Source organism: Vibrio sp. Vb2880, assembly GCF_033337975.1.
GTDB lineage: Bacteria > Pseudomonadota > Gammaproteobacteria > Enterobacterales > Vibrionaceae > Vibrio > Vibrio alginolyticus.
Genome location: NZ_JAWORT010000006.1, coordinates 1 through 115,343, shown reverse-complemented (window position 1 = coordinate 115,343; position 115,343 = coordinate 1). Strand labels below are relative to the sequence as shown.

Genomic DNA, 115,343 nt, shown 5'->3' with positions numbered 1-115,343 from the left:
CACTAACTCCAACATCTAAAATATTAAGACAGGCTTGTATCACTGTAAATAGGCCTACTAAACCGTAGGCCTCGTATCCGACTTCATCTATAACGAAAGGTATTAGTAGAACAGCAATAAGCGCACTATATACTTTTGATAGGTACACAGCACCTATAGTTGTAAAATTCATTTCAGTAGAAGCTTTTTATTGTTTCAATTACCATATCTATTTCTTCATCTTTCATGTTATAGAAAATTGGCAATCTCAGTAATCGCTCACTCTCTCTTGTCGTATATAGATCATCGCCAGAAAATCTTGAGAATTTTTTCCCAGCAACTGAGCTGTGTAATGGAATGTAATGGAACACAGATATAATTCCATTTGCCTTCATATGTTCAATTAATTTTGTTCTCTCGTTAATATCTTTTAGTTTTATATAGAACATATGCGCATTATGAATACAACAAGAAGGTACATATGGAAGTTCAATTAAGCCATTTTTTTTAAGTTCGCTTAACGAATCGTAATACGTTTTCCATATTGTTAGCCTTCTTTCATTGATCGCTTCAAAGTAGTCTAGCTGTGCACGCAGATAAGCTGCTTGGATCTCTGAAGGGAGGAAACTACTACCAAGATCGACCCAACTATATTTATCAACCATGCCTCTAAAAAATTGACTACGATTCGTCCCTTTTTCTCGTATAATCTCCGCTCTTTCTTTGAAGCGTTCATCATTAATAACTAAGAGGCCGCCCTCACCACCACTAGAATAATTTTTTGTTTCATGAAAACTAAATGCACCTAAATGACCAATTGTTCCTAAAGGTTTGTTTTTGTAGAAAGAGTTAACTCCTTGCGCGGCATCTTCAATGACAAAAAGATTATATTTTTCTGCTAGCTCCATAATTGTGTCCATTTCACAAGCTACACCTGCATAATGAACTGGTACTATAGCCTTTGTTTTACTCGTAATTGCCGCTTCGATCAGGTTCTCATCTATATTCATAGTGTCCGGACGAATATCAACAAAAACAATTTTGGCTCCTCTAAGAACGAATGGATTAGCACTACTAACAAATGTATAGCTTGGAACAATAACCTCATCACCCTCTTTAATATTTACTAGCAATGCGGCCAACTCTAAAGCATGAGTGCAAGAAGGAGTAAAAAGAGTTTTTTTTGCTGAAAGCTTTTTTTCAAACCATTTCTGACAATCTAGCCCAAAGTAACCATCTCCACATAATTTTTGGCTTTTCATGGCCTGGTCAATATAATGTAACTCTTTTCCAGTAATAGGCGGTTTGTTAAATGGTATCATTTCTTTCTTCTTCCAAAAACTTTTTCTCTAATTCGATAAGATTCCGACTTCTTGCTTTCAACCTTTTTGCGGGATTGCCCAAGTAAATAGACCATTCTTCGGTAGATTTTCTAACTAAGCTCTTTGCACCAACCGAAGTTCCCTCAGAAAGCCTGACACCCGGTAGAACAACAGAGCCAGCTCCAACAATTGAATGCTTACCAATACTTGTTTTCTTTTTAATTTCTTTACGATATATACTTGGCACTGTTGGATTGGTCATCGTTTCACCAGAGTAGTCATCCGATTGACTAAAAACCTGGACAAAATAAGCCAAGCCGGAAAAGTCATCTAGTTCAACACCAGGTTCCCCTCCAGCAACAAGACAGTGAGGTGCAATGTGCACATTTCTTCCCATTGTAATCTTTCCAGATAAGACACAAAAATCATCAACTCTAGAAAAGTCACCTATTTCAATTAACTCTGGGTTATATATAGAAGCTTTGTCACTGATCTTTACATTCTTTCCAATCTTTTTAAAACCCAACTTATTGAGTTGCTCTTCGTTTAAGTATGCCATTACATTATCCTTTTTGAATTACATATCTTTACTTGTATAGTTTCTTGTACTCATCTAAATTCAATCCCACAGTATCCTTACTGGATAATATAGGAGCGGATGAAATGGGCCAATCTATATCTAATGTTTCATCATCCCAAGCGATTGTAACCTCAGATTTAGGGTTGTAATAATCCGTACACTTATATACAAACTCAGCCACATCACTCGTCACATAAAAGCCATGAGCAAAGCCTTCTGGAATCCACAGTTGGCACTTGTTTGCTTCAGAGAGGTATACTCCAACCCACTCACCAAATGTATCAGAACCTCTTCTCAGATCCACGGCGACATCAAACACTTCACCAGAGATTACTCGAACAAGCTTGCCTTGTGTGTTTTCGGTTTGAAGATGCAAACCTCTTAATATCCCTTTCTTGGACTTAGAATGATTGTCTTGTACAAACTCTGTTTTTTGATGTGTGACTTCTTTTTCAAACTTCTCTTGTTGCCAAGTTTCCATAAAAAAGCCGCGTTCATCACCAAAAACTTCAGGCTCAATAATTTTCACATCAGGTATGGATGTCTTAATGACTTTCATTTTTTGTAGTCTTTTAAGTTTGTTAACGCTGAACGCCAATCACTAACTTTAATGCTAAAGTCCTTAAAAATTCTACCGCAATCAAGCATAGAATTAAGGGGCCGCTTAGCTGGCGTAGGGTATTGTGCAGTTGTAATATTCGAAACATGAGGCAAGGCTGTAATTAATTGCTCCTGATATGCTCTTGCAAATATTTCATTAGCAAAGTCATACCAACTCACATGAGGCTCACCTGAGAAATGATATATGCCGCTCATTTCTTCATTAAACTCATCACTCTTACTCATCAGTTTTATCAACGCATCTGCAATATCACCTGCATAAGTAGGCCCGCCATATTGGTCACCGACAATATTCAAGTCATTACGAATTGTGGTTAACTCCAACATTGTTCTGACAAAGTTTCTGCCGTATTCACTAAACACCCATGCTGTTCGCAATATTATATATTTTTTACAATACGCTCTTACAGCTTCCTCACCTGCCAATTTACTTTTCCCATAAATTGATTGAGGATTTGGGGTATCACTCTCCAAATAAGGCGTTACTTTATCACCATCAAACACATAATCAGTCGAGATATGGAGTAATAGACTATTATATCGCTCTGAAGCAATAGCTAGATTCTTAGGACCATCAGCATTAATTTTGTAACAAAGATCGGCTTCCCTTTCCGCTTTATCTACAGCGGTATAAGCAGCAGTATTGAATATTACATTTGGTGAAACCTCTCGAACTGTTTCATCAACTAAACGAAAGTCGGAGATGTCAAGAAGCTCCTTATCGTACTCAAATACCTCTACTTCTTTTCTGTTTTTCAGCGCCCTTGACAAACATTGGCCAACCTGACCTTTCGCACCAACTATCATTACCCTCATTGCGAGCCCCTTTTACGCTCACCTTGAACCAAGCGACACAGATACTGCCCATACTCATTCTTCATCATCGGCTTGGCAAGCTCTAGCATCTTTTCATCCGACAACCAACCATTTCTCCAAGCTATTTCTTCCAAGCATGCAACCTTTAATCCCTGCACGTTCTCAATTGTTTGGACAAATGATGACGCTTCATGCAGACTTTCATGTGTACCTGTGTCAAGCCATGCAAAGCCACGTCCCAACAGCTCTACGTTTAAGCTACCGTCTTCTAGATACATCTGATTCAGAGAAGTTATCTCAAGTTCACCTCGCTCTGAAGGCTTTACTTTTTTAGCCCAATCTACAACTCTATTATCATAGAAATACAATCCAGTTACGGCGTAGTCTGATTTAGGCTCCTTTGGTTTTTCTTCGATGGACACAGCCTTGTGATTATCGTCAAATTCGACAACACCAAAACGCTCTGGATCTTTTACTCTGTAACCAAAGACCGTCGCTCCGTGTTTTCTTTCTGCCGCATTCTTTAACGTTGTAGAAAATGATTGACCATAGAAGATGTTGTCACCCAAAACCAAGCAGACGGAGTCATCACCAATGAAATCTTCCCCGATAATAAAGGCTTGGGCTAAGCCGTCGGGCGTCGGTTGCACTGCATACTCAATGTTGACACCGTAATCCGAACCGTCACCCAGCAAACGAACAAATCCAGCTTGATCTTCAGGTGTAGTAATGATGAGGATATCTTTGATTCCAGCTAACATCAACGTTGATACCGGGTAATAAACCATTGGCTTATCGTAAATAGGTAGCATTTGCTTAGAGGCTCCACGAGTCAAAGGGTAAAGCCTTGTACCAGAACCTCCTGCGAGAACGATGCCTTTCACATTTACTCTCCCTTTCCAAAACGAGCTAGCTTATAGTCGCCCGATAATACTCTTTGCCACCAATGCTGGTTATTCAGGTACCATTCCACTGTTTTCCTAATTCCGCTCTCAAAGCTTTCTTCAGGTCTCCACCCGAGCTCTCTTTCGATTTTCGATGCATCGATAGCATAACGAACATCGTGACCCGGCCGATCTTTCACATATGTAATTAAGTCCTGATATTTCGTAATACCTTTTGGTTTGTTTGGAGCTAATTCATCCAATAACTCACATATGCTCTTTACCACTTCGATATTTTTCTTTTCGTTGTGACCACCAATATTATAAGTTTCCCCAATTTTTCCTTCGATCACTACTGTGTAAAGAGCGCGAGCATGATCTTCAACAAACAACCAATCTCGAACCTGATTTCCATCACCGTATACTGGCAATGCCTTTCCATCGAGAGCATTTAGGATCATATGAGGTATTAATTTTTCCGGGAAATGGTAAGGTCCGTAATTGTTAGAACAGTTCGTTACAAGTATCGGTAAACCATAAGTTCTTCCCCAAGCTCTTACGAGATGATCTGAACCCGCTTTACTAGCAGAGTAAGGACTACTTGGCTTATAAGAAGTGTTTTCTGTAAATAAGTCACTTGTTCCCTCAAGATCACCATACACTTCATCAGTAGAGATATGGTGGAATCGAAAATTACTTTTTCTTTCTTCAGGAAGGCTGACCCAATATTCACGGGCCGCTTCTAACATGTTGAATGTCCCAACCAAGTTAGTTTGGATAAAATCACTTGGTCGATCTATAGAACGATCCACATGAGACTCAGCCGCGAGATGCATAATCGCATCAGGTTTTGTTTCCAATAAAACTTTCCGAACTAATTCAATGTCACAAATATTTACTTGTCTAAAATCATAGCGGTCTACATGTAAGTTCGACTCCGGAATTGACTCTTCATTCCCGGCATATGTTAAACAGTCTAAATTAACAACACTATCATTTGTGTTACCCAAAATAAATCTTACAACGGCACTACCAATAAAGCCCGAACCACCAGTAATCAATATTTTCATTATTGTTAACCTTTTAATTTTCTAATGTCGATAGTCTTAGCTTATGCTTTCACTAATTAAAATGTCTTCTAAACGAAAAATTTAATAGAATTATAGCTAAACCAAAAGAAGCCCCTAAGAAAGTTCCTATAATACATATTAATACACGTTTAGGCTTCGACTTAACTTCCGGTGTTACTGCAGGGTCGACAATTTTAAACACGAATTCTTCTTGTGCTTCTGCTAACATTAAACTTTTCGTTTGCTCTTCTATAAGCTTATAAAACGTACCTTGCATAGTTGCTAGCGATGTTTTATCTAATTGAGCATGTAAATATTGTAAGTTTTTCTTTGTATCAGAGATTGCCCTCTCTCTCATGTTTCGATTTATATCTTTAATTAACCAAGTAACCCAGTCCTTTGCGATGAAAGGTGAGTAATAGTTGACTGATATAGAGTAGAGGCCACTATCTTTATCTTGTTCAATATTAAATACCTCTTTCACGAACACTTCGTAAGCTTCTTGTAAGGTAGGCTTCCTTCCCCTTAGTCCTTTTGCCTCTCTAAGCCATTCACCTGTAACTTCAGAATATATGTCGGAATCAATGATAAGCCTGTCATCTTTCATATCCCAATTGTTTACAGCCATTAGTGGAACTAACAAATCATGTTGTGTAATAAAAGACTCAACAAACTGACGAGATTTAATTACCTGTACAGCTAACTCAGTCTGACTTTTTTCCGAACCACCTATATTGACACCAGCGAGAGCCGCTAAGCCTCCCAGTTGACTTGCCATATTTGCTAAGCCACCTGAACTTGGAGAATAAGAAGGTGCTAAAAGAGCATCAGCTTTGTAGATATCAGGTTGCTTGATTGCAAATATAATTGAAGCAATTGCAAATATGATTGTACTACTTATAAGAATCCATTTACCTTGCCAAATTACGTAAAGCAATTCTTTTAAGCTAACCTTGTCATCCAAAGCCTGTATTGATGGAATTTCCATCATGTTGGCATTATCTAAATCATTCATCGTTTTTCAATTCAAGACTGCTCCAAACTACGTTAATTACAATAATGATGTTGTTTTTGTTAAGATATTTTCTCATAAAACCAACACCCTACTTACCAGTGCGTGCTTCTTATTAACATTTACTTAATGGCATTAATCGCGACCCCTGTTTGATACAGTATTTGCGTCGCAGCAGTCCAAGTACTTAATGCATCACGGTAATCGGTGTCAATTGGCACAACAATAGTATCGCCAGCTTTTAACCCTTCTTTATTGTTTCCGAACCAATAACCTGATGAAGGCTTGTAAACAGAACCATCTGCACGCACTACAAAAATACGGTCTTCGTCCGCTTGTTTCTTAGCTCCACCCGCTTTGTTCAAGTAATCATCAACATCAAGTTTGTTGTCTAACAAGTAGGTAATTGGAACCTGAACTTCACCCATAATCGATACAGTATTGCGGAAGGTTGGGACAAAGAGGAAGTCTCCATCTTCTAGCATAAAATCAGCTGAACGCTCACCCTTTAAGATGCGATTTAACTGTACCACCATACGGCCAAGTGCTTTGCTGCGACTTGCTTCCTCAACAAATGCTAGTGTTTTTTCTGGGTCTGAAATTACAGAACCTATATTACTATCGGCTCGGAACGTCTTCTTCGCTGTTTCTTTTCGCATATCTGCGGCGTATTGGTTTAAAAGCTTCTGCTCTTGTAAACGCAATGCTTCACGCGTAAATATCGCTCCTTGGGGGTGAGCGAACTCTGTGAGACCACCCGCTCGATCCAATAGCTCACTTAAGGTTTCACCTTGGCGCACGGTATAGGTTCCAGGGAAACGAACTTCACCCTGTAAAGTGACTGTGCTTTGTAGCTTCACATTTGGCTTTTCTAGGATGTTCAAACGATCTCGGCCTACGATAATTGCATCGTCCGAAGCACTGCCTTGGATTGCTTTACGCAAATCAATACGCTCAACATCAATATACGCACGCTCATCCGCACTATTAATCGCGGTTCGTGCTAATTCTGCATTAATTGTGAATGCGTTGTAAGTCAAACCACCAGCTGCTTCAATAAGCGTTGATACCGTCATTCTTGGAGTAATCGGGTAGCGTCCTGGGTGCTTCACTTCACCAAAGACTTCAGCAATTTGAGGGGCTAGCCCCAAACGAGACTGTTGCTGAAGTTGTAACAACACAGGGGCAAGTAAAGTGCGACGAGTATTTTGCTTCAGCTTTTCAAAGTCTTCCTCTGTAATCTCTTTACCACGGAAAATGATTTTAGCTGGTTTCGCCTGCTCTGTGGTGCTCTGGTTGTTCAGCGTACCGTTTGCTGAATGCGAAACGGCAACAGAAGAGCTCATCACTTCTTGCTCTTTCTGTTGTTCGAGCTCAGCTTGCTCTTGCGCTTGCTCCAATGTTTTTGCTTTTGAAACAGCCTCTTGTGTTGCCAATGTATCCAAGTCTTCGTTATTAAAGCGGTTGAAAACCAATATACGATCCCGTGATTGTAACTGGAGGTTGTCTTGGCTACCTGGTGATAGAATCGCGTTGGCTAAGCTTAGTTGGAACACTTCAATATCACGTTGCGGATTAATCTCTCTTACCACAACGGCATAGTTAACATCAGCTGTTGAGTTAAAAGCTGAGTCAACAGATTTGAAAAGATCGGCAACACGAAGGCCATTGCGCCATTCCACATAGCCAGGATGACGAACATCCCCCTCTATCTGTACGTAACGAGTAAGCTCTTCGCTTTTTTTCAAGATCTTGATGGTATCGCCATTTTTAACTTTACTCTGTCGATCTTGCGTTTTATTGAAATCAAGCGTCAGAGCCTCACGAGCGCCATGTGAAGCGTAGCGTTTTATCTCCAATTGCTCGACATGGGCATTCGCAGTAAAACCACCAGCCATCTGAATAAGTTGCTGGTAAGTTTCACCTGCCTTGACTTCATAAATTGCAGGGCGGTTGATTTCGCCTTCTATAGACACTGTATCGTTAACAGAACCGATTAAAACAACATCATCCGGAAGTAAGCGCACATCATTACTTGCATCACCTTTTAGTAACAGATCATACATATCCAACTTACGAATGATTTTACCATCACGCTTTAACTGGATATCTCTCAGCGCTCCACTTTCACCAAAACCACCACTGTAATAGATGGCTTGTGATATTGTCGTTAATGCGCTAACCGTGTAGGCTCCCGGCTTATAAGCATCTCCCATGACAAACACTTGCATAGTACGTAGTTCACCTAATGAGATATCACTACGAACACCTATCATTTGTTCTTTTACACGTTGTGTTAGAGAGTCTCTAACATCGGAAAAGTGCATACCTGCAACATTTACCGGCCCAAGAGAAGGAAAGTTGATTGTACCTGCACGATTTACACGTAAGCGATGTGTTTCATTCTCCTTCCCAAACAACTGTACAATGATTTCATCGCCTGCTCCCACGGTATAATTGGCTGGTACAGGTACATCACTGATCGGAGCAAAGGTGCTTGGAGAACCAGCAAAAAGATCTAAACCAAAGCGTTTAATCTCTTCCTGCTCACCTTTTTTGAGCCATTGTTCTTCGATATTGGAAGATGCAGCGCCACTAGCTTCAGTTCTAGGTTGGATTACTTGAGGATTTTCGTAAGAAGACTTGTTTGAAGATGAACTAGAAGGAATGGAGAAACCATACTTACTCGCCAAGGCCTTTTGTTGGTCGGCGGGTAGATTTTGAAACATTTTCATTTGTTCTGGAGTGGGTGTTTGTGCCATTGAATAAGACGCAAACGTACTTGCCAATATAAAAGCGGCAATAGAGAAATATCCTTTAAACATGGTATGTCACTATAATAATTGAATAAAAGACCCTAGCCCCAAGTTTGAGCTCTAGGTATTTAAATTAGAATCGGTGCTGAAAACCCAGTGTAATCGAGTTAAGGCGAACTTGGTCTTCAGAGACGTTATCAACGAACTCAAATATCACCGCGCTTTGGTTATTTAAAGCGTAGTGCATACCTAACCCAAAACTAAATCCTTGTTCTTTGTGAGAACCTACATTTTGTAGATCAAGCTGAACGCTTGAATACCCAGCTAAACCGTAAAGTGCAACTCGCTCTGAAACCGGCATATTCAACTTAACAAAGCCGCTCAAAGCGCTATCAACGGCAAGACCACTGTCACGTTGAACTGATGTCCCGTAACGACCTTCTAAACCAATGTAGTCATTAAAGAAGTATCCTGCTTGAGCACTAAGAAGAAAGGGGCTTCCCTCTTTCACGGACTCAGAAGATGAGCTTTTCAGTTCTGCATTTGAGTAGCTCACTAGAGCGCCTGCGTAAAAATCGGCTGACGCTGAAAAAGAACTCAGGCTCAAGCCCAGTGCACCAAGTATTCCCAAACAATGCTGCTTTCTTATCACGTAAAAGTTCCTAGTACTGGTAATAATATTGACTGACAAGGCAAAGTTAAATTTTGCTATGCAGATCATTAAATACTGAAGAGCTGGCACGCTACCGCCCTGAGGCATGGAGCGTAAGCCACTGTATCGCTTTCTATATGGTCTAAGTAAAAACGACCTATTGACATCAAACCTCTAGTGCTGAAGGAAATAGGCCGACAAATTATGCACTCTTGATAGTTTATCAGCAAGCAAGGGAGCAAGATAACCGCACAATGTCACGCTGGTGTTAGAAATGAGATCGAAAGCCATGGCAAAATAAGAAACTATTTACATGCTAAGGCTTTTTTATCTAGAATATAATTTGGAGCATTTTTTATGCTACCAAACATCGATGTTTTATACCGGATACACAAGGATTAATAATGAAGAATACAGCTCTAGCTATTCTTATGGCTCTAAGCGCAACAACTGCATTTGCAGCAGAAGAAGCAGGCTCAACAGGCGCAGCTTCTGCGTCAGCAACTGGCACTACAGCTGTAGGTGTAGGCGCAGCAGCAGCGGTAACTGTAGTAGCAGTTGCAGCGTCAGATAGCGACTCAACATCTACTTCAACATCTACTTCTACTTCTACTTCTAACTAATTTCGTTTTGTAGAACAGAAGCCAATCGCCCTGATTAAGTCAGGGCGATTTTATTTGTAAGAGGGAATAATGAATATCTTCCGAATACCTAAATGGATACGCCAACTCCTCATTCTTCCACTACTCCTTGTACTCTTTGGCTGCACACAGAAATTCAATGATGTTTCAGCAACCGTCCAAGAAGCCTACGGTAACTACATTGATGTAGAGATGACACCAGAAGAAATCAATGCTATTCCATATGCCAGTGCCTATTTGAAACTTGGAAATCAGAAGCAGGTGTTTGTCGTTTTAGCTTTCGCGGAACGAAATCCGCAAAATGGAAAAACACAATTGAAATGGGTAAGCGCCGATAAAGCCATGATCGTTACAGAAAATGGGCACATCGTCAAAACGATTGGACTACAGAGTGGCGACTTAGCGGGTGTTTACGGTGACGTTCCAGATTTTTCTTTAGACTCAACCTCTGTCAACTACGCACTCTCATACGATTGGGCAACACAATACCGTTATGGCTTTCCTGCAAACATAACGCGTTCTTACTCAGGCCAAGAAACGTTAACAACACCTATTTCTAGCACTATGACCAACGTATATAAAGAAGCTGTTGAGTTTAGAAGTCTTTCTCAATCGGTCGAAAACTACTATTGGGTCAATGAACAGGGTCAGGTCGTTAAAACCTTACAACACCTAGGGCCAAATATGATTCCGGTTGAGTTAACTATTTTGAAGGGATATAGCAAATCATGAGCAAGCAACTACTCACATTATTCGGTTTGGTCATGCCGCTTTTGAGCATGCCTAGCTTCGCTCAAACAGAAACCTCTGCTATGCAACCATTAAATGTTGAATTGCTAGAAGCAGGCAAACGGCTACAATTTCAAGGGACGGCTCGTTTAGAAAGTGTGTTAGCACTTGCTAGGGAGCAAAGCGTCTCTCTGCAATATTCTCTTGGTACCACTTTGTTTGATAAATCGGAACACGCCGAGAAAACCTCTACCGCTTTAAAGAACTCGGTGCTCAATCAAATGATTCAACACAATTTGGTCGCACATCCATTCTACAAGTTCATTCAGAAGCAAAGCTTTGCACCACGCTTACTGTCTGCGATCGATGTTGATAAAATTCGACTAGATAAAATCGACAACCCACTGTTGAGCGGCGATTACCTGCTCGCTAGCCCTCTACGCGAAGAAAAAGTGTATTACTTAGGAAACCTAAGTAGCGTGTATTCCGTTAAGGCGCAAGCAGGCATCCCTTTGCAAAGACAAATAGAGAATTTGAAAAATAACATTGGTGCGTTATCAACACATCCAGTGTTGATCTACCCAGATGGTCACGTAGTTAAGCCGCATCACGGAGCTTGGTTAACGACACAATATTACTTACCACCTCTGACATTGGTATATATTCCGTTTGGTGATCTTGAATACTCCGAAATGGACCAAGATATTGTCCGTCTACTCACTCAATTGATACCAAATTCCACAAAGAGACCACAATGATGCCAATTAGAAAAAGCTTAACCCTTTCTTTAATGGGCCCAGCATTGGTTTGGGCTCAAGACATGCCCTTTGAGGCTCCCTCTTTACAACCTTCTCAATCTGACTTTGGTGGTGTTGGCTTAATGCAGATGCCAACCGGACGTATGGCTCCTGAAGGGGAATTCAACTTTTCGGTAACAGGTAGTGATGAGTACCTTTTTTACAATGTAACTCTGCAACTCATGCCTTGGTTAGAAACAACCATCCGTTACACTCAAGTTAAGGACCTGCCTTACTCATCATCCTTCCCCGATGTTGATAATGAATACACAGACAAAGGGATAGATTTTAAATTTAGATTATGGGAAGAATCTGAATACATGCCAGAAATTGCCCTAGGAGTGAGAGACTTTGCTGGTACCGGCCTTTTTGATGCTGAGTTTATTGCAGCGACAAAACGATATTCTAATTCGAAATTAGGTACTTTTGATTTTACTTTGGGTATGGGCTGGGGCTACCTAGGAACTAGAGATACGGTCACAAATCCTTTTTGTAAAGCATCAGACAAATTCTGTGATAGACCTTCCGAATTTCTATCTACAGGAGGAACAACTAACTTCGATAGAGCCTTTAAAGGCCCTGCTGCCCTTTTTGGTGGTATTGAATATCAGACTCTTCATAAGCCTCTTCGCTTCAAGCTTGAATACGACGGTAACGATTACAGCACAGACTACCCTGTAGTTCAGGCCGGTGTAGATATGTCTCCCCACACGCCATGGAACTTTGGTGTGCTCTACCGTATCGGAATGGCCGATTTTCGTTTAAGTTATGAACGTGGAGACACGTTGGTCGCGGGCTTAACGCTAAACACTAATTTCAATGACATGCCATCATTCTGGCGAGACACACCAACACCAGAAGTAGAAAGCAATCAGCCAGAAGAACTGTCTGATGTTGACTGGGAACGTGTAACAGAAGATTTAGACAAAATTGCGGGTTACCAAAACACGCGCATTTATGTTGATGACAACACCGTAACTGTCGTTGGTGAACAGAAGAAATATCGTGACCGTACAGAGGCACACGAAAAAGCAGCGGCTGTACTTCATAATGAAATGCCTGAAGACATTGATACCTATGCGATCAATGAACGTAGCCGAGGCTTGGTCGGCGAACAAACGATTATTTCCAAAGAAAAGTACCGCGACTTTGCCCAAGTTAATTACATCAACCCCAAAATAGAAGATGCAACCGCAAAGGCTAGCAATAAGCCAAATGGAGAATCTGTCTATGATGGTTTTAAGCGTTTTGATTGGGGCTTTGCACCGAAGCTTGTTCAAACTCTAGGTAACGCTGAAGATTTCTATCTCTTTAGTGTAGGGCTAAGCGGGAATGCCTCATACTGGCTGACGGACAACCTTGAAATTGGCGGTTCGTTATACTGGGATTGGTATAACAACTACGATAAGTTTAATTATGTCACTCCACCCGATGGTACTACCGTTCCTCGGGTTCGCACCATGTTCCGTGCTTACCAAAATGAACACGCTGTGACCATGTCAAACCTACAGTTGACTTGGTTCCAAGAGTATTCCGATACCATGGATCAACAATTCTACGCGGGTTATCTGGAGAGCATGTTTGCTGGAGTCGGTACCGAGTTTCTTTACCGTCCACAAGGAGCTAACTGGGCGATTGGCGCTGACGTCAACGTAATTTCTCAACGTGATCCACAAAGTTACTTCGGTGTTTACGATGAGAAATGGCAAAACGTGCCAGAATATGGACGTCCGTTCCAAGTTATTGATAAGGGCTTCACTGGTTTTGTATCTGGTTACTACTACCCTCAATGGGAATTCCTACAAGATTTGATGATCCAAGTCGATGTTGGTCAGTTCCTAGCTGGTGATGTTGGTACACAAATCAACGTTTCTAAGCAGTTCAAGAGTGGCGTAATTGCTGGTGCCTTTGCGTCATTTACAGACTTGTCTGCGGATGAATTTGGTGAAGGTAGCTTTACCAAAGGTTTCTACTTGTCGATTCCATTTGACATCATGACCGTTAAGCCAAGCAACAATCGTGCGAACTTTAGTTGGCAGCCTCTTACTCGTGACGGAGGACAGAAACTCGGACGTAAATACAGCTTGATTGAGTTGACCGATGAGCGAAATCCTTGGTATCAAAGGCCTAACCGTTCGGATGTGGAATAATAAAGTAATCAAGGGAGCTGCGGCTCCCTTTTTTATATAGAGTCATAGAAGACTCAAACCTATCTTCCTGCTTCCAATAGCGCTACTTTTCGTTTCTTGCTAGAATTCCTGAGAAAATTTTAATCTATGGTGGAAGTTCTATGATCATCGTAACTGGTGGCGCTGGCATGATCGGCAGCAACATTGTTAAAGCACTAAACGAAGCTGGTATTAACGATATCCTGGTTGTCGACAACCTAAAAAATGGCAAAAAGTTTAAGAACTTAGTTGATCTGGACATCACAGATTACATGGATCGTGACGACTTTCTGACCCAAATTATGGCGGGCGATGATTTTGGTCCGATTGAGGCAATTTTCCACGAAGGTGCTTGCTCTGCAACGACTGAGTGGGATGGTAAGTACATGATGCTAAACAACTACGAGTACTCTAAAGAGCTGCTTCATTACTGTTTAGATCGCGAGATTCCATTCCTATACGCTTCTTCAGCAGCCACTTACGGCGATACAGATACTTTCGTTGAAGAGCGCGAATACGAAGGTGCACTGAATGTATACGGTTACTCGAAACAGCAGTTTGATAACTACGTTCGTCGCCTATGGCAAGACGCTGAAGAACATGGTGAGACCCTTTCTCAAATCACCGGCTTTCGCTACTTCAACGTATATGGCCCACGTGAAGACCATAAAGGTAGCATGGCATCAGTTGCGTTCCACCTAAACAACCAACTTAACGCAGGTGAAAATCCTAAATTGTTTGCGGGCAGCGAATCATTCAAACGCGACTTCGTTTACGTTGGTGATGTATGTAAAGTAAACCTGTGGTTCTTAGAAAACGGCGTATCAGGCATTTTTAACTGTGGTACTGGCCGTGCTGAATCTTTTGAAGAGGTAGCAAAAGCAGTTATCAAGCATCATGGCAAAGGCCAAATTGAAACCATCCCATTCCCTGAGCACCTAAAAGGCGCTTACCAAGAGTTCACACAAGCGGATCTGACCAAACTGCGCACCGCAGGTTGTGATGTTGAATTCAAGACAGTTGCAGAAGGCGTTGCCGAATACTTAACTATCCAAAACAGTTAAGCACCACAAGGTGGTAGAACCATAACCTGCCACCTTTACTCAAGTGCAATAGCCTGTATCATTCCTAACTATCTTTTTCTCATTTAAACCACTTCGCCCGTACACGAGTAGGTAACTAGACACGCCATGACCATAAAACGTGATGACTTCGACCCTAAAGCATATAACCCTGAGTTTAAGCGCCACTTTCTGTCGCCTAAGTACTGGGGCACGTGGTTAGGTGTTCTCTTATTTTTACCTTTATCATTAATGCCACTGGATTTACAAAAGTGGTTGGCGAAAACCATAGCCAAAAAACTATCTAAATCCCACAAAGGCCCTGCTCACCGAGCGAGGGTTAACTTTGAGCTGTGTTTTCCGGAAAAATCGTTCCAAGAACGTGAAGCTTTGATAGAAAAAACACTCTACACAGCGGCCATGTTCTTTTTTCGCTTCGGGTTACTAAGTTTACGCTCACCAAAATGGCTTCAGAAACGTTGCCAAATTCGCGGCCTAGACATTTTACGACAGCACATTGATAGCAACGAAAATGTAATTTTAATGGTTCCCCACTCTTGGGCAATTGATGTGCCTGCTATCTTGCTCGCTTCAATGGGAATGCCAGTTTCTGCAATGGCGAAGAAACAAAAGAATGATGTTGCTGACTGGCTGATGCACAAGCAAAGGGTCCAATACGGTGGTCGTGTTTATGAACGCTCAGGTGGCATTAAGCCTTTTCTGAAATCCATTCGAGATGGCTATGTAGGGTATTATCTACCTGATCAAGATCACGGCCCAGAGCATAGTGTGTTTGTGGATTTTTTTGCAACACGTAAAGCAACGCTACCTGGTTTAGGCAAAATTGCGAAACTATCACGCTCAAAAGTACTGCCTCTATTTGCGTCGATGAACACTGAAGATGGTACGTTTGATATTGAGATTTTACCAGCGTTTGAGCTGGATAAAGGCGAAGAGCAAGACGCTCGTACCTGTAATGAAGCCATTGAATATTTTGTCGGTGATAAACCCGAACAATATATGTGGGTACTACAGTTGCTGCACTCTCAAGAAGACGGCAATAACTATTACAATTTGTTTAAACCAAGATATAACAGCGACTGGAAAGTGCAGTGAAAGTATTTGTCGTAAGCTTGGCTCGATCACTAGATCGCCGAGAACGTATTGAAGAAAAGTTAAAACAACAAGGCATTACGTTTGAATTTTTTGATGCAGTAGATGGCTCTGTTGACCGTTTTCTTCATTCAGAAAAAAGTCGTCCTACCATTACTCTACGCCGCAAAGGGTATCAATTAAAAACCAGTGAAGTCGCCTGTTTTGCAAGCCATTACGAGTTGTGGGTTCGCTGTGTTGAGCTTGATGAACCGATCGTCATCTTAGAAGACAACGTCGACCCCGTAGAAGGGCTGAAGCAAGTACTCGAACATACCCTTCCATTGACTTCTAATTATGACTACATCAAGTTGTCTGCCACTCAGAAGCGTGTATTCACCCCAATCGTACCTATTGAGGATAATCATATGCTAGGGGGATACTCAGCAGGCACTTGTGGTACCACCGCTTATATCGTCACACCTAAAGCAGCCTCAAAGTTTGTTATGCATGCTCAAAAGTTTATTGAACCAGTCGATGACTACATGGAAAAACCATGGAGACATGGTGTTCAAGTTTACAGCGTGTCTCCAGATCTCTTTACTAGAGCAGAGATTGCTTCGACGATTGGTGGTAAAAGAAAAGATAAATCCAAAATGACTCTTGCGAATAAAATATACGCTGAACTTTTTAGAACTTATGAGTCAATTTTGAAATTCCTATACTGGAAAAACAAAGCATGAAGATTTTAGTCATTGGCCCTGCATGGGTCGGCGATATGGTAATGTCGCAATCGTTATATATCGTATTAAAGCAACGCCATCCAGATAGCCAAATTGACGTTATCGCTCCAGGATGGTGTAAACCGATTCTTGAGCGTATGCCAGAAATCCATCAAGCGATTGAAATGCCTATCGGTCATGGTGAGTTTAACTTATTAGGCCGCAGGGAAATTGGCAAATCATTACGTGAAAAGCAATATGACCACGCCTATATCTTGCCTAAATCAGCGAAATCAGCACTGATCCCATGGTTTGCCAACATTCCCCTTCGTACTGGCTGGAAGGGAGAAATGCGCTATGGTTTATTGAACGACTTACGCCCTAACATGAAGTCTTTTCAGTACATGGTAGAGCGCTATGTAGCGTTAGCTTATCCAAAAGCAGAAATGGTGGATTCTAACTCTCTCGGCGGGCTTGAAACCTTGCCTCGCCCACGCCTTGCAATCAACGCGGCAGAGCAACAAGCCACGATCAAAAAGTTCAACTTAGCCCAAGACCAACCAATTATCGGACTGTGCCCAGGAGCAGAGTTTGGTCCTGCCAAAAAATGGCCCGAAACACACTACGCTGAAGTTGCGACACAAATGGCTCGTTCTGGGCATCAAATCTGGTTGTTTGGTTCTCAAAAGGACTTAGATACTTGTAACAATATTCGCGCACTTGTTCCGACGCAATTCCATGAGCACATTCATGTTCTGGCAGGCCAAACCAGCTTAATTGAAGCGGTCGACCTACTTGCTGCATGTAAGACTGTTGTCGCGAATGACTCAGGCTTAATGCATGTGGCAGCTGCGGTTGGTTGTAATGTTGTTGCAGTGTATGGCTCAACTTCACCGAAGTACACCCCCCCACTCGCAGAAAAAGTGGAGATTGTTCATACCGATATTGATTGTCGCCCTTGTTTCCAGCGTGAATGTCAGTACAAACACCTTAAGTGCTTGACAGAACTTTCGCCTAAGCAAGTGCTAGATAGTATCCAAAAACTTGACGCCATTACGATAAGCTCATGTTAGTTCGCATTATTTATACCTTACTACTCGCCCTAGCGTCACCGCTGCTTTTATTTGGTTTGTACAAGAGCAAACCAAATAAGCCTAAGTTCGGCTCTCGCTGGAAAGAGCACTTTGGCATAACCCCCAAGTTAAAAAGCAACGACAAACCTATTTGGATACATGCCGTATCTGTTGGTGAAAGCATAGCAGCAACACCTTTAATCAAAGCCCTTAAGGAACAAAACCCCGAACAATCTATTCTAGTTACTACAACAACAAGTACCGGAGCTGAACAGATTGCTAAGTTGGGTGATTTAATTGAACACCGCTATATGCCAATTGACTTTGGTTTTGCTATCAAAGGTTTTCTTAAAGCAGTACAACCAAAACAAATGTTGATCATTGAGACTGAGCTGTGGCCAAACACGCTTCACAATGTTTACAAAGCGGGTATCCCTATAAAAGTCGTGAATGCGCGCCTATCTGAAAAATCGTGTCAGAACTACGCCAAAATACAGCGGCTTTTTAACCAGCTTCATCCATGCCTAACTCAAGTACTCTGCCAAACGGATTCAGATGCAGAGCGCTTCGAACGCTTAGGCGTTGAGAAAAAGAAACTATCCGTTACTGGCTCGATTAAGTTCGATATTCAAATATCAGAGCAAGTGAAACAGCAAGGACAGCAGCTTCGAGCCCAACTTGGAAACGATCGTCCGATTTGGATTGCAGCTAGCACCCACAAAGGCGAGGACGAACAGGTATTAGATGCACATAGACAAGTTTTAAAATCTCATCCAAATGCTTTACTCGTTTTGGTTCCTCGCCATCCAGAACGATTTGATGATGTATTCACGCTTTGCCAACAGCAAGGCTTTAACACTGTGCGTCGTACTTCAACGCATGCAGTAGAGACGGATACTCAAGTATATCTCGGCGATACTATGGGTGAGATGCTAACGTTGATGGGCGCAGCGGACATCTGCTTTATGGGTGGAAGCCTAATTGGAGATAAGGTTGGTGGGCACAATGTATTGGAGCCTGCTGCTTTGGGCGTCCCTATTATCAATGGTCCAAGCTTCTTTAACTTCAAAGAAATCGTACATGAAATGAAGCAGAACAACCTCATCAAAATTGTGAAAAATGAGGATGAACTGGCAAGAGCTATCGTGGCTCTAATTAAAGACGTCGCAGCTCATGAGCGCATCACGTCAGAGCTTGCTCATTTTATGTTAGCAAACTCAGGCTCCTTACAACGTACCACCACAGCCACCTCTTCTATCTAAAAAAGCCGAGTATTAACTCGGCTTTATTTTAAGCTTTAGTTTTAAACCAACGCTTTATTTTGTTTAGGTAATGTTTTTTCGATTTTTTCAGATATATACCTAAAAAGCATATCCAATACTTATAGCGATAGATCTTGTTCAAACCAAGAATACGGATTTTATATTGCTCAAACTCTCGGTCTTCTGCCGTTGGGTCTTTTGCTTGCTGGAGACTCCAAGAGCCCTCATGCATGCTACGATAAACCGACATTTTTTCAGGGAGGTACCAGGCGCCTTGCTCGATACTATTGATAATCTGCAACACAGAGTGCTCGCCATAAAGCTTGAAAAAGTCTTCATGTTGATAAATTAGGTCAAAAAACGGCTCTTTTCTAATAAACATCGATGCCATAGGCATAGTGTCTCCGCCCTTCTTAATGACATACTGATAAGGTATTTTCTTTTCTAAATCGCCTTGGTATCCGTATTTCTTGTCAACCAACTGGTCTTTTAGCAAAGTCAAAGAAGGATGAAAACAAGCATTAATATCCTTATGGTTTGCCAAAGCTTCAAGCTGTTTTTGAAGCTTGTTGTCATCAACCCAATAGTCATCACCTTCACAAAAAGCGATGAACTCCCCATCAACATGAGGCAACATGTTAAAAAGTACAGCTGATGACCCTTTAGAGTATATATTCTCCTCTGGATAAATTCTCTTTATTTGGCATTTCCCAGAATACTCATTAAAAACTCTATCGATAATTTTTCGACTATTGTCAGGAGAACAATCATCATGTATAAGCAACTCGTATTCAAAGTCTACTGTCTGATTAAGTATAGATAAAAGTGTCTGCTCAATATATTTTTCGTGATTATAGCAAGTACAAATAACCGAGACTTTGGTGGACATTTTATTCCTCTGTCTTCTATTTTATTTAATTAAGAAGAGTTATATCTTTTTAGCAGGATTACCTAGAACGGTGGTATTTGACCTCACTTTGGTAAATACGACAGCTCCCATGCCAACTGTCGCATCATCTGCTACTTTAACTTTAGGGTGGATAGTTGCTCCGGAGCCAATCAATACTCTCTCACCAATTTCTACATGACCATTGATGGTATTGCTTCCTAGTAAAGAGGTATAGCGACCAATTTTGACATCATGTCCAATAGCACAATTACAGTTGATGAGCGAAAAGTCACCAATAGCTGCACCAGGAGAGATGCTGCAGTTTGGGTTAATAATTACACCTTCACCTATTAAAGAGAATGGGCTCAACACAACACTAGGGTGAATAAATGAGATAGCATTACCGCCTTTATCTTTTAGCATTTCGGCAATACTAGCGCGAGCATAACCTTCCCCTCCAAATGCCAAAATAAAATCAAACTGTTCAAGATCATCTAGCATGGAGATTGATTTTACTTCGTGGCCATAAAATGTTGTTCCTGATACAAAATATTCGTCAGTCACACAAAAACACAAGAAACGTTCACGAATATCATTTACATCTTGTATCCAGCTGTACACTTCCGCAGCTAGACCACTAGCTCCAAATATAATAATTGGATTAGACATTATTTACCCCTGCTCAATCTCGGTTTTTTCAACGTGTATTTTTAACAAGCCAAACTCATCATTTATCACGATGCTATTTTCGCTACTATTTACAGATTTATCGCTTGGTTCATCAATAAACTGATAAGCACGTACAGAGTATCTATCACCATCATTATCAATTAGAGCCTTAGGAAAAACTTTAAATGGTCCATAATCTAATGCTCTCAATATGCGATAGTTCTCAAGCGTTGATTGTTTTATATCTAGCCAGCCATTTCCGGGAATATCTTTGGACAGGTACAGATAGTCGTATCTCAATGGCTGTTTAGTCAAGCAAGGAGTACTGCCTGTTTGCAACAATTCATCAATTACGTTTGAAAAGGCTTCTAATCCGGCATGCATACATTTATGAGCGACCTGATATGCTTTGTCATGCTTATCAACTAATACGTCGGAAAAAGCAATAGCCTCACCAGTGTCTACACCTTCATCAACATAATGCCAAGTGACACCGGTTTTTTCTAATTGATGAAAAATAGCCCAACTAGGTGCGTTTCTTCCTCGTAAATTTGGTAAAAGTGCATTATGAAAATTGATAATAGTTACATTCTTTAAAGTCAGTAACTTCCCTTTAAAAAGGTAGTTATTATTCGCACTGATGATTAATGTATTACCAGACAGCCACCTGAGTAACGAAGACTCGATATCTTCTTTCGTATGCTTAAATTGATATGCGACGTCGTGTTTTTGAGCAAATGACTCAAGAGTAGAAAAAGGTTGCATCTCTGTCTGTAACAATTTCAGCGTCACATCATATTGAAGAAGCTTGGAAGCAACGTCTTGAGCTATCTTACCAAAACCGATCACGATTACGGTTTCAAACTTTAATTTAGACACTGCGCCCTCCATCAATCACAAGATCTAAACCAGTCACCCAGCGAGACGCTCTGCTACTCAAAAAATAACAGGCCTCTGCAACATCTTCAGGTTTGCCTAAACCTAAAGGATATAGGTTATGTAACTTTTCAAGTGCTGCTTCGCCCAAATCAACCGCTACATCTTTTGTGTGCTTGGTCTCAACCCATCCAGGCGAAACGGTATTTACTCTGATTTTACGCGGAGCTAATTCTCTAGCCATTGATTTACTTGCAGAAATCAAAGCCCCTTTTGCTGCAGAATAAGCAACTAATCCTGGCTCACCAACGAAATGGGCAATGCTAGAAATCAGTGTAATACTTCTATCCTGAGACTTATCTGAATATAAAGCGTTCGAAAAAAGCTGGCAAAGGATCAAGTGACTATTCACGTTCGTTTGCATAGTCAAAAGAAGCTCTTCATCCGATACTAACTTCAACGGCAAGATTTTATGGTAGCCCGCAGCACAGATAAGATCTGTAACTTTACCTTGCTCAGTAACGATCTTTTTCAGCAGCGGTTTTAATGATGAAGGAGACTTCAAATCCCAAACATAAGCGGCTGAGGAATCTTTTCCTAAAGATTCCTCAGCGGTTTTAAGGCTCTCTTCATTACGTCCAAGAAGGATCACAAAGTTTCCCTTTTGAACATGTTTGTGAGCAATACTCAAGCCAATGTCTGAAGTCGCTCCTGTGATAAGAACTTTTCTTTTCATCGAAATTACTGAGGAAGTAGCTCGAGCAATTGACCCACAGTTTTTCGTTCGATTAAATCACCGTGTCCAATTTCTACTTGATATTCATCTGCGAATAAAGTGATAAGAGATAATTGGGCTAAAGAGTCCCACTCTTCCGTTTCTTGATATTCAAAATCAGGAGTTAGCTCTTCTACTTCCAACTCTAGGATCTCAGCTAGTTCTTCCAAAAAAACAGTCATTTATACATCCAACTTAATTAGTTTACATAGTGTAAGTTCATTGACATCAATCAAGGTCGCCCCCCAACTCAGACCTACACCAAAGCCTGATAATAGTGCTTTTTTACCCTCAAAGCCCGAATTCTTCATCCAAGATGATAAAATCGACATTGGGACAGTTGCAGACGAAGAGTTACCATAAATAGTCACTACCTCTGAAGGTAACTGCTCTTCCGTTACCTTCAGTGCTGAACGGAAACGATCCAAGATAAACTTATTTGCTTGATGAAAGAAAAAGTAGTCAATCTCTTCTGGTTTTGTGTTCGTTTCAATAAACTCTTTAATAAAATTGATTACCGTTGTTTGAGTAAACGTAAAAACATCTCTACCTTGCATGACCAAATGCTCAGAACAACGCCAATTTCCTTCTTCGTCCTCAGCAAGAGCTGCAGTATCAGAGGTACAAGGGTTTACCATACCACCCGATGGGATCATTAAAGCTTTTGCTCCTTTACCATCATGTTTGATCTCAAGAGGGGCCTTCACATTTTCCGCTCTTCTTTCTATTAAAGTGATAGTAACTGCATCCCCAATAAGAGGGTATGAGTTACGATCTTTTAAAGAAACCTTACGGCTTAAAACATCACCAGCAATTAGCAACACTTTTTGCGCATCACTATTACGAACTAGGCTCGAAGCTTCAAACAAACCTCGAATATAGCCATTGCAACCATCGTTGATGTCCATGCAATAACAATCGGTTTTAAAGTCAAAAGCGCCATGTACTATCGAAGCCGTTGACGGAATTGGGTAATCAGGAGTTTGAGTTACCACCAAAATTCCATCCACATCCTGATAGTCGCACCCAAGAGTGGTTGACAGGTCATCAAGCAAAGGAAAAATCATATCAGTGAGCGCCGTTTCTTTTGAAACAACATGATGTTGATTGTATCCCATTAGCTTCTTCAGCTTTTTAGAACTCTGCTCTGTGTGTGAGTAGTTTTTTATCTCATCATCAAAGTAAGAAATATGCTTTGGAACGGCTGCGACTATCCCTTTCAGCGAGATATTGCCAATATCACTTTTCATAAATTAACCTTGAATCGTTTTAAGATACTCACCAATAACATGCGGCGAAACAAAATTCTCAGGAACCAAACCTTCACCAGGAATTGAAATAGCTAGCTGAGCTTCGATCTCACTTACTAGGACTAACAAGTCAAAAGAGTCCAACAGACCTGATTCAAAAAGTTCAGTATCTTTAGCAAACTCATGTTCTGGTTTCATTGTGGTTAGGATTGCTATAATTTTTTCACACATACTACTATTTAACCTTTACAAATTCTTGTAGTGCTTTCTCTGAAAAAGCTTTTCTATTTAACTTACCATTTGGCGTAAAAAGCATTTCTTGTACAAAGCCAATCTTGCTTGGAATCATGTACTTTGGTAAACGTTTCGTCAGTGCAACTTTAAGCTCAATTTCACTCATCGAACTACTGCATTGAACAAAAGAATAAAGCACTTTATCTTCTGATAAATAACCAACAACACACTGTTCGACAGCATCTAGCTCCATGATCTGAGACTCAATTTCACCAAGTTCTATACGATAGCCATTGTGCTTAATCTGGAAGTCTTTTCTACCAATATAATAAATTAAACCATCAACAAGTCTAACCAAGTCTCCGGTACGATAGATCATATCAATGTATTTATCTTGAAGTGGGTTTTGACAAAATACCTCTTCTGTTTTTTCTGAGTTAGCCCAATACCCAAGTGCTAAGCTAGAGCCTCGAACGCACAATTCACCTTCATCATTACGTTGGTCGTTTTCATCTAGGATTAGAATTCCTGAGTTATGGCAAGGGATCCCTATAGGTAAGCTATCCCCATCCCAGTCTGACGGCACATCATAGTAGGTGCAATCAACGGTAATTTCTGTTGGTCCGTACAAGTTAGAGTAATGAGCATTAGGATGCTTATCTAACCAGTACTTAATCGTCTTCGCTGGCATTACTTCCCCAGCAAACAATACATTCTTCAAGCATGGCAATTGAAACTGATCAAGTAACTTAAGGTTCGCAATATTTACAAGCAATGAAGGAACCCAGAAGATCGTTGTTATTGCTTTTTCTTTCAGGTATTCAAGTGTTTTCTGAGGAAAAATAAACACGCTTTCAGGAATAACATGTAATTCTGCCGCATTAGACAACGCCAAATAGATGTCTAAAGTCGAGTTATCAAAGAATAGTGGTGCTTGACTACCAATAATATCAGCCTTGCTCACTTCATAGGCTGAATTAGCCCAATCAATATAATCAATAACACTAGAATGGCAAATAGTGACACCTTTTGGTGTGCCTGTAGAGCCTGAAGTAAAAATTATATAGCATGGATCTTTATCAATAACAGTTTGATTAAACTTTTCGATATCAGCCCAAATATCTTGCATAGGTAGCTTAGATGCTGGTATTTCATCGATATTAATAGTTGAAATTGGACTATCTAATTCTAATGAACTTAATAAATTTCGTGAAGTTTCATCATAAAGAACAAGACAATCTTGAAGGTTAGATAAGATCTTTAATAGTCGTTCTTTAGGTGAGTTAATGTCTACCGGACAGTAAACACCTCCAGCCATTGTCGCAGAAAAGATCATGGAGAGTGCATTGACAGATTTTTTCGCAAACACAACTATCGGCTTGTTTAAACTGCCTAGCTGTCTTAGTTGCAATGAGATAGCATATGACTTTGCCGTACTTTCTGCATAAGTCAAAGAGTGGCTCGAATCCGAAACACAAATATTTTCTGGGTGTTTCATTGACGATGCTTGTAGATATTGCAGAATGCTGTTTCTCATCTTAGACTCTCTTTTTGCAACCATTCATTATTTTTTAAGTATTTGTTTTATCTTGTTTATCATTGATTCACACAAATCAAAATATATAGGCAAGCATAAGATCCTTTTACTAATCGAGCGACTAACTTCACATGGAGTTCCTTCATGACCATAACTATCAACAAGATCTAAACTTGGATAAAAGTACCTTCTTGGAAAAATGTTATTCGCTTCCAAGTTAGCCTTAGCTCTAAGTAATGACTGCTCCGAGTCAAACACGATTGGTACGTACGCACCATTAGGTTTTGAGCTATCCGACCAATGTTGCATTTGAAAAACATCGGAAAGACTAGTTTGATAACGTTGCAATAAGCCTCTTCGCTTAGACATAACACGTTCTATATCATCTAGCACACAATGACCCATAGCAGCTTCAAATTCATTCATCTTAGCATTGGTTCCAACGCCTTCTATTGAATCTGGCCCTGTTATTCCAAAGTTAATCATCAAACGTACTTTCGCTGCAAATCCATCATTTTGTGTAACCACAGCGCCACCCTCTATCGTGTGGAATAGCTTCGTAGCGTGGAAACTTAATGTGCTGATATCACCGTGCGTTAATATACTTTCTTTATTTAGCCCCACCCCAAAAGCATGGGCAGCATCGTAGATAACTTTTAAACCGTGCTTGTTTGCTATCGCTTGGATCTCCTTGACTTTACATGGATTACCAAACACGTGCACCGGTACTATTGCAGACGTTTTTTCTGTAATAAGACCTTCAATTAGCTCAGGGTTAATATTGAAGGTATCACTTTCAATATCACAAAAAACAGGGGTTAAGTTTTCCCAGCTAAGCGTACTTGCGGTCGCAGCAAAAGAGAAAGGTGTTGTGATCACCTCTCCTGATAGATTTAGTGCTTTATAAGCAACTTGAAGTGCCAATGAGCCATTTGCAACCAATATAACGTGTTTAACGCCAAGATACTCAGCTAGTCGAGATTCTAAATCCTCAACGAGAGGACCACGATTGGTCAACCAACCGCTCTCATATATACGATCGACATATTGTTTGTATTTATCTTTTGAAGGTAAATATGGTTTTGTTACAGGAACAATTTCATTGCTCATCATTTAATATCTCATTGCAACTAACGTGTAGTGCTATTTTTGTTCGGTGGCTAACTAGGAAAGGTAACATCCATAAGCATGTTTTTGCATCGATTGTTCAATAGCAAGAATCTGTTCTTTTATTAACCACTCATTGCGCCATGCAATCTCTGGTTAAACAGGCAAATTTAGGGCCTTTAATATTTTCAATGGCTTGTCATAAACCGGCAGTAACTGCTTAGAAACACCGCGTGTAATAGGGTAAAGTCGAGTGCCCGAGCCACCTGCCAAAATAATGCCTTTCATTATTCGCCCGCTCCTAATCGCTCTAAACTGTATGAACCATCAAGCACACGTTGCCACCATTGTGGGTTGTTTAGGTACCATTCGACGGTTTTGCGAATACCGCTTTCAAACGTTTCTTCTGGCGTCCAGCCAAGCTCTTGAGCGATCTTGGTGGCATCAATTGCGTAACGCACATCATGACCAGGGCGATCTTTGACATAAGTGATCAAAGATTCATAAGACTCTATCCCGACTGGCTTGTCTGGTCGCAACTCTTCAAGCAAAGCACAAATGATTTTCACTACTTCGATGTTGTCTTTTTCGTTATGGCCACCAATGTTGTAGGTTTCACCGACTTCACCTTCGTTGACCACTTTGTAAAGCGCGCGGGCATGATCTTCCACAAACAGCCAATCTCGGATTTGCATACCATCGCCATACACAGGCAACGGCTTGCCATCGAGGGCATTTAAAATCATCAGAGGGATCAACTTCTCTGGGAAGTGGTACGGGCCATAGTTGTTGGAGCAATTAGTGATAAGTGTTGGTAAGCCATAAGTACGTTGCCAAGCGCGAACCAGGTGATCGCTCGAAGCTTTAGATGCAGAATATGGGCTGCTCGGCGCGTATGAGGTAGTTTCGGTGAACAAATCGTCCGTTCCCTCTAAATCACCATACACTTCATCCGTAGAAATATGATGGAAACGGAAAGCGGCTTTGCGTATCTCATCCAGTGTCGACCAATATTGACGAGCCGATTCAAGAAGGTGATACGTCCCCATCACATTGGTCTCAATAAAAGCCGCAGGTCCATCAATGGAGCGATCGACATGAGACTCAGCGGCCAAATGCATCACCCTATCGGGTTGATACTCTGAAAAAACGCGGTCTAGTTCAGCTCGGTCACAGATATCCACTTGCTCGAAGTGGTAACGTTCACTCTCTGAGACATCAACCAGTGATTCTAGATTCCCTGCGTAGGTCAGTTTATCTAAATTGATGACGGTATCTTGGGTGTCACGAATGATATGTCGGACAACAGCTGACCCAATGAAGCCTGCTCCACCGGTTACTAATATTTTCATTACAAATGTTACCTACGTTAATTTTTGTGCCATCAGATACACATGAATACTTTATGATTATTGTAGTTTATAGGCTCACTCGAGCATCGCTAGACTCAAGAAGGCTTACTTAGAGCAATTAACATAAAATGATAAAAAACTCAATTAAGATTGAGAAGCATAACCGTCCTGAAAATGTTCAAAATCGGATTCTTGCCAAATAATCTGTCGCTTTAAACGCTCTTTATTAAATGAACGCAGAAGTCTATTTAGATTTTGATGCTTCCAGTCACCAGAAGTTTCAAAACGACACTTATCAAAATCGATAATCCATACCTTATCTTTGTCGTCGATCAAGATATTGTGGATATTCAAATCGGTATGGTTAACGCCAACCTGATGCATCTTGGCAATTTCTTGCCCTATTTTCTGATACATTTCTACCGATAAAGACTGTTCTTGCAAGATACTAACCAGATCTCTGGCGTTTGGGATTCGCTCACTTAATAAATCAGCTTGATAGAAGAGTCCTGACTTTACGGCTCTTGCTGCAATAGGACGAGGAACGTGCACCCCAGCCTCAATTAGCGCCAACAAAAGCTGAAACTCTTGCGCACAACGGGTGTTATCCCAGCCAGAGAACCAATAATGATCGTTAACTAACTTCCCAAACAAACCGCCACGACGGTAATGACGTAGTGCCGCTTGCATGCTCTCTAGTTGGATAAACCATGTCGTGCCTCGCCCCGTCGCACTGCCAACCACCTTGTCGGAGGACTGCCAGTATTCCGCATCAAATATCGGTTGGCTAGGGTCTGTAATGATCTCGTCATCAAACCAGATCACTTGGTTGTTGTTTTTATACTGTTGAGTCATGCGCTCACCCTCTAGCCTAAATACCGGCTGGCTAATATATACAACCAAGTAAATGCAGCAAACGCCAAAGCAACCATAACGGCAGCAGAGCCTATATCTTTAGCTCGCCCACTGAGTTCATGCCGTTCAATACCGATACGATCCACTACCGCCTCAATCGCTGAGTTTACAAGCTCTACAATCAAGACTAATACCACGACCCCGATCATTAAGATACGCTCAACCATGCCGACATCCACTAGCCAAGCCAAAATCACAGCAATACTCAACAGAGCCAACTCTTGTCGAATGGCAGCTTCATGCTTAAAAGCCGCTTTTAATCCTTGGATCGAATAACCCGTCGCTTTAACGATGCGCTTTAGCCCGGTGTTACCCGGCTTGCCAGATTCTTGCGATTGATGTGGTGTTGTCTTTGACATTGCAGAACACTTATCAGTACTTAGCTATATTCGAGCCGTGTATTTTACATTTATTGGGGATGTCTGCATAATTTACCTGCCTCTATTCATCGAATCAGACAATAATTATGTTCACTTCTGCCCCATCGTCACTATGCGTCTTGCGTTTGTCCGCTATCGGAGACGTTTGCAATACTATCGCCAGCATTCAAGCTATTCAGAAACACTGGCCTTCGACCCAGATTACTTGGATAACGGGTAAACTTGAAGCCCAGTTATTAGCCGCCATCGATGGTGTAGAAGTGATTGTTTTTGATAAAAAAGCGGGACTTGATGGCTACAAATCACTTTGGCGACAGCTGAAAGGCAGAGAGTTTGATGCGCTATTGCATATGCAGTACGCGATTCGAGCGAGTGTCGCAACGTTGGGCATTAAAGCAAAATACAAACTTGGTTTCTCTTCTGATAGAAGCCAGGACTTTCAAACACTATTTACCAATGTCAAAGTGCCTTCCCCGCAATCTCTGCATGTCGCAGATGGCTTAATGGCCTTTGCCCATCAAATTGGGGTACCAAAGGCAGGACTAGACTGGGTACTTTCTTATTCAGACCACGATCAAGCTTGGGCAGAGTCTCATATTTCTCGTAGTAAACCTAACCTGCTGATTGTGCCTGGTGCGAGCAAAGCTTATAAAAACTGGAACGCGGAAGGTTATGTGGATGTGATTCATCACGCCAGAGCAAAAGGCTGGAACGTGATTCTGGCAGGCAGCCCTGCTCAGGTAGAATTGGATCTGGCAGAGGCCATTCAATCTCGCTTGGAAGAACCGTGTCTAAATTTAGTTGGACAAAGTTCAATTCTGCAAATGCTTGCGTTAATAGATAAGGTTGAAATGGTCATCGCCCCCGATACCGGACCAGCACACATGGCGAATGCAATGAAAACACCAATCATCGGGCTCTATGCACACCATAATCCGCTGCGAGTGGGACCTTACCGTTATCTAAAATACGTTGTCTCAGTGTATGAAGAAACGATCTTTGCGGAAACAGGTAAAAACAGTCACGAGTTAAGCTGGCGAACTCGCGCTAAAGATGAAACGGCAATGAACCGCATTACCAGCACTCAAGTAATGAGCATGTTCGATCAAGTCTTAGAAGATTTGTATCCTCAATACCAGTAAACTTACTGTCTTGATTTGTTAAGAAGGAAATGACCTTGTCCAAACCAACCTTAGCCGTTGCCTTAATTGTAAAAAATGAAGAGAAGCACTTACAAGCTTGTCTAGACACAGTAAAAGATTGGGTCGATGAGATTGTCCTTCTAGACTCGGGCAGCACTGATCGCACCGAAGAAATCGCCCGACAATACACAGATAAGTTTTACACCAACCTAGATTGGCCAGGATTCGGTAAACAGCGCCAACTGGCGCAGCAATACGTTACGGCAGACTACGTTTTGTGGCTTGATGCGGACGAACAAGTCACTCCAGAGCTAAAAGAAAGTATCTTACACGCGGTATCAGCCAATAAGCCGAACGTTTTATACAAACTTAATCGACTAAGCTCAGCGTTTGGTAAGTTCATCTACCATTCTGGTTGGTCTCCAGACTGGATTGTGCGCTTATATCGCACCGAATATACACAATATAATGATTCGCTCGTTCATGAAAAAGTTGATGAGAAAAACTATCAAACTGAAAAACTGGATGGTCGACTGCATCACTACACTTACGAGCACCTTCATCATTACATCAATAAAACCACTGGCTACCTCAAGGCCTGGACGGATGAACGTGAAGGTAAAAAGAAAGCGGGTTTAACGACCGCTATCGTTCACGCTCTTGCTAGCTTTTTGAAGATGTATGTTCTCAAACGAGGCTTCCTTGATGGCAAGCATGGCTTCATTCTAGCTTGGCTAAGCATGCACTCTACTTTTGTAAAATATATCGATCTCTACTTACGTGAACAGGCAAAAAAATCATGAAAACGACTTTAATTATCACCACTTACAACTGGAAAGAAGCATTAAAAGCGGTGTTAGAAAGCGTGAAACGTCAAACCGTTTTGCCTGACGAAGTCATTGTTGCAGATGATGGCTCTCGAGAAGACACCAAAGCAATGGTTGACCAACTGCGTGAAGGTTTTCCGGTTCCACTGATTCATAGTTGGCACGAGGATAATGGCTTTCAGCTTTCAATGAGCCGCAACCGTGCGATCGCCAAAGCATCAGGTGACTACCTCATCATGATTGATGGCGACATGGTGCTGTCCCAAACGTTTATTGAATCACATAAGCAAGTCGCAAAACCAAATTGGTTTGTGCAGGGTGGACGTGTGTTAACGGATGAAAGCTGCAGCAAGGCCATCATGGAAAACGGCTTAGTGCCTTCCATTTTCAGCAAAGGCATTCGCAATCGTAAAAACTGCATCACCAACGCCTTGCTATCGAAATGGTTCTCTTACGAGCGTAATAACGATAAAGCCACTCGCGGCTGCAACATGGCGTTTTGGCGACAAGATGTCATCGAGGTGAATGGCTTCAACCAAGATTTTGTTGGATGGGGACGCGAAGACAGCGAGTTTGTTCATCGCATGTTGAATGCGGGTAAGTCACGTCTTTACCTAAAATTTGCAGGTGTAGGCTACCACTTGTACCACGTAGAAAACTCTCGCGCGTCACTCGGACAAAATGACGAGATTTTAGAAAACACAATTAAAAACAAGCTTAAACGCTGTGAGAATGGTGTTGATCAATTTCTAGAAGCTTAAGATTATAAAAAAGGGGCGTTTCGCCCCTTTTTATTGTTGCTGAGATAAAGCGAAGTACTTATCGGCAACCATCAATGAGATCAAACGCTCTTTACGTTTATCTTTGAACTGCTCAACCCACTGGTGCGCATTTTCAATGATCGCTAATGCTTCTTGCTCATTCGCTAGGTAATAATCCATCTTTTCGGGCAAATCCGAATAGTCATCCTTCACTTCAACATAGTGGACGCCTGCCTCTAACTTACCTTCCATAAACCAAGTCTCATATTTTGGCTTTGACATAATAACCAAGGAGTTAGACGACATAGCCCACTTAAGGTTGGTGGCCACATCATTGCCTTCTATACAGAGCAAAAACTTATACTGCAGTTGCTCTTCAATACTCATAAAGCCCTTTTCCCATGGTTTCCCTTCTACCGGGCGGGTCTGGCCAATATTGCATTGCGGATGGTTGTAAAACGCATGAATCACCTTTTTACGATGCGGCTGAAAACCCACGCCGCGCCACGCTACCATGTCCTTTTTATCTTGATAGCGAACAGGATCGTCAATAAATTTAAAATGACGAACTTGATTAAGTTTCAACACCACTGAATTTTGGTTGTTACCAAAAATAGGGCGGCTTTTTATAAAGCTCGGTACATTGGGGATGTGTGTAACATCGCCATTGATGTAGTTAAACGCAAAACTGGAAGGGAAATAGCGTACAACTTGGCGAAGATCGAAAAAATACGTCCAGCCTTTCGTTTTTTTGAATGTATCGATGGTCGAGTAACTTTGTTCTCGGCTATCGACTGAAAACGGCGTTTCACACTTATTGTAATAGTTCACCCGCTCAAGACAGCGTTGCAGCTCTGCCTCGGTCAGATTCGAAAGTAAACGCTTGGCTTGTGCTCGATATACAAAGCGAGGGATAAGTGTCGAGAGAGCGTTTGAGAAATAATAAGGGAACTTACTGTCTTTCATTCAGTTTTTCCCCAATCGCGATGGCTACTGGCTTGGGAACGAATTGTTCGATACTTCCGCCATGAATCGCTACTTCTCTCACGATAGTCGACGATAAAAACGCAAACTCTTCTTCAGGAGTTAAAAATACGCTCTCGATTCCTGGTAATAGCTTTCGGTACATGTTGGTCAGTCCAAACTCGTATTCAAAGTCTACCGTTGTTCGTAAACCACGAATAAGAACCTTAGCTTTCTCATCTCTCGCGAAATCCACTAATAACCCGGAGAACCCCTTTACCGTCACACCAGGTAAATGCGCTACAACGTCCTGCATCAGTGCAACGCGCTCTTCCAATGAAAACATAGTGTTCTTCGATGGGCTTGCGGCTACGCCAATCACAACCTCATCAAACATTTCGTGAGTACGTTCTATTAGATTGAGGTGACCATTAGTCACTGGATCAAAAGTGCCCGGATAAATGACTTTCATATAATTTACTAAGTTATTCGAAACTGATTGAATTATTGAGGCTCGAACGCAAGATTACAACAACTTAAGCTCGATAATAGCTCGACTTACTTCTGACACTCACTACAAAAGAAGGTATTACGTTGGCCAATCTTTAGCTCTTGAAGTCGTTCGCCGCACTCTGGGCATGGCTCTCCTGCTTTTCCGTAAACCAATAACTCTTGTGCAAAGTAACCCGGCTTTCCATCGGCTTGCGCAAAGTCTTTCAGCGTAGTCCCACCTTGCGTAATGGCAATCTCAAGTGTCATTTTGATATTTTCAACAAGTAACCCCCACTCTTGAGAAGTCAACTTACCTGCGGGCCTTGAAGGGTGAATTCGAGATTTAAACAACGACTCATTCGCGTAGATATTTCCGACACCAACCACGACTTTGTTGTCCATGATGAACTGCTTGACGGCAACACGCTTATTTTTAGCTTTCTCCGCTACATATTCCGCATTGAACTCTTCAGTTAAAGGCTCAGGCCCCATGTTTGCTAGCACAGCATGTGACTCGCCAGGAGCACACCACAGCCATGCCCCAAAACGACGCGGATCGTTATAACGCAGTATTTTTCCACTGCTTAGTTTGAGATCCACATGATCGTGCTTTGCTGGCGGAAAGTCAGCATCTAGAACACGTAAAGACCCCGACATGCCCAAGTGAACAATGGCTGTACCTGTGTTTGTCTCGATCAGTAAGTATTTCGCACGACGGCTAATCGCACGGATCACCTGCCCTTCCAATTTTTTAAGCTCTGTAGGAATATCCCAGCGCAATTTAGGCGTTCGAAAAGTAAACGACTGGATCGTTTGTCCAACCATGTGAGGGCTAATCCCCATACGGCTCACTTCAACTTCTGGCAACTCAGGCATTAGATTCTCCAATTCACCGGCTAATAGTTCTCGCTGCTAGCATAATCGAAAAGAAAAACGATAAATAGGGAGGCTTATTAGGGGTATAGACGCAAAAAGGCTCTACTCTGGCATAAGGTAGTTTTCATCGACGGAGATAGCGACCCATTTGTCTTGCCAGGTTTTAAATAGCCAAAAATCAGGTAAACGAAAGAAAGTCACCCGCTGCGGCTCTTCGAGATCCTGATACCAAACTTCTACCGTTTCAGGTACCGTCAGGTTAGGTTTTAAATGATCGTACTGTTCTGAGGTGAGCTCGGTCCCTTCCAATGATTGCCAGTGTGATACAAGTTCACTGATCGGTGCATCAACTTTGATGTTGGATTGCCATCGTCCATCATGCAGTTCAAACTCCCAGCCACTATAGTACAAAGACTCCACCGTATAGTCGGAGCGAAGTACATTTGGGTAAGGGTCTGCTTGGTCTGTTAATAGGTAAGTTTTGATCCACATCGGCGCATTTAAGATCACTATAAACGCGATAATGCCCAGAATAAGAATATTGTTCCATCGGCGGCGACGAGCCGGACTCACACGCATAACCATCTCTACTCTCTTATCGTTATGAGTAAATTACCAAAGAGTATTGAGCTTGACTAGAACAACGGTGTGCAAGTGAGTAGGGAGTGGTGACTAAGCGGCAGAGAGCGATCAATCAAAAATTCGAGTATAGAGTCGGACCAGTAAAATAACTTCAGCAGTACTTTATAATCCGATGACGTACTGAACACTTTATCTTCAGCACTTTTATTCAGGTAATAAAAAACCCAACTCGAAAGTTGGGTTTTTCAATTCATCAAAGAGACTGAAACCAATTATTTGATTTTTGCTTCTTTGTACATAACGTGCTGGCGAACTACTGGATCAAACTTTTTGATCTCAAATTTGCCTGGCATGTTACGCTTGTTCTTATCAGTTGTGTAGAAGTGGCCTGTACCTGCAGAAGATACTAGACGGATTTTCTCACGAACGCCTTTCTTTGCCATTGCTTATTTCCTCTTAAACGTTTTCGCCACGTGCACGCATGTCTGCAAGAACAGTATCAATACCTTTCTTGTCGATGATGCGCATACCTTTAGCAGATAGACGTAGTTTAACAAAACGTTTTTCGCTCTCTACCCAGAAACGATGAGTTTGTAGGTTCGGCAGAAAACGACGCTTAGTAGCATTTCGTGCGTGTGAACGGTTGTTACCCGTTACTGGACGCTTACCAGTTACTTGGCATACTCGTGACATGAATGTCTTCTCCAAAATCGTTTCAGCTCGATATCAACCTTGGTGGCCGAACCTCTCTATCTCTCGAAAAGAAGTTAGAGGTTAAGAACCGCTATGGAAAATCCATACAAGGCTATCAAAGGTCGCGCATTATACTAACTTGATATGCATTGCTCAAGACCCGAACAGATCCTTTTTACAGGTTTTCGTGATCTTTTTTTAGACAGCAGATTTTTTTAGCAGTCCAAGCTGAATTCAGTTAAAAATTTAGTGGCGTGGATGATAGCAGATTTTTAGCAACTAACAACCTAAAAAACGCACAGTTACATCCAGCCTCTTTCAGCAAAAGAGACACTTTCCCCATCTCCGATGACGAAATGGTCCAAAATACGAATATCCACCAATGCTAATGCGTCGGTGAGACGCCTTGTAATCCTTCTGTCAGCTTGGCTCGGCTCAGCAACGCCTGAAGGATGATTGTGCGCCAAAATCAAAGCCGCCGCGTTATGATGCAGAGCACGCTTAACAACTTCTCTCGGATACACCGACGCTGCATCCAACGTTCCTTCAAATAAAATTTCATCTTTTATCACTCGGTGCTGGTTATCGAGAAAAAGAATATAAAAAGCCTCTCTTTGCCGATCCCTTAAAATAGAAGACAGATATAACTTAGTTTGGTCGGGGCTGGTTAAGGCATCACCACGCTTTAGCGTCTCCGCCAAGTAACGTTGTGTCATTTCTAGTACCGCTTGCAACTGAACATACTTGGCTTGCCCTAATCCTTTGTGACGACAAAACTCTTCTTCTGATGCTGAAAATAGTTGTCTGAGCGAACCAAAGTCTTGAATAAGGAAGTCTGCAAGCTCAATCACGTTCATTCCGCGGGTGCCTGTGCGCAAGAAGATGGCCAGCAGTTCGGCATCGGTCAAAGCTTGCGGCCCTCGTTGCAGTAGCTTCTCTCTGGGCATGGACTCATTTGGCAAAGCTTTCAGTATCATCTGATGTCCCTTTATATGGAAAGTGTCCCTATTCCACAAAACAAAAAGCGAAAGTCGAGTATGACTTTCGCTTTCTTCGTACCATCAGTGCTTTCCATGCAACTTAACAGTTCATCAGAGTTTAAAGTTGCCAACCAAGCCGTGAATTTCCGTTCCAGACTGTGATAGCTGCGTGCTGATTGACTCGGCATGCTGCAACGTCTCATTAATGTTGTTCACGATCTGTTGAATAGCCACTAAGTTTTGGTTGATGTCTTCTGCAACCGCACTTTGTTCTTCTGCGGCAGACGCGGTTTGAATACCCATATCTCGAATTGTTCCGATAGAATGATGAACACCAGAAAGAGATTGCTGAATGAGCGCGGACTCTTCCGCCGTTTTTACACCTCGTTTTTGGCTCACCGACATCGTACTGACCGCTCTTGATACACCATTTTGTAGCTGCTTGAGCATGTCGCCAATTTCATGAGTACTATTTTGTGTACGACTGGCTAACGAGCGTACTTCATCCGCAACGACGGCAAACCCTCGACCTTGCTCACCGGCTCTAGCCGCTTCAATCGCCGCATTTAGGGCCAACAAATTCGTTTGCTCGGCTATCTCGCCAATCACATCCAGCACTTTGGTTATTTTTTCGGTCTGTAAACTCAACTCAGAAATTGCATCTGACGTGCTGTCTATCTCCGTCACGAGTTCGGTAATGCCTTCTATTGCTTGCTCGACCTCATGCTGAGCGGCGGTGACTTGACTGTTGGCATCGTCAATTGCCTGCGCGGTCGCATTAGTATTGCTGGCTACTTCTTTGGCAGTCATGCTCATTTGCGTCACTGCCGTCACGACTTTGTCCGTCTCTAAACAGTGATCCTGCATTTGACCGCTCGCTTGGCTGGTCTGAGTGTTCAGGCTTTGAGAAACGGTCTGTACTGTCGTCGCAGAGCAATGAATGTCCTGCATCAGTGGGTGCAGCTTATCCATAAACTCATTAAACGCGGCCGCCACTTCACCGACTTCATCCTGACTTTCGACTTTTAAACGAGCCGTTAAGTCACCGCCGCCTGCGGCAACATCTTTTAATGAAGCCGCGACATGTTGTAATGGCTGAATGCCTTTAGACACCACGATACTGGTGAGAACACTGGTAATGATCAATCCAATAACGGAAATCAACACGGCAGATAACGTATGCTCTTTTAGCTCTTGAGTCTTTAACTCTCTGTGCATCGCAACTTGCTGGTCGATGTCATCAATATAAACGCCAGTACCTAAAACCCAGTCCCATTTCGATAGATATTCTGCATAGCCCAACTTAGGCGCTTGTGCGTCAATGGTCGGTTTGTGCCACGAGAAATAGAGGAACCCATCCCCTTTTTGAGAAGCGTCAATCAAGCCCGCAATAACTGCGACCCCATTTTCATCTTTTAAGTCGTAAAGGTTTTTACCCTCTAATGCAGGTTTGATGGCGTGCAACGTATTCACACCTTGAGAGTCGTAGGCAAAAAAGTAACCATCGCTTTCAAAGCGCATGGCTTTCAGAATTTCTTTTGCTGCCTCTTTATTACTTCCATTTACATCCGCGTCGTATAACGGTTTTATCGCCGTCACGCCCATCATCATGTAGGCTTGTAACTCTTTCTTTTTCGTTTCGATGAGCTCTTGCCTGTCTCTTGCTAGCTCCGCTTCCAAACTTTTACTGCTGTTGATGTAATACACCACTGAGATCAACGTAGTGATCAACAACAGCGGAATTAGGGTTATCAGCAGCAATTTGTTTCGACTTTTCAACACCATGGTTTCCACTACCTCTTTTTCTTTTCAGACTTGCAAACTCCGCGCAACTTGTCTGTGAGGTAGGCGAGAATTTTCCCTTCCTCGGTCAGATTAATACTCTGGAGTTTGATGTGAATTATCTTCTCGTTATATATGCTCGGGCGGTCAGACTTTGAATTGTGTTAAAATCCGGTCATCAAATTGGAGATCTCACATGCAAACACTAGCAGGAAAGAAAATTCTACTCGGCATCAGTGGCGGTATTGCCGCGTATAAATGTGCGGAGCTAACCCGTCGCCTCATAGAGAGAGGAGCGCAAGTTCAAGTTGTAATGACGAAAGCCGCAAAAGAGTTCATTACCCCTTTAACCATGCAAGCCGTTTCGGGCCGTCCTGTCTCGGACAGTTTACTAGACCCAGCAGCGGAAGCCTCTATGGGCCATATTGAATTGGCCAAATGGGCAGATTTAGTGCTATTAGCGCCCGCGACCGCGGACTTAATCGCGCGCATGTCCGCAGGCATGGGGAACGATTTACTTACTACGCTCGTGCTCGCGACGGATTCCCCTGTTGCTGTTTCTCCTGCGATGAATCAACAGATGTATCGCAATATCGCAACCCAAGAGAACATCGCTACGTTAGCGCGTCGTGGTATGCACATCTGGGGTCCTGCGGCAGGAGAGCAAGCCTGTGGTGATGTAGGACCAGGTCGAATGCTGGAACCAATGCAGCTAGTACATCTATGTGAACAGTTCTTTCAACCAAAATTGCTAGAAGGTAAGTCGATACTCATTACCGCCGGACCAACTCGCGAAGCGATTGATCCAGTGCGTTACATTACGAACCATAGCTCCGGGAAAATGGGCTATGCATTGGCGAGCGCCGCAGCGCAGATGGGAGCAAAAGTCACCCTCGTGAGCGGTCCTGTCAGTTTAAATACGCCCGTAGGTGTTGAGCGCATAAATGTTTCCAGTGCCCAAGAGATGCACGAAGCCGTTATGACACATGCAAACCAGCATGATGCCTTTATTAGCTGCGCTGCTGTTGCCGACTACCGCCCACAAACGATCGCGTCTCAAAAGTTGAAAAAGACAGAAGACAACGACGAAATGGTCATTAATATGGTTAAAAATCCTGATATTGTTGCATCTGTGGCAGCAATGACGGAGAAGCGTCCGTTTACCGTCGGTTTTGCGGCTGAAACCAATGATGTAGAGACCTATGCTCGAGGCAAGTTAACAAAGAAAAACCTCGATATGATCTGTGCAAACGACGTTTCGGTTGCAGGGCAAGGATTTAACAGCAACGACAACGCAATTACCCTTTACTGGCCTGAAGGTGAACTTGCGCTCGCTTTAGAATCAAAAGAAGCATTGAGCTTTAAAGTTCTCGAAAAAATGCATCAATTGATGTAACTAACGTTTGAAAGCCCTGCCAATTTTTTACAAAAGCTGGCATAAATTTGGTACAAAAATGACAACTAAGGGTGTTAAATCTCCCATTCCACCCTTAGTGGTCTAGTTTGAGGCGAAATAGCGTCTTATAATCCCCTCCGCTCAACTTTGTATTTTGAAAGGAAGTAACTAATGGCCGGCAGTAAAAAATCCAACCGTCGTGAAGAGATCTTACAAGCATTGGCAGAAATGCTTGAATCAACAGATGGCGCTTCACGCATTACTACGGCAAAACTGGCCAAGCAAGTCGGCGTTTCAGAAGCCGCGCTGTATCGTCATTTCCCAAGTAAAGCGCGCATGTTCGAAGGGTTGATTGAGTTCATTGAAGAAGCCTTGATGACACGTATCAACCGTATTCTAGACGACGAAAAAGATACACTAGAGCGTATTCGTATGGTGATGCACCTTATTTTGGCGTTCTCTGAACGTAACCCAGGTCTGACACGCATTTTGTCGGGTCATGCTCTAATGTTTGAAAATGAACGTCTACGTGAACGCATCAATCAACTCTTTGAGCGTATAGAAACACAATTGCGCCAAATCCTGCGTGAACGTAAAATTCGTGAAGGGAAGTCCTTCCCTGTCGAAGAGCGCATCCTAGCCGCGCAAATTCTGGGACAAGTTGAGGGGAGCCTAAACCGCTTTGTGCGTAGCGACTTTAAATACCAGCCGACTGCAAACTTTGACGAGTACTGGGCGCTTTTGAGTGCACAAATAAAGTAAAAGACTATGAGTAAAGACAAATACACGCAGCCCGAGTTTTCTCTTTCACTTCTTCACCCTCGTAACTGGGGCGTATGGCTTGGTTTTGGTCTGTTGGCCATCCTCGTCAATATTCTTCCTTATCGGCTGCTGCTTTCATTAGGTCGTTCACTCGGTAAACTTGGCATGCGCTACGGTAAAAAGCGTGTCCACGTTGCTCAGCGCAACTTAGAATTGGCCTTTCCAGACAAAACACCTGAAGAGATTCAACATATTGTTGAAGAGAACTTCAAAAATACCGGTATGGCACTGATAGAAACCGGAATCACTTGGTTCTGGCCGACTTGGCGCTTTAAAAACCTGATCGTCGAGAAAGATCTCGGCGCACTGCGTGAAAAAGCCAAAGAAGGTAAAGGCGTCCTACTTTGTTGTGTCCATGCTCTAAATCTAGAGATCACTGCGCGTGCTTTCGCCGTGTTAGGCGTGGCCGGGTACGGCGCGTTTCGTCCGCATAATAATCCTGCTTATAACTTTATCCAGTATTGGGGACGGACACATAACGGCAATAAACTGATTGATCGTAAAGATGTAAAAAAGATGATTCGTGTTTTACGCAGCGGTGAGCGTCTGTTCTATTTACCGGATCACGATTACGGTCGCAAAAAATCAGTATTTGTGCCCTTCTTTGCCGTAGACGATGCGTGTACGACAACAGGCACGAGCATTCTGGTGTATACCTCAAAATGTGCGATCATCCCAGGCTCAGGGTTTCGCAATGACGAAGGGAAATACGACATCATCGCCGATAAGTGCATTGAAGCCGATTATCCACAAAAAGACGAAGTCGCCGCTGCCGCTTATATGAACAAGTATGTGGAAGAAGTCATTCTACGCGCTCCAGAGCAATGGATGTGGCTCCATAAACGCTACAAAACCATGCAAGATGAGCATGTCGAGAAAGGCATTCGCTATAAGTAAGTGGTCAAGGCGATGAATCCAAAAACAAAAAAGGGCAGATGAATATCCATCTGCCCTTTTTACTTTTTCAGAAAAAGTAACCAATTAAATGCCGTATTCTGCGCGGTACGCTTTGACTGCTTCTAGATGCTCTTTGTCTGTGCCTTTCTCTTCAAGGAAAGTCACAAGGTCAGTCAAGCTAACGATCGAGATGATTGCACAACCAAAGTCACGCTCCACTTCTTGGATCGCAGACAACTCACCTTTGCCTTTTTCTTGGCGGTCAATCGCAACCAACACACCAGCAAGGTCTGCGCCATTTGCTTGAATGATTTCCATCGATTCACGAATCGCAGTACCTGCTGTGATTACGTCATCCACTAGCATGATTCGACCTTCAAGCGCAGAGCCTACAAGGTTACCGCCTTCGCCGTGATCTTTCGCTTCTTTACGGTTGAAGCAGTAAGGCGTGTCGACGTCATGATGATCCGCCAGCGCGACTGCTGTTGTCGTCGCGATTGGAATCCCTTTGTACGCCGGACCAAACAGTACATCAAACTCAATGCCAGAATCAGCGAGCGCGGCTGCGTAAAAACGACCAAGACGCGCTAGGTCACGACCAGTATTGAAAAGACCAGCGTTAAAGAAGTACGGGCTTTTACGGCCAGATTTCAAAGTAAACTCACCAAACTTAAGAACTTCTTTCTCAAGTGCAAACTCAATAAATTCACGCTGGTATGCTTTCATTATTTTCTCTCTATGTCCTTGGTTTCTTGTGTCTCTTCTCGACAATCATTCATTTATCTATTGTCGAGATAAAAAAATAGCCCCCATAATGGGAGCTATCTAAATCAATTGGCTAACGCCGCCTTCTGCGCTGCGACAATTTCCGTAATGCCGACTTTCGCCGACTCGAGCAATGCCATCAGCTGTTCGTGACTGAACGGTTCACCTTCTGCGGTGCCCTGAATTTCAATCATCTTGCCTTCTTCGGTCATTACTACGTTCATGTCTGTGTCTGCCGCTGAATCTTCAACGTATTCAAGATCACACAATACTTCGTCGCCTAGTAAGCCGACAGAAACTGCCGCTACGTGGCCTTTCATTGGGTTTGCTTTTAGCTTGCCGCTATCTACTAGGTGTTGGAACGCATCGGCCATTGCAACACTTGCGCCGCTGATGGATGCAGTACGCGTACCACCGTCAGCTTGGATAACATCACAATCAACGGTGATCATGAACTCACCCATGGCTTTTAGATCGACAACAGCGCGTAGGCTTCGCGCGATAAGACGCTGAATTTCCATCGTACGGCCGCCTTGCTTTCCACTTGCCGCTTCACGACGAGTACGAGAATGTGTTGCTCGAGGTAGCATGCCGTATTCAGCTGTAACCCAGCCTTTACCTTGACCTTTTAGCCAACGTGGCACAGATTCTTCGACGGTCGCATTACACAACACTTTGGTGTTACCGAACTCAACTAGCACTGACCCTTCAGCGTAAGCTGTGTAGTTACGAGTAATTTTGATAGGGCGAACTTGATCCGCCTTGCGATCGTTTGGACGCATGGGCATCTACCTTAAATATGAGGAGAAGACGATTTGGTTGGGCGAAGATTATAACGGAATCGATTCCGGATTCATAGGTTACGCCGCTGGCACAACATAAACAATCCATACATCCCGCGCACCTATCGACGCAGCGTGATACACTCTTGAAGTAATTTTCAAAAAATGAAGACAGGAAAATTCGATGATTTACAGTATGACAGCGTATGCACGCAAAGAAGTAAAAGGCGATTGGGGTTCTGCGGTATGGGAAATCCGCAGCGTGAACCAGCGTTATTTAGAAACATACTTCCGCATGCCAGAACAATTTCGCGGGTTAGAGCCCGTTTTACGTGAGCGCTTTCGTAAGCGCTTAGCGCGAGGCAAAGTAGAATGTAATCTGCGTTTTGAAGCAAACCCTGCCGCAAAAGGTGAGCTTAGCATCAATGAAGCGCTTGCTAGCCAGGTAATTAAAGCCGCTGAACAAGTCATGCACATGACTGGTGAACTGAGCCGAATCAATCCATTTCAAGTCATGCAATGGCCGGGGGTAATGGAAACGCCAGAGCAAGACATGGATGCGGTAAATAAAGTGCTACTAGAAGCGTTTGATGGCGCAATGGATGAATTTATTGAAGCGCGCGCTCGTGAAGGCGAGAACATGAAGGCGCTGATTGAGCAACGCCTAGAAGCGATCACATCAGAAGTTGTGAAAGTGCGCGCACGCATGCCAGAAATACTAGAGTGGCAACGTGAGCGTCTGTTCTCTAAATTTGAAGATGCGAAAGTAGAGCTAGACCCATCTCGCGTTGAGCAAGAGCTTATCCTTCTGGCACAGAAATCAGACGTAGCAGAAGAGCTAGACCGTCTTGATTCTCACGTAAAAGAAACCACGAACATTCTGAAAAAAGGTGGCGCAGTGGGTCGTCGTCTAGATTTCATGATGCAAGAGTTCAACCGTGAATCGAACACGCTAGCGTCGAAATCCATCAGCACCGACATCACCGCATCGGGCGTTGAACTGAAAGTTCTAATTGAACAGATGCGTGAGCAGATCCAAAACATTGAATGATCTAAAAGTCATCGAGTATTTGAAACAAAAAAGCCCCGCTAATACGGGGCTTTCTTTTATTCGTCTTTTTCCAAGGTACTGTTATCAACGTAGGGCCAATAATGGTGCCCAATTCTGATCAGCAAAGTAGCCGCAGCCAAAATAAACGCAGCCAGAGATAACCACACAACCAAAACTGCATCCAGCTCTTTCATTCCGAGAGTGATATAGCGGGCGATCGCCATCATCGCGATGTAGATAGGATAGCGTACCGGAATTTTACCGTTCATCACGAACTGCTGCACCATGGCGAGCACTTCCAGATAGATAAACATCAACAGAATATCTGTGAGTAAGACACGCTTCTCTACAAATACGTGCACAAACTCTTGCATCATGGCGTACAACGTCGCCAAGGTAATAGAGACTAATAATACCGCCTCCAAAATATGGAAGATTCTCAGGAAAGGTCGACTAAAGGATTTCGGTAAATTCGACGGCATGGTCCATTATCCAAACAAAGAAAATAGGCCTTGAGTTTAGCATGCAACGATCTTCAATCAATCAGAATAAACATCAGTGTAAATCGACTCCAAGTCCTGGCATTTGCTTATAAAAACGCTCCGCTTATTTGGCGGAGCGCTTTTGTGTTATAGGACCTGTGGCATCACTTACGCCACTTGCTGCTTTTTTTCAGCTACGCGCTTTTTCTTCCGATATTTAGGGTGAGTGATCGGAATCGCAGATAGGAGTTTTTTGGTGTATTCGTTTTGCGGGTTTGCATAAATTTCTTTAGCACTGCCTGCTTCTACCACTTTGCCAAAATACATCACGGCAACTTTGTCAGAAACATGTTTCACCACCGAGAGATCGTGAGAGATAAATATGATCGCCAAGTTCATTTCTTGTTGCAGTTGTAGCAATAGGTTCAAGATTTGCGCCTGTACCGACACATCTAACGCAGATACCGATTCATCACAAATCAGCAGTTTAGGCTTCAATGCAATCGCGCGAGCGATACCGATACGCTGGCGCTGACCGCCGGAGAACTCATGCGGGTAACGGTTTACTGCCGTTTCTGGTAATCCCACTTTGATTAAAAGTTCTTTTACCCACTGTTTACGCTCTGTTGGCGTGCCAATTTTATGAATAACAAACGGTTCTTCCAGAATCATACCGATGGTATGACGCTGATTGAGTGACTCCATTGGGTCTTGAAAGACGATTTGCATGTCTTTACGCAGCGAGCGCATCTCTTTAACAGACAATTTAGTGATGTCTTTACCTTCAAAGAAAATCTTACCTTCTGTTGGCTCGTATAACTTTAAGATCGTGCGACCAAGGGTGCTTTTACCACAACCTGACTCACCAACTAGCCCCAGTGTTTCACCTTCAGAAACAGACAGTGAAACTCCGTCTACCGCTTTGATGGTGTAGCCTTTCTTGAACAGCCCTTTACCAGAAACAAAGTGCTGCTTAAGATTTTCAATTCTTAATACTTCTTTTGCCATAACATCCTCTTTTATGACTGGTTCACTTTGCCCAGTTAACTGGCAAACATACTGGTATCAATAGGCTTGATATCGATCATCTGCTTCGGCTCATTATCTAAGCTCGGCATCAATCCCATTAAACGCTCTGTGTATGGGTGCTGCGGGTTATCAAACAACTCAAAAATTTCTGCTTTTTCGACAATACGCCCGCCATACATCACGGCAACATCATCACACACTTCTGCCACAACCCCGAGATCGTGAGTGATGAAGATCATCGCCATGCCCGTTTCTTCCTGAAGCTCGTTCATCAGTTCAAGGATAGACGCCTGAACCGTAACATCCAACGCTGTAGTCGGTTCATCACAAATCAGAATATCCGGCTTACAGGCCAATGCCATCGCGATCATGACACGCTGGCGCATACCACCAGATAGGTTATGGGGATACTCATTCAATCGCTTCTCTGGCATTGGAATTTTTACTTTTGCCAGCATTTCAATCGAGTACGCCTCCCGCTCCTTTTTGTCGAGCTCAGGTCGATGGAGCTCAAGCACTTCACATATTTGACGACCAATGGTGTGCACTGGGTTGAGCGCAGTCATCGGGTCTTGGAAGATGATCGAAATGCGATCGCCACGCATGGCGTACATCTCTTCCGCAGGCAAATCAACTAGGTTGGTGCCGCGATAATTCACTTCACCTTTAATGATGTTGCCATATGGCTTAGGTAATAGCCCCATGATCGACATTGAAGTTACGCTCTTGCCACTACCTGACTCTCCCACCAGGCCGAGTGTACGTCCAGCTCTCACATCAAAGTTCACACCATGCAGAACCTTCACTGGCCCATCATCGGTGGTAAATTCAACTTCGAGATCTTTAACACTTAGGATTACATCGTTTTCCATAACCAATCCTTACAGCTTATAAGTGTCATCTACGACAACAACAGGTTCAAAAGCTTTGCCTGATTTCATCGCTTGTTTCGTTTCTTTTTTGATATCACTATCAATCCAGTAAGTGCCATCGCCTATGATTGAACCACTGAACAGCGCCTCTGTCATGCGATTCATTGGCTTATCTGGAAACTTTAACCAGCGCCAGTGACCATAGCGGACATAAGGAACCATGTAGCCTGGGACGATAACGTGAGCATCAATGATGTCACGCTGAATCTCATGACCTAGCTGGATCTTTTTATCCATATCCATGCCAAAACGATACTCGATGATCTTTTCATCCAGTTCTGGCGTGCTGTAGTTTGTGAAAGAGTTAGTTTGCGGCTTGTTCGCATTGACTGAATGGAAGTACTCCCAATACGTTGGGATCTCAGACGTACCCATATCTAAGAAAGCCAAATCGTGCTTTTTCTCACGTACGTATTTGAACATGGATGAGCCATCAACTAACTTGAGCTCAATATCCAGCCCTGCTAGCTTGGCTTGCTCACGCAAAAAGGCAATACGAGGAGTATGAACAGGTGTTCCGTAGGTCAGCTCGAAGCTTAAGCGCTCACCTTTATCATTGACACGAATACCATCAGAACCAATTTTGTTAAAGCCTGCGGCTTCGAATGCCTCGGCCGCTTTTGCGGGATCAAACTTCGGTGCCTTAGCATCTGGTAGGGTGTATTTACCATGACCATAACCGGTCGGGTTCGGTTTACGGGAGTAGTCGCCACGCATGACATTCTCTATCATGCCATCAAAGTCAATCGCGTAAGTAATGCCCTTGCGAATGTTTAAATCATCCAGCAAAGGCATCGCGGTGTTCATCCATACACCACCAGCCCCAACTGGGAATTGGTTGTAACCCCAGAACTTTTGAATGTATCCCTTTTGGTAAGGTTCCGTATTCGATTTATCATGCCATAAGCTTGGTAAAACAAGACCAAATGCGTCCAGCTTCCCTTTCTCAAAGTGCTTCATCGCGATATCACTGTCGCGAATCACTGTGATGCGGATTTTGTCGACATTATAACGATGTTGATAATACTTATTGCTGTAACCCCACCAGTCTTCACCGACATGTTTGAAGGTAACACTTTTACCTTTTTTAATGTCATCTAGGTAGTATGCACTGGTCGTTGGTTCACTTTTAAAATTGTAGTAGCGGACAAAGTTGTCATGTATACCGTCACCATTTTCATCTTTTGAAGGGTTAGCATAAAAATGTGCGGGGCGTGGGCGCAGAGCCCCCATTCGTAACAGCAACTCTTCCGGATTGAACTCTTTCGCCGCCTTAACAGCAAACGTATGAGTGTCGTACTTGATAACATCCGCAATCGTTTTGTTGTAGTAATCGTTGTACCAAGGTTCCAAGATGTCCTTGGAACGATAAAACTTCAGCATGAACACGAAATCGTCGGCAGTCACAGGTTTGCCGTCCGACCATTTGGCTTCAGGGTTGAGTTTAAAATAGACCGTTTTGTTGTCACCTGCTAACGCCCACTCGTTAGCAAGCTCAGGGATGAACTCTAAAGTATCTGGGTGGCGGACCACCAAGCCTGGTGTTTCATCTAAGATAAAAGAACGTAGCCCTGCATTAGCGTCTGGACCAACACTACGTAACGTCTGCGGGAAACTTGACATAAAGGTGCGATAAGTCCCTCCACGTTTCGCTTCTGGCGAACCATATTGAGGCTCATCCCAGTTTGTTTGCCAGTTTAAGTCTGTCGGAAGCGTTGCTGACATTGCACCAAAACTCAGGGCGCTCAGCGTGGACGCTAAAAATAATTTCTTCATAAAACTTCCCTTTTTATGTTTTGCTCACAATGCTCGCTTAAACATAGCGTGTGAATTTTTTCGGGTCGAAAGCCGCTCGAATGGCTTCACCAATAAAGGTCACCATTACCAGAACCAGAACTATAGAAGTCACTACTGACGCAACAATCCATGGCGAATCTAAGTTTGACTTACCTTGTTGCAGTAGTTCACCCCAACTTGGCGTTGGTGGCATCAAGCCTAATCCTAGGTAATCGAGAGCAGTCAGTGCTGTGATGTTAGCTGCAATAGTGAAAGGCGCTAGGGTTACAATCATCACCATCGTATTTGGCAAGATGTGATTAAACAAGATACGTCCGGTCGATGCCCCTAAAGCACGAGCCGCCATTACATATTCTCGTGCCGCTTCTTTATAGGTCATGGTCCGCATGTACCATGTCATACCCATCCAAGTGAAAAGCACGTTAATAGCGACAAAGAGAGCAAACGTCGGCTGAACGATTGAGACAAGAATCATAATGACGTACAAAAACGGGACCATTGACCAGATTTCGATAAGTCGCTGTACAAACAAGTCAAATTTACCGCCCCAAAAACCCATAGCACAACCGACTGCAGTACCGATCGCGTAGGAAATGGCCATCGTAAGCAACGCAAATCCCATCGCCGTTCTGAATCCGTAGACGAGTCGCGCCAAAATATCGCGACCTATCACATCTGTACCTAAATAATGCTTATTTTCGGCACTAGGTGCTGTTGGCGGGAAATCACCACTAAAATCTTGTTCGTATGGGTTCCACGGCACAAGCGGCAAAATAACAAAGTTGTCGCCCCCTTCAGCCTCAAACGCTTTTTGCAGTACACGATAATCGGTTTCACTGGATGACTCTTGGCCGAATTCGCTACCTAAACGTACGTCACTGACAACAGGAAAATAGTAGCTACCATCGTACTTGACGACTAGCGCTTTACTGTTGATCAAAAGTTCGGCGAATAGAGAAAGGATCAACATGATAGAAAGAGCAACAAACGACCAATAGCCTCGTTTGATCTCTTTAAAGTGACGAATTTTCTTTTGAGTTAATGGACTAACTTTAATCATGTTACGCTCCAAACTTCACACGTGGGTCGACTAAAGCAACACAAATATCTGAAATGATGTTACCAATGAGAAGTAACAACGCATTAATGGCGACAATACCCATAACAACAGGGTAATCACGCTCCATGATTGATTCGTAACCCAATAAGCCAATGCCATCAATATTGAAGATAACTTCAATCAGGAAAGCACCGGTCATGAAGAACAACAAAGAGTTACCAAAGTGACTCGCGATTGGAATTAAGCTGTTACGCAACGCGTGCTTACGAACTGCTTTTTTGAAAGGTAATCCTTTCGCAATTGCGGTGCGGATGTAATCTGAGGAAAGGTTTTCCATCAGGTTATTTTTCATTGTCATCGTCAGCGTGGCAAAATCACCAATGAGGTAACAGATCAAAGGCAACACCGCATGCCACATAATGTCTTTAGCGCGTTCAAAGAAGGTTTCGTAATCGTCGAAGTCATCGCCGACAAAGCCTCCCATCGGAAACCATTCCAAGTGATAACTAAATAACGTGATCAGCAATACACCCACCACATAACCTGGTAGCGCGTAGCCTACGAAAATGAGTACTGAAGAAGCGGAATCAAACACAGAACCGTGCTTGAGTGCCTTATAGTAACCAAGAGGAATCGAGATAAAATAACTAATAAAGAAGGTCATGCCGCCATAAAACAACGACACTGGCAAACGCTCTGCGATCATGTCCGAGACAGGCTCGTAGTAACGCGTCGACTCGCCAAGATCTAGCATTACCAAACGACTTAACCACTCGACGTACGCTTCCGTTACTGGTTTATCCAGGCCATAAAACGCATTCAGCTCCGCGATTTGATCGTCAGAAAGGGCCGTATTACCACCCGCAGACGTCATTGATGCGGCGCCGTCCCCCTGGGACTGCATTTGTGACAACATGCGTTCAACAGGTCCGCCAGGCACGAAACGAGTGATAGCAAAGATGAGAATAGTTATCCCAAGAAACGTTGGGATAACCAACGCCAAACGGCGTAAAAAGTACGACAGCATATACAACTTGCTCCTTGTCTACTGTCCAGTTCAAACGGAGTGAAAGAGGATATTTTCCGCCCAAAATGGTGCATATTTATCTCGTAGTAACTAAAACTGTTGAAGCACACTCCCTGCGCCTCAAGAGCTAGACTTTTCTACTACTGCAATAATTTCAGCGTCATATTTATCTTGAATCCACATCAGCTTCAAGTGTTTGAAACCAAAACATGACAAACTTCCTTCGATGTCGAAAAACAGAAATGTTTTTGTAAAAAATTATAAAAAACTACAAAAATAATTCATACAGAATATCAATCTAGGCTGTTTAGAGCCAAAACCCTACATAAAAATGCACCCTACACACATAAATAGACACATAATCCAAGGTTATATTTGACCTAAAAATACGAGTGAGCCCTTTAACCGCAATGGGTATCATATTTTGATACCACCTAATAAGTTCGAGCTAACAAAGTATGGATTCGATATAAAACTCATCTCAGAACAATTCACTGGAAAAATATCTTTTTCCAGATTCAATTACCCACTAAAAAACCATAGGCAAGATAAGTCATTAAAGTTTATAAGAAACACAAAATACGGTGTTTTATTGAAATTTAATATCGATCCATAAACATTATTCGGTTTTTTATTCCGCCTTTTAAATAAAGCCTGGTTATTTACATCTTTTTTACATTTAAGCATCCCCGTTTACCACTGGTTTGACTTCCTTTTTTCATCTCGGTTATACATTGGCCGAACGTTAACGAAATATTAACGTCACATTTGGCCGCTATGCGGCCAGACATAGGAAATAATAATAATCGGAGCAACAAGGATGTATAAAAACACAACCGCTTTATCTGTTGCGATAAGCCTTGCTTTGGGGACAGCAGCAGTTGCAGCCCCAGCAACAGCACTGGCAGAAGAGCAACAAGTTGAAAAACTTCAAAAGATGAAAGTTACTGGTTCGCGTATCTCCACGACGGATATGGAAGGTCCTTCACCAGTTACTGTTATTAATAGTAAAGACATTGAGTCTAAAGGCTTTAACAGCGCGCAAGACGTATTGAACAGTTTGACCCAAAACACAGGTGGTGTAATGGCTCAAACAGACTCTTTCTCGTTTACACCAGCAGCGCAGTCAGTCAACTTACGTGGCCTTGGCGCGTCACGCACATTGATTCTTATTGATGGCCGTCGTCTTCCTCAATACCCGCTAGCACAAGATGGTACATCTAACTTCCAAGATATCGGCCAAATCCCTGTCGCCGCTATTGAGCGTGTTGAAGTAATGACCGACTCAGGTTCTGCTATCTACGGCTCCGACGCAATCGGTGGTGTCGTAAACTTCATTTTAAAGAAAGACTTTGATGGCGTTTCTGTAAAAGTACGCGCGGGTGACGCGACGGATGGTGGTTACCAAAATGGTCGTTTAGACGTTGTAGCTGGCAAAAACTTTGACGACAAACGTATTCTCTTCGTTGGCCAATTTGCGGGCAACGAAATGCTAAAGCAATCTGACCGAGATGATTGGGCTGGCGATGACGGTTCTAGCCGTTCTCAGCTAAGTGGCTACTCTAGCTACGGTGCAAACTTTGAAGGCGCCAACGGAACACTTCTAACACCAGCTGATGCTGGTTCTTCATGTAAAGAAGTCGTTGGTGATGCCGCGATTGAACGAGCGGATGGAAAGTGTGGTGTTAACCGCTCTGCATACCGAACATTAAAACCAGAAAACAAACAAGTAGACCTACTTTTACGTGGTGAAATGGACATTAACGACAATGTCACTGCCATGGCAGAAGCCCGTTTTGGCTACAAGTCTACAGAATCTGAATTCGAACCTAACCCTTACAGCGTTGAAGTTGATGCCACTCACTTCCGCGGCGAAGGCGAATACACTCGCCGTATGGTCGAATTTGGACCACGCGAAAGTAACACTGAAGCCGATTCTTTTGGCTTAACCTTAGGCTTGAACGGCCTGCTTGCTGATACGTATGATTGGGACCTATCCGCTGGTTACTCTGAGCAAAGCGTTGAAACAAGCAACCCAGCAATCTTCCTAACTCTCGACCAAGCTGTACAAAATGGTGATGTCGATCTTCTAGGGCCTATCTCTCAAGACGTTGTAGACAAATACAGCGGCACTTCAAGCAAAGAAGCCTACTCAAAGCTTTACTCTGTTAACGGCTCACTGGCTGGTGATTTGGTTGAACTTCCTGCAGGTATGTCTGGCTTTGCTGTTTATGGTGAATGGAACCGTACTGACTACAATGAGACGATTGATGCTACAACAGCAGCTGGTGGTTTCTCTGGCCTAGGTGGAACATCAGGCGGCGGTGACCGTGATCAGATTGGTCTTGGTGTTGAAGCTCTTATTCCTATCATTGAAGATTTAGAAATGACTGTCGCTGGTCGTTACGACCACTACTTCGACGACTCGGCAACTGGTGGCGCATTCACTCCTAAAGTAGCCCTAGCATACCGTCCTACTGACACCCTATTGCTACGTGGTAGCTACGGTCTAGGCTTCCGAGCTCCAGACTTGAAGCGACTATTTGGTGATCAAACTCGAGGCTTTGGTTCTGGTTTTGACCCTGTGCTTTGTGCCAACGCTGGTGGTAGCGGCCCACAAGATAAAGACAAGTACCCAGAGTGTGATACTCAGTACTTCGATACGCTTAATGGCCCTAACTCAGAGCTGAAAGAAGAAACAAGTACAAACATTAACTTGGGCCTAGCGTGGGAGCCTGTGGATGATCTTGGTGTAACCGTTGACTGGTACCACATCAAGATGGAAGACGTCGTAACTGCACCAACTTACCAAGATGTAATTAACGATCCAGGTAAATACCCAGGTACTGAAGTCGTTCGTAACCCAGATGGCACCATCAAGTCGGTATCCTATGGTCCAGTGAACCAGTCGTATGAAGAGCGTTCTGGTATTGACCTAGCGATCAAATACGCATACGACACTAATGAGTTCGGTTCATTTAACACGCGTGTTGCTGTAACGAAGATCTTGATTGCTGAATATCAAGAAAACGACAGCGAGCCTGTAACGGATGAAAGAGATTTCATGCCTGAATACACCGCAACGTTAAATCTTGGCTGGGCATATGAAGATGTCGCTATCAACCTATTTGGTAAATACCGCGACCGTATGTGTTCAAGCTACGCAAACCGTTACTACTTTGATGACTGTGATTCTGCTAAAAAAGCGGGTTACAAAGCAGAAATCGCTAGTATGACAACGTGGAACCTAACGGCTTCTTACCAATTCAACGAGAGTGGTCGTGTAACTCTTGGTGCTATCAACATGTTTGACAAAGTACCGCCTGCAGATCCTCTAAGCGATACCTCTCCATTCTATGCAACTGGGTATGACGATCCAATCGGACGTCAGCTATACGTCGAGGCATCATACGACTTCTAAAAAATATTTGGCGCGGGTTTTCCGCGCCCTTTTCGACTGACTAAAACACTGACAAGGATGCAACCATGAAATTCAAGGAATTTGGTCTCAGTGCCATAGCTGCAGCATTGCTTACTATCAGTAGTAGCTCTATAGCGGCCAACTCTGGTGCTGTCGTTTCCACACAAGCAAAAGCAAATCAATCTTCAGAAGCTTCGCAACAAAAAATCGACAATTATGCCGAAAGTACTGAAGGCATGCTGGCAGAATATAAAGGCTTACTACGTCAAATCGACAGCATGAAAGTCTACAACGAGCAAATTAACCGTATGGTTCAATCACAGCAAGGTGAATTGGACTCATTAAATAACCAAATTGCTCAGATCGATCAAACGGCAACAGAAGTAGTGCCACTAACACTTAAAATGATCGATGCACTCGATGAGTTTGTGACTCTCGATCTGCCTTTCCAGAAAAAAGAACGTAATAAACGTGTCCAAGAACTGCGTCGTCTCATGGATCGCGCCGACGTAACAACTTCTGAGAAATTCCGTAAAGTGATGGAAGCCTACCAAATTGAAGAAGGCTTCTCTCGCTCAATTGAATCTTACAAAGCTAGCCTAGATAGAAATGGGGAAACCGTGACTTACGACTTCCTACGTATTGGTCGCACGGCGCTTTTATTCCAATCTCCAGACGGTGGTGAGACAGGTATGTGGAACCAACAAACACGTCAATGGGAAACATTACCGGAAAGCTACCGCATAGCGGTACAGCAAGGCCTTCGTATCGCGAAGAAGCAAGCGCCACCAGCGCTAATCAAATTGCCTGTATATGCTGGGGAGGAATAAGAGATGAAAGGATTCAAAACTCTAGCCGCTGGTCTACTAGCGAGCTTATTTATGGTTTCAGGCGTACAAGCAGAAACGCCTAAAAACCTATCTGAACTACTCAAAAACGTAAAATCAGAAAGCATCGTTGAGTCAAAAGAGAACAAAGCCCGTGAAGCTGAGTTCAAGAACAACCGAGATAAGCAAGCGGCATTATTGCAACAGGCTCGTGAAGAGCTAGCTTCACAGCAAGCACTGGGCGATCAACTTAAAGCGACATTTGATGAAAACGATAAGCAGCTGACTGAACTAACAGAAACCTTACGTGTTCGCTCTGGTACTTTGGGCGAAATGTTTGGTGTGGTCCGCCAATATGCGGGCGAGTTTAAGGGCTTATTTGCTGCCTCTCAAAACGCTGTTCAGTTCCCAGAGCGTGACGCTCTACTAACGAAACTGGCTGAAAGCAAAGAACTGCCATCAACACAAGAGCTAGAAGCATTCTGGCATACCATTCTTCAACAAGTGGTTGCCTCAGGCGAGACAGTAACAACCCAAGCAACGGTTGTTTATGGCGAAGGTAAAGAAGCGGTTCGCGATGTTACTCTTGTCGGTGAATTTAACGCGATTGCCGATGGTAAGTACGTTACTTATGTACCTCAAACAGGTAAGTTCGAAGAACTCTCTCGACAGCCTCGCACCAATATTACACGTCATGTTGCGGGCTTTGAGTCAGCGTCAAACAGCTATGAGCCACTGTTTATTGACCCATCCCGTGGTGTAATTCTGTCTCTACTTGTACAAAGCCCTACCGTTCAAGAACGTATTGATCAAGGTGGCATTGTAGGTTACGTCATCCTTGGTATGGGTGCAGTTGGCGCTATCATTGCTCTAGTTTGCTTCCTACGCCTTCAAGTGATTGGCGGTAAAATGCGTAAGCAAGCGAAATCAGAAACCGTGATTCCTGGTAACCCTCTGGGTGAAGTTATCCAAGCTTACCAAGAACACAAAGGTGACAACCTTGAAGATCTTGAAGCGAAACTGGACGAAATCATCCTACGTAACGCACCGAGCATTGAACGCTTTATCAGCTCAATCAAACTGTTCGCTTCTGTAGCACCACTTCTAGGTCTACTGGGTACGGTAATGGGTATGATCGGTACGTTCCAAGCAATCACACTATTTGGTACAGGTGATCCTAAGCTAATGGCTGGCGGTATCTCTGAAGCACTTGTTACTACGATGCTTGGTCTGGTTGTCGCAATTCCTCTACTGTTCCTGTACACCATCGTACACAGTAAAGGTCGTCGTTTGGTTCAAACTCTTGAAGAACAGAGTGCAGGCTTCATCGCTCGCTATCAGGAAAAACTACATAAAGCCGAAAGCTAAGGAGGCGTTATGTGGTGGTTAGTTGGAGAACTTGAATCAATTAGGCGCTTCTTGGGAATGGGTGGCGATGTACTCGTCGCCATCTTCATCCTCAGCTTTATGCTTTGGGCAGTATTGTTAGAACGTTGGTTCTATTTTGCTGCCGTCGCTCCAAAAGCCATGAAAAAAGCCGTTGGCTCATGGCAGGGGCGATCAGAGCACCAGAGCTGGAACGCTAAGATGATCCGACAAGAAATTGTTTCTCGTCAGGACATTGAGAATAAAAAGGGCCTGCCAATCGTGAAAGTGTTGATTGCGCTTTGTCCCTTACTGGGTTTGCTCGGCACCGTTGTTGGCATGATCCAAGTATTCGACATCTTAGCGGTAACAGGAACAGGAAGCCCTCGAGCAATGGCCTCGGGGATCTCAAAGGCAACAATCCCAACTTTAGCCGGGATGGTGGCTTCTCTATCAGGACTGTTCTTTAGTTCACGTCTTGATCATTTAGCCAAAGTCACAACGCAAAAGCTGGAAGATAAGCTAAAGCATATTGCCTGAGTAAATGGAATTAGAGGTATAGGTCATGAAAAGACGCTATAGCAGTGATAGCAGTGATGAAACCGCTATCGATATGACACCGATGCTCGACATCGTATTCATCATGTTGATCTTCTTTATCGTAACAACATCGTTCGTAAAAGAAGCTGGTCTAGAAGTAAACCGCCCGACGGCAAGCTCTGCGCAAACCGTGAAAAAAGGTAACATCATGGTCGCAGTTGGTGCGGCGGGTGATGTTTGGGTTGATAAACGCCGCATCGAAGTGGACGCGGTTCGCGCGAATATTGAACGTCTTCGTGCAGAAAGCCCTGATGGCGCAGTTGTTATCCAAGCCGACACAGAAGCAAATGCTGGCGTAGTCGTGAAGGTTATGGACCAGATCAAAATGGCAGGTGTAGAAAGCATCTCCATTGCCGCAACCAATAAGGATTAAGCTTATGCGGTATCTGGCCTCAATTGCACTGGCGCTCATTGTCTCCCTCGGGTTGTTCTGGGGGATGGACAAGCTAGTAAACAAAGAGCGCCACGAGTTAGTGTCGAATGATGACCTGCGTATGGTCGAGTTTATTCGCATTAAACCAGACGAAAAAATACAGGAGAAAAAACGCGAACTTCCAAAGCCACCACCGCCTAAGCGTCCGCCGCCGCCGCCAGAAATGAAAGTGACAGCGACAGTAAAACCGGTGATGGAGCAGACCCCAATGGATATGCCAAAGCTTGACCTACCCGTAAATGTTACAGGTGGTTCGGTGCTTGGACATTATAGCCAGGGTGGAGGTGCGCAACTCGCGGGTAGCGGAGGTCCAACACCTCTAGCGACATTCCAACCTCAAATGCCTAGGAAGGCTGCGAAAGCAGGAATAGAAAAAGGGGTCGTCTTATTAGAGTTTACTGTAAACGCACGTGGTGCCGTAGAGGACATCAAAGTTCTTAAAGAGCAACCACGACGCTTAGGCCTCGGTCGAGCGGCAAGAAAAACAGTCTCTAAATGGACATTTAAACCAAAATTGGTTGACGGGAAACCTGTTAGCTCGCGCCTATCGCAAGAAATAGAGTTCTCAACCAATTAAGGAGTCACGATGAAAAGTTTATGGAAAAGCAAAGTGGCTTCTTTAATTCTCTTCGCAGGAGTGGCAATGGCCGCTCCTACGATGGCAAAAGAAGCTCCTCAGTTATCAGATCGGACATTTCGAACCGTTAACAAAGTGCAAGAGTTGATCGCAACTGAAAAATATTCAGCAGCAAAAGAAAAACTAGCAAGCGCTTTAGAAAGCACAAGTTCGAAAAAATACGACCGAGCAGTTTTACTTCAGCAGACTGGCTTTTTGTATTCGCTACAAGACAATTATGTGCAAGCAGCAAAATACTTTGCCGAAGCATTACAGCTCGACGCACTTCCCGTTCCTGTTGCTCAACAAGTTCGCTACAGCTTGGCTCAGCTTTACCTAGCTGAAGAAAAGTATACGTTGTCTGTAAAAACGATGAAGGAATGGTTCAAGGTTGCAGAAACAACCAAAGAGAAGCCTCAAGCTCATGCTTATATCACGTTAGCGAGCGCTTATGTTCAGTTGGAAGATTACAAAAATGCAATCCCGCCAACCAAAAAAGCCATCGCGATGAGCAAGAGCCCAAGTGAGTCTTGGTACTTAATTCTCGTTGCATCTCACTACGAGTTAGGCCAGCTGAAAAGCGTTGCCAGTGTACTCAAAACTCTGACTTCAAAGTACCCTCAGAAAAAGCGTTACTGGATGCAACTTTCTGGTGTCTACATGGAGCTAGGTCAAGAACGCAACTCTCTAGCCACCCTAGAAATGGTTTACAAAATGGGGAAACTAGAAGGAGAGAAGGAATATTTACGCTTTGTAAACTTCTTGGCTTATCAAGGTATTCCATATAAAGCAGCCAAAACTCTTGAAAAGGAAATGGCAGCTGGAAACATTGAAAAGACGAAGGAAAACTATGACCGCCTAGCCAGTTTCTGGCAGCAAGCTAAAGAGCTAGATAAATCAATTCTCGCTTATAAAAAGTCATATAACCTCGCTCCTTCTGCTAAAACGCAAATTCAGATTGCTCGCTTAATGATACAAGACAAGCAGTATTCTGAAGCAACTCGTTTTGTAGAAAGCGCGGCATCCAGTGCCTCTAAAGAGCAAAAGGCAGAACTTGAATACATTCGCGGGATGGCCTATTTCGAGCTTAAGCAACCACAAAAGGCCTTGCAGGCGATGAAAGGCGCTGCTCAATCGCCAAAATTCAGGTCAACCGTTAGCCCTTGGATAAATTTCCTAGAGTCTCAAGGATAATTCGAAGATTAAGTGTGAGTCAGTCGCACGCCTGGGGAAGTGAAAGCTTCCCCTTTTTTCCGTTTTATCTTTATTAACCCCTATTTTTAACCAGAGTCACTCACGCAAGCCAAATCGGGACTCTAAACCTAAAATCAGCACACTAAACGGTTGTAGAAATGGTTTTAATAACAGAGTGCGCGGATGGTAAGTCCTGTACCACGCTCCTTCTTCGCTGTTTAGGAACACTCTGGCGTAAGTAACTATTTCATCTGGGACGATCACAGACAGAAAGATCAACTGGTAACAAAATAGAGATCATGATACTCTTCGCCTCCATTTTTCTGGCGGGATTATCACCAATATCCACCCCTTTGGTGGTTGATTTCTCAATGCCAGTGCTATCGTTATAAGAATGTCGAACTTTCCTTCGGCACTCAATCAATCCAATCAAAAGTGGAACAGTACAATGGGCAAAGGTACTCTCTATATCGTATCTGCACCTAGCGGCGCAGGTAAATCTAGCTTGATCTCAGCGATGTTGGAACGCAACCCAACCTACGCAATGAAAGTGTCTGTGTCTCACACCACGCGCAACATGCGACCTGGTGAAGAAAATGGTGTCCACTACCATTTTGTAGCGAAAGATGAGTTTGAAGCCCTGATCGCTAAAGGTGACTTCCTAGAATACGCAGAAGTGTTTGGTAATTATTACGGCACATCTCGTGTATGGATTGAAGAAACACTAAATAAAGGTATCGACGTTTTTCTAGATATCGACTGGCAAGGCGCACGCCAAATCCGTGAACAAATGCCAGAAGCCAAAAGCATCTTCATCCTGCCACCATCAAACGGTGAGTTAGAGCGTCGCTTGAACACTCGTGGTCAAGATAGCGATGAAGTGATCGCAAAGCGTATGGCTGAAGCCAAGTCGGAAATCTCTCATTACAACGAGTACGACTACGTGATCGTAAACGACGATTTTGATACCGCTTTGATGGATTTTAAAGCTATCTTGCGTGCTGAAAGATTGAAGGAAGAAAAGCAAGCTGCTAAATATAAAGGTATGCTTGACGCGTTGTTAGCAGAGTAACTTCAAAAAAGTCACGCTGTAAAACATAAAAGAATTTCCCGTTTTTTGCCCAGTGCGAAAAACACAATAAACTACCTGAGAAAGTCCACAAACGGTGGCTTGTCTAATTGCTAGTAAATAAAGTAGTTAGGTTGTATACTTTCTCGTCATTCTAAAATTTTAGTTAACTATTTGGAGTCCTCATGGCACGCGTAACTGTTCAAGACGCTGTTGAAAAAGTTGGCAACCGTTTCGACCTAGTACTGATTGCGGCTCGCCGCGCTCGTCAAATGCAAACTGGCGGTAAAGATGCACTAGTGCCAGAAGAGAACGATAAGCCAACGGTTATCGCTCTACGCGAAATCGAAGAAGGTTTAATTACTAAAGAAGTTCTAGACGCTCGTGAACGTCAAGAACAGCAAGAGCAAGAAGCGGCAGAGCTAGCGGCAGTAAGCAGCATCGCTCACAACCGTTAATTCTGACTTTAGAATTCAACAACCTCCCGGGCCTATAATTTGTATCTATTCGATAGCCTCAAAGACGTTGCCCAAGAATACCTAACAGAGCCTCAGATTGAGGCTCTGCGTCAATCTTATGTGGTAGCGAGAGATGCCCATGAAGGGCAAACCCGCTCTAGCGGTGAACCATACATCATCCACCCTGTCGCTGTGGCTCGTATCTTGGCCGAAATGCGCCTTGATATCGAAACCCTCCAAGCTGCTTTGCTGCATGACGTCATTGAAGACTGTGATGTAACTAAAGAAGATCTCGAAGAGAAATTCGGCAACACTGTCGCAGAATTGGTTGATGGTGTATCTAAACTGGACAAACTCAAATTCCGCGATAGGAAAGAGGCTCAGGCTGAGAACTTTCGTAAGATGGTTCTGGCCATGGTGCAAGATATCCGCGTCATTCTGATCAAACTGGCTGACCGCACGCACAACATGCGTACGCTTGGCGCGCTTCGACCAGATAAAAAGCGTCGTATTGCTCGTGAAACGTTAGAAATTTACGCGCCCCTCGCTCATCGTCTTGGTATTCACAATATCAAAACCGAACTCGAAGAGTTGGGCTTTGAGGCGCTATATCCCAACCGCTACCGCGTACTGAAAGAAGTGGTTAAAGCCGCACGTGGTAACCGTAAAGAGATGATCCAACGCATTCACAGCGAAATAGAAGGCCGTCTGCAAGATTTTGGCTTGAATGCTCGCGTCGTTGGTCGTGAGAAAAACCTGTTCTCTATCTACAACAAGATGAAAACCAAAGAACAGCGCTTTCACACCATCATGGATATCTATGCATTCCGAGTCGTTGTTGATACCGCTGATACTTGTTATCGCGTTTTAGGCCAAGTACACAGCTTGTATAAGCCACGTCCTGGTCGCATGAAAGATTACATCGCGGTACCAAAGGCGAACGGCTATCAATCGCTACACACTTCCATGGTTGGCCCACACGGCGTACCTGTTGAAGTTCAGATCCGTACTGAAGATATGGATCAAATGGCGGACAAAGGTGTCGCGGCACACTGGTCTTACAAAGACAAAGGCGACAAGTCTGGCACCACTGCGCAAGTGAAAGCTCAGCGTTGGATGCAAAGCCTGTTAGAGCTACAACAAAGCGCGGGTAACTCATTCGAATTCATTGAAAACGTAAAATCCGATCTTTTCCCAGATGAGATTTACGTCTTCACACCAAAAGGTCGTATCGTTGAATTGCCTTTAGGCGCAACGGCTGTCGACTTTGCCTATGCCGTACATACCGATGTAGGCAACTCTTGTGTTGGTGCTCGTGTTGACCGTAACCCTTACCCATTGAGTAAGGCATTGAAAAACGGTCAGACGGTGGAAATTATCAGTGCCCCTGGTGCGCGTCCGAATGCGGCATGGCTAAACTATGTCGTGACTTCTCGTGCCCGCACTAAGATTCGACAAGTACTGAAAACGATGCGTCGTGAAGAGTCGATTACTTTAGGTCGTCGCCTACTTAATCACGCACTTGGCCGTCACTCGATTGATTCAATTTATCCAGAAAATATCCAAGAAGTCTTGAATGATCTTCGCCTAGAAAGCATCGATGATTTATTGGCTGCTATTGGATTGGGTGAGTTGATGAGCATTGTGATCGCACGTCGTCTCCTTGGTGACACCGAAGAGCTCACGACAACAAGTTCAATCCCAACGGACTCGAAGAAGAAGCTTCCGATTCGTGGCGCAGAAGGCTTATTGCTGACGTTTGCAAATTGTTGTCATCCTATCCCAGATGATCACATTATTGCTCACGTATCGCCTGGTCGTGGTTTGGTTGTTCACCGAGAAACATGTCCGAACGTTCGTGGTTATCAGAAAGAGCCAGACCGTTATATGGCTGTCGCTTGGTCTGAAGACTACGATAAAGAGTTCATTGCTGAACTTAAAGTCGACATGCTTAACAACCAAGGTGCTCTTGCAGAACTGACCAACGTGATCTCGAAAACAGGATCAAACATTCATGGCCTTTCAACGGAAGAACGTGATGGTCGTCTATACACTGTGACTGTGCTGTTGACGACGAAAGATCGTGTCCACCTTGCTGGTATCATGCGTAAGATTAAGGCAATGCCTCAAGCAACCCGAGTCAGACGCAGAAAGAACTAACCTCTATCGCCACCTACTCTGTTAGGTGGCGATTTTTTATACCTCAATAAATATGAACCTAGAACGTTACAACCGTATTCACCAAGTCCTAAAAACTCGCCAAACTGATCTGACACTTTGTCTCGAAGAAGTACATAAGCCAAACAACGTCTCTGCTGTGATCCGCACCGCTGACGCGACAGGCTTACACAAAGTTCACGCAATTTGGCCAGACAAAATGCGTACGCTGAGCCATACCTCAGCTGGCGCGCGTAACTGGGTTGAAGTGGATACTCACGATTCGATTGAAACTGCGATTACCGAACTCAAAGCGCAAGGTATGCAGGTTTTGGTGACCAATCTTTCGGACACCGCCGTCGATTTTCGCGAGATCGACTACACCAGACCAACGGCAATCATTTTAGGCAGTGAAAAAGTTGGCGCTTCGGAGCAAGCCAAACAGCTTGCCGATCAAGACATTATTATCCCAATGGTGGGCATGGTGCAGTCACTAAACGTATCGGTTGCCAGTGCCGTAATTTTGTATGAAGCGCAACGTCAACGTGAAGCCGCAGGCATGTACGACCGAGAAGAAAGCGCTCTGCCTAAAGAGACAATCAACCGTATTCTCTTTGAACGTGGTCACCCAGTGCTGGCAAAGGTCGCGAAACGAAAAGGGCTCGTTTACCCACCACTCGATGAAGAAGGTCAAATCATCGCCGATGACGCGTGGTGGCAAGAGATGCAAAGCAAGTAACAGACTTTCGTCATCCTGAACGGCGGCGAAGGAGCGTGGTTCAGGATCTAATTCTCAAATATACAGATGCTGATTGTGTTAACTTCAGCGACATACTTGTTGGAAATAGAATCCTGATGTCGCTAAAGCTCCTCGGAATGATAGGTTATCAGTCAAATCATGACACTAACTAAAGCATGACTATTTTTTCCTGTACAAAAACACAGCTCCATGGTTAACATACTGCTATGTTAACCATTTTCTTGAGCCCTCTATGTCCGCCCAAATGTTATCTGCCGTCCCATTAACCTCCCTTTCTGGAGTTGGCGCGAAAGTCGCAGAAAAACTCGCCAAAGTTGGCTTACATAGCGTTCAAGATTTGCTGTTTCACCTTCCGTTACGCTACGAAGATCGTACTCGTATTTACCCTATTGCCAAACTGCATGCTGGCCTTTGGGCGGCCGTGCAAGGTAAGGTCATGGCAGTCGACACCATCTTCGGTAAGCGCAAAATGCTAACGGTAAAAATCAGCGACGGTAATGGCACTATCACGCTGCGCTTTTTCAACTTTACCGCAGCCATGAAGAACAATTTCACGCAAGGTAAGTTAGTACATGCTTACGGTGAAATTAAGCGCGGTGGCATGGGTTTGGAAATTGTTCATCCTGACTACAAGTTTTACGTTAGCGAGCAAAAGCCCGATGTAGAACAGAGCTTAACTCCTGTTTATCCCACTACAGATGGTTTACGCCAAATCACATTGCGCAACCTTACCGAACAAGCTTTAGCCCTGCTTGATAAAACCGCAGTGCAGGAATTACTTCCAGCTGGGTTGTATGACCATCAAATCACGATGTCGCAAGCGCTGCACACCATTCATCGCCCACCACCAACCATTAATTTAGATGAGTTTGACGAAGGCAAACATCCTGCCCAAATCCGCTTGATCATGGAAGAATTGCTCGCACAAAACTTATCGATGCTGGCGGTGCGTAGCAAAGGTCAGAAGGATTCAGCGCTACCTCTCGGTCCTTGTCATAAACTAAAAACGCAGCTTTTAGCCCAACTGCCTTTCTCTCCTACAAACGCTCAAACCCGAGTAGTACAAGAGATTGAAGCCGATCTAGAAAAACCGCACCCAATGATGCGATTGGTGCAAGGCGATGTTGGTTCGGGGAAAACATTGGTTGCCGCTTTGGCCGCTGTTAGAGCCATTGAGCATGGCCATCAGGTGGCACTCATGGCGCCAACCGAACTATTGGCCGAGCAACACGCTATCAACTTCGCAAACTGGTTTGAAACAATGGGCATTCAAGTCGGTTGGTTAGCGGGCAAACTCAAAGGTAAGGCAAAGGAAGCCGAGCTGGCTCGTATTGCCAGTGGTGAAGCGCAAATGGTAGTGGGTACTCACGCGCTATTCCAAGAGCACGTTGAATTTCATCACCTTGCTTTGGTCATCATTGATGAACAGCACCGCTTCGGTGTCCATCAGCGATTAGAATTGCGTGAAAAAGGCGCAAAACAAGGCGCCTATCCACATCAGTTGATCATGACGGCGACGCCTATTCCTCGCACCTTAGCCATGACCGCTTACGCCGATCTAGAAACTTCCGTGATTGACGAGCTACCACCGGGTCGAACGCCGATTCAAACCGTTGCCATTCCAGATACAAAACGTGACGACATCGTCGAGCGTGTCCGAAATGCCTGCTTAAACGAAGGCAAGCAGGCATATTGGGTGTGTACCCTGATTGATGAGTCGGAAGTATTAGAAGCGCAAGCCGCGGCAGATACCGCAGAAGAGCTTCAACGTAAACTGCCGGACGTAAAAATTGGTCTAGTGCACGGACGAATGAAGCCGGCAGAGAAACAAGCGGTGATGCAAGATTTCAAAGACAATAAACTGCATTTGCTGGTCGCAACGACAGTGATTGAAGTTGGTGTGGATGTGCCAAACTCTAGCTTGATGATCATAGAAAACCCTGAACGTCTTGGTTTGGCACAATTACACCAGTTAAGAGGTCGCGTGGGCCGAGGTTCCGTTGCTAGCCATTGTGTGCTGCTGTACCACTCTCCGCTGTCAAAAACCGCGCAAAAACGTCTCGGAGTACTACGTGAAAGTAACGATGGCTTCGTCATTGCGCAGAAAGACCTAGAAATTCGTGGCCCTGGAGAACTATTGGGTACAAAGCAGACAGGTCTTGCTGATTTCAAAATCGCAGACTTAGTTCGAGATCAACGCCTGATTCCCGAAGTTCAGCGTATTGCGCGTCATATTCATGACAATTACCCGACTAACGCAACAGCGATTATCGATCGCTGGTTGGGTGAGCGGGATATTTACTCCAAAGCGTAATGATTGAAAGCGAGCCAAATGGCTCGTTTTTTAATACGCCAAAAACAAAGCAAACGTTTGCTTTTTGAGTAAATCTCTCTATAATCGCGCACAAATTTTTAAGTGTGTTAGATCACACTCCACCAACCTGAGTTGACTCTGATTAACAGCAATCACAGGTAACGACGTCAACTCCACCCTGCTCTCCCATTCAGCGAGAACTAGGGAAATATTGCGACTAGCGAGACAAACAATGACAACTTCAAACCGATCTTCGGAACTGGTCTATCAACTCAACGATCGACCACCTTTGCCTCAAACCATTTTTGCCGCACTTCAGCACTTATTGGCGATGTTCGTCGCGGTTATCACTCCGTCACTGATCATCTGTCAGTCTTTGGGTGTACCAGCAGACCAAACGAATACCATCATCAGCATGTCTTTGTTTGCGTCAGGCGTGTCTTCGTTTATTCAAATTCGCACCGTTGGCCCAATTGGCTCTGGTTTGCTCTCTGTTCAAGGCACCAGCTTTAACTTTTTAGGTCCTATTATTGGTGCAGGCCTATCGCTGAAAGCCGGTGGAGCAGACATCAGTACCATGATGGCTGCCATTTTTGGTACGATTTTAGTCGCATCATTTGCAGAAATTTTTCTATCTCGCGTGTTGGAGCATGCCCGCCGAATCATCACTCCGCTTGTTTCAGGCATCGTCGTCACTCTTATCGGTCTCACACTGATTCAAGTCGGCTTAGTATCAATGGGCGGTGGCTACGCAGCATTAAATGAAGGAACCTTCGGCAGCTTAGACAAACTTGCTCTGGCTGGGACGGTACTTGGATTAATTGTGATTTTAAACCGCTCGAAAAACCCATACATCCGTGTGGCTTCAATCGTGATTGCGATGCTAGTGGGCTACATCATGGCGTATTTTATGGGGATGGTAGATACTTCTCAGCTAGGCGCAACCGAGATCGTAGCACTGCCCGTACCAATGCAATATGGCTTATCGTTTGACTGGTCTCTGTTCATTCCGCTGGTACTGATTTTCTTTATTACCGCACTAGAAGCCATCGGTGATATTACCGCAACATCTGAAGTGTCTGGTGAGCCAGTAAAAGGCCCAGTGTACATGAAACGCATTAAGGGCGGTGTGTTAGCAGACGGCTTAAACTCTGCAATCGCAGCCGTTTTCAACAGCTTCCCGAACTCAACGTTTAGCCAGAATAACGGCATCATCATGCTAACAGGAGTCGCGAGCCGCTACGTTGGTTACTTTATTTCTGGCATGTTAGTGATTCTTGGCTTGTTTCCTGGCGTCGCTAGCTTTGTTCAGCTGATTCCTGAGCCAGTACTTGGCGGCGCAACGATTGTCATGTTTGGTACGATTGCTGCCGCTGGTGTGCGTATTATCTCTCGTGTTGAGCTCGATCGCCGCGCAATTCTGATCATGGCCTTATCCTTCTCAATGGGACTTGGTATCGCACAAAAACCAGAGATCCTGCAATTTATGCCAGAATTTATTAAGAGTATTTTCTCAACTGGTGTTGCAGCAGGTGGCATCACAGCGATCATTTTAAATCTACTTCTGCCAGAGAAACTGGAAGACGAAGATGAACTTCCTCAGGAAGTGAAAGAGTCTTAAGATTATTGAGAATAATAAAAGCCCAACCTATTTAGGTTGGGCTTTTTGTTTAAAGGGTGCAGGCCATCGACTTACTTGGTAGGAAAGCTGATTTGAGCGATTAAACCGCCTTCACTGCGATTACGCATCACCACAGAGCCTGAATGTTGGCTGATTATACGCTTCACAATCGCCAACCCTAGCCCAGTGCCTTCACTACCGCGAGCGGTGTCACCACGCGTAAAGGGCTCAAATAACCTCGCGATTTGAGAATGCTCGATACCCGGTCCGTTGTCCTCTACTGAAATCCACACTAGCTGCTTATCTGCTGTCACACCAGTGCTGATTTTGACCCAGCCATTACCATAACGTAGCGCATTCACAACTAAATTACTGATCGCCCGCTTAATCGCAATCGCGCTTCCTTTGGCTGGTGGCAAGTTAAGATTAAGATCTGTTTCAATTTCAACCTCATAGCCACCTTCAGAACTGGCAACGTCACTGGCAATCGTACTGATATCAACCGCTTCAAACGATTCTTGGTTCACCGGTTTGAGATAATCCATAAACTGACTGATGATCTCATTACATTCTTCCGTATCGCTAATGATCCCCTCCGCAAGATAGCTGTCCTCAGGAGACATCATTTCTGTCGCTAGGCGAATACGCGTCAGAGGCGTTCGTAAGTCATGGCTAATCCCCGCCATTAATAAGGCTCGGTCTTCTTCTAGCTCTTGAATACCTTTCGACATTTGATTAAAGGCTCGAGTTACAGAGCGAATCTCCGATGCGCCTTTCTCTGCTAAGGGGGGCGGGATCTCACCTCGACCGACGTCTTTCGCGGCTCTCTCTAAAGCCAAAAGTGGACGGTTTTGCAAACGAATAAACAACCAACCACCAGCAATGATCAGCAGCGCCATAATCAAACTGTTACGAAACAGCGGTGCAAAATCTTCTTCTTGCAGCTCAGATAACGGAATACGAATGATGGAGTTCGGCAACTTTTCGATGTGCATCCACAAAATGTAACTTTCATCGCCAAGCAATAAGCGTACTTCTGTAGGCGAACCCAGCTCTTGGCTCATTTCTTCAGACATCAAATCAATCGACATTGCGTGATGAAATTCAATCGCCTTATCGCTGTCAAGGCTGTGAACCGTCACCCCTAATCTTTCTAATAATTGACGCCTTAACGGTGCATCAGACTTTAAAGGTCCTTCATCATCAAGCACCAAATTGAGCTCATGGGCGAGAATTTTATTGAACTGCTGCAAACTCGGCATCAACGCGTAGTTAAAAACGGCGTAGTAAGAGAAAACTTGGCTCGCGAGAAGCAAAGAGATGAACAGCAGAATAGATTGTGTCAGTGAACTTCGGATGCGCATGGAACGTTCCTAGTGGTCCTAATCGCGAAATTTCAGCCTTCAAAGGGAAGGTAATGAAGGCTGAAGTTGCTATAGCCAAGTGCTGGCTATGGAGTGAAGAGGTTACACCTCTTTGCCGTCTGGGACGAAAACATAACCTAGGCCCCATACGGTTTGAATGTAGCGCGGCTTGCTCGGATCGTCTTCTAACATGCGACGTAAACGTGAGATTTGTACGTCAATAGAGCGTTCCATTGCAGAATATTCACGGCCACGCGCCATGTTCATCAATTTATCTCGTGACATTGGCTCACGCGCATTCATCACGAGCGCCTTTAGGACAGCAAACTCTCCAGAGGTGAGTGGCATTGCCTCGTCACCGCGGAACATCTCGCGAGTGCCTAGATTGAGTCGGAACTCCCCGAACTCCACCACTTTTTCTTCCGTGCTTGGTGCACCCGGCAACTCTACAGTTTGGCGGCGTAATACTGCCTTGATGCGAGCCAACAATTCGCGTGGGTTAAACGGTTTTGGCAAATAATCATCCGCCCCTACCTCAAGACCTACGATGCGGTCCACTTCATCACCTTTCGCGGTGAGCATTAAGATTGGCAACATATTGTTCGCGTGGCGTAGACGACGACAAATTGACAAACCGTCTTCACCTGGCAACATTAGGTCCAGCACCATTAAGTGAAAGTTTTCGCGCGTTAGTAGGCGATCCATCTGTTCGCCATTGGCGACACTTCGTACCTGAAAACCTTGCTCAGAAAGGTAACGCTCCAATAGAGCACGTAAACGAGCATCGTCATCAACCACTAAAATTTTATGATTTTCTTGCATTGAAACATCCTTTCAGAAGCGTCTATTGTCGAAAATGTATCACTGTTTTTCCTAACGTGCTCAAGCAAATTGTTACTCTTTTTATCTTAAGCGCTTTATTCTCTCTCTAGCAGGTATTTTCAGCACCTACTATTGACCATAATTCCATTCCAGTTCACGTTTGGCCTCAAGCAGCTCTTGCTGTGCCTCAGCCAGCTTGTGACGTTTTTTCTCAATTTTGTCTGCTTTACCTGAATGCTGAGCTTCGACTAATTCTTCCTCTCGCTCCTCAACTTCTTTAGTCTTTTCTTCCACTTCTGCTTGCAGCTCTTGGCGCAGCTCACCTTCCGAGCATTCATTCTGGATAGCGGAAAGTGCTTGCTCCAAGCCTTTAATGCGATGCTCATTACCTTGCGCTTTTGCATACTCAAGCTGCTGCTCTACCGCTAACTCTTTAGCGTCACAGCCTTTCACTTCATCTTGAGCAAAAACTGAAAGTGAGAATCCTATTGTTAGTGCAGCACTACACATGACTGCTTTGTTCATTTTACTTCTCCGAGAAAGGCACCATACCTTTATACCAAATATTCTGACGTTGAGACCCAAGTCACTTCTAGTGAACTTCATGAGACTTGAATCAGTGATAAAGCCTCAGTCTTCCGAGGCCGGTTGAGTGTATTCAATTGAGTTGATGAACCACTCTTTTTCACCTTCTGGGGTGCGTACCGTGAACTCTTCATCCACTTGTTTTTTCAACATCGCTCGCGCCATAGGTGAATCGATAGAGATGTAGTCTTTCGCATCGCCATAAATCTCTTCAGGCCCGACAATACGAAACTTTTTCACTTCTCCTGCCTCATTTTCTATTTCCACCCATGCACCAAAAAAGACTTTGCCTTCTTGTTGCGGAGAATAGTCAACGATCGTGACTTCTGGCAGGAATTTACGAAGGAAGCGGACACGACGGTCGATCTGACGGAGTAAACGTTTATTGAAGGTGTAATCCGCATTTTCTGAGCGATCGCCCAGGCTCGCAGCCCAAGTGACGATCTTGGTGATTTCCGGGCGCTTTTCATTCCAAAGGTAATCATGCTCTTGTTTGAGTTTGTTGTAACCTTCTCGTGTAATCAGCTTAGTTTTCAAATTAACTCCTATCTCAACTAAAAAATGCTGCTCTTTGGCAGCATTAAGGAGATGATATACCCAAAGATCCAATGTTGTTCAGGCTTTGGGTATCAAGGTGATAAGGCGGCCAGAGTGTTACTTTTCGTAATCCGGTTTTTGCGTCACGATGTAATTCGTATCACTCGAAACAACCGCGCCATGTTTTAGGAAGTTTTTACCTAAAATCATGCTGTAATGGAAGCGACCTCGGTCCTGTAAGTTGACTCGGATCTTCTTCTCTAATTCGCCAAGCTTAACATGCATTTCAACCACAGGGCGTACGTTCGCTTTCTCGCCTTTCTTAGCTTTAATACGCATGACATCAACAACAGGCTTGGTAAACGCCTGTTTCATGCCAAGATCGTTCTCATAGGTAAAGCTCACCATGTCTTTGCCGTCTTTCTTAAACTGCTTGATGTTCTTAGCATTGATTGAGCTTACATCTGCACCCGTGTCTAACTTCACAGGGAAAGACATCCCCTCAACTTCAGCTACTTCGATATGGCCAGCTTTGAAAAGTGGCCTTGCATCTAGTAGATGGTCTGCGCGAGTGTTCAGCAACACACCACCCTTGGCTATGTCATGACCAAAGACGAAAAAGGGTTGAGTGTCACCCTCATCAAGCACATCGAGCGCAAACTTCATTGATGTGTCTTTTCTACCGAGAAGAAAGTCTCCTTCGACAACAGGGCGAACCGCGCTGCCAACCTTGAGCTTTTTCAACACTGGTTTGGTGATTTTTTCTTCTTTCCCCTCATCGTTCATTAAATAAAACGTGACGGACTCATCCTTACCTTTTTCTGTTACTTCAAACCCATTTACACGCAGTAATGGCGTTTTCACAGTAAAAGTGGGGTAAGCAGGGACGGTATAACCATCAATAGTGACCTGTTCTTCTGGTGAAACGACAAGAGGTTTTGATTTGAGTGCGCTTTTGAACGTTTTTTCTACGCCACCCAATAGATTTTCTCTGTCCGTATCAATAACAAAGTGCTGACTTGCGACGTCCCGACCTAAGCGAATTTGCGAACTGAACTTACTGCGATCACGCAGATACACCAACCAACGTTGAGTTTCATTTTCGCCGACTTTGACGGGTAAATAGACTAAAGGACGCTCGCTTTTGGTCGTTTTCAACATTCGTACCAAGGGTAATGTCATTGGGTGACGCTTGCCATTCTCGCCCTCTAACATAAAAGAGACTTCGTTATGCTTTTTGTCTACCTTGATGTCCAGTGCATGGACGTTGGTATAACGGCTAGAAGTTGAGATGCTGATCTTATATGGCACACCTTCGACTTCAACCGTCTCTTTTTTGCCAATCATTTTTGCGCTTGGCTGTTCTTGAAGATAATCGTAACCAGCGAAGACCCATGCGTTATCATCGAGATAAGTTTTACCAATCAAGATAGGAGAAGAGAATTGCGTACGCTTGGTCAGGTTCACTTCCGTATCAACGGTGTGACCAGCGATTGTCATCGGCATTTTTATTGTCGGGCGTAGGATGGGCTTTTTGCTTGTTCGACTGCGAATCGCGCTCACTCTTTCCAGATCATCGGTAATCTGTATTTCCTTCCCAGTATAAGGGTGAGGAACCGTAAAGCTAACCTTTACTTGATATGGCTTAAAGCTGTCGGCGTCCCACTTTGCCTTCGTACCACCTAAGTCATCGACAATCGCCCAAAGTAACTCGTTATCTTTCAAATCTTGGTAATCTGGGTGTGAGCTACTGACATGGATATTCTCCGCATGCATCGATGTCGTATCTGCACCAGTATCAATCTTGCCAATAAATGGCACCGCTTTTAGTTCCGGAATGTCACTGTAGTAGACGCTCTCCACACGCCCTAGTACCAATTTGTTATCGAGCTGATAAACGGGAGCTTGTGTGGTTCCTGAGATAGACTGCGCCCAACTAAGCGGGGCGGCAAGTAAGGCACTCGTAAGCGCTAACGCCAAAGACATTTTTTTCATCATGATTATCCGTATAAGCCGAGGTACATTTAGTGATATCAACAACCGTGGAATTAGGTTAGTCGATAACTGCGGATATAAGTTCTCAATTTAATTACAGTTTTGACATAAATCTGACTGATGTCCACCAGCGCCCGGTAAATTTTTGCCTCGTTAATTTAAAACATTGCAAATTCCATGAATGACCCCAATGTTCTATACACAACCAATACCCAAACAGAATTAAAGAGAATACACGGATGAGCCAAGCTATCTGTCGCATGATTGCTCAAGAGCTGAATGTTCGCCCAGAGCAAGTCAACGCCGCTGTCACCCTAATTGATGATGGCAACACTGTCCCTTTTATTGCACGTTACCGCAAAGAGGTGACGGGGGGCCTTGATGATACCCAGCTTCGTACTTTGGACAGCCGTCTGTCTTACCTTCGTGAAATGGATGATCGCCGTCAAACCATCCTCAAATCAATCCAAGAGCAAGGCAAACTGACGCCAGAGCTAGAACAAGAGATCGCGCAGGCAGACAGCAAAACTCGTCTTGAAGACTTATACCTACCTTACAAACCAAAGCGTCGTACGAAAGGTCAGATCGCGATTGAAGCTGGTCTTGAACCACTCGCAGATCAGCTTTGGAATCATCCACAAACCGAGCCAGAAAGCGAAGCAAGCAAATACCTTGATGCAGACAAAGGCATCGCAGACACCAAAGCTGCATTGGATGGCGCTCGCGCGATCATCATGGAGCGCATCGCAGAAGACGCAAACTTACTGGAAAAAATTCGCAACCACTTAAATCGCAATGCGGAACTGGTTTCACGAGTCGTTGAAGGCAAAGAGCAAGAAGGCGAGAAGTTTAAAGATTACTTCAACCACAACGAGCCCCTAAGCAAAGTGCCATCGCACCGCGCACTGGCGATGCTACGCGGCCGTAACGAAGGCTTCCTGACATTGGCGATGAACGCTGATCCAGAACAGGAAGAAGGCGCTCGTCAGTCTTACTGCGAAACGATTATCGCCGACCATTATGGCGTAACGCTAAGCAGCGCACCGGCGGATACCTGGCGTAAGCAAGTGATCAGCTGGGCATGGCGCATCAAAGTATCGATGCACATGGAAACCGAGCTAATGGGCGCAATGAAAGAGCGCGCTGAAATCGAAGCGATTGAAGTATTCGCCACTAACCTAAAAGACTTGTTGATGGCAGCACCGGCTGGCCCTCGTGCAACACTTGGCCTAGATCCGGGTCTGCGTACAGGTTCAAAAATCGCGGTTGTCGACTCAACAGGTAAAGTGCTTGCAACCGAAACCATCTACCCTCACCCACCACAAAAACAATACGACAAGTCAGCACAAATCGTTGATCAGTTGGTGCGTAAGTACAATGTGGATTTGATTGCGATTGGTAACGGTACGGCTTCACGTGAAACCGACAGCTTTGTCGCAGACGTCATCAAACGTGGCAACCTGAAAGTTCAGAAGATCATCGTAAGTGAAGCGGGGGCTTCGGTTTACTCAGCGTCTGAGCTTGCAGCAAAAGAGTTCCCGAATATGGACGTATCACTGCGTGGTGCAGTGTCGATTGCACGTCGTTTGCAAGATCCATTGGCTGAACTCGTGAAAATTGATCCGAAATCTATTGGTGTGGGTCAATACCAGCACGATGTAAGCCAATCTATGTTGGCAAAACGCCTAGATGCGATTGTGGAAGACTGTGTAAACGCGGTTGGTGTTGATGTGAACACTGCTTCTGCGGCGCTACTGACGCGCGTAGCAGGCTTATCAAGCACCATCGCGCAGAACATTGTCGACTTCCGCGATGAGAACGGCCGCTTCGAAGCACGTACAACCTTAAAGAAAGTACCTCGTTTAGGTCCTAAGGCTTTCGAGCAGTGTGCAGGCTTCCTACGAATCATGGATGGTAAGAACCCACTTGATGCGTCTGCGGTTCACCCAGAAGCGTACCCAGTGGTCAAAGCGATTTCTGAGAAGAACAACAAAGATATCAAAGCACTGATTGGTGATTCAAGCTTCCTTAAAGGTCTGCATGCGGTCGATTACACCGACGATAACTTCGGCGTTCCAACCATTACAGACATCATCAAAGAGTTAGACAAGCCGGGTCGTGACCCACGTCCAGAATTCAAAACGGCGACCTTTGCAGAAGGTGTAAACTCGGTATCTGACTTGGAACCGGGCATGATTCTAGAAGGTGTGGTATCAAACGTAGCCAACTTCGGTGCCTTCGTTGATATTGGCGTTCACCAAGATGGTCTCGTACACATCTCTGCACTGACAGATCGTTACGTGTCTGACCCACGTGAAGTGGTGAAAGCGGGCGACATCGTCAAAGTGAAAGTGATGGAAGTTGACGTGCAGCGTAAGCGTATTGGTCTATCGATGCGTATGAACGACGAACCGGGTCAAGACAACCGCAGCCAACGCTCATCAGCAGCGCCACGTCGTAATGACCAACCGCAGCGTCGTCAGCCTCGCCGTGATGATTCGTCATCGAACAGCGCGATGGGCGGTGCGTTTGCTGCAGCGTTTGCTAAAGCGAAAAAGTAACCTTACCTAGGCTTCACCGCTAACGAGCTTTCATAACTAAAAAGAAAACGCTCCAATCAGTCAACCTGCTTGGAGCGTTTTTGTTTGAGTAGGATATTGAGTCGTCATAATACTGCTATCACTTCTGACGGGGTATGGGGAGCGACTGCATGACCATAATGAAACTTGATCACCTTCCTGCGCTTTTCCATTAATCCTTCATTGATCGCAGCATCCAAAATGCGCTTTGGTAAGCGAAAGCGGATCGCGTAGCCTTTCCCCTGGTCTTCACTATACGATTTGAGCGCAAGCAAACTAAAAAGCCGTTCTAGTGTATCTTCCGGCTCTTCTTGATAACGCGTGTCGACTTCCGTTTCCATATCATAATCAGGATGCTCTGAAGGATCCCAAGAAGACTGACGTCGGCGCTTGTCGTCACCTTTTACTTTTCGCTCTGCATTGGTTTTGGCCAATGCGACCGTTGGCGTTACAGGCTCTCGGACTTTATTGTCGCGAGCTGCTTGTTCCGTCTGCACATTCACGGATGGGGCGATCAGTGGCACACTTACGTTGGTCGGTGACACAATCATTGCGAACCCTCCTCAGAGTCGCCCAACTCGTCAATATGGCTTAGCTTTATTGGCTAATAAAACCTCACCAGCCTTTATATCGACCACTTTTTAAACAACTTGAGGTATTTCCGCTCGTACTTGCTCAATCGTGAGCAAACTCTCGGATTTGAACACAAAATTCGTCATGTTCGGTGATAAAAGGCGCATGAGAGGACTGATTAAAAACAAACTGCTGGGTATGAGGCAACTGTTCACTTAAATCGTTAGCTACTTTAATTGGCACCAACCCATCTAAACGGCCATAAAGACGCAACATTGGAACAGAAAGAGACGTCAACGCATCGCGCAGATCCACATCAGCAAGGATGTTTAGCCCAACCAACAGCGATTCAGGGTTTGGCTGAGGGCGCGATAGTACCGCTTGCTTGAGCTGTTTAACGTCTTTACGCGCTGATGGGCTGCCCATCGCTTGCAACGCCATAAAGCGCTCAATGGTCAGTGAGAAATCTTCTAGCAACTGAGAGGTGAACGCACTCAGTACATTCGGTTGAATGCCACGCCACGGTTTTTCTGCGGCAAATTTAGGTGAGCTGGCAACCGTAATCAACTTAGCCACGCGCTCGGGCATATTTAATGCCACATGCGTCGCCACTAAACCTCCGAGGGACCAACCAAGCCAAATCGCTTTCTCTGGCGCACCTTGCACCACCAAGTTAGCAATATGGTCTAAATCTTCAGCATGAGATTCGGCGCTATGTCCGTACCCCGGAAGGTCAACCACATGAACTCGGAAATAAGGTTGAAGAGACTCGACTGTCTGCTGCCATACCGCACCATTCATGCCCCACCCATGAAGTAACACCAAATCTGGTCCCTGACCAAATGACTGCCAGTGTAATTTCGTGCTCATGCTCTCAATCTCTCCCACTTATTTTATTCCCTACGGCTTCAGCCAAGCGTTAGGCTGAGTAAAATATCACCATGAATAAACGCTATGTTATCTCATCACTGGCAAAACATCATGCATCGTGTATTGAGCAGTCAATGCGGCCTGTGTCGGTTCCCTATTCAAACACCAAGCCACACAAATACTCTGCGCTGGTGCGAGCACTGTTTAAAATACCTAACTCCGGTAAAACGATGTCAACGCTGCGGTTTATCATTACAGAAAGAAGAAATGAGTACGGATAGTATTTGTGGTGAATGTCTTTCAGAGCCACCGCCATGGCAAAGGCTATACACGTTAGGCGATTACGACTTTCCCCTTTCACGGGAAGTACAGCGCTTTAAAGATCACGGAGAGTCTTGGCATGTAAAAGCATTAACCGAGCAACTGGCACAGCGCATCACCACGCCAGCTCCAATCATTACCAGTGTGCCATTGCACTGGCAGCGTTACCTGCGCCGGGGTTTTAATCAAAGTGATGTTTTAGCCCGACACCTCGCCAAGCAATTGCAGACTAATTTTGATGCGAAGGTCTTTCGTCGAGTAAAGCTCGCCCAATCACAGCGTGGTAATACCAAAACAAGCCGTGAACAAAACTTAAAAGGCGCGTTTATTCTCAATAAGCAACCTCACTCTTCCCATGTTGCCATCGTCGATGATGTAGTCACCACAGGCAGTACCGTCCGACAATTATGTCATTTACTACTTGAAGTTGGCGTAGAAAGCATCGATATTTACTGCATCTGCAGAACACCTGCTCCTCGTTCTCTCTAGATCGCTTCGCCATGCCTTAGCATCAAAAAGACTAGACCCATACGTCAACAAGAGTAGAATAGCAGCAGTAACCTACAAATTTACTCGGGTATTCGTCGTGTCAAATATTACTATTACAGAAACTGCGCAAACGCATTTCGCTAACCTTTTAGGTCAACAACCTGAAGGCACTAACATTCGTATTTTCGTTGTGAACCCAGGTACACAAAACGCTGAGTGTGGCGTGTCTTACTGCCCACCAGAAGCAGTAGAATCGACCGACACTGAACTCTCTTACAGCGGTTTTTCAGCTTACGTGGATGAGCTAAGCCTGCCATTCCTTGAAGACGCTGAAATCGATTTTGTTACCGATAAAATGGGCTCTCAGCTAACGCTAAAAGCACCTAACGCTAAAATGCGTAAAGTTGCGGACGACGCACCACTGGTTGAGCGCGTTGAGTACGTTATCCAAACTCAAGTGAACCCACAACTTGCTGGCCACGGTGGTCACGTAAACTTGGTTGAGATCACTGAAGACGGTGTTGCGATTGTTGCATTTGGTGGCGGTTGTAATGGCTGTTCTATGGTTGACGTAACACTAAAAGAAGGCATCGAGAAAGAACTGCTAAACCAGTTCATTGGTGAACTAACCGCAGTTCGTGATGCTACAGAACATGACCGTGGTGATCACTCTTACTACTAAGAGTAAACACTGTCAGAAAATGGGAGGCTTCGGTCTCCCATTTTTGTATCGATACTGAGGTGATGCTGAGATGCTTAGCTCGACTCGTAAAATCCGCTAGAAACTCAGGCGGAGTTCTCATATATTAAGAATCTTACGCATCTCGTAAACGCCAACGACACCAAGGAGCCAGCGTCATGCCGAAACGAACCCCACCAGAGATACTCTCATGCCAGACGGTTGCAAAATCCAAACTGTTTGCTGTGGAAGCGCTCGACCTTCGTTTTTCCAATGGTGAGCACCGTACTTATGAGCGTATGAAGCCAAGTGGACGAGATGCTGTAATGGTAGTCCCTGTAACAGAACAAGGCGATTTATTACTGGTGCGTGAATACGCCGCTGGAACTGAACGTTACGAGCTAGGTTTCCCAAAAGGGCTGATTGACCCAGGAGAAACACCACACCAAGCTGCGGATCGTGAGTTAAAAGAAGAAATCGGCTTTGGCTGTAATCAGTTAACCCCGTTGAAACAAGTTATCCTCGCGCCATCTTACTTTTCGAGCAAAATGACTCTATTTTTAGGACAGGCGCTTTATCCAGAGAAGCAAGAAGGCGATGAGCCTGAACCACTGGAAATTGTGCGTTGGCCACTTGCGCAAGCCGAAGAGTTATTAACTCACATGGATTTCTGTGAAGCACGAAGCATCACAGCGCTAATGTTGGCACTGAAACACTTACCAAACACCACTCACAAGCATAACCAATAACGGTCATTAGAACCGAATAACACTGTGAGTAAGGACTATCACTTATGCCAATGACAAAAGATCTATCTCACCTACTTCCTCAAGTCATCGAGATTGCCCGCAGTGCTGGGCAAATGATCCTCGAGATATATGAAAAGAAGCAATACGAGGCCTACACCAAAAGTGACGAAACTCCCGTAACAAGTGCAGATATTGCAGCTCACAAGTTCATCACAGAACGCTTGAGTGATCTGACGCCTGACATTCCCGTGTTGTCAGAAGAAGACGCAGACATAAGCTTAGAGCAACGCGCTCAGTGGGAACGTTATTGGTTAGTCGACCCTCTTGATGGTACTCAAGAATTCATCGCTCGCAGTGGTGACTTTGCCACTATTATCGCGTTGGTCGACAACAATCGACCAACCATGGGCGTCGTTTACGGTCCTGTATCTGGCGTGACTTACTACGCTTATAATGGCAAAGGCGCCTGGAAAATTCCCGACATGTCGGACAGCGTCAAAATCCATACACACAAACACGAACAGCCAGAGCAAAGCATCGCAATTGCTATTAGTCGTCGCCAAGACATCAATCGTATTACTAACCGTATGAGCAGCGCCTGGAATTACGACTTAATACCGCTCGGTTCTGCGGCATTGAAAGCATGCCTCGTCGCGGAAGGGGCGGTAGATTGCTATCTCCGACTAGGTCCAACAGGTGAGTGGGACACCGCTGCGACACAATGCATTGTTGAAGAAGCTGGCGGACGTATTCTCAGCACGCAATTAGAACCGCTGTCATATAACGAGCGGGAAACACTAGAAAACCCGAATTTTATTGTTCTTGGTGATGCGGATTTACCTTGGAATGAGATTTTACAACGCAAAGATTAAGCGCCCTATCGGTAAAATTTAGAGCACAAAATTCTAGCAATAGAAAGGCCACGAATATCTTCGTGGCCTTTTCTTTTTGACCTTCTGTACAGCACTTGGAGTATTTAGCCTACTATGTTCCAATTACTTGCAAAGCTGAACAAAAGAAACAAATCAATTAAAAATCATGACTTTAAACTTTCACTCATTCCCAATCAAGATCGAATGTACAGCGAATAGAGGTTTTAGCTTACGATGATCCAAAAGCAAAGAGAGCTGCACAATAGCAGCTCTTTTAAGATATTGGATTTTGTCACGATAGGTTAGAAGCGCCCTTGGTAATTAAACTCATATTGACCTTGAGCATTCGGCTTACCCAGCCATTTCAGTTGCTCCCCCATGCTGGATGGGAACTCTGCACCAGGTTTGAACCACGCTTTGGTTGAGTACCGTTGATTAGGCATCAGTTCAGCGGAAAACGCCGCAGAGACTTGTTTGCTGCTCTGCTCACCAGTTGCCGTCAATACACTATCCTGACAGTTTATATCGGCAATCACAGGACCGAGATCTAAGCTGCCAACGGGGCTTTGAATACCACTGGCATTCCATACTAAAGTGCCTTCACCGTTCTTACACCAAGGCGCAGCATAAGTCGCATGACGAATATTCAGCTCAAGCTGCCCATCAACACCAACAGGCACAGGGAGGCGCGCTTGCTCAACAACTTTTACCGCCGGAATCGAGGCAACTAAGTTTTTGGCATAAGGGCCATCACTTAAGCTATAGCCGACAAAACCGCGCCCACGAACGTCCATTTCACTACCACGACCAAAGCGCACAGCAAACTCAGCTTTACCTGTCAGTAGACTCGACCATTGGAAATCCCAATTAACTTCTCCAAGGTTCTGGCGCTGCCAACGAATACTAGAAGCTTGACCTTGCCATACCGAACCGTTGGCTCCTTGAATGTCCAGGCCTCTCACTGTTGGTGCTTGTTGTAACACCCAAGAGACTGGTAATCCCATTAAAAGACTGACTGAAAAAAAGACGATAAAGATAACAACGTAAAGTACTGCTCGCTTCACCTTAACCTCGCTTAAACTGAAGGCGGTTTACATCGATCATGCCCGCTTGCTCTGTTCGGTCGATATCTAAAAATTCGACTTCAATACCCTGTTGCTCTTTCAAGTAACGTAACCAATCCACTAGTTGATTAAACGCGAGTGGTTTGATCCACACTTGAACGCTCTCATTACGAGGTTGTACGCGAATCAACTCAACTTTATAACGACGAGCTGAAGAAGAAACCAACTGATTCAACGGTTGACTAGAGTAGCTCACACCGCTGCTTTTTCGCAGTGCAGTGATGCCATCCGCTTTATCTTGTACCCAAGCTAGCAACTGTTTTTCGCTTTGAATACGTGACTGAGCTAGCTCCGCACGTTGGCTCATTGGCTGTAATAAACCCCAATAAATAATACCGATAACGGCAATAGCGCCACATCCCATGACCAAACGCTGCTCACGCTGCGAGATGCTACTCCACCAAACCTGAGCTTGAGAAATTAAGTTTTTCATCATCACCTCACAAACGCTTCAAAACAAAGCTGCCAACCACAACGTTATCGCTACGGTTCAACTGACCTTGCTCAACATTAAACTTCTCTGCCAATTTCACACGAGCCTGCTCAAAAGGTTGGAAGTCTGAACTACGAGCCTGAATACGTACTTCGCCACGTTGTCCGTCGTATTTAAAGCTAGTGATCTCCAAGTCTCTGACCTGACCAAGCGTCGCGGGTAATGCCGCCAACCATGACAACATTGCCTGCTGACCACTTCCACCAGATAAGCGGCGCTCTTCATCATCCATTTGTCGTTTGAGGTAACTAACGGTAGGAATGCGTCGTTTATTTGGGAACACCTGGCGGAAAATACGCTCACTCTCCTCACGATATGCTTGAGCTTGTGCTTCGTACTTGTGGACCACGAGCAACTGCTGCGCAACCATGACGACAATAAGCACCCCCGCAGCAATGGTGGCTTTTTGCCAGAGCTTCCAGTATTTACCCCAAGAAGATTTCGGCTTGAAGCTCCCAGTCAGCAAATTGACTTTGCTTTCTGTCACCCCCTTCGCCAGTAAAGCCATCGTCATTTCTTCTGGTTGCGGATCCCATATTTCAGGTAACGCAGATTCCGGGACCGAGCTAAAGCAATCGAGCTTCCAACCTTCATGATTTTGTAGATAAGAAGAGAGGTAAAGGTCTAACCAAGAAGCGTCGACAACCGCGCCCTCTGTCGCAGAGTGACGAATTAGCCATTGCTCGCCAATCATTGCAGCACTGCTGTGCTCTCCACGAACCGGTAATGCAAGCACATCGGGTAAAATGCGTTTAATGGCGATACCTTGGCTTGAAAAACGTTGCAGTACAGTCTGAATCCAAGCACGTTCAACTGCGCAAATCTGCGCTTTGTCCGCTTGTTTACCCAACACGCTAAAGTGCAGGCCATCAACGTCCTGAGCAACTTCGTCTTCCACTAAGTACGGTAACATCGCCTCGAATTGGCGTGTTGCACCAGGTGGTATATCCACTTGCGTCAGGACCACATCATTACTCGCCAGCAGCGCCACAACTTGGCGCTGACCAGCATATGAGACCAACTCATCTAAGTGTTCCCATCCGGCGATTTCACCGCTAGCAATCACTTCCTGTTGATCTGTCGACCACACCACCCAAGGAATGGTACTTTGTTGTTCGCTACTCAGCCGAACGGTCAGAAACTCGCTCACTGATCCCTCCAAAACGACGGCGAACTACGGTCACCGTTTCTCTATTTGTACTTTGTAAAAGGCTTCGGATACGTACACGTGATTCATCCACCAACACTTGTGCATCCAATTCAAAAAAGGCGCTATCCACACCCAAATAGCCTTTGGCGTTTTTCTTTACATCTTCACTTAAGCCAGCCATTTCTGACTCTGCTAAAAATTCATCAATGCTATCCCACCCATCAAATGGGCGTTTTTCAATTAGCTGAATCGCATCACTACTGCTTAAGTTTGGTGAGAACATTGCCACCAAAATCGGAGTTTGCTCAACATCAATCGTATTCACGTTTAAACGCCAGTCATCACTTGGTAATGCACAGACCAGCGGCTCCAATTTTTGGAAAATTTCACCGCTCACCTGATAGACAGCCCGTAACTCGGAAGCATCTGCCATCCAACCATTTGATGCCAAATAGGAAGGTTTCATCGCTTCATATGTGCTGTCTTCAACCCCAGTAGTCGAACGGACAGAATCATCAGCATCAATGTATTCCCAAGTAGAGTCTGCAATGATTTCTGCTTGATATGGCTCGACATCCAACTCTTCTAATAGGCGCTGCAATACATTCACTAAATATGGTCTTGTAATTTGCTGACCCGTTGGTTGCACACGACTCAATACATTTAGATTAAAGCACGCTTGCTTGTCTCTAATTCGTCCCGCCGCTTGACCATAATCTAACGGATAGACTTGCTCTTTTATCGCCCACGGTTGACTCATATTAATCGTGTCGGTGTCTTTATAACTTTGTTCGATACCCACTTTTGCTAGCGCCTCGACGCCAAGGCTGTACCAGTACGCTTGCTGGTAATTGATTTGATTAGCGCCTCGCTGAAACTGCAAGAACAAACGTTCCGACATACTGGCAGCAACCGTCGCCATAATCGCCAGCAACATCAACACTATAATCAAAGCAACACCGCGTTGACGGTTAACCATTATTGCTGTCTCCTGAACTTTCATCTTTCTGACTCAATGTGCCATCAGGAGTGAGATAAGTGCGGGCAATTTCTCCATAGTCTTTGAGAGTGAGAACAACAGAAACCGCTTTCGGCAGCGCTTTTTCTTCAGCCCACTCTTTTTTCCATTGCTTACCATCATAGAAACGCATATCAAATGACTCGACCTGCGTTAGCAATGGAGTAACAGTACCTTGTTGCCCAACCGGCGTATCAGGATAGCGCCACCATACTCGCTGCAGTGTTTCTTCTTTTAAGCGATAGCCAACCTTGGTTACTTCTCCACGAGGGAACTGCTGCTGAGGGTTGTGCCAACCTAAACGGGCAAACATCAGCCCTTTAGTATCGGAGTCCAACAGGTAATCGGACCAAAAAATTAGCCGGCTAGCAGGCTCTTCTCCATTAGTACGTGTTTGACGCATCGCCATTTGACGAAAATCGTTATCCATCATCACCATGGCACGCTGAATTTCGTTTAAGCGTTGGGTTCGTTCTTGTGATAGCGCATTGCTACGCTGTACTTGCGATACCACTTGGTACGCAGCGACACTTAAACTGGCAAAGATTGCAATCGATACCAACACTTCAATAAGTGTAAAACCTTTTACCCTTTGGCGCGTGTTTGCGCGGGTATGATTATTGCGCCACATAGCTTCGTACCGTTACTACAGGGCTCGCGCTTTTCTCTACCGAGACGCTCACATCAAATGCTTTCAGCAATGGCTGCGTCGTGGCGACTGGCGTGACTTTCCAGAACCAAGTGCGTCCTGCCAGCTCTTCTGTGCCGTTTTTCGCTTTGAGTTCTCCGGTATTCAACATCACATTTGCCATCTGATTATCCACAACCATGGCTGCAAACATTTTTTCTTCTAAATAACTGATTGTATTAATATGCTGGCTCACGGAGCGAATGACACTGATGGCAGCGGTGGCGAAAATTGCCAGTGCGACCAATACTTCCAGTAAGGTCATGCCTCTCGTCCGGCGATGACTCAAATTGGGGCGAGCTTGCTTAAAATTGCGCATTCTCATCCTCTTTCACTTCTTCGCCCGGAGCTAATAACAAAATTTGTCCACTTTCTTTGCCAATGACTCGCCAACCGTCATTAAAGGCATCACCATTTTGCGGAAAAAAAGACAGGGTAAATGGCGTGACTTCGGCGCTGGAAAAGATAAACACTTGCGGTGGCTCAATTTTCTTTTCGTCCTCTTCTTCTGCGAACATGTCTTCATCAAAAAGAGAACCTGGTTTGAATAAGCGCTCATCATTATCCCAAGCACCACCGCCGAGTTCGAGTTGTAGCGTAATATCTTCTTCTAGCTTGGTTTTGCTCGGAATCTGCTTTAATTTCAGAGGCTGCCAACCTTCTGAGGTTAAACTCAGTAGAGCGTAGGTCGATTTGGCATCATCCACTCGAACGCCAAAATCTTTACCGCTCAGCACCGCTTCTTCATTGAGCAGCTGTAAACGCTGAAAAAAGCTTTGAGCATACTGTTTGGAAAGATCTTTTTGGCTAGTCGGTAACGTCGAGATCACGGCCACAGCCGTAAGAGATAGCAAAACCAGCACCAATAGAATTTCTATCAATGTAAAACCGTTATGTTTTCGCATTTGTTTCATTAGTGCTGGCTTAGGCTCAATTATTGGAAGTCTTGCATGTTCCAGTTGCCAATATCTGCAGCTGGACCTTCTCCACCCTCTTGGCCATCTGCGCCTAGAGTGAAGATATCGATTGTACCGTTATCACCTGGGCTTAAGTATTGGTACTGGTTGCCCCAAGGGTCATTAGGAAGACGTTTGATGTAACCACCATCACGGTAGTTGCGTGGCTCTGGGTTAGATGGCTTGCTAACCAATGCTTCTAGACCTTGGTCCGTTGTTGGGTAAACGCTGTTATCCAACTTGTACATATCTAGGGCATTTTCCAGCGCTACGATGTCCGTAATCGCTTTTTGTTGGTCAGCCTTCTCTTTGTTACCCAATAGGTTTGGAACAACGAAACTTGCCAAAATACCTAGGATAACCACAACAACCATCACTTCTAAAAGTGTAAAACCCTGTTGTTTACTACGCTTAAACTTCATTTTTTTCTCCGAAAGTTAGATTAAAGCCATGCCGTTAGTAGACACGTCTTAATTCGAAATTATCCGCTCATCAAATTATTCATTTCTAGCATTGGCATCAAGGTCGCCATCACAATGAACAACACTAATCCAGCCATTAATGCAATCAGCGCAGGAGTAAACACACCCAGAGCAATATTGACTGTTGATTCAAAGTTTTGATCTTGGTTATCGGCTGCCCGCGTCAACATGCTCTCTAATTCACCACTTTGCTCACCACTGGCGATCATGTGTAGCATCATTGGTGGAAACAAGCGGGTTTGGTCCAACGCCTTACGCAAACTAGCGCCCTCTCGAACGTTATCCGCTGCAAGCAACACTTGCTGCTTCACATAACGGTTAGACATAACATCTACCGCAACGCGCATACCCTCGAGAATTGGAATCGCACTGGAAGTACAGATCGAAAGTGTTCGCGCGAATCGTGCGGTATTCAAACCTCGAGAGATCTTACCTATTAGCGGTAAGCTCAAGATTTTTCTGTCCCAAGCTAAGCGAAAGTCTGGCTTTTGCAACGCCAGTTTGAGGCCATAGAAAAGCGCCACCAGCACAACGAAAATAATCAGCCCCCAACCTTGCACAAACTCACTGGCTGCCAGTAAAAATTGCGTCGATTGAGGTAACTCTTGGCCCATCTGAATGATGGGTTCAATGATTTTAGGAACCACTGTCGCCAATAAGAACGAAACGATGACAACCGCGAATACCACCAAAACTACAGGATAAATCATGGCTTGAAGCAATTTAGATCGCATCTTTTGGCGGTTTTCGACATAGTCTGCCAAACGCTCTAATACGGTATCGAGGTGACCTGATTTTTCGCCCGCCGCAACCATGGAGCGGTACAGTTCATCAAACACGTGTGGGTAATCGGCAAAACTGTCGGCGAGCGGATAACCCTCGGTTACTTTCGAGCGAACCGCAGCCAACATAGAACGAATCCTCGGCTTTTCAGCCTGCTCAGAGACCGCACGCAAACACTCTTCCAAAGGCATTCCTGATTGGACTAGCGTAGACAATTGCCGTGTGATGAGTGCCAGCTCAGATGTCGAGATGCCGCGCTTAAAGCTGACTGAACCTGAAGACTTAGCCGATTTAGCTTTCGTCTCGACCACTTCAATCGGGATCATCCCTTGCTCTTTGAGTCGCTGGCGCACTTGTCGGGCGTTGTCCCCTTCTATCGTGCCTTTTTTATGCTTGCCTTTTGCATCTAGCGCTTTGTACTCAAATGCCGCCATTAGGTTTCCTTCGTCACTCGCATCACTTCTTCAAGTGACGTAATACCACGACGTACTTTGCTTAAACCATCACTGCGAATACTTGGCGTATGGGCGCGAACGGCTCTCTCAATTTCTTGTTCACCAGACTCTCGATGAATCAACTCTTGCACTTGCTCATCAACCATAATGAGCTCGTGGATACCTGTTCGACCTCGGTAGCCTTTTTGGTTACACGCTTCACAGCCTTTTGCTCGGTGCAGTTCTAACGGTTCATGCGCTTCCATACCAAACAGTTTTTTCTGTTCCGCATCGGCTTCATACGGCTCTTTACAGCTTGGACAAAGCGTTCGAACTAAGCGCTGCGCTAGCACCCCTAATAACGAAGAAGAAATAAGGAATGGCTCAATACCCATATCACGTAGACGCGTAATCGCACCCACTGCGGTGTTGGTGTGGAGAGTAGACATTACCAAGTGACCCGTTAAGGACGCTTGCACTGCAATTTGTGCGGTTTCTAAGTCACGGATCTCACCGACCATCACCACATCCGGGTCCTGACGCAGAATGGCACGCAAACCACGCGCAAAAGTCATGTCGACCTTTGGGTTCACCTGAGTTTGACCGATACCATCAATATCAAATTCGATCGGGTCTTCAACCGTTAAAATGTTGCGTTCGTTGCTATTGATCTCTTGCAAGCCAGCGTACAAGGTGGTTGATTTACCAGAACCTGTCGGGCCCGTCACCAAGATGATACCGTGAGGGCGGCCAATCAAGTGACGGAAGTTGTCATGCACTGAAGGTGTCATGCCCAAACTATGTAAATCAAGACGAGTCGCGTTTTTATCCAACAAACGCATTACCACGCGCTCACCATGTGAGGACGGCATCGTAGATACACGCACGTCCACCGCACGACCACCGATACGCAACGAAATACGGCCATCTTGAGGCACACGCTTTTCTGCGATATCTAGTTTAGCCATAACCTTCACACGAGAAACTAGCAAAGGCGCTAGCTTACGACTTGGGGTCAGAACTTCACGCAATACGCCATCGACACGAAAACGAATCGAAAGGGTTTTCTCGAACGTCTCAATATGAATATCCGACGCACCTTCTTTGATCGCTTCGCCCAACATGGCGTTGATCAATTTGATGATTGGCGCATCGTCTTCCGATTCTAATAAGTCTTCATCGTGCGGCAGTTCTTCAGCCAAAGAGAAGAAATCATCGCTATCAGCACCAATATCTTCCATCAACTGACGCGCTTCAGACGAGTCGCGTTGATATGCTTCGGTCAGCTTTTTATCAAAGGCTTCTTTATCGATAGGTTGCGGTACGAAGCTTTTCTTTAATACACGACGGACTTCAACCAGAGCCGCAGGGTTAAGCGGCTCGACATAGTAAAGAATAGGTGGACGCTCAGGATGCTCTGTCTCCAGCACCAGTTTAAAGCGGTTGGCAAAACTGAATGGCAGACGACGCATACTTGGCGCTGTGTCTAACATATCAACCATTAGTTGTTTTCCATTTGATCAATAAACGCTTGAATCTCTGTTGGGTGCTGACGCTCCTGGCCAAAGGCTGGCATAACCGGGATCTTCTCGTCTGCCATCAACTTCAACCCTTGATCCGCTTTATAAAGCTGTTCTGCGCGAATAAAGTTGTATTTACGCTGCGTAATACCGTCAGCCGTCACACCATCGCGAATAATCGTCGGCTTGATGAACACCATCAAGTTACGTTTTTCTGTTTGCGTGCTAGTTGACTTGAACAGGTGACCCAGTACCGGAATGTCACCCAATAGCGGCACTTTAGACTCACTTTCAAGTGCGCGTTCATCGACCAAACCACCAAGAACCAACATCTGACCATCTTGGATCATGACAGAGGTGTTTAACTGTCGTTTAGCAAAGCGAACGTCAACCGCACCGTTTGCGCCTAATACGTTGGAAACTTCTTGTTCAATGTTTAACTGTACAGAGTCACCTTCGTTAATTTGTGGCACTACTTTGAGTTTGATACCGACTTCTTTACGGTCAACCGTTTGGAATGGGTTGTCGTTGTTTGAGCCAGCCGTAGAGCCCGTAATAACCGGAACCTCTTCACCCACAATAAATGATGCTTCGCCATTATCCATTACGGTAATACTCGGAGAAGATAGAATGTTTGAGTTGGAGTCAGAAGCAACAGCACTAATTAGCGCTGTCCAGTCACCCATGACAATACTCATTGCCGCACCATTTACTCCGCTAAGCGCTGACGCTAGCGTAGAGTAGTCACCTGATTCAGTAACATCATATGGCGTTCGTTCGCCATTAGAGTTGGTATAGTATTCAGTTCGGGTTTGATCTTTTGCTTCTTCTAGACCAACCATCACCTGACCAATCGGGGCTCCTGAGTTACCGTACTGAATTACAGCACCCGTTTCTAACGAACCCCACTGAACACCTAGGTTAATACCATCACCTTCAGACATTTCGACAATTAACGCTTCAATAAGAACCTGAGCACGACGAATATCGAGTTGAGAAATGACGTCTTGTAATGCCATCATAATATCTGGCGGCGCTGTTAAAACTAACGAGTTAGTTGCAGCGTGAGCAGCAATGACGACCTCACCACGCGATGCACCTGATGTTTTCTGACCGGCTTGTTTTTCAGCTTGCAGGTTATCGGAAACACCTTTCAATACATCCACCAAGTCTTCAGCTTTCGCATTTTTCAGGTACACAACTCGGTTGTTACCTTTTGTCGCCATTTCAACATCAAGTTGACGAATCAAACGTTTCAAGCGGGCTCTTACTTTTGGATCACCAGAAATTAAAATCGCGTTAGTACGTTCATCGGCCACAATTTTAGGTTCAAGGAACTCTGGCGTGCTTTTCTGATTCGCACTTTTATTCAGTGCTTCGACAATGCGTACCATTTCAGCAGCAGATGCATTACGCAGCTCCACCAATTCAATTTCTTTATCGCCGGCTTGGTCAACACGCTTGATGATCTCTGCTAAGCGATTCACTACTGCCGCACGACCAGTAATCAAGATAATATTCGCTGGATCATAATGAACCACGTTACCGGCACCGGCGTTATCAATCAGCTGGCGAAGTAGAGGAGACAACTCACGGACCGACACATTACGCACCGCGACAACTCGAGTGATAACACTATCGCCTTGCGCGCTACCATCACCTAACACAGGGATTGCTGAGGTTTTTGAGTCTTTTGCTTTGATAACCTTAAGTACCCCATTGTCCATCTCTACGACTGCGTAACCGTATACTTCAAGGACATTAAGGAAAAAGCTGTAATATTGCTCTTCGTTAAGTACGTCATAGCTGCGGACATCGATCTTACCGCGTACTGAAGGATCAACAATGATGGTCTTTTCGAGGTTACGACCCACTATGTTGATGAATTCTTGAATATCAGTGCCTTTAAAGCTCGCACTAAATTCGTTTGCCATTGCACCTGGTACGCAGAGTAAACTTCCTGCTAGTAGCCAAGCACTTTTGCTGAACCAATGTTTCACGTATGTCTCCCTGAACTTACGCCGGTTGCCTAAGTCTTACAATTGGATATAGATATCGTACTGTTGGCCGTCTCGCTCAACAGTTAAATTTAATTCTTGCGGATCGCTCATCACTTGCATCAGTTGTACTGAAGAAGACGGATCACTTAAATCGATCCCGTTCAGTTGAACCGCAATATCACCAGGTTGTAGCCCTACATCATTAAATAATGCGGCATCACGACCAGGTGATACTCGATAACCAACAATGTCTCCGTCTTTTTTGACGGGTGAAATGGTGATGTATTTAAAAACGCTTTGTGGATCTTTCGCAATTTCCTCGCGGATTTGCTCTAATTTCTCTCCAACGTCAGACGTCGCTGCTTCTGCTCGCTGAGCTTGCGCCCTAGCTACCTGCGGCGATTCAGATAGCTTCTTATATTCTATACCTTGCATCATTAAGGTCTCGTCTCGACCTTGGTTATCAATGATGACGCGATCCACCAATACCGCTTTTAGCGTCGCACGTGTCCCTTCGATTTCTTCACCCAAACCGTACGTAGCTTGCTTACCTCGGTTAGCAATAACAGCAAGGCTGGTATTGGCATCACTGCTGGCAACCGCACCGACTAGGGTGAGGTTAAGGCGCGTCTTAGGGGCGTCTTTAACAATAGGCTGTTCTACAACTGCCGCTTTTTGCTCAGTGAATTTACCGAATAGGTTGGCATTCTGAAGGGCATTAAAATCTATCGCGTCGCCTTTATTACTCGCAGTAACGCTACTCGCCGATGGACGCCATTGCGGCACTTCCGACGATTGAGGTATGGCTAACCACACAATTTTGCCAAGTATCCATCCGGTTATCGCAATAAACAGACAGGTAAGCAACAAGCTAAGTTTGGCTTGAATGGTATAATGATTGGACTTGATCTGAGCCAGTAGCGGTCTGCTTGATAATCCTGCACTTAGCTCTAAACGTTTCACTGAATGGATTCCTTTATTCTAACGTCCGTCATTTAAGCTATAACGATAGCTATCGACTTTAAATTGCTAAATTTGCAATAAAATTATTACTCAACAAAGAGCAGTGAACTATATCACAAGTTGTCTTTCATACCTTTTTCTTATGCAGTTTTTGCCAACTCCCTTGAAAAAAATACGCCTTGACTCCATCTGTAGGTGAATAATCCATCACTCATTGCCGTATTCGGGCAGTGATTAGATAGCGTAGTGTTCTATGAGTTCCCTAAATGAAGCCGTTAGGCTAGATAAATGGCTATGGGCCGCAAGATTTTACAAAACCCGCTCCATCGCGCGTAACATGGTCGATGGCGGTAAAGTCCACTATAATGGCCAACGAAGCAAGCCGAGTAAAATCGTTGAAGTGGGCGCTGAAGTAAGACTTCGTCAAGGCAACGAAGAAAAAATCGTGATCATCGAACAAATCTCAGATCAACGCCGAGGCGCTCCCATCGCACAAACCTTATATCGCGAAACTAATGAAAGTATAGCGAAACGTGAGGAACACGCGACTCAACGTAAGCTTAATGCCCACAACCCAAGTCCGGAACGCCGCCCAGATAAAAAGCAGCGCCGAGACATCATTAAGTTCAAACACCAATAAAAGCCGGAATTACCAACGAGGAAAGCACTCCATGGCAAATAATGTTTTAAACCGCTACCTATTCGAAGATCTTTCAGTACGTGGCGAGTTGGTACAATTAGATGAAGCGTACCAACGTGTTATCTCCAGCAAGGAATATCCGGCAGCAATAGAGAAACTGCTGGGTGAGCTACTCGTTTCAACTACTCTTTTAACTGCCACTCTTAAGTTCGAAGGTTCGATCACCATCCAGCTACAAGGCGACGGTCCTGTGTCTCTTGCCGTTATCAACGGTGACCATAACCAACGTGTTCGTGGCGTAGCTCGCTGGGAAGGCGATATTGCCGATGACGCAAACATTCACGATCTAATGGGTAAGGGCTACCTTGTGATCACTATCGAACCGAAAAACGGCGAGCGTTACCAAGGTGTCGTTGGATTAGAAGGTGACACTTTAGCAGAAGTGCTAGAAGGCTACTTTGCAAACTCAGAGCAGTTAAAAACGCGCCTATGGATCCGCACTGGTGAGCATGAGGGCAAAGCACACGCAGCAGGTATGTTGATTCAAGTGATCCCTGACGGCACTGGCTCTCCAGATGATTTCGAACATCTAGAGCAGCTCACTGATACAGTAAAAGATGAAGAATTGTTTGGTTTAGAAGCGAACGAGTTATTGTATCGACTATATAACCAAGACAAAGTACGTTTGTACGAGCCGCAACCTGTCGAGTTCCATTGTGGCTGTTCTCGTGAGCGTAGCGGTGCCGCAATCATCACCGTTGAGAAAGCTGAAATTTATGACATTTTGGCAGAAGTTGGATCAGTTTCTTTACATTGTGATTACTGTGGCACAACTTATACGTTCGACGAATCTGAAGTCACTGAACTGTATGCACAAGCTTCTACGGACAAGAAAACCCTGCATTAATTTACATAGCTTATCAAGCACGTAATTTACCCTACAAAAGGCCAGCTTAATGCTGGCCTTTTTGTGATCAACCCCTCGTAATAACTAACCTCAAGCGTAATAAAACAACTGCTTAATTTTAAACAATTAATAATGATTTTGCCCTAGCGCAAAGGATTGCGTGCACGATAGACTATTCCCACCAATATGTGACGGGTTACCTAAAACCTTATTGAAATCATGGGTAAATTTTGAGCTATCTCCCTGTTTTCTCCCCGCCCCGTTGCTAGCATGGTGAGCAGATTAAAATTAAAACATTCTTACAAAATCCCTACAAAATCCTTATAAGGAGCACCTATGACCGTTATGGAACATACTAAGGCTGCAACACTTGATCTAACCAAGCACGGACTGCATAACGTAAAAGAGGTTATTCGCAACCCAAGCTACGAAATGTTGTTTGAGGAAGAAACGCGTGAAGACCTAACCGGTTATGAGCGCGGCGTGGTTACTGAACTAGGTGCGGTTGCCGTTGACACTGGCATCTTTACTGGTCGCTCACCAAAAGATAAATACATCGTCAAAGACGCTACGACAGAAGAACATATGTGGTGGACGTCTGATCAAGTGAAAAATGATAACAAGCCAATCACTCCTGAAGTGTGGGACGAGCTAAAAGAACTGGTCACAAACCAGCTTTCTAACAAACGCTTGTTTGTTGTTGACGGTTACTGTGGTGCAAACCCAGATACACGTTTGAGCATTCGTGTTATCACAGAAGTCGCATGGCAAGCGCACTTCGTTAAAAACATGTTTATTCGCCCGACAGAAGAAGAGTTAGCGACATTTGAACCAGACTTCGTAGTAATGAATGGCGCAAAATGCACTAATCCAAAATGGGAAGAGCAAGGCCTGAACTCAGAAAACTTCACCGTATTTAACCTAACTGAGCGCATGCAACTTATCGGTGGTACTTGGTACGGCGGTGAAATGAAGAAAGGTATGTTCGCCATGATGAACTACTTCCTTCCACTAAAAGACATCGCATCAATGCACTGTAGCGCTAACATGGGCAAAGATGGCGATGTAGCGGTATTCTTCGGTCTATCTGGTACGGGTAAAACGACCCTGTCGACTGATCCTAAACGTGCGCTAATTGGTGATGATGAGCACGGCTGGGATGATGACGGTGTCTTCAACTTCGAAGGTGGTTGTTACGCAAAAACCATCAAACTTTCGAAAGAAGCGGAGCCGGACATCTACAACGCAATTCGTCGTGATGCACTGCTAGAAAACGTAACAGTACGTGGCGATGGTTCTATCGACTTTGATGATGGTTCGAAAACAGAAAACACACGTGTTTCTTACCCTATCTACCATATCGATAATATCGTTAAGCCAGTATCAAAAGGCGGTCACGCGAATAAAGTGATCTTCCTATCAGCCGATGCATTTGGCGTACTGCCTCCAGTATCTAAATTGACACCCGAGCAAACTAAGTACCACTTCCTGTCTGGCTTTACCGCCAAACTAGCGGGAACAGAGCGCGGTATTACTGAGCCAACACCAACTTTCTCTGCTTGTTTCGGCGCGGCGTTCCTAACGCTTCACCCAACTAAATACGCAGAAGTACTGGTTAAACGCATGGAAGCAGCAGGCGCTGAGGCTTACCTAGTGAATACTGGTTGGAACGGCACTGGCAAACGTATCTCTATTCAAGATACACGCGGAATTATTGATGCCATTCTTGATGGTTCGATTGAAGAAGCACCAACTAAGCACATTCCAATCTTCAACCTTGAAGTACCAACGTCACTACCAGGTGTGGATCCTAGCATTCTAGACCCTCGCGACACGTACGTTGACCCACTTCAGTGGGAAAGCAAAGCGAAAGATTTAGCAGCGCGCTTTATCAATAACTTTGATAAGTACACAGACAACGCTGAAGGTAAATCTCTGGTTGCGGCTGGTCCTCAGATTGATTAAATCGAGTAACAGCGACGTCGCGTAAACGCAGTGAAAAGTTGGCATTAACTTATCACCTTTACGTAGGCCAAGTTACAAAAATTGCTTCAAGCCCCTCTTTTGAGGGGCTTTTTATTGAATACCACAGAATATTGATACAAGCTAAAGCCTATCTAGTTTTATTTCATAACACACGTAGGTTCTAGCAAAGATGAAAACAGCGCGTCGAGTTTTACTTCTGTTACTGGTTATCTTAGTTGCCATTCCAGCCGCTACGATTGCGCTGCTAACAACATCTTACGCGGACGCAACCTGGCGCTTGCTGTCAAACACCTTTTCTCTTCCCTTCCGGGCCGGAAGCGTGCGTTATGGCTTTCCCTATCACCTAACTTTACAACGCGTGAACACCAGCGGAGACGATGCGTCTTACATCGAGCAAGTCGATTTATGGATGAATCCCGATGTTTATCGCGATGGTAAATGGATCGTTGATAGTTTATTGATTGATGGTATGAGCTTGCAGTATGGCGCACCAAAGCTCCCACCTTTAGACAACGTTTTATTCCATCAAATCGCGCTCAAAAATATTGATTACGCCGACGAGCAGTTCTCTGCCAATGGCATTGACCTTCAAATTCAATCACCACAATGGAATGGTCAATTAATACCATATGGCGAAGTTCAACTTGCAGCTGACCAACTCTATTGGAATGGCGAAGCCTTTAATCAAGTCTTAGTCGATATAGACTACAAACCGCAAGACAGTACGCTTTATGGCACCTCTTTTAACTGGCGTAACAGTCAAATATCTGGGCAAGGGGAGCAGTATCCTCAAGGCTGGTCTTTAGTAAATGTGACCATCAACAAGCTGAAACTGAGTAATACGCAGCGCCAATCACTGCTTGCAAAACCTTGGTACGATCTACCATTTAACATTAATCATATTAATAGCTTAGATTTGCTTAACGCCGATATTGAATGGGGCGACTGGCACTGGCAGAACTTGGATCTTTCTGTGGAAAACGCCACACTGCCACTGTCTCTCTGGAAGACAAAAGCTCAAGTGTCATTGCAGGCGGATAGCGTTCGATTCCAGCAGCAAACCGCAATAGAGCCACGTTTGAGTGCCGCTATCGAGCCAGGAGTAATCCAGCTCAACGAGCTCAGCTTAGATTGGCAGCAAGGTCGAGTGCAAGTTTCTGGATTGTTCACGCCAACACAATGGAAGCTCAAAGAAGCCTCTATTCAAGGCCTCAAGTGGGCAACACAGCCAGAAGACAACCTAAATTGGTGGCACGCCGCCACCAGCGAGTTAGAGCATGTTGCAATCGAACGACTCGACATTGAGCGCAGCCAAATTATCCAGCTATCTCACGAACCTTATTGGCAACTTTCCGGTTTAAATATCGAAGGGCAACAGCTTGATATTAAACAGTCTGCTCAACGTTGGGGCCTTTGGCAAGGCGAATTGGAAGTCAGCGTTGTCAACGCCAGCTATGACCAAATACTCACGTCTCACGCAGCACTTGCCATGCAAAGCAAAGATGGCTTTTGGCAATTGACTCGCCTTTTTGCGCCACTCGAGCAAGGCTACGTAGAAGGCATCGGACAGATAGATTTGAGTACCCCGAGCCAACCTTGGGCGCTCAACGTCAATGCTGATGGTATTCCCTTATCGCTCTTCCACGATTATTTTTTACCCGACATACTGGCTATTGATGGTTTTTCCGATCTCAGCCTCGATCTACAAGGGTTGTCAGGTGATCGCAACATGCTGGCCTACAGCTTGTCGGGTGAAGTGGAAGCCAACCTCCGAGATACCCGCTTGAAGTCCCAAGCGGATCATTCGCTCAAAGCCATTACCTTAAGTCCACTGCGTTTAAGCGCGCAACGAGGGGAAGTTGCCATAAAGCCGGTCACCATCTCAGGAAAAGCCATAAGTGGTAAGGTTTGGGGAACATTTGATATGGCCAACAACCCGCTAAGTGGCATTACTTATCAATTGGAAGAGTCGTGCGGAAACATTGAAGGCGATCTACTAAGTGGTGAAACCCACCGTAATGAGTGCGTGAACGCATCAAAACTGGCCGAGCCTACTGATATTGAGACTCCACAGAAAAATGAGCCTTCCATCGAGCAACCTATCGTGATTGATAACATCAACTTGGAGATTCAAGAGGAAGAGCTTTACGAAGAAGTTATCGAAGAAGATGAAGTACCCAACACGCATTCCGCAGCAGAAGAACAAATCCTCTCACCGACAGAGCAAGAAGGTGAAACAGATAAGCGCCCAGCAGGTCAGTCGGCGCTTACCCCATCAGCAACTGAGTAACTGCGAGTAGTTCGGTATCAACATATAGGTACCGACAAAATCCACAGCTGGCGTGTCACCACTATAAATCACTACGTGAATAACGATGCGTGCTTTGCGTCCCGACTCCAACCGGTCTAGGTCACCACTGATCCCATCCAACGAAGTACTCGCCACGGGGTTTTGTTCGACTGGTTGACGATAACGAATCGAGCTGTCGGCCAACACAATATCCCCGTGCAACCCACGCTCTTTAAGCAGCAGCCACGTCATCCCCCACCCTGTCAGGGTTGCTAAGGTAAAAGCTGACCCGGCGAACATGGTGTTATGCGGATTAAGGTTAGGATTAAGCTGCGCACAGCATTCAAACTGGTAACCCGTGTACTGGTTAATTTTGATCCCCATTTTGTCGCTAATTGGGATTTGTTGCTCCCAGCGCTGTTGAAGCTCAGTACACCATTCAGGGCGACGTAACACATTGGCCATCGGATCCAGTTGCTTCACCATTTGCTGATGGCGCACAGGGCCACGCTCATCGGTTAGCTCGCCTCGACGCTCAAAGCCATTTTTTTCATAAAAGGCGATGGCATCTTCACGGGCATTACACACCAAGCGTTTCGCTCCTTCTTGGCGCGCTAACGACTCTAGTGCAACCAAAACCAGCGAACCCATTCCTTTGCTACGGCGATTATTTTTAACCGCCATGTAGCGGATCTGGCCATCATTATCCGGTGTAATGTATAAACGGCCAATCGCCATAGGACGACCTCGTCCATCAACAATCATGCGGTGATGGCTCATTTCGTCGTATTCATCGCGCTCTGAGCCGATCGGCATACGCCATGGCTCACGAAGCAGTTGCCAGCGAAACTGATAATACTTGTTTATCTGATTATCGGTTTTGGGAGTAATGAGTTTGAACATATCAATCCTTTGAAAGCACAACACTAATCAGTGTCGGAAAAATTACTCCAAGCCAATTCCATGAGCTTGGAGTTAAAGCTTAGACTATGGCGCCTGTGTTACCAGATTAGACCTGCAACCAAAACGTCACTGGACCGTCATTCACCAAAGACACTTTCATATCGGCAGCGAAGCGGCCACGCTGTGTGGGTAAGACTTCTTCACACAAGTCAGAAAAGTAATCATACAAGCGCTCTGCATCAACAGGATGCGCACCGCGAGAAAAGCCAGCTCGCGTGCCTTTTTTTGTATCCGCAGGCAGCGTAAATTGAGAAACCACCAGCACTTTACCTTCCACCTGTTTAACGTTTAGGTTCATCTTGCCTTCGTCATCTTCGAACACACGGTAGGTTGTAACACGCTCCATTAAACGCTTTGCTTTAGCTTCATCGTCGTCCTTCTCTACGCCCAATAAGACCAGCAGACCACGATCAATTTCTCCTACGACTTCACCATCCACACGGACGGCTGCTTCACTGACTCGTTGAATTAGCGCTATCACTACTCTCGCTTCCTTCATCTGTTAACTGAGATTCAGCGGTCGAGTGTATCATGTCTAAATCTTCACTCCAGTGCTCTCGCTCACCAAGCGCAGCCGTAACTTCCGCCCCCAATAACACGATCATCCAGCATAAATACACCCAAACAAATAAGATAGGAATCGCCGCTAACGCGCCGTAGATGAGCTGATAAGACGGAAACTGAGTGATGTAGAGTGCAAAGCCTTTTTTACTCAACTCGAACAGTATCGCGGCGACTGCTGCCCCCATGGCACCATGAGCGAGGTGCACTTTTTTATTCGGCACTAGAATATACAAGCCAAGAAAAGCAAAAAAGGACAGCAACAACGGTAGCCAACGCAGAAATAGATTAAACGCACCAGATAATGTCTCATTCTCTAAAATTTGCAGCGAAGTCACGTACGACGTCGCCGCAATACTCGCACCGACCATGATCGGCCCTAACGTGAGTACCATCCAATACATAGAGAATGAAAAGACTAAACGGCGCTTGTCTTTAACTCGCCAAATGTAGTTTAAGTTCTTATCAATGTTGGAAATCAGCATGACCGCTGCGATGAATAAAAACCCACCGCCAACCGCGCTCATTTTGCCCGTATTCGCCACAAATTCCTGTAATGCCGTATGTACAGCTTCTCCAGAAGCTGGCACAAAATTCTCAATAATGTAGCCTTGCAGCACCTCACCAACGTTCGCAAAAACGGGAAATTTCGACAATATTGATAACAATACCGTCAGCATTGGCACGATGGATAACAAGGTAATGTAGGCAAGATAGCCCGCGTTCACATTCACACGGTCATGCGTTAATCGCTTAAGAAGATACTTAAAAAACGCGACGCAACTTGGCAGTAGATTGATTAATCTCGCCTTGTAACTCTCTGATAACTGGTTCATAGTTCATCCCATAATTAGCGCCGAGGACATAAGAATGCCTTATTTATTAGCAATTGTACTATCAATTTTCACTTTAACAGGGTGTCAATCTGCTTATTACTCAGCAATGGAGCAGGTTGGGTATCATAAACGAGATATTATGGTCGACCGCGTCGAAGATGCCAAAGAATCTCAACAAGATGCACAAGAAGAATTCACCAGTGCACTTGAAGCCTTGTCTGCGATCACCAACTTTGATGGTGGTGAGCTAGAAAATGTCTACAACAACATCAATGACAAATACGAAGATAGCGAAAAAGCGGCTCAAGACGTACGTGACCGTATTGCTGCGATTGAAGACGTATCCGGCGCACTGTTTGATGAGTGGCAAGATGAGCTAGAGCTGTACTCGAGTGCGAAACTGCGTCGTTCAAGCGAGCAAAAGCTACGTGAAACCAAAGCCTCGTACAAAACCATGCTTAGCGCTATGAAGCGTGCAGAGAAAAAGATGACACCGGTACTGGATACGCTACGTGACAACACGTTGTACTTAAAACACAACCTTAACGCCAGTGCGATTGGTTCTTTGCAAGGTGAGTTCTCTAGCTTAGAGAAAGACATTCAGTTTGCGATCAAACAAATGAACGAAGCGATTGCAGAGTCCGATAAATTCCTACAAAAGCTCAATCAAAAGTAAATGATTTAGACCTCCTCCTAGTGAGGAGGTTTTAGTCGGCGACCTTACCGAGTAAACCGATGACTCTTCGAACAAAGCCGACTCTCTCTGGCACAGTTCCCCATGGTACTTCTATCACTTCATAACCCAACTCAGTATAGACACTCACTAACGACTGATGAATCTCCAATGCTTCTTCAAAGCTGTGTGGACGCACTTCATCTTGTACGTAAATGGATGCTTCAGGTCGACAAGTAAACACCTGACTATGGTACCCAGCGCTTTCGGTTAAGAAAGCTTGGTCAACCTTACAGCCGCCCACTTGTAGGTATGCAATGATGTCGGGGATGGCGCGATCAACAAACGCAACATCATGACAACGCGCATCATTCTTTTGCTTGTCCATCAACCCAAGGCATAACTTGGCAAACTCAGGTAAATTCGTCCACGGCAAAATACCATTTTCTAACTGGCTTTGCTGCTCAATCAAGTCGCGAGACCCTTCAGGAAACGTGGCATAACCACACGCGTCTAGCGCATTCAGCAGTGTTGTTTTTCCCGCACCAGGCCCACCGGTGATAATAATCGGGTTCATATTCAACTCCAGAAAACAAAAAGCCCCGAGCATAACTCGAGGCTTCTTCTTAATTGAATCGCTTAACGAAAATTATTTCGCGCCACGAGAAGCACGCTTACGGTCGCTTTCCGTTAGGAACTTCTTACGGATACGGATGCTTTCAGGCGTTACTTCTACTAGCTCGTCGTCATCGATGAATTCTAGTGCTTGCTCAAGAGTCATCTTGATAGGCGGAGTAAGAACCTGTGCGTCATCTGTACCAGATGCACGAACGTTGGTTAGCTGCTTACCTTTCAGTGCGTTTACCGTTAGGTCGTTGTCACGGCTGTGAATACCGATAACCATACCTTCGTAAACTTCAACACCGTGACCGATAAATAGACGACCACGCTCTTGAAGGTTGAACAGTGCGTTAGTTAGCGCTTTACCCATCGCGTTCGCGATTAGTACACCGTTTACACGTTGACCGATGTTACCGCCTTTGTGAGGGCCGTAGTGATCAAACGTATGGTAAAGAAGACCTGAACCTGAAGTCAGTGTCATGAATTCCGTTTGGAAACCGATCAGACCACGTGATGGCATAACGAAGTCCATACGCACACGACCTTTACCGTCTGGAGACATGTCTTTCAGCTCACCTTTACGTAGGCCGATGTTCTCCATGATGCCGCCTTGGTGCTCTTCCATTACGTCGATAGTTACCGTTTCAAACGGTTCCATCAACTGACCATCTTCTTCTTTGATGATTACTTCTGGACGAGATACTGCTAGCTCGAAGCCTTCACGACGCATGTTTTCGATCAGGATAGAAAGGTGAAGTTCACCACGACCTGATACGCGGAATTTATCTGGATCGTCTGTTTGCTCAACGCGTAGTGCAACGTTGTGTACCAGTTCCTTCTCAAGACGCTCAAGGATGTTACGTGACGTTACGAACTTACCTTCTTTACCCGCGAATGGAGACGTGTTTACTTGGAATGTCATCGTTACTGTTGGTTCATCAACAGACAATGGTGGTAATGCTTCTACTGCGTTTTGTGCACAGATAGTGTCAGAAATTTTCAGCTCGCCAAGACCAGTGATTGCGATGATATCACCCGCGTTAGCTTGTTCCACTTCGTGACGCTCTAGGCCAAGGTAGCCCATTACTGTACCCACTTTACCGTTGCGAGTTTTACCGTCAGCACCAATAATGGTTACCTGCTGGTTTGGTTTAACGCTACCACGAGTTACGCGAGCCACGCCGATAACACCAACGTAAGAGCTGTAGTCTAGCTGAGAAACTTGCATCTGTAGTGGACCATCAAGGTCAACATTTGGCGCGTCAACAACATCAACGATAGTTTGGAATAGTGGTTCCATGTTCTCGCCAGTTTCGCCTTCTTCTAGAGAAGCCCAACCGTTAAGTGCTGATGCGTAAACTACTTTAAAGTCTAGCTGGTCATCAGTTGCACCTAGGTTGTCGAACAGGTCGAACACTTGGTCCATAACCCAATCAGGACGTGCGCCAGGGCGGTCAATCTTGTTGATTACAACGATTGGTTTTAGACCGTGAGCAAACGCTTTTTGTGTTACGAAACGCGTTTGAGGCATTGGACCATCAACTGCGTCAACGATAAGTAGTACAGAGTCTACCATCGACATGATACGCTCAACTTCACCACCGAAGTCCGCGTGTCCCGGAGTATCTACGATGTTGATACGGTAATCGTTCCAGTCGATTGCTGTGTTTTTAGCAAGAATGGTAATACCGCGCTCTTTCTCGATGTCGTTCGAGTCCATGACTCGCTCTTCAGCTTCACCGCGAGACTCAAGCGTGCCTGATTGTTGTAGCAGCTTGTCAACCAACGTGGTTTTACCGTGGTCAACGTGCGCGATGATCGCGATATTTCTTAATTTATCAATCTGTGGAGTAGCCATGGATATTGATTCACTTAGATAGATGAAATGCCCCCACGCTGAGAACGGGTGCTCTCTGGCGACATTTGCTGATTAAAAAAACGGCCATAATGTACCAGATTTTAGCAAAAAGCCTAGAAATATGTGATCTACTCCCGAGCATTTCTGCGATTTTTACGCTTAATGCCCATTTTCTTCCTCAGAACGAATTGATTAAACGCAACTTTATTCTAATCGATGCATAATTCAAATTGACTCTTGCTCAAAAACTGGGCTGAATACGCAATGTACCTGTCACATTATGGTGCAACAATGATTTTTGGCACCATAATAGTGCAAGCAAAGATCATTTTGGTGCAAGCAAGTGCACCAAACTAGCATTCAAAAACACAATTGCTTGAAATTAATGGAATATTTTTTTTGGCACGGTTTTGGCTTTAGTTAAAACAGCATCGATTAATGAAAAGTCAAATTGATTAATCAATGCCAGGTTTCATGAATAATTCATAAATCGAGCTTTTACCGCTTATTAACACTGGAGGTTATCCAAGATGTCAGTAGAAAACGTTCTATCGCTGATCCAAGAAAACGAAGTTAAGTTTGTTGACCTACGCTTCACTGATACAAAAGGTAAAGAGCAGCACATTTCGATCCCTGCTCACCAAATCGACGCAGACTTCTTCGAAGAAGGTAAAATGTTCGATGGTTCATCAGTTGCTGGCTGGAAAGGTATCAACGAATCAGACATGGTAATGATGCCTGACGCATCTTCTGCTGTGCTTGACCCATTCACGGAAGACGCAACACTAAATATCCGTTGTGACATCTTAGAGCCTGCAACAATGCAAGGCTATGACCGTGACCCACGCTCTATCGCAAAACGCGCTGAAGACTTCATGCGTTCTACTGGTGTTGCAGATACTGTACTTATCGGTCCTGAGCCAGAATTCTTCCTATTTGATGACGTGAAGTTCTCTACAGACATGTCAGGCTCTTTCTTCAAAATCGACGACGTAGAAGCGGCATGGAACACAGGTTCTGACTACGAAGAAGGTAACAAAGGTCACCGTCCAGGCGTTAAAGGTGGTTACTTCCCAGTAGCTCCAGTAGATTCATCTCAAGACATCCGTTCTGCTATGTGTCTAGTAATGGAAGAAATGGGTCTTGTTGTTGAAGCGCACCACCACGAAGTGGCAACGGCGGGTCAAAACGAAATCGCAACTCGTTTCAACACGCTAACAACCAAAGCTGACGAAATCCAAATCTACAAGTACGTTGTACACAACGTTGCTCACGCGTTTGGTAAAACAGCGACGTTTATGCCTAAACCACTTGTTGGCGACAACGGCAGCGGTATGCACGTTCACCAGTCTCTAGCAAAAGATGGCGTAAACCTATTTGCTGGTGACAAGTACGGCGGTCTATCTGAAATGGCGCTTTACTACATCGGTGGTATCATCAAACACGCTCGTGCAATCAACGCATTCGCTAACCCATCAACCAACTCGTACAAACGTCTTGTACCAGGCTTCGAAGCACCAGTAATGCTAGCTTACTCAGCGCGTAACCGCTCTGCTTCAATCCGTATCCCAGTGGTACCAAGCCCGAAAGCACGTCGTATCGAAGTTCGTTTCGGTGACCCAGCGGCGAACCCATACCTATGTTTCGCAGCAATGCTTATGGCTGGTCTTGACGGTATCAAGAATAAGATCCACCCAGGCGAAGCGATGGATAAAGACCTTTACGATCTTCCAGCTGAAGAAGCAGCAGAAATCCCAACTGTTGCATACTCACTAAAAGACGCGCTAGCAGAGCTAGATGCTGATCGTGAGTTCTTAACAGCGGGCGGTGTATTCTCTGACGACTTCATCGATTCATACATCGACCTTAAGTCTCAGGACGTAGAGCGTGTGAACATGACAACTCACCCTGTTGAGTTCGAACTTTACTACTCTGTGTAAGGTCGACACTGTGTAAAATGTAAACACAGCAATAAAATATTAGGCTCGCCTCGCAGGCGGGCCTTTTTTGTATTCGCCACTCAAGCTTCGACGTTTAACATGAGGGGATAATAAAAATACGCTTAGAATTTTTCCTTACAGGTCAAAGAGCTAAGCCATTGAAACGTGAAATCATCGAACAAGAGAAGGTGAGCAATGAAAGTTCAGCTTATTCCATCACTGTGTGCACTCAGCGGATTGTTAATCGCCTCTACCGCCTTCGCGCAGGTCGCGTATACGTGGGTAGATGAAAATGGCGTGGTTCACTTTAGTGATACGCCAAACAAAGGAGCAAAAGCGATCGCACTGCCAAACCTTGAAGCCAGCGCACCAGCTCCTGAGGTAGAAAGTACTGAATCGCTCGCACCTCAGACTACGCCATCTACTGCATCACAAAACAAGCCAGATAAAACAACCGAGAAGCCTCTCCCATTAGAACTTTCAATGCAGACCCCCAAGCACAACGAGACCATCCGCAGCAATCGAGGCATCATCAATATTCAATTAGAAACCAATCGCAAGCTTGGTATCGGTGAGCAATTGCAATTGTTACTCGATGGAAAACCTTATGGTGCACCACAAAACCATATAGTGTGGCAGTTAAACAATATTGACCGAGGCACTCACACACTTGCTGTGCACGCGAAAAGAAGCGGCAAGCTTATTGCATCTACTAGCCCTATAACGGTGCATTTACATAGAGCAAGTGTTAAGCCGACCGTAAAAGGGGCAAAATAGAATATCTGGTGAAAAAAATCACATCACAGCGATGCTTTTCACTTTTTCTTCTAAGATTTATTCGCCATACTTAACGTTCAATTGCACCATTATTGTGCATCGCACAATCTTAAAGCAAAACAAGGACGTAATGTGGATACCAGTCTTCCTAGTGCCATTCTCAACAATATGGTGACAGCAACGCTGATTCTTGATGATGGATTGGCCATCCGTTATGCCAATCCGGCTGCCGAATTGCTGTTTTCTCAAAGCGCCAAACGAATTATTGAACAATCGCTTTCTCAATTGATTCAGCATGCGTCGCTGGATCTCGCGCTGCTCACTCAACCGTTGCAAAGTGGCCAAAGCATCACCGACAGTGACGTCACTTTCGTTGTTGATGGCCGCCCTTTAATGCTAGAGGTGACGGTTAGCCCTATCACTTGGCAAAAGCAGTTGATGCTTCTGGTCGAGATGCGCAAAATTGATCAGCAGCGCCGACTCTCTCAAGAACTGAACCAGCACGCCCAACAACAAGCGGCGAAGCTGCTAGTCCGAGGGCTTGCACATGAGATTAAAAATCCGCTTGGCGGCTTACGTGGTGCGGCGCAATTGTTAGAAAAAATGCTGCCAGAGCCCTCTCTCACCGAATATACACACATCATCATTGAGCAAGCAGACCGTTTAAGGGCGCTCGTGGATCGATTACTAGGACCGCAGAAGCCAGGTAAGAAGACACAAGAGAATCTGCACCAAATTCTTGAAAAGGTTCGCCAACTGGTTGAATTAGAGTCACAACGCTCAATCATCATTGAACGAGATTATGACCCAAGCTTGCCAGAGATTTTGATGGATACAGACCAAATCGAGCAGGCAATGCTTAATATCGTCAGCAACGCCGCACAAATTCTTAGCCATCAAGAACACGGGAAAATAACCATTCGCACCAGAACGGTGCACCAAGCCAATATTCACGGCAAACGCTGTAAACTCGCTGCTCGTGTCGAAATCACAGACAACGGCCCAGGTATTCCACCGGAACTACAAGACACGCTGTTCTATCCCATGGTCAGTGGCCGCGAGGGAGGAACTGGATTAGGGCTATCTATTTCGCAAAATTTGATCGACCAGCACAATGGAAAAATAGACGTAGAAAGCTGGCCTGGTCACACAACATTTACTATTTATCTGCCGATCTGATTGCGCTAATGGACTTCAAGTCGCGTCAGTTTTTCGGTTTGCTGCAAGGATTACTACATGAGTAAAGGATATGTTTGGGTCGTTGATGACGACAGTTCAATTCGCTGGGTAATGGAGAAAACGCTCTCCTCTGCCAACATCAAATGTGAAACCTATGCCGATGGGGAAAGCGTGTTAATGGCGCTCGAACGCGAAGTGCCGGATGTTCTAGTATCAGACATTCGCATGCCAGGTATTGATGGGTTGGAGCTACTAAAACAAGTACAGCGCGATTACCCAGACCTTCCCGTGATTATCATGACCGCGCACTCAGATTTAGATGCAGCAGTGAATGCGTACCAAAAAGGTGCTTTTGAATATTTACCAAAACCTTTTGATATTGATGAAACTTTAACTCTGGTTGAACGAGCCATTGCACACAGCCACGAAAACAAACGCGAGCAGCTCTCTCCAGAAGACATTCCAGCAGAAACGCCTGAAATTATCGGTGAAGCACCAGCGATGCAAGAGGTGTTTCGCGCCATTGGTCGTCTTTCTCGCTCCTCTATTTCAGTCTTGATTAACGGTGAATCGGGCACGGGTAAAGAACTCGTTGCTCATGCACTGCACCGTCACAGTCCACGTGCTAACAAACCTTTCATTGCGCTCAATATGGCGGCGATTCCCAAAGACTTGATTGAATCAGAACTGTTTGGCCACGAAAAAGGCGCGTTTACGGGGGCAAACAATGTTCGTCAAGGACGATTCGAACAAGCCAATGGCGGCACTCTATTTTTAGACGAAATCGGCGACATGCCATTGGACATTCAAACTCGTTTACTACGCGTTCTAGCTGACGGGCAGTTTTATCGAGTGGGCGGTCACTCTCCGATCAGTGTCGATGTACGAATTGTCGCGGCAACACACCAGAACTTAGAAAAGCTGGTGCACGAAGGTGACTTCCGTGAGGACCTCTTTCATCGCTTAAACGTGATTCGCGTGCAGATCCCGGCACTGCGTGAGCGTAAGCAAGACATTGAAAAGCTTACACAGCATTTTCTTATCCGTGCGGCTGATGAGCTTGGTGTGGAAACAAAAACTCTCCACCCGTCAACCGTGGAGATTCTTAACCGCCTTGATTGGCCTGGCAACGTGCGTCAATTAGAGAATATTTGCCGTTGGTTAACCGTTATGGCCAGTGGTAGCGAAGTGTTACCAAATGACTTGCCAAGCGAACTACTCGAAGAGAAAAAATCCATTTCAGACTCTGCACATGGTAGTTGGCAAGAACAATTAGCGGATTGGGCACGGCATTCACTCGCAGCAGGAGATAAAGAACTGCTTTCTTACGCTTTACCAGAATTTGAACGCATTTTATTAGAAGCAGCCTTAGAGCACACTAAAGGTCATAAGCAAGATGCCGCTAAAGTATTAGGCTGGGGGCGAAATACACTCACCAGAAAATTAAAAGAATTGTACTGACAATCACTTACGTGGTGCATTAACAACGAGCGTCGTTTGTCACTCGATATTAATAAAAACATCAGTACAATTGTGGCGCACCACCATCTATGTGATTAGGCGATGTCTACTGCTACGACTCAAATTACACTGCGTACTGCTGTTTTGATTCCATTTGTCATGATCTTCTTACTGGCGATCGGTGTCATTGTCTACGTCCAAAAACAAAGTTACGAAGAAGTGGTCACGGATATCAGTGACAAGCAACTTTCCGTGTTAACCGAAAGTGTCCACGACCACCTCAATAGCTATCTACGTAAGCCTTTTACTGCGGTTATGGCTCTCGCGCACAACGTCAGCTATCACAACCTTTATCGCCCTCACGATACCTCAGACATTCAAAACTACCTGCTAAGTGCATTCAAAAATCTTTACCAATCGATACCGCAGTTGGATGTAATCGCATTTGGTTCAGAAAACGGCGACTTTGCAGGCTTTCGCCGCGAGCTTTCCGACGATTACACCTTAATGGTGCAAGATCGCTATACCGATGGTGATCTGGTTATTTATGGGACCAACCATGTGAGTAACAACATTCGAACGGTTATCTCCCAATACGATCCTCGCACTCGCCCATGGTATAAGCCCGTTGCGGAGAGCCAAAACGCCACTTGGTCTGAAATTTATACCAACGCTGATGAACGCCAGGATATTACGCTATCAGCCATGACGCCGGTGTACAAACACGACCAATTTGCTGGTGTTTTGGTGACAGACATTCGTATCAATACATTCAACGAATTCCTGCGCGAGTTAAAATACAACACTAAAGCGTCGGTCTACATCATGGACCCAGATCATCGTTTAATCGCTCACTCAGGCCCGGGAAGCGTCATCTCATGGGGCACAAAATTTTCGGATAAAGGGCAGCGTTTGCTTGCCGCTGAAAACGCAGACCCGATCATCAAAATCAGTGCGAGCCGCGTCCGGTCTTTCGATCTCAACAACACCAAGCAACCTTATACTTTTTCATTTGAACATGATGGCCAACGTATTTTCAGTCGGCTAACCCCGTATCGAGACCAAGACGGCTTAACATGGTTTATCGGCACCTCCATTTCGGAGTCTGAGCTTCTCGGCCTGTTACCGAAAAGCCAGCAAGAGAGTTGGCTCGTTGGCATTATTGTAAGCCTATTTGGGATCGCCATCAGTTGGATCATTTTCAACCGAGTTACCAGACCAATTAACGCGACGGCCGCCGCCGCTCAGCACCTGGCAAATGGGGATTGGGATAGCGGCATGCCAAAGCCTGGTTATGTGTATGAGACAACCGTACTGGTTCATGCTTTTAATGAAATGGCGAACAATCTAAGAGCTTCATTCAAAGCATTGCGTGAACAGTTGGTTTATGACTCTCTAACACGCTTATATAGCCGTCAGGGTTTGGTCGAAATCTGTGAAAATCAGTCTGATCTTTGTCACGGCAGTTTATTTTTACTTGGCATCAACAAATTTAGAGATATCAACGACAGTGTGGGTCATCACAACGGCGACCAGTTGTTGGTCAGCATCGCTGAAAGGCTAAAACAGCAGTTTCGTGACAACGCATTATTGGCTCGGATTGGTGGTGATGAGTTCGCGGTGTTTCTCTCAAATGTCGACACTGAAACCAAAATTAAACAAACCGAACGTCGATTACAGCAACTCTTTTCCACCCCATTTATGGTGGAAGGCGAGAATGTAGTGATGAAGATTTCACTTGGTATTGTACAAACCCAGCCAAACGAAACCATGCCTTTATGGTTACGCAACGCCAGCATCGCATTAAGTTACGCTAAACAAGACTCACTGACTGGTGTTTGTCACTACAGCCCAGAACTAGCGAGCGCTTCAAAGTTTCGTACGCAAATGCTGACCAAGATCCAAACTGGTATTGAAAACCGAGAGTTTATTCCTCATTACCAACCGATTGTGGATCTCGTCAGTGGCACGGTGTGTGGCGCCGAAGCACTGGCGCGTTGGCATAGCGACTCAGGTATGGTGTCACCATTAGATTTTATCCCAATCGCGGAAGAAAGCGGCATGATCAAAGCCATCGGCCAACAGATTCTGTTACAAGCTTGTCGCGACACTTACCAAGCGATCGAAAGCAAACAGTGGCCGTCGGACTTCCAACTGCATGTGAATATCTCTGTTAATCAACTATCCTGCCCAAGTTTTGTTGATACGGTGACAAGCGTATTGGATATCACGAAATTACCAGCAAGTAACCTCACACTAGAGATCACAGAATCACGTATCATTGATAGCGCACCGACCACACTAGAAAATATGACTAAACTGCGTGAAATGGGTATTGGTATCGCGATAGATGACTTTGGCACCGGCTACTCATCACTGGGTTACCTCCACTCTCTGCCGTTTACCTGCTTGAAGATTGATCGCACCTTCATCAATCAACTCACACAAGAAAACTTAAACAGTTCAGTCGTCGCTGCCGTCATCAATATCACAGCAGGTCTCAAAACTAATGTCGTCGCGGAAGGTGTCGAGGATAGCAATCAAGCACAATTACTGCGCTCTTTAGGCTGTAATCAGGTGCAAGGCTTCTACTACAGCCGCCCTATGCCACTAGAAGAATGGCCAACACATTTGGTGAACATGAAGTAGAAAAGAGCCAGAATCGTTGATTTCCTAGTCATCCTCTACTGACAATCTACCCAACTGTTATTTATACTTAACTGCAAATCTTACCCATGTATTGTCACAGATGATGTTTGGGCCCTGTTCCAGTTCATAACTATCCGGATCGACAAAATGATAACGAAGAACCTTCCTCTAACTGATTTGCACCGTCACCTCGACGGTAACATTCGTACTAAAACGATTCTTGAGCTAGGCCAAAAGTTTGGCATTGCCCTACCAGCGTACGATATTGAGTCTCTCACTCCTCACGTTCAAATTGTCGAAGCGGAACCCTCTCTTGTTGCTTTCCTTTCTAAGCTCGACTGGGGTGTTGCGGTACTGGGCGATCTAGATGCGTGTCGTCGTGTCGCATACGAAAACGTAGAAGACGCGCTAAATGCACAAATCGATTACGCTGAGCTGCGTTTCTCTCCTTACTACATGGCGATGAAACACAAGCTACCAGTAGCGGGGGTTGTTGAAGCCGTCGTGGACGGTGTGCAAGCGGGTATGCGCGATTTTGGCGTGAAAGCCAACCTGATCGGTATCATGAGTCGTACATTTGGTACTGACGCATGTCAACAAGAACTGGACGGCATTCTGAGCCAGAAAGATCACATCGTTGCCGTCGACCTTGCGGGTGACGAGCTAGGCCAACCGGGTGATCGCTTTGTGTCTCACTTCAAGCAAGTACGCGATGCTGGCCTTGGGGTAACGGTCCATGCTGGTGAAGCAGCAGGTGCAGAGAGCATGTGGCAAGCAATCAATGAGCTGGGCGCAACTCGTATCGGTCACGGCGTAAAAGCGATTCACGATCCAAAACTGATGGATTACCTAGCAGAAAACCGCATTGGTATTGAATCTTGCCTGACGTCAAACTACCAAACAAGTACGGTAGAAACGCTAGAAAACCACCCTCTCAAGCAGTTCCTAGAGCATGGCGTTCTTGCGTGTCTGAACACTGACGATCCAGCGGTTGAAGGCATCGAACTGCCATACGAATACGAAGTAGCAGCACCAGCCGCTGGTCTGAGCCAAGACCAGATTCGCCAAGCGCAAATCAATGGCCTTGAGATTGCGTTCCTTTCAGAAGCAGAAAAAGCGGAACTGAGAGAAAAAGTAAAAGATCGCGCTTAAATCCAGCGAAAACATAAAAAAATGCCAGTATCTGCTGGCATTTTTTATATCTTGAATCTGTATCTCTGATTAAATAACACGAGAGAACTGTTGCTGACGCGCCTTTGCTCGTAGGTATTTATCGAAGCTCATACAAATATTACGGATCAACAAACGACCTCGCAGCGTCACACGAATTTCATTATCATCCACTTCCACCAGCTCATCGTTGATGAAGGTCTGAAGTAGCTGTAAGTCTTCTTTAAAGTACTGTTCAAACCTCACTTTAAACTCAGACTCAATGGCTTTCTTGTCTAACTTGAAATTACAAATCAGCTGCTTAATCACTTCACGACGGAGCAAATCATCGGAGTCCAGAGAGACCCCTTTCCATAGAGCGTGACGAAGTTCGTTGACTTGAGCGTAGTATTTCTTCAGCTCTTTCTGGTTTTGCGCGTACGCATCGCCGATCATCGAGATTGCAGAAACACCAAAGCCAACCAAGTCACATTCACCTTGTGTGGTGTAGCCTTGGAAATTGCGATGCAAAATACCTTCGCGCTGGGCAGCAGCAAGTTCATCGTCCGGCAAAGCAAAGTGGTCCATACCGATAAATTGGTAGCCAGCATCAGTCAGTGTCGCGATGGTGTCTTGCAGAATCGCCATCTTCTCTTCTGCCTTTGGCAGGTCTTCGTCTTTAATCTTACGCTGCGCTGCAAATAGCTGTGGCATGTGCGCGTAGTTAAACACGGATAGACGGCCCGGCTGCATCTCTAGCACTTGTTCTAGAGTCTTGGCAAAAGATTCTTTGGTCTGCTTCGGTAAACCGTAAATCAAATCTAGGTTCGTCGAACGAAAGCCTAACTCTTTTGCGCGCGCAACCATCGCAACGATGAACTCTTCATCTTGCTCACGATTCACCAGTTTTTGCACTTCTTTATTGAAGTCCTGAACACCGATGCTCAAACGATTGAAGCCTTCACTACGCAGATGATCCAGCATGGTCAGCTCGATTTCACGCGGGTCAACCTCGATACTGATTTCAGCATCGCTACTAAAAGTAAACTCTTGGCGTAGCAGGCTCATTACACGCGTGATTTGCTTTTCAGAGAGAAACGTCGGTGTACCACCACCAAAATGCAATTGCGTCACGGTGCGACCAACAAGTAATGCAGCACGTTGACGAATTTCGTGTTCAAGCACGTCGAGGTATTCATCCGCTTTGTGCGAATGGCGTGTAATGACTTTATTACATCCACAGTAGTAACAAAGCTTGTGACAGAACGGAATGTGTACGTACAGCGATAATGGGCGTTCTGGGTATTGAGTGCATGCCATATCATAATCAGAAATGGTGAACGCTTCGTGAAACTCCAGCGCCGTTGGGTACGACGTATAACGAGGCCCGGAATAGTTGTACTTATCCAATACCGCTTGATCCCAGACGATTTGCTGTTTCGATTCAGTGTGTTGATTCGACATGGTGGTACTTTCCGTTAAATGCTAGGGCAACGAAAGCCGTCACCCGATATTCAGAGCCGCTATTTTGCCATACGACGATGACAAGCGTGGCAACGCCGACTGGCTTTTTAAGTATAAAACTAAAGAAGTGCTAGCGTGATCACGATACCCCCATTAGCCATAAGGAGACTATTGGGGGTCGCGCTTAAATCATCTGAATATTGATTTGATTATTCAGTGGCTGGACGTTTTTCTGCAACACTTTGAGCTCCTCAATAATCGCATCAGTGAGGCGGCTTTCCGCTTTATGACGCGTCAAGTTCTGTTGCATACGCTCTTTCTTGGCAAGTTGTTGGCGTTCTTCGCCACGCGCCATATCTTTCACTATGTGGTAAAGCTCAGAAATCGCAGGGTACGTTTTATCGAAATCAACGCGGTCTTCACCTTGTACATAATCCATGATGTTATACACACGGATACTGATTTCAGATAAATCGCACTGGCCTTGAATGCCCGCCTGACACAAGGTATGCACATTCTCAAAAATGTTGGCGTTACGTTTGTCTATCGCCAATTTTTGATGCTTCAGCTGCAATTCCTTTTGCTTTTTCAATTGAAGCAGAAGGTAACCTGCATAAGAAGCGAGTGCGATGATAATCACAACACCAGCAATAGCTAATAAGGTTACATTCATAGCTTAATTATCCTTTATAGTCGTCGAAATTAATGTCGTCGAAATCTGCCAGCAAGTCATCATCGTTGCGCGTGCTTTTCTCAGCAGGTGCAGTGAAGTCTTCCTCTTCTTCAGGTTCCAACAAACCTAGTTGGTCCATTAGCTTCTCAATGCGATCGAGTTTCTCATCGACGAATTTCTGTAGACCTGTGCCCAGGTTTTCACCCGCTTCAATACGGTCTAGCAACACGTTCAATTGCGCGTCATTTTCTAGCATCTCTAGTTCTTGCTCTGCCGACAAACGACGCTCTTGCTTCGTCATTTTCTTCGCAGGTTCGACAATCAGAGGTATTTTCTTTTTGCTGCCTAAGCGCGGGTCGCGATTTTGTGCAGCAGCTTGCTTTTTCTGCTCGTTAACTTCTGAGTTACGGTTACCCGTTTTCAGACCCTTACGCTTTTTAGCACGCTTGCGTAAGCGGCCTTCCACATCAGATTCTGTACGGTTACGAGTTACAACAAACTCAGGTGCACCAGCGGCACCCGGTTTTCTAGATTTTTTACTACGGCTCATTACTGGGGTTTCCTCAGTAAAATTACATCATTACCAATAAATTCGAGTTCGAGCTTATCCCGCTCTGCTAGGAACTGGAACGTGTCACGACTAAAGAACACTACGTGAGTGAGATCGTTCTTATAATGCCATGATTTGAAAGCCTCCACGTCGATGACCATTTTCGTCATCAGGCCTATCCAGCCCCCTGGCTTAACTAAATTCAACCATTGCTTCCACACCAAATCTGGGTGGTAGAGGTGCTCTATCACCTCTGTTGCTGTCATGAAGTCGTACGTTTTTTCTAAAACCGACGTATCAGGGTGGTAATAGAGATCGTACAACGCCATGTTGTGCCCCGCCTCTTCCAGCATCAAGGAGAGCGTTGGGCCAGGACCACAACCAAAGTCGATACCATTTGATTGTGGAGAAATTCGCTCTGTGATCGGGTCAGCAATACGCGACAAAAAGCGTCGGTAACCCAAATCATCGGGGTTGTTCTCATGCAAATCATAGTGAGCTTTTTCGCTTTCCGCATCCAAACGTTGGTCTGGATTTACGAATACCAAGCTGCACTGCTCACATTGAAGATATTCACGACGCTTATCTTCAAAATAATGGTGAGTGCGCTGATTTTGGCATAAAGGACAGGTATGCATGCTGACTTCCTCAAACAGGGATGCGAAACATACCAGAAAGTGAACTCGGATTGGAGTGTTGTTGAGTATTTTTTCAGCAATTTTTGTTAAAAAACTTTGTTTACAACCTATAAAGCTAAATAAGTGCAGTAATCTCAATTCAAGTTACGACTGAGCAAGTCAACGGATATAAAAAAAGCGACAGTCAGACTGTCGCTTTCTAAGTGCCATCTGTGCCGTCCTAAATAAGGTTGACACTTTCCACCCCCAAAATTGGAGAGTGTTATGAAATCAACAACTAAAAGAACT

Annotated in this window: 111 protein-coding genes and 1 pseudogene (1 of these 112 running past the window's edge); 45 read left to right on the top strand and 67 right to left on the bottom strand. The window is 44.8% G+C overall.

Features of this window, described 5'->3' with window-relative positions; genetic code table 11:
* The 10 genes from R7M92_RS08915 to R7M92_RS08870 form a co-directional block, all read right to left on the bottom strand.
* Positions 1 to 172 carry the beginning of an O10 family O-antigen flippase gene (locus R7M92_RS08915; RefSeq protein WP_318133179.1) on the bottom strand. The gene continues 1,340 nt to the left of window position 1, outside the view, so 172 of the gene's 1,512 nt are visible here — the first part of the coding sequence; it begins with the start codon at positions 170 to 172; the stop codon falls past the left edge of the window.
* A gap of 1 nt (position 173) precedes the next feature.
* Positions 174 to 1,301, bottom strand: coding sequence for a dTDP-4-amino-4,6-dideoxygalactose transaminase (gene rffA / locus R7M92_RS08910; protein WP_318133177.1), 1,128 nt, complete (start codon positions 1,299 to 1,301; stop codon positions 174 to 176).
* On the bottom strand, positions 1,288 to 1,860 hold the full coding sequence (locus R7M92_RS08905; protein WP_237309238.1) for an acyltransferase: 573 nt from the start codon (positions 1,858 to 1,860) through the stop codon (positions 1,288 to 1,290). The genes rffA and R7M92_RS08905 overlap by 14 nt, the downstream gene beginning before the upstream one ends.
* 28 nt (positions 1,861 to 1,888) lie before the next feature.
* Entirely contained in the window at positions 1,889 to 2,440 is a 552-nt protein-coding gene (gene rfbC, locus R7M92_RS08900) for a dTDP-4-dehydrorhamnose 3,5-epimerase (RefSeq protein WP_318133175.1), read from the bottom strand.
* Entirely contained in the window at positions 2,437 to 3,309 is an 873-nt protein-coding gene (gene rfbD / locus R7M92_RS08895; RefSeq protein WP_318133173.1) for a dTDP-4-dehydrorhamnose reductase, read from the bottom strand. The genes rfbC and rfbD overlap by 4 nt, the downstream gene beginning before the upstream one ends.
* Positions 3,310 to 3,314: 5 nt before the next feature.
* Positions 3,315 to 4,202: a glucose-1-phosphate thymidylyltransferase RfbA gene (gene rfbA, locus R7M92_RS08890; protein WP_237309235.1), complete on the bottom strand. Its 888-nt coding sequence runs from the start codon at positions 4,200 to 4,202 to the stop codon at positions 3,315 to 3,317.
* A gap of 2 nt (positions 4,203 to 4,204) precedes the next feature.
* Positions 4,205 to 5,272, bottom strand: a complete 1,068-nt coding sequence (gene rfbB, locus R7M92_RS08885) for a dTDP-glucose 4,6-dehydratase (RefSeq protein ID WP_318133170.1) — start codon at positions 5,270 to 5,272, stop codon at positions 4,205 to 4,207.
* Between the two features lie 52 nt (positions 5,273 to 5,324).
* Positions 5,325 to 6,287, bottom strand: coding sequence for a Wzz/FepE/Etk N-terminal domain-containing protein (locus tag R7M92_RS08880; protein ID WP_318133168.1), 963 nt, complete (start codon positions 6,285 to 6,287; stop codon positions 5,325 to 5,327).
* 119 nt (positions 6,288 to 6,406) lie between these two features.
* Positions 6,407 to 9,109 carry an SLBB domain-containing protein gene (locus R7M92_RS08875; protein ID WP_318133167.1) on the bottom strand — a complete coding sequence of 901 codons (2,703 nt, stop codon included), beginning with the start codon at positions 9,107 to 9,109 and terminating at the stop codon, positions 6,407 to 6,409.
* 64 nt (positions 9,110 to 9,173) lie between these two features.
* Positions 9,174 to 9,692, bottom strand: coding sequence for an outer membrane beta-barrel protein (locus tag R7M92_RS08870; protein WP_017820722.1), 519 nt, complete (start codon positions 9,690 to 9,692; stop codon positions 9,174 to 9,176).
* 404 nt (positions 9,693 to 10,096) lie between these two features.
* Between R7M92_RS08870 and R7M92_RS08865 the strand changes: the two genes are divergently transcribed.
* The 9 genes from R7M92_RS08865 to waaA all read left to right on the top strand — a co-directional run bounded on the left by R7M92_RS08865 (position 10,097) and on the right by waaA (position 19,237).
* Positions 10,097 to 10,315 carry a hypothetical protein gene (locus R7M92_RS08865; protein WP_005379468.1) on the top strand — a complete coding sequence of 73 codons (219 nt, stop codon included), beginning with the start codon at positions 10,097 to 10,099 and terminating at the stop codon, positions 10,313 to 10,315.
* A gap of 69 nt (positions 10,316 to 10,384) precedes the next feature.
* The gene (locus tag R7M92_RS08860; protein ID WP_064368922.1) at positions 10,385 to 11,065 is read left to right on the top strand and encodes a YjbF family lipoprotein; all 681 of its coding nucleotides are present in this window, start codon (positions 10,385 to 10,387) and stop codon (positions 11,063 to 11,065) included.
* Complete coding sequence (locus tag R7M92_RS08855) at positions 11,062 to 11,820, top strand: capsule biosynthesis GfcC family protein (RefSeq protein ID WP_064368921.1); 759 nt, start codon at positions 11,062 to 11,064, stop codon at positions 11,818 to 11,820. The genes R7M92_RS08860 and R7M92_RS08855 overlap by 4 nt, the downstream gene beginning before the upstream one ends.
* Entirely contained in the window at positions 11,817 to 14,009 is a 2,193-nt protein-coding gene (locus R7M92_RS08850) for a YjbH domain-containing protein (protein ID WP_318133164.1), read from the top strand. The genes R7M92_RS08855 and R7M92_RS08850 overlap by 4 nt, the downstream gene beginning before the upstream one ends.
* A gap of 140 nt (positions 14,010 to 14,149) precedes the next feature.
* Positions 14,150 to 15,091, top strand: a complete 942-nt coding sequence (rfaD, locus tag R7M92_RS08845) for an ADP-glyceromanno-heptose 6-epimerase (protein ID WP_017634969.1) — start codon at positions 14,150 to 14,152, stop codon at positions 15,089 to 15,091.
* 126 nt (positions 15,092 to 15,217) lie between these two features.
* A complete protein-coding gene (gene lpxM / locus R7M92_RS08840) occupies positions 15,218 to 16,204 on the top strand; it encodes a lauroyl-Kdo(2)-lipid IV(A) myristoyltransferase (protein ID WP_054576851.1) in 987 nt (328 codons plus the stop codon).
* A complete protein-coding gene (locus tag R7M92_RS08835) occupies positions 16,201 to 16,923 on the top strand; it encodes a glycosyltransferase family 25 protein (protein WP_318133162.1) in 723 nt (240 codons plus the stop codon). Before lpxM ends, R7M92_RS08835 begins: the two co-directional genes overlap by 4 nt.
* Positions 16,920 to 17,975: a lipopolysaccharide heptosyltransferase II gene (gene waaF, locus R7M92_RS08830; RefSeq protein ID WP_318133160.1), complete on the top strand. Its 1,056-nt coding sequence runs from the start codon at positions 16,920 to 16,922 to the stop codon at positions 17,973 to 17,975. Before R7M92_RS08835 ends, waaF begins: the two co-directional genes overlap by 4 nt.
* On the top strand, positions 17,969 to 19,237 hold the full coding sequence (gene waaA / locus R7M92_RS08825; protein WP_318133158.1) for a lipid IV(A) 3-deoxy-D-manno-octulosonic acid transferase: 1,269 nt from the start codon (positions 17,969 to 17,971) through the stop codon (positions 19,235 to 19,237). The genes waaF and waaA overlap by 7 nt, the downstream gene beginning before the upstream one ends.
* 28 nt (positions 19,238 to 19,265) lie before the next feature.
* On the opposite strand, the gene R7M92_RS08820 is transcribed toward waaA, so the two are convergent.
* From R7M92_RS08820 to R7M92_RS08760, 13 genes and pseudogenes are all read right to left on the bottom strand, one after another.
* Positions 19,266 to 20,126, bottom strand: a complete 861-nt coding sequence (locus R7M92_RS08820) for a glycosyltransferase family 2 protein (protein WP_318133156.1) — start codon at positions 20,124 to 20,126, stop codon at positions 19,266 to 19,268.
* A gap of 39 nt (positions 20,127 to 20,165) precedes the next feature.
* Positions 20,166 to 20,795 (bottom strand): NeuD/PglB/VioB family sugar acetyltransferase, encoded by a 630-nt coding sequence (locus R7M92_RS08815; protein ID WP_033905966.1) that lies wholly within the window; start codon positions 20,793 to 20,795, stop codon positions 20,166 to 20,168.
* Positions 20,796 to 20,798: 3 nt separating this feature from the next.
* Positions 20,799 to 21,674: a formyltransferase family protein gene (locus tag R7M92_RS08810; RefSeq protein WP_198556783.1), complete on the bottom strand. Its 876-nt coding sequence runs from the start codon at positions 21,672 to 21,674 to the stop codon at positions 20,799 to 20,801.
* On the bottom strand, positions 21,667 to 22,407 hold the full coding sequence (locus R7M92_RS08805) for an SDR family NAD(P)-dependent oxidoreductase (protein WP_033905964.1): 741 nt from the start codon (positions 22,405 to 22,407) through the stop codon (positions 21,667 to 21,669). The genes R7M92_RS08810 and R7M92_RS08805 overlap by 8 nt, the downstream gene beginning before the upstream one ends.
* A gap of 5 nt (positions 22,408 to 22,412) precedes the next feature.
* Positions 22,413 to 22,628 carry a phosphopantetheine-binding protein gene (locus R7M92_RS08800; RefSeq protein WP_021453150.1) on the bottom strand — a complete coding sequence of 72 codons (216 nt, stop codon included), beginning with the start codon at positions 22,626 to 22,628 and terminating at the stop codon, positions 22,413 to 22,415.
* Positions 22,629 to 23,696 carry a ketoacyl-ACP synthase III gene (locus R7M92_RS08795; protein WP_318133154.1) on the bottom strand — a complete coding sequence of 356 codons (1,068 nt, stop codon included), beginning with the start codon at positions 23,694 to 23,696 and terminating at the stop codon, positions 22,629 to 22,631. It lies immediately after the preceding gene.
* A gap of 3 nt (positions 23,697 to 23,699) precedes the next feature.
* Complete coding sequence (locus tag R7M92_RS08790; protein ID WP_031827230.1) at positions 23,700 to 23,927, bottom strand: phosphopantetheine-binding protein; 228 nt, start codon at positions 23,925 to 23,927, stop codon at positions 23,700 to 23,702.
* Positions 23,928 to 23,931: 4 nt separating this feature from the next.
* On the bottom strand, positions 23,932 to 25,467 hold the full coding sequence (locus R7M92_RS08785) for an amino acid adenylation domain-containing protein (protein ID WP_318133152.1): 1,536 nt from the start codon (positions 25,465 to 25,467) through the stop codon (positions 23,932 to 23,934).
* A gap of 27 nt (positions 25,468 to 25,494) precedes the next feature.
* Positions 25,495 to 26,580: a DegT/DnrJ/EryC1/StrS family aminotransferase gene (locus tag R7M92_RS08780; RefSeq protein ID WP_199266749.1), complete on the bottom strand. Its 1,086-nt coding sequence runs from the start codon at positions 26,578 to 26,580 to the stop codon at positions 25,495 to 25,497.
* A gap of 183 nt (positions 26,581 to 26,763) precedes the next feature.
* A pseudogene (locus R7M92_RS08775) lies at positions 26,764 to 26,862 on the bottom strand (sugar phosphate nucleotidyltransferase); the annotation flags it as partial.
* On the bottom strand, positions 26,862 to 27,926 hold the full coding sequence (gene rfbB, locus R7M92_RS08770; protein WP_318133150.1) for a dTDP-glucose 4,6-dehydratase: 1,065 nt from the start codon (positions 27,924 to 27,926) through the stop codon (positions 26,862 to 26,864). The pseudogene R7M92_RS08775 and the gene rfbB (R7M92_RS08770), both read right to left, overlap by 1 nt.
* Before the next feature lie 144 nt (positions 27,927 to 28,070).
* A complete protein-coding gene (locus R7M92_RS08765) occupies positions 28,071 to 28,781 on the bottom strand; it encodes a 3-deoxy-D-manno-octulosonic acid kinase (protein WP_171345965.1) in 711 nt (236 codons plus the stop codon).
* An 11-nt stretch (positions 28,782 to 28,792) separates the two neighbouring features.
* Positions 28,793 to 29,200, bottom strand: a complete 408-nt coding sequence (locus R7M92_RS08760) for a diacylglycerol kinase (RefSeq protein WP_005395798.1) — start codon at positions 29,198 to 29,200, stop codon at positions 28,793 to 28,795.
* Between the two features lie 107 nt (positions 29,201 to 29,307).
* On the opposite strand from R7M92_RS08760, the gene R7M92_RS08755 reads away from it, so the two are divergent.
* From R7M92_RS08755 to R7M92_RS08745, 3 genes are read left to right on the top strand one after another with little or no spacing between them, the layout of a single operon-like run.
* Positions 29,308 to 30,363: a glycosyltransferase family 9 protein gene (locus R7M92_RS08755; RefSeq protein WP_017820712.1), complete on the top strand. Its 1,056-nt coding sequence runs from the start codon at positions 29,308 to 29,310 to the stop codon at positions 30,361 to 30,363.
* Between the two features lie 35 nt (positions 30,364 to 30,398).
* Positions 30,399 to 31,166 carry a glycosyltransferase family 2 protein gene (locus R7M92_RS08750; RefSeq protein WP_005395793.1) on the top strand — a complete coding sequence of 256 codons (768 nt, stop codon included), beginning with the start codon at positions 30,399 to 30,401 and terminating at the stop codon, positions 31,164 to 31,166.
* Complete coding sequence (locus R7M92_RS08745; RefSeq protein ID WP_158173576.1) at positions 31,163 to 31,951, top strand: glycosyltransferase family 2 protein; 789 nt, start codon at positions 31,163 to 31,165, stop codon at positions 31,949 to 31,951. Before R7M92_RS08750 ends, R7M92_RS08745 begins: the two co-directional genes overlap by 4 nt.
* Before the next feature lie 30 nt (positions 31,952 to 31,981).
* Here R7M92_RS08745 and R7M92_RS08740 read toward each other — a convergent pair whose 3' ends face one another.
* The 8 genes from R7M92_RS08740 to R7M92_RS08705 form a co-directional block, all read right to left on the bottom strand.
* Positions 31,982 to 32,917, bottom strand: a complete 936-nt coding sequence (locus R7M92_RS08740) for a glycosyl transferase family 90 (protein ID WP_136976544.1) — start codon at positions 32,915 to 32,917, stop codon at positions 31,982 to 31,984.
* Entirely contained in the window at positions 32,904 to 33,386 is a 483-nt protein-coding gene (gene coaD, locus R7M92_RS08735; RefSeq protein ID WP_005379411.1) for a pantetheine-phosphate adenylyltransferase, read from the bottom strand. Before coaD ends, R7M92_RS08740 begins: the two co-directional genes overlap by 14 nt.
* A gap of 86 nt (positions 33,387 to 33,472) precedes the next feature.
* Entirely contained in the window at positions 33,473 to 34,282 is an 810-nt protein-coding gene (gene mutM, locus R7M92_RS08730; RefSeq protein ID WP_053349744.1) for a bifunctional DNA-formamidopyrimidine glycosylase/DNA-(apurinic or apyrimidinic site) lyase, read from the bottom strand.
* A gap of 102 nt (positions 34,283 to 34,384) precedes the next feature.
* The gene (locus R7M92_RS08725) at positions 34,385 to 34,861 is read right to left on the bottom strand and encodes a hypothetical protein (protein ID WP_031780919.1); all 477 of its coding nucleotides are present in this window, start codon (positions 34,859 to 34,861) and stop codon (positions 34,385 to 34,387) included.
* A gap of 275 nt (positions 34,862 to 35,136) precedes the next feature.
* Complete coding sequence (gene rpmG, locus R7M92_RS08720; protein ID WP_004410866.1) at positions 35,137 to 35,307, bottom strand: 50S ribosomal protein L33; 171 nt, start codon at positions 35,305 to 35,307, stop codon at positions 35,137 to 35,139.
* 13 nt (positions 35,308 to 35,320) lie between these two features.
* Complete coding sequence (rpmB, locus tag R7M92_RS08715; protein ID WP_005384783.1) at positions 35,321 to 35,557, bottom strand: 50S ribosomal protein L28; 237 nt, start codon at positions 35,555 to 35,557, stop codon at positions 35,321 to 35,323.
* 302 nt (positions 35,558 to 35,859) lie between these two features.
* Positions 35,860 to 36,534, bottom strand: a complete 675-nt coding sequence (radC, locus tag R7M92_RS08710) for a RadC family protein (protein ID WP_031780918.1) — start codon at positions 36,532 to 36,534, stop codon at positions 35,860 to 35,862.
* Between the two features lie 114 nt (positions 36,535 to 36,648).
* Positions 36,649 to 38,322 (bottom strand): methyl-accepting chemotaxis protein, encoded by a 1,674-nt coding sequence (locus tag R7M92_RS08705; RefSeq protein WP_136976543.1) that lies wholly within the window; start codon positions 38,320 to 38,322, stop codon positions 36,649 to 36,651.
* A gap of 193 nt (positions 38,323 to 38,515) precedes the next feature.
* On the opposite strand from R7M92_RS08705, the gene coaBC reads away from it, so the two are divergent.
* From coaBC to R7M92_RS08690, 3 genes are all read left to right on the top strand, one after another.
* Positions 38,516 to 39,715 carry a bifunctional phosphopantothenoylcysteine decarboxylase/phosphopantothenate--cysteine ligase CoaBC gene (gene coaBC, locus R7M92_RS08700; protein ID WP_318133147.1) on the top strand — a complete coding sequence of 400 codons (1,200 nt, stop codon included), beginning with the start codon at positions 38,516 to 38,518 and terminating at the stop codon, positions 39,713 to 39,715.
* A gap of 171 nt (positions 39,716 to 39,886) precedes the next feature.
* Positions 39,887 to 40,477, top strand: a complete 591-nt coding sequence (slmA, locus tag R7M92_RS08695) for a nucleoid occlusion factor SlmA (RefSeq protein WP_005379386.1) — start codon at positions 39,887 to 39,889, stop codon at positions 40,475 to 40,477.
* Between the two features lie 6 nt (positions 40,478 to 40,483).
* Complete coding sequence (locus tag R7M92_RS08690; protein ID WP_318133145.1) at positions 40,484 to 41,434, top strand: Kdo(2)-lipid IV(A) acyltransferase; 951 nt, start codon at positions 40,484 to 40,486, stop codon at positions 41,432 to 41,434.
* An 84-nt stretch (positions 41,435 to 41,518) separates the two neighbouring features.
* Here R7M92_RS08690 and pyrE read toward each other — a convergent pair whose 3' ends face one another.
* Positions 41,519 to 42,160, bottom strand: a complete 642-nt coding sequence (gene pyrE, locus R7M92_RS08685) for an orotate phosphoribosyltransferase (protein ID WP_026000307.1) — start codon at positions 42,158 to 42,160, stop codon at positions 41,519 to 41,521.
* Positions 42,161 to 42,264: 104 nt separating this feature from the next.
* Positions 42,265 to 42,981: a ribonuclease PH gene (gene rph / locus R7M92_RS08680; protein WP_031780917.1), complete on the bottom strand. Its 717-nt coding sequence runs from the start codon at positions 42,979 to 42,981 to the stop codon at positions 42,265 to 42,267.
* A 184-nt stretch (positions 42,982 to 43,165) separates the two neighbouring features.
* On the opposite strand from rph, the gene R7M92_RS08675 reads away from it, so the two are divergent.
* Complete coding sequence (locus R7M92_RS08675; RefSeq protein WP_005384776.1) at positions 43,166 to 44,032, top strand: YicC/YloC family endoribonuclease; 867 nt, start codon at positions 43,166 to 43,168, stop codon at positions 44,030 to 44,032.
* A 56-nt stretch (positions 44,033 to 44,088) separates the two neighbouring features.
* Here R7M92_RS08675 and R7M92_RS08670 read toward each other — a convergent pair whose 3' ends face one another.
* The 6 genes from R7M92_RS08670 to R7M92_RS08645 form a co-directional block, all read right to left on the bottom strand.
* A complete protein-coding gene (locus tag R7M92_RS08670) occupies positions 44,089 to 44,514 on the bottom strand; it encodes a phosphate-starvation-inducible protein PsiE (RefSeq protein WP_136976541.1) in 426 nt (141 codons plus the stop codon).
* A 168-nt stretch (positions 44,515 to 44,682) separates the two neighbouring features.
* Positions 44,683 to 45,522, bottom strand: coding sequence for an ABC transporter ATP-binding protein (locus R7M92_RS08665; RefSeq protein ID WP_005379372.1), 840 nt, complete (start codon positions 45,520 to 45,522; stop codon positions 44,683 to 44,685).
* 35 nt (positions 45,523 to 45,557) lie between these two features.
* Entirely contained in the window at positions 45,558 to 46,415 is an 858-nt protein-coding gene (locus R7M92_RS08660; RefSeq protein WP_318133141.1) for an ABC transporter ATP-binding protein, read from the bottom strand.
* Positions 46,416 to 46,424: 9 nt separating this feature from the next.
* On the bottom strand, positions 46,425 to 48,251 hold the full coding sequence (locus tag R7M92_RS08655; RefSeq protein ID WP_005384774.1) for an extracellular solute-binding protein: 1,827 nt from the start codon (positions 48,249 to 48,251) through the stop codon (positions 46,425 to 46,427).
* Between the two features lie 37 nt (positions 48,252 to 48,288).
* Positions 48,289 to 49,332, bottom strand: coding sequence for an ABC transporter permease (locus tag R7M92_RS08650; RefSeq protein WP_318133139.1), 1,044 nt, complete (start codon positions 49,330 to 49,332; stop codon positions 48,289 to 48,291).
* Position 49,333: 1 nt separating this feature from the next.
* Complete coding sequence (locus R7M92_RS08645; RefSeq protein WP_005384771.1) at positions 49,334 to 50,359, bottom strand: ABC transporter permease subunit; 1,026 nt, start codon at positions 50,357 to 50,359, stop codon at positions 49,334 to 49,336.
* Between the two features lie 820 nt (positions 50,360 to 51,179).
* Here R7M92_RS08645 and R7M92_RS08640 point away from each other — a divergent pair.
* The 13 genes from R7M92_RS08640 to R7M92_RS08580 all read left to right on the top strand — a co-directional run bounded on the left by R7M92_RS08640 (position 51,180) and on the right by R7M92_RS08580 (position 67,194).
* Complete coding sequence (locus R7M92_RS08640) at positions 51,180 to 53,780, top strand: TonB-dependent receptor plug domain-containing protein (RefSeq protein ID WP_017634998.1); 2,601 nt, start codon at positions 51,180 to 51,182, stop codon at positions 53,778 to 53,780.
* Between the two features lie 65 nt (positions 53,781 to 53,845).
* Positions 53,846 to 54,610, top strand: coding sequence for a DUF3450 domain-containing protein (locus R7M92_RS08635; RefSeq protein ID WP_005379365.1), 765 nt, complete (start codon positions 53,846 to 53,848; stop codon positions 54,608 to 54,610).
* Positions 54,611 to 54,613: 3 nt separating this feature from the next.
* Positions 54,614 to 55,975: a MotA/TolQ/ExbB proton channel family protein gene (locus R7M92_RS08630; protein WP_086046437.1), complete on the top strand. Its 1,362-nt coding sequence runs from the start codon at positions 54,614 to 54,616 to the stop codon at positions 55,973 to 55,975.
* Positions 55,976 to 55,984: 9 nt separating this feature from the next.
* Entirely contained in the window at positions 55,985 to 56,512 is a 528-nt protein-coding gene (locus R7M92_RS08625) for a MotA/TolQ/ExbB proton channel family protein (protein ID WP_005379363.1), read from the top strand.
* Positions 56,513 to 56,537: 25 nt separating this feature from the next.
* The gene (locus R7M92_RS08620) at positions 56,538 to 56,945 is read left to right on the top strand and encodes an ExbD/TolR family protein (protein WP_005379359.1); all 408 of its coding nucleotides are present in this window, start codon (positions 56,538 to 56,540) and stop codon (positions 56,943 to 56,945) included.
* A gap of 4 nt (positions 56,946 to 56,949) precedes the next feature.
* Positions 56,950 to 57,582 (top strand): energy transducer TonB, encoded by a 633-nt coding sequence (locus tag R7M92_RS08615; RefSeq protein ID WP_005379353.1) that lies wholly within the window; start codon positions 56,950 to 56,952, stop codon positions 57,580 to 57,582.
* 9 nt (positions 57,583 to 57,591) lie between these two features.
* The gene (locus tag R7M92_RS08610; RefSeq protein ID WP_005379348.1) at positions 57,592 to 58,815 is read left to right on the top strand and encodes a tetratricopeptide repeat protein; all 1,224 of its coding nucleotides are present in this window, start codon (positions 57,592 to 57,594) and stop codon (positions 58,813 to 58,815) included.
* Between the two features lie 448 nt (positions 58,816 to 59,263).
* Positions 59,264 to 59,887: a guanylate kinase gene (gmk, locus tag R7M92_RS08605; RefSeq protein WP_005379347.1), complete on the top strand. Its 624-nt coding sequence runs from the start codon at positions 59,264 to 59,266 to the stop codon at positions 59,885 to 59,887.
* 182 nt (positions 59,888 to 60,069) lie between these two features.
* A complete protein-coding gene (rpoZ, locus tag R7M92_RS08600) occupies positions 60,070 to 60,342 on the top strand; it encodes a DNA-directed RNA polymerase subunit omega (protein ID WP_005379346.1) in 273 nt (90 codons plus the stop codon).
* Positions 60,343 to 60,381: 39 nt separating this feature from the next.
* Entirely contained in the window at positions 60,382 to 62,502 is a 2,121-nt protein-coding gene (spoT, locus tag R7M92_RS08595; RefSeq protein ID WP_005379340.1) for a bifunctional GTP diphosphokinase/guanosine-3',5'-bis pyrophosphate 3'-pyrophosphohydrolase, read from the top strand.
* Between the two features lie 52 nt (positions 62,503 to 62,554).
* Positions 62,555 to 63,238: a tRNA (guanosine(18)-2'-O)-methyltransferase TrmH gene (gene trmH, locus R7M92_RS08590; protein WP_017635001.1), complete on the top strand. Its 684-nt coding sequence runs from the start codon at positions 62,555 to 62,557 to the stop codon at positions 63,236 to 63,238.
* 253 nt (positions 63,239 to 63,491) lie between these two features.
* A complete protein-coding gene (recG, locus tag R7M92_RS08585; RefSeq protein ID WP_086046435.1) occupies positions 63,492 to 65,573 on the top strand; it encodes an ATP-dependent DNA helicase RecG in 2,082 nt (693 codons plus the stop codon).
* Positions 65,574 to 65,805: 232 nt separating this feature from the next.
* Positions 65,806 to 67,194, top strand: a complete 1,389-nt coding sequence (locus R7M92_RS08580) for a uracil-xanthine permease family protein (RefSeq protein ID WP_005379335.1) — start codon at positions 65,806 to 65,808, stop codon at positions 67,192 to 67,194.
* A gap of 71 nt (positions 67,195 to 67,265) precedes the next feature.
* Here the strand turns inward: R7M92_RS08580 and envZ are convergent, their stop codons facing one another.
* From envZ to R7M92_RS08555, 5 genes are all read right to left on the bottom strand, one after another.
* Entirely contained in the window at positions 67,266 to 68,558 is a 1,293-nt protein-coding gene (gene envZ / locus R7M92_RS08575) for a two-component system sensor histidine kinase EnvZ (RefSeq protein WP_017820700.1), read from the bottom strand.
* Positions 68,559 to 68,660: 102 nt separating this feature from the next.
* The gene (ompR, locus tag R7M92_RS08570; RefSeq protein WP_005379333.1) at positions 68,661 to 69,380 is read right to left on the bottom strand and encodes a two-component system response regulator OmpR; all 720 of its coding nucleotides are present in this window, start codon (positions 69,378 to 69,380) and stop codon (positions 68,661 to 68,663) included.
* A gap of 129 nt (positions 69,381 to 69,509) precedes the next feature.
* Complete coding sequence (locus tag R7M92_RS08565; protein ID WP_017635004.1) at positions 69,510 to 69,905, bottom strand: DUF1090 domain-containing protein; 396 nt, start codon at positions 69,903 to 69,905, stop codon at positions 69,510 to 69,512.
* Positions 69,906 to 70,010: 105 nt separating this feature from the next.
* Positions 70,011 to 70,502, bottom strand: a complete 492-nt coding sequence (gene greB, locus R7M92_RS08560) for a transcription elongation factor GreB (RefSeq protein WP_005379321.1) — start codon at positions 70,500 to 70,502, stop codon at positions 70,011 to 70,013.
* Between the two features lie 117 nt (positions 70,503 to 70,619).
* The gene (locus R7M92_RS08555) at positions 70,620 to 72,500 is read right to left on the bottom strand and encodes an ATP-dependent zinc protease (RefSeq protein ID WP_005384728.1); all 1,881 of its coding nucleotides are present in this window, start codon (positions 72,498 to 72,500) and stop codon (positions 70,620 to 70,622) included.
* 236 nt (positions 72,501 to 72,736) lie between these two features.
* Between R7M92_RS08555 and R7M92_RS08550 the strand changes: the two genes are divergently transcribed.
* Entirely contained in the window at positions 72,737 to 75,058 is a 2,322-nt protein-coding gene (locus R7M92_RS08550; protein ID WP_017820698.1) for a Tex family protein, read from the top strand.
* 104 nt (positions 75,059 to 75,162) lie between these two features.
* Here the strand turns inward: R7M92_RS08550 and R7M92_RS08545 are convergent, their stop codons facing one another.
* Together R7M92_RS08545 and bioH are read right to left on the bottom strand one after the other, a co-directional pair.
* Positions 75,163 to 75,627 (bottom strand): hypothetical protein, encoded by a 465-nt coding sequence (locus R7M92_RS08545; RefSeq protein WP_005379316.1) that lies wholly within the window; start codon positions 75,625 to 75,627, stop codon positions 75,163 to 75,165.
* Positions 75,628 to 75,751: 124 nt separating this feature from the next.
* Positions 75,752 to 76,519: a pimeloyl-ACP methyl ester esterase BioH gene (gene bioH / locus R7M92_RS08540; protein WP_005384724.1), complete on the bottom strand. Its 768-nt coding sequence runs from the start codon at positions 76,517 to 76,519 to the stop codon at positions 75,752 to 75,754.
* An 84-nt stretch (positions 76,520 to 76,603) separates the two neighbouring features.
* Between bioH and R7M92_RS08535 the strand changes: the two genes are divergently transcribed.
* From R7M92_RS08535 to cysQ, 4 genes are all read left to right on the top strand, one after another.
* Positions 76,604 to 77,329, top strand: coding sequence for an amidophosphoribosyltransferase (locus tag R7M92_RS08535; RefSeq protein ID WP_025998648.1), 726 nt, complete (start codon positions 76,604 to 76,606; stop codon positions 77,327 to 77,329).
* Between the two features lie 97 nt (positions 77,330 to 77,426).
* Positions 77,427 to 78,011, top strand: a complete 585-nt coding sequence (nfuA, locus tag R7M92_RS08530; protein ID WP_005379313.1) for a Fe-S biogenesis protein NfuA — start codon at positions 77,427 to 77,429, stop codon at positions 78,009 to 78,011.
* Between the two features lie 176 nt (positions 78,012 to 78,187).
* Entirely contained in the window at positions 78,188 to 78,757 is a 570-nt protein-coding gene (nudE, locus tag R7M92_RS08525) for an ADP compounds hydrolase NudE (RefSeq protein WP_005379309.1), read from the top strand.
* Between the two features lie 44 nt (positions 78,758 to 78,801).
* Positions 78,802 to 79,629: a 3'(2'),5'-bisphosphate nucleotidase CysQ gene (cysQ, locus tag R7M92_RS08520; RefSeq protein WP_005379308.1), complete on the top strand. Its 828-nt coding sequence runs from the start codon at positions 78,802 to 78,804 to the stop codon at positions 79,627 to 79,629.
* 302 nt (positions 79,630 to 79,931) lie between these two features.
* On the opposite strand, the gene R7M92_RS08515 is transcribed toward cysQ, so the two are convergent.
* The 12 genes from R7M92_RS08515 to gspC are packed head-to-tail and all read right to left on the bottom strand — an operon-like array spanning position 79,932 to position 91,240.
* Positions 79,932 to 80,693 (bottom strand): type II secretion system protein N, encoded by a 762-nt coding sequence (locus R7M92_RS08515; RefSeq protein WP_062730773.1) that lies wholly within the window; start codon positions 80,691 to 80,693, stop codon positions 79,932 to 79,934.
* Position 80,694: 1 nt separating this feature from the next.
* Positions 80,695 to 81,186, bottom strand: a complete 492-nt coding sequence (locus R7M92_RS08510; RefSeq protein ID WP_005383002.1) for a type II secretion system protein M — start codon at positions 81,184 to 81,186, stop codon at positions 80,695 to 80,697.
* 7 nt (positions 81,187 to 81,193) lie between these two features.
* Entirely contained in the window at positions 81,194 to 82,396 is a 1,203-nt protein-coding gene (gene gspL / locus R7M92_RS08505) for a type II secretion system protein GspL (protein ID WP_318133136.1), read from the bottom strand.
* A complete protein-coding gene (gene gspK / locus R7M92_RS08500) occupies positions 82,365 to 83,375 on the bottom strand; it encodes a type II secretion system minor pseudopilin GspK (protein WP_005382999.1) in 1,011 nt (336 codons plus the stop codon). Before gspK ends, gspL begins: the two co-directional genes overlap by 32 nt.
* The gene (gene gspJ, locus R7M92_RS08495) at positions 83,368 to 84,045 is read right to left on the bottom strand and encodes a type II secretion system minor pseudopilin GspJ (RefSeq protein WP_318133134.1); all 678 of its coding nucleotides are present in this window, start codon (positions 84,043 to 84,045) and stop codon (positions 83,368 to 83,370) included. The genes gspK and gspJ overlap by 8 nt, the downstream gene beginning before the upstream one ends.
* Positions 84,032 to 84,421 (bottom strand): type II secretion system minor pseudopilin GspI, encoded by a 390-nt coding sequence (gspI, locus tag R7M92_RS08490; protein ID WP_017635009.1) that lies wholly within the window; start codon positions 84,419 to 84,421, stop codon positions 84,032 to 84,034. Before gspI ends, gspJ begins: the two co-directional genes overlap by 14 nt.
* Positions 84,408 to 85,007 (bottom strand): prepilin-type N-terminal cleavage/methylation domain-containing protein, encoded by a 600-nt coding sequence (locus R7M92_RS08485; RefSeq protein ID WP_017635010.1) that lies wholly within the window; start codon positions 85,005 to 85,007, stop codon positions 84,408 to 84,410. The genes gspI and R7M92_RS08485 overlap by 14 nt, the downstream gene beginning before the upstream one ends.
* Positions 85,008 to 85,036: 29 nt before the next feature.
* Positions 85,037 to 85,480, bottom strand: a complete 444-nt coding sequence (gene gspG, locus R7M92_RS08480; protein ID WP_005379298.1) for a type II secretion system major pseudopilin GspG — start codon at positions 85,478 to 85,480, stop codon at positions 85,037 to 85,039.
* Positions 85,481 to 85,539: 59 nt separating this feature from the next.
* Complete coding sequence (gene gspF / locus R7M92_RS08475; protein WP_025768303.1) at positions 85,540 to 86,757, bottom strand: type II secretion system inner membrane protein GspF; 1,218 nt, start codon at positions 86,755 to 86,757, stop codon at positions 85,540 to 85,542.
* Positions 86,757 to 88,259 (bottom strand): type II secretion system ATPase GspE, encoded by a 1,503-nt coding sequence (gspE, locus tag R7M92_RS08470; RefSeq protein ID WP_005379296.1) that lies wholly within the window; start codon positions 88,257 to 88,259, stop codon positions 86,757 to 86,759. Before gspE ends, gspF begins: the two co-directional genes overlap by 1 nt.
* Complete coding sequence (gene gspD / locus R7M92_RS08465) at positions 88,259 to 90,277, bottom strand: type II secretion system secretin GspD (protein ID WP_005379295.1); 2,019 nt, start codon at positions 90,275 to 90,277, stop codon at positions 88,259 to 88,261. Before gspD ends, gspE begins: the two co-directional genes overlap by 1 nt.
* A 36-nt stretch (positions 90,278 to 90,313) precedes the next feature.
* A complete protein-coding gene (gene gspC, locus R7M92_RS08460; protein ID WP_115385654.1) occupies positions 90,314 to 91,240 on the bottom strand; it encodes a type II secretion system protein GspC in 927 nt (308 codons plus the stop codon).
* A 253-nt stretch (positions 91,241 to 91,493) separates the two neighbouring features.
* Here gspC and hslR point away from each other — a divergent pair, with 253 nt between their 5' ends.
* The 4 genes from hslR (at position 91,494) to R7M92_RS08440 (ending at position 97,063) form a co-directional block, all read left to right on the top strand.
* Complete coding sequence (gene hslR / locus R7M92_RS08455) at positions 91,494 to 91,880, top strand: ribosome-associated heat shock protein Hsp15 (protein WP_005379292.1); 387 nt, start codon at positions 91,494 to 91,496, stop codon at positions 91,878 to 91,880.
* A 31-nt stretch (positions 91,881 to 91,911) separates the two neighbouring features.
* Positions 91,912 to 92,787, top strand: a complete 876-nt coding sequence (gene hslO / locus R7M92_RS08450; protein WP_031780788.1) for an Hsp33 family molecular chaperone HslO — start codon at positions 91,912 to 91,914, stop codon at positions 92,785 to 92,787.
* A 336-nt stretch (positions 92,788 to 93,123) separates the two neighbouring features.
* Complete coding sequence (gene pckA, locus R7M92_RS08445) at positions 93,124 to 94,752, top strand: phosphoenolpyruvate carboxykinase (ATP) (protein ID WP_005379288.1); 1,629 nt, start codon at positions 93,124 to 93,126, stop codon at positions 94,750 to 94,752.
* Positions 94,753 to 94,942: 190 nt separating this feature from the next.
* Positions 94,943 to 97,063 carry an AsmA family protein gene (locus R7M92_RS08440; protein WP_318133132.1) on the top strand — a complete coding sequence of 707 codons (2,121 nt, stop codon included), beginning with the start codon at positions 94,943 to 94,945 and terminating at the stop codon, positions 97,061 to 97,063.
* On the opposite strand, the gene R7M92_RS08435 is transcribed toward R7M92_RS08440, so the two are convergent.
* The 3 genes from R7M92_RS08435 to R7M92_RS08425 all read right to left on the bottom strand — a co-directional run bounded on the left by R7M92_RS08435 (position 97,049) and on the right by R7M92_RS08425 (position 99,423).
* The gene (locus tag R7M92_RS08435) at positions 97,049 to 97,966 is read right to left on the bottom strand and encodes a bifunctional GNAT family N-acetyltransferase/hotdog fold thioesterase (RefSeq protein WP_005379283.1); all 918 of its coding nucleotides are present in this window, start codon (positions 97,964 to 97,966) and stop codon (positions 97,049 to 97,051) included. The two genes, R7M92_RS08440 and R7M92_RS08435, sit on opposite strands and share 15 nt — an antisense overlap.
* A 106-nt stretch (positions 97,967 to 98,072) precedes the next feature.
* Positions 98,073 to 98,507 carry a D-aminoacyl-tRNA deacylase gene (gene dtd, locus R7M92_RS08430; RefSeq protein ID WP_005379282.1) on the bottom strand — a complete coding sequence of 145 codons (435 nt, stop codon included), beginning with the start codon at positions 98,505 to 98,507 and terminating at the stop codon, positions 98,073 to 98,075.
* Positions 98,479 to 99,423, bottom strand: coding sequence for a virulence factor BrkB family protein (locus R7M92_RS08425; RefSeq protein ID WP_005379281.1), 945 nt, complete (start codon positions 99,421 to 99,423; stop codon positions 98,479 to 98,481). The genes dtd and R7M92_RS08425 overlap by 29 nt, the downstream gene beginning before the upstream one ends.
* 34 nt (positions 99,424 to 99,457) lie before the next feature.
* Between R7M92_RS08425 and R7M92_RS08420 the strand changes: the two genes are divergently transcribed.
* Positions 99,458 to 100,099, top strand: coding sequence for a DUF2959 domain-containing protein (locus R7M92_RS08420; protein WP_005382972.1), 642 nt, complete (start codon positions 99,458 to 99,460; stop codon positions 100,097 to 100,099).
* Between the two features lie 31 nt (positions 100,100 to 100,130).
* On the opposite strand, the gene R7M92_RS08415 is transcribed toward R7M92_RS08420, so the two are convergent.
* Positions 100,131 to 100,673 carry an AAA family ATPase gene (locus R7M92_RS08415; RefSeq protein ID WP_318133130.1) on the bottom strand — a complete coding sequence of 181 codons (543 nt, stop codon included), beginning with the start codon at positions 100,671 to 100,673 and terminating at the stop codon, positions 100,131 to 100,133.
* A gap of 72 nt (positions 100,674 to 100,745) precedes the next feature.
* Positions 100,746 to 102,575 carry a translational GTPase TypA gene (gene typA, locus R7M92_RS08410; protein WP_005379276.1) on the bottom strand — a complete coding sequence of 610 codons (1,830 nt, stop codon included), beginning with the start codon at positions 102,573 to 102,575 and terminating at the stop codon, positions 100,746 to 100,748.
* Between the two features lie 530 nt (positions 102,576 to 103,105).
* Between typA and glnA the strand changes: the two genes are divergently transcribed.
* The 6 genes from glnA (at position 103,106) to add (ending at position 111,733) form a co-directional block, all read left to right on the top strand.
* The gene (glnA, locus tag R7M92_RS08405) at positions 103,106 to 104,515 is read left to right on the top strand and encodes a glutamate--ammonia ligase (protein WP_005379275.1); all 1,410 of its coding nucleotides are present in this window, start codon (positions 103,106 to 103,108) and stop codon (positions 104,513 to 104,515) included.
* A 195-nt stretch (positions 104,516 to 104,710) separates the two neighbouring features.
* Positions 104,711 to 105,292 (top strand): DUF4124 domain-containing protein, encoded by a 582-nt coding sequence (locus R7M92_RS08400; RefSeq protein WP_318133129.1) that lies wholly within the window; start codon positions 104,711 to 104,713, stop codon positions 105,290 to 105,292.
* A 132-nt stretch (positions 105,293 to 105,424) separates the two neighbouring features.
* Positions 105,425 to 106,471, top strand: coding sequence for a nitrogen regulation protein NR(II) (glnL, locus tag R7M92_RS08395; RefSeq protein WP_017821940.1), 1,047 nt, complete (start codon positions 105,425 to 105,427; stop codon positions 106,469 to 106,471).
* A gap of 57 nt (positions 106,472 to 106,528) precedes the next feature.
* Positions 106,529 to 107,932, top strand: coding sequence for a nitrogen regulation protein NR(I) (gene glnG / locus R7M92_RS08390; protein WP_005379267.1), 1,404 nt, complete (start codon positions 106,529 to 106,531; stop codon positions 107,930 to 107,932).
* A gap of 102 nt (positions 107,933 to 108,034) precedes the next feature.
* Positions 108,035 to 110,581, top strand: coding sequence for an EAL domain-containing protein (locus R7M92_RS08385; RefSeq protein ID WP_104979920.1), 2,547 nt, complete (start codon positions 108,035 to 108,037; stop codon positions 110,579 to 110,581).
* A gap of 147 nt (positions 110,582 to 110,728) precedes the next feature.
* Positions 110,729 to 111,733 (top strand): adenosine deaminase, encoded by a 1,005-nt coding sequence (gene add / locus R7M92_RS08380; RefSeq protein WP_005379257.1) that lies wholly within the window; start codon positions 110,729 to 110,731, stop codon positions 111,731 to 111,733.
* A gap of 69 nt (positions 111,734 to 111,802) precedes the next feature.
* Here add and hemN read toward each other — a convergent pair whose 3' ends face one another.
* The 4 genes from hemN to R7M92_RS08360 form a co-directional block, all read right to left on the bottom strand.
* The gene (gene hemN, locus R7M92_RS08375) at positions 111,803 to 113,194 is read right to left on the bottom strand and encodes an oxygen-independent coproporphyrinogen III oxidase (protein ID WP_065275004.1); all 1,392 of its coding nucleotides are present in this window, start codon (positions 113,192 to 113,194) and stop codon (positions 111,803 to 111,805) included.
* 184 nt (positions 113,195 to 113,378) lie between these two features.
* Positions 113,379 to 113,867 (bottom strand): DUF2489 domain-containing protein, encoded by a 489-nt coding sequence (locus tag R7M92_RS08370; protein ID WP_005379254.1) that lies wholly within the window; start codon positions 113,865 to 113,867, stop codon positions 113,379 to 113,381.
* 7 nt (positions 113,868 to 113,874) lie between these two features.
* Positions 113,875 to 114,417, bottom strand: coding sequence for a Der GTPase-activating protein YihI (gene yihI / locus R7M92_RS08365; RefSeq protein WP_005379252.1), 543 nt, complete (start codon positions 114,415 to 114,417; stop codon positions 113,875 to 113,877).
* Positions 114,417 to 115,055, bottom strand: coding sequence for a class I SAM-dependent methyltransferase (locus R7M92_RS08360; RefSeq protein WP_005379250.1), 639 nt, complete (start codon positions 115,053 to 115,055; stop codon positions 114,417 to 114,419). The genes yihI and R7M92_RS08360 overlap by 1 nt, the downstream gene beginning before the upstream one ends.
* Positions 115,056 to 115,343: the final 288 nt, after the last annotated feature.

What these genes read in the sequence shown, in the direction of transcription:
- gspI (WP_017635009.1), bottom strand. Translation starts at nt 84,421, where the DNA reads ATGCGCAATTTTAAGCAAGCTCGCCCCAATTTGAGTCATCGCCGGACG.
- R7M92_RS08420 (WP_005382972.1), top strand. Translation starts at nt 99,458, where the DNA reads ATGCCTTATTTATTAGCAATTGTACTATCAATTTTCACTTTAACAGGG.
- slmA (WP_005379386.1), top strand. Translation starts at nt 39,887, where the DNA reads ATGGCCGGCAGTAAAAAATCCAACCGTCGTGAAGAGATCTTACAAGCA.
- R7M92_RS08875 (WP_318133167.1), bottom strand. Translation starts at nt 9,109, where the DNA reads ATGTTTAAAGGATATTTCTCTATTGCCGCTTTTATATTGGCAAGTACG.
- hslO (WP_031780788.1), top strand. Translation starts at nt 91,912, where the DNA reads ATGGCAAATAATGTTTTAAACCGCTACCTATTCGAAGATCTTTCAGTA.
- R7M92_RS08640 (WP_017634998.1), top strand. Translation starts at nt 51,180, where the DNA reads ATGTATAAAAACACAACCGCTTTATCTGTTGCGATAAGCCTTGCTTTG.
- lpxM (WP_054576851.1), top strand. Translation starts at nt 15,218, where the DNA reads ATGACCATAAAACGTGATGACTTCGACCCTAAAGCATATAACCCTGAG.
- rfbB (WP_318133170.1), bottom strand. Translation starts at nt 5,272, where the DNA reads ATGAAAATATTGATTACTGGTGGTTCGGGCTTTATTGGTAGTGCCGTT.
- R7M92_RS08625 (WP_005379363.1), top strand. Translation starts at nt 55,985, where the DNA reads ATGTGGTGGTTAGTTGGAGAACTTGAATCAATTAGGCGCTTCTTGGGA.
- R7M92_RS08385 (WP_104979920.1), top strand. Translation starts at nt 108,035, where the DNA reads ATGTCTACTGCTACGACTCAAATTACACTGCGTACTGCTGTTTTGATT.
- R7M92_RS08650 (WP_318133139.1), bottom strand. Translation starts at nt 49,332, where the DNA reads ATGATTAAAGTTAGTCCATTAACTCAAAAGAAAATTCGTCACTTTAAA.
- R7M92_RS08785 (WP_318133152.1), bottom strand. Translation starts at nt 25,467, where the DNA reads ATGAGAAACAGCATTCTGCAATATCTACAAGCATCGTCAATGAAACAC.
- R7M92_RS08880 (WP_318133168.1), bottom strand. Translation starts at nt 6,287, where the DNA reads ATGAATGATTTAGATAATGCCAACATGATGGAAATTCCATCAATACAG.
- add (WP_005379257.1), top strand. Translation starts at nt 110,729, where the DNA reads ATGATAACGAAGAACCTTCCTCTAACTGATTTGCACCGTCACCTCGAC.
- glnA (WP_005379275.1), top strand. Translation starts at nt 103,106, where the DNA reads ATGTCAGTAGAAAACGTTCTATCGCTGATCCAAGAAAACGAAGTTAAG.
- gspK (WP_005382999.1), bottom strand. Translation starts at nt 83,375, where the DNA reads ATGGTTAACCGTCAACGCGGTGTTGCTTTGATTATAGTGTTGATGTTG.
- rpoZ (WP_005379346.1), top strand. Translation starts at nt 60,070, where the DNA reads ATGGCACGCGTAACTGTTCAAGACGCTGTTGAAAAAGTTGGCAACCGT.
- pyrE (WP_026000307.1), bottom strand. Translation starts at nt 42,160, where the DNA reads ATGAAAGCATACCAGCGTGAATTTATTGAGTTTGCACTTGAGAAAGAA.
- coaBC (WP_318133147.1), top strand. Translation starts at nt 38,516, where the DNA reads ATGCAAACACTAGCAGGAAAGAAAATTCTACTCGGCATCAGTGGCGGT.
- R7M92_RS08790 (WP_031827230.1), bottom strand. Translation starts at nt 23,927, where the DNA reads ATGTGTGAAAAAATTATAGCAATCCTAACCACAATGAAACCAGAACAT.
- R7M92_RS08635 (WP_005379365.1), top strand. Translation starts at nt 53,846, where the DNA reads ATGAAATTCAAGGAATTTGGTCTCAGTGCCATAGCTGCAGCATTGCTT.
- R7M92_RS08510 (WP_005383002.1), bottom strand. Translation starts at nt 81,186, where the DNA reads ATGAAAAACTTAATTTCTCAAGCTCAGGTTTGGTGGAGTAGCATCTCG.
- R7M92_RS08690 (WP_318133145.1), top strand. Translation starts at nt 40,484, where the DNA reads ATGAGTAAAGACAAATACACGCAGCCCGAGTTTTCTCTTTCACTTCTT.
- R7M92_RS08850 (WP_318133164.1), top strand. Translation starts at nt 11,817, where the DNA reads ATGATGCCAATTAGAAAAAGCTTAACCCTTTCTTTAATGGGCCCAGCA.
- R7M92_RS08805 (WP_033905964.1), bottom strand. Translation starts at nt 22,407, where the DNA reads ATGAAAAGAAAAGTTCTTATCACAGGAGCGACTTCAGACATTGGCTTG.
- rfbB (WP_318133150.1), bottom strand. Translation starts at nt 27,926, where the DNA reads ATGAAAATATTAGTAACCGGTGGAGCAGGCTTCATTGGGTCAGCTGTT.
- nudE (WP_005379309.1), top strand. Translation starts at nt 78,188, where the DNA reads ATGCCGAAACGAACCCCACCAGAGATACTCTCATGCCAGACGGTTGCA.
- R7M92_RS08440 (WP_318133132.1), top strand. Translation starts at nt 94,943, where the DNA reads ATGAAAACAGCGCGTCGAGTTTTACTTCTGTTACTGGTTATCTTAGTT.
- R7M92_RS08655 (WP_005384774.1), bottom strand. Translation starts at nt 48,251, where the DNA reads ATGAAGAAATTATTTTTAGCGTCCACGCTGAGCGCCCTGAGTTTTGGT.
- recG (WP_086046435.1), top strand. Translation starts at nt 63,492, where the DNA reads ATGTCCGCCCAAATGTTATCTGCCGTCCCATTAACCTCCCTTTCTGGA.
- coaD (WP_005379411.1), bottom strand. Translation starts at nt 33,386, where the DNA reads ATGAAAGTCATTTATCCGGGCACTTTTGATCCAGTGACTAATGGTCAC.
- glnG (WP_005379267.1), top strand. Translation starts at nt 106,529, where the DNA reads ATGAGTAAAGGATATGTTTGGGTCGTTGATGACGACAGTTCAATTCGC.
- R7M92_RS08740 (WP_136976544.1), bottom strand. Translation starts at nt 32,917, where the DNA reads ATGAAAGACAGTAAGTTCCCTTATTATTTCTCAAACGCTCTCTCGACA.
- R7M92_RS08795 (WP_318133154.1), bottom strand. Translation starts at nt 23,696, where the DNA reads ATGAAAAGTGATATTGGCAATATCTCGCTGAAAGGGATAGTCGCAGCC.
- gspJ (WP_318133134.1), bottom strand. Translation starts at nt 84,045, where the DNA reads ATGTGGCGCAATAATCATACCCGCGCAAACACGCGCCAAAGGGTAAAA.
- R7M92_RS08545 (WP_005379316.1), bottom strand. Translation starts at nt 75,627, where the DNA reads ATGATTGTGTCACCGACCAACGTAAGTGTGCCACTGATCGCCCCATCC.
- R7M92_RS08580 (WP_005379335.1), top strand. Translation starts at nt 65,806, where the DNA reads ATGACAACTTCAAACCGATCTTCGGAACTGGTCTATCAACTCAACGAT.
- bioH (WP_005384724.1), bottom strand. Translation starts at nt 76,519, where the DNA reads ATGAGCACGAAATTACACTGGCAGTCATTTGGTCAGGGACCAGATTTG.
- rpmG (WP_004410866.1), bottom strand. Translation starts at nt 35,307, where the DNA reads ATGGCAAAGAAAGGCGTTCGTGAGAAAATCCGTCTAGTATCTTCTGCA.
- rfbD (WP_318133173.1), bottom strand. Translation starts at nt 3,309, where the DNA reads ATGATAGTTGGTGCGAAAGGTCAGGTTGGCCAATGTTTGTCAAGGGCG.
- R7M92_RS08610 (WP_005379348.1), top strand. Translation starts at nt 57,592, where the DNA reads ATGAAAAGTTTATGGAAAAGCAAAGTGGCTTCTTTAATTCTCTTCGCA.
- R7M92_RS08725 (WP_031780919.1), bottom strand. Translation starts at nt 34,861, where the DNA reads ATGCGTGTGAGTCCGGCTCGTCGCCGCCGATGGAACAATATTCTTATT.
- mutM (WP_053349744.1), bottom strand. Translation starts at nt 34,282, where the DNA reads ATGCCTGAGTTGCCAGAAGTTGAAGTGAGCCGTATGGGGATTAGCCCT.
- R7M92_RS08665 (WP_005379372.1), bottom strand. Translation starts at nt 45,522, where the DNA reads ATGGCAAAAGAAGTATTAAGAATTGAAAATCTTAAGCAGCACTTTGTT.
- hemN (WP_065275004.1), bottom strand. Translation starts at nt 113,194, where the DNA reads ATGTCGAATCAACACACTGAATCGAAACAGCAAATCGTCTGGGATCAA.
- waaA (WP_318133158.1), top strand. Translation starts at nt 17,969, where the DNA reads ATGTTAGTTCGCATTATTTATACCTTACTACTCGCCCTAGCGTCACCG.
- R7M92_RS08670 (WP_136976541.1), bottom strand. Translation starts at nt 44,514, where the DNA reads ATGCCGTCGAATTTACCGAAATCCTTTAGTCGACCTTTCCTGAGAATC.
- R7M92_RS08620 (WP_005379359.1), top strand. Translation starts at nt 56,538, where the DNA reads ATGAAAAGACGCTATAGCAGTGATAGCAGTGATGAAACCGCTATCGAT.
- trmH (WP_017635001.1), top strand. Translation starts at nt 62,555, where the DNA reads ATGAACCTAGAACGTTACAACCGTATTCACCAAGTCCTAAAAACTCGC.
- R7M92_RS08675 (WP_005384776.1), top strand. Translation starts at nt 43,166, where the DNA reads ATGATTTACAGTATGACAGCGTATGCACGCAAAGAAGTAAAAGGCGAT.
- typA (WP_005379276.1), bottom strand. Translation starts at nt 102,575, where the DNA reads ATGGCTACTCCACAGATTGATAAATTAAGAAATATCGCGATCATCGCG.
- radC (WP_031780918.1), bottom strand. Translation starts at nt 36,534, where the DNA reads ATGATACTGAAAGCTTTGCCAAATGAGTCCATGCCCAGAGAGAAGCTA.
- envZ (WP_017820700.1), bottom strand. Translation starts at nt 68,558, where the DNA reads ATGCGCATCCGAAGTTCACTGACACAATCTATTCTGCTGTTCATCTCT.
- R7M92_RS08865 (WP_005379468.1), top strand. Translation starts at nt 10,097, where the DNA reads ATGAAGAATACAGCTCTAGCTATTCTTATGGCTCTAAGCGCAACAACT.
- R7M92_RS08360 (WP_005379250.1), bottom strand. Translation starts at nt 115,055, where the DNA reads ATGCATACCTGTCCTTTATGCCAAAATCAGCGCACTCACCATTATTTT.
- R7M92_RS08765 (WP_171345965.1), bottom strand. Translation starts at nt 28,781, where the DNA reads ATGACTCAACAGTATAAAAACAACAACCAAGTGATCTGGTTTGATGAC.
- gmk (WP_005379347.1), top strand. Translation starts at nt 59,264, where the DNA reads ATGGGCAAAGGTACTCTCTATATCGTATCTGCACCTAGCGGCGCAGGT.
- rph (WP_031780917.1), bottom strand. Translation starts at nt 42,981, where the DNA reads ATGCGTCCAAACGATCGCAAGGCGGATCAAGTTCGCCCTATCAAAATT.
- waaF (WP_318133160.1), top strand. Translation starts at nt 16,920, where the DNA reads ATGAAGATTTTAGTCATTGGCCCTGCATGGGTCGGCGATATGGTAATG.
- R7M92_RS08855 (WP_064368921.1), top strand. Translation starts at nt 11,062, where the DNA reads ATGAGCAAGCAACTACTCACATTATTCGGTTTGGTCATGCCGCTTTTG.
- yihI (WP_005379252.1), bottom strand. Translation starts at nt 114,417, where the DNA reads ATGAGCCGTAGTAAAAAATCTAGAAAACCGGGTGCCGCTGGTGCACCT.
- rffA (WP_318133177.1), bottom strand. Translation starts at nt 1,301, where the DNA reads ATGATACCATTTAACAAACCGCCTATTACTGGAAAAGAGTTACATTAT.
- R7M92_RS08400 (WP_318133129.1), top strand. Translation starts at nt 104,711, where the DNA reads ATGAAAGTTCAGCTTATTCCATCACTGTGTGCACTCAGCGGATTGTTA.
- R7M92_RS08370 (WP_005379254.1), bottom strand. Translation starts at nt 113,867, where the DNA reads ATGAATGTAACCTTATTAGCTATTGCTGGTGTTGTGATTATCATCGCA.
- R7M92_RS08615 (WP_005379353.1), top strand. Translation starts at nt 56,950, where the DNA reads ATGCGGTATCTGGCCTCAATTGCACTGGCGCTCATTGTCTCCCTCGGG.
- R7M92_RS08660 (WP_318133141.1), bottom strand. Translation starts at nt 46,415, where the DNA reads ATGGAAAACGATGTAATCCTAAGTGTTAAAGATCTCGAAGTTGAATTT.
- R7M92_RS08645 (WP_005384771.1), bottom strand. Translation starts at nt 50,359, where the DNA reads ATGCTGTCGTACTTTTTACGCCGTTTGGCGTTGGTTATCCCAACGTTT.
- R7M92_RS08760 (WP_005395798.1), bottom strand. Translation starts at nt 29,200, where the DNA reads ATGTCAAAGACAACACCACATCAATCGCAAGAATCTGGCAAGCCGGGT.
- R7M92_RS08820 (WP_318133156.1), bottom strand. Translation starts at nt 20,126, where the DNA reads ATGTCCACCAAAGTCTCGGTTATTTGTACTTGCTATAATCACGAAAAA.
- R7M92_RS08815 (WP_033905966.1), bottom strand. Translation starts at nt 20,795, where the DNA reads ATGTCTAATCCAATTATTATATTTGGAGCTAGTGGTCTAGCTGCGGAA.
- gspG (WP_005379298.1), bottom strand. Translation starts at nt 85,480, where the DNA reads ATGAAGTTTAAGCGTAGTAAACAACAGGGTTTTACACTTTTAGAAGTG.
- R7M92_RS08565 (WP_017635004.1), bottom strand. Translation starts at nt 69,905, where the DNA reads ATGAACAAAGCAGTCATGTGTAGTGCTGCACTAACAATAGGATTCTCA.
- rpmB (WP_005384783.1), bottom strand. Translation starts at nt 35,557, where the DNA reads ATGTCACGAGTATGCCAAGTAACTGGTAAGCGTCCAGTAACGGGTAAC.
- R7M92_RS08535 (WP_025998648.1), top strand. Translation starts at nt 76,604, where the DNA reads ATGTTATCTCATCACTGGCAAAACATCATGCATCGTGTATTGAGCAGT.
- hslR (WP_005379292.1), top strand. Translation starts at nt 91,494, where the DNA reads ATGAGTTCCCTAAATGAAGCCGTTAGGCTAGATAAATGGCTATGGGCC.
- R7M92_RS08630 (WP_086046437.1), top strand. Translation starts at nt 54,614, where the DNA reads ATGAAAGGATTCAAAACTCTAGCCGCTGGTCTACTAGCGAGCTTATTT.
- R7M92_RS08745 (WP_158173576.1), top strand. Translation starts at nt 31,163, where the DNA reads ATGAAAACGACTTTAATTATCACCACTTACAACTGGAAAGAAGCATTA.
- rfbC (WP_318133175.1), bottom strand. Translation starts at nt 2,440, where the DNA reads ATGAAAGTCATTAAGACATCCATACCTGATGTGAAAATTATTGAGCCT.
- R7M92_RS08435 (WP_005379283.1), bottom strand. Translation starts at nt 97,966, where the DNA reads ATGTTCAAACTCATTACTCCCAAAACCGATAATCAGATAAACAAGTAT.
- R7M92_RS08800 (WP_021453150.1), bottom strand. Translation starts at nt 22,628, where the DNA reads ATGACTGTTTTTTTGGAAGAACTAGCTGAGATCCTAGAGTTGGAAGTA.
- gspE (WP_005379296.1), bottom strand. Translation starts at nt 88,259, where the DNA reads ATGGTTGATATGTTAGACACAGCGCCAAGTATGCGTCGTCTGCCATTC.
- R7M92_RS08755 (WP_017820712.1), top strand. Translation starts at nt 29,308, where the DNA reads ATGTTCACTTCTGCCCCATCGTCACTATGCGTCTTGCGTTTGTCCGCT.
- R7M92_RS08705 (WP_136976543.1), bottom strand. Translation starts at nt 38,322, where the DNA reads ATGGTGTTGAAAAGTCGAAACAAATTGCTGCTGATAACCCTAATTCCG.
- cysQ (WP_005379308.1), top strand. Translation starts at nt 78,802, where the DNA reads ATGCCAATGACAAAAGATCTATCTCACCTACTTCCTCAAGTCATCGAG.
- ompR (WP_005379333.1), bottom strand. Translation starts at nt 69,380, where the DNA reads ATGCAAGAAAATCATAAAATTTTAGTGGTTGATGACGATGCTCGTTTA.
- R7M92_RS08415 (WP_318133130.1), bottom strand. Translation starts at nt 100,673, where the DNA reads ATGAACCCGATTATTATCACCGGTGGGCCTGGTGCGGGAAAAACAACA.
- R7M92_RS08555 (WP_005384728.1), bottom strand. Translation starts at nt 72,500, where the DNA reads ATGATGAAAAAAATGTCTTTGGCGTTAGCGCTTACGAGTGCCTTACTT.
- R7M92_RS08905 (WP_237309238.1), bottom strand. Translation starts at nt 1,860, where the DNA reads ATGGCATACTTAAACGAAGAGCAACTCAATAAGTTGGGTTTTAAAAAG.
- R7M92_RS08485 (WP_017635010.1), bottom strand. Translation starts at nt 85,007, where the DNA reads ATGCGAAAACATAACGGTTTTACATTGATAGAAATTCTATTGGTGCTG.
- pckA (WP_005379288.1), top strand. Translation starts at nt 93,124, where the DNA reads ATGACCGTTATGGAACATACTAAGGCTGCAACACTTGATCTAACCAAG.
- rfaD (WP_017634969.1), top strand. Translation starts at nt 14,150, where the DNA reads ATGATCATCGTAACTGGTGGCGCTGGCATGATCGGCAGCAACATTGTT.
- gspF (WP_025768303.1), bottom strand. Translation starts at nt 86,757, where the DNA reads ATGGCGGCATTTGAGTACAAAGCGCTAGATGCAAAAGGCAAGCATAAA.
- R7M92_RS08860 (WP_064368922.1), top strand. Translation starts at nt 10,385, where the DNA reads ATGAATATCTTCCGAATACCTAAATGGATACGCCAACTCCTCATTCTT.
- R7M92_RS08780 (WP_199266749.1), bottom strand. Translation starts at nt 26,580, where the DNA reads ATGATGAGCAATGAAATTGTTCCTGTAACAAAACCATATTTACCTTCA.
- R7M92_RS08425 (WP_005379281.1), bottom strand. Translation starts at nt 99,423, where the DNA reads ATGAACCAGTTATCAGAGAGTTACAAGGCGAGATTAATCAATCTACTG.
- R7M92_RS08550 (WP_017820698.1), top strand. Translation starts at nt 72,737, where the DNA reads ATGAGCCAAGCTATCTGTCGCATGATTGCTCAAGAGCTGAATGTTCGC.